The sequence below is a fragment of the Pseudomonas sp. J452 genome (assembly GCF_024666525.1).
Lineage (GTDB): Bacteria > Pseudomonadota > Gammaproteobacteria > Pseudomonadales > Pseudomonadaceae > Aquipseudomonas.
In genome coordinates, this window is record NZ_CP088294.1 from 3,571,282 (window position 1) to 3,686,624 (window position 115,343).

General features: G+C 63.6%; 93 protein-coding genes (1 of these 93 running past the window's edge). 21 read left to right on the forward strand and 72 right to left on the reverse strand.

Features of this window, described 5'->3' with window-relative positions; genetic code table 11:
* Positions 1-307 precede the first annotated feature (307 nt).
* Positions 308-580: a hypothetical protein gene (locus LRS11_RS16165; protein ID WP_260493929.1), complete on the reverse strand. Its 273-nt coding sequence runs from the start codon at positions 578-580 to the stop codon at positions 308-310.
* Between the two features lie 465 nt (positions 581-1,045).
* Positions 1,046-1,324: a peptidylprolyl isomerase gene (locus tag LRS11_RS16170; protein WP_260493930.1), complete on the reverse strand. Its 279-nt coding sequence runs from the start codon at positions 1,322-1,324 to the stop codon at positions 1,046-1,048.
* A 146-nt stretch (positions 1,325-1,470) separates the two neighbouring features.
* Here LRS11_RS16170 and LRS11_RS16175 point away from each other — a divergent pair, with 146 nt between their 5' ends.
* Positions 1,471-2,694, forward strand: coding sequence for a PilT/PilU family type 4a pilus ATPase (locus LRS11_RS16175; RefSeq protein ID WP_260493931.1), 1,224 nt, complete (start codon positions 1,471-1,473; stop codon positions 2,692-2,694).
* Between the two features lie 43 nt (positions 2,695-2,737).
* Here LRS11_RS16175 and LRS11_RS16180 read toward each other — a convergent pair whose 3' ends face one another.
* The 34 genes from LRS11_RS16180 to LRS11_RS16345 form a co-directional block, all read right to left on the reverse strand.
* Positions 2,738-3,169, reverse strand: coding sequence for a cupin domain-containing protein (locus LRS11_RS16180; RefSeq protein WP_260493932.1), 432 nt, complete (start codon positions 3,167-3,169; stop codon positions 2,738-2,740).
* 51 nt (positions 3,170-3,220) lie between these two features.
* A complete protein-coding gene (locus LRS11_RS16185) occupies positions 3,221-4,531 on the reverse strand; it encodes a glycoside hydrolase family 3 N-terminal domain-containing protein (RefSeq protein WP_260493933.1) in 1,311 nt (436 codons plus the stop codon).
* Between the two features lie 95 nt (positions 4,532-4,626).
* Complete coding sequence (locus tag LRS11_RS16190; RefSeq protein ID WP_260493934.1) at positions 4,627-5,073, reverse strand: hypothetical protein; 447 nt, start codon at positions 5,071-5,073, stop codon at positions 4,627-4,629.
* A 127-nt stretch (positions 5,074-5,200) separates the two neighbouring features.
* Positions 5,201-6,334: a Fic family protein gene (locus LRS11_RS16195; RefSeq protein WP_260493935.1), complete on the reverse strand. Its 1,134-nt coding sequence runs from the start codon at positions 6,332-6,334 to the stop codon at positions 5,201-5,203.
* Between the two features lie 220 nt (positions 6,335-6,554).
* Positions 6,555-6,845, reverse strand: a complete 291-nt coding sequence (locus LRS11_RS16200) for a type II toxin-antitoxin system RelE/ParE family toxin (protein ID WP_260493936.1) — start codon at positions 6,843-6,845, stop codon at positions 6,555-6,557.
* Positions 6,842-7,114 (reverse strand): CopG family ribbon-helix-helix protein, encoded by a 273-nt coding sequence (locus tag LRS11_RS16205; protein ID WP_260493937.1) that lies wholly within the window; start codon positions 7,112-7,114, stop codon positions 6,842-6,844. The genes LRS11_RS16200 and LRS11_RS16205 overlap by 4 nt, the downstream gene beginning before the upstream one ends.
* Before the next feature lie 156 nt (positions 7,115-7,270).
* A complete protein-coding gene (locus LRS11_RS16210) occupies positions 7,271-7,771 on the reverse strand; it encodes a YcxB family protein (RefSeq protein WP_260493938.1) in 501 nt (166 codons plus the stop codon).
* A 596-nt stretch (positions 7,772-8,367) separates the two neighbouring features.
* A complete protein-coding gene (locus tag LRS11_RS16215) occupies positions 8,368-8,802 on the reverse strand; it encodes a hypothetical protein (protein ID WP_260493939.1) in 435 nt (144 codons plus the stop codon).
* Between the two features lie 113 nt (positions 8,803-8,915).
* Positions 8,916-9,449: a hypothetical protein gene (locus LRS11_RS16220; protein ID WP_260493940.1), complete on the reverse strand. Its 534-nt coding sequence runs from the start codon at positions 9,447-9,449 to the stop codon at positions 8,916-8,918.
* Positions 9,450-9,603: 154 nt separating this feature from the next.
* Positions 9,604-10,125 carry a hypothetical protein gene (locus tag LRS11_RS16225; protein ID WP_260493941.1) on the reverse strand — a complete coding sequence of 174 codons (522 nt, stop codon included), beginning with the start codon at positions 10,123-10,125 and terminating at the stop codon, positions 9,604-9,606.
* A 498-nt stretch (positions 10,126-10,623) separates the two neighbouring features.
* Positions 10,624-11,046 carry a hypothetical protein gene (locus LRS11_RS16230; protein WP_260493942.1) on the reverse strand — a complete coding sequence of 141 codons (423 nt, stop codon included), beginning with the start codon at positions 11,044-11,046 and terminating at the stop codon, positions 10,624-10,626.
* A gap of 83 nt (positions 11,047-11,129) precedes the next feature.
* The gene (locus LRS11_RS16235) at positions 11,130-11,717 is read right to left on the reverse strand and encodes a hypothetical protein (RefSeq protein ID WP_260493943.1); all 588 of its coding nucleotides are present in this window, start codon (positions 11,715-11,717) and stop codon (positions 11,130-11,132) included.
* Between the two features lie 620 nt (positions 11,718-12,337).
* Complete coding sequence (locus LRS11_RS16240) at positions 12,338-12,736, reverse strand: hypothetical protein (protein ID WP_260493944.1); 399 nt, start codon at positions 12,734-12,736, stop codon at positions 12,338-12,340.
* A gap of 141 nt (positions 12,737-12,877) precedes the next feature.
* Positions 12,878-13,312, reverse strand: a complete 435-nt coding sequence (locus LRS11_RS16245; protein ID WP_260493945.1) for a DUF1311 domain-containing protein — start codon at positions 13,310-13,312, stop codon at positions 12,878-12,880.
* Positions 13,313-13,436: 124 nt separating this feature from the next.
* A complete protein-coding gene (locus LRS11_RS16250; protein WP_260493946.1) occupies positions 13,437-13,988 on the reverse strand; it encodes a hypothetical protein in 552 nt (183 codons plus the stop codon).
* An 81-nt stretch (positions 13,989-14,069) separates the two neighbouring features.
* A complete protein-coding gene (locus tag LRS11_RS16255; protein ID WP_260493947.1) occupies positions 14,070-14,543 on the reverse strand; it encodes a hypothetical protein in 474 nt (157 codons plus the stop codon).
* 473 nt (positions 14,544-15,016) lie between these two features.
* Entirely contained in the window at positions 15,017-15,385 is a 369-nt protein-coding gene (locus LRS11_RS16260; RefSeq protein ID WP_260493948.1) for a hypothetical protein, read from the reverse strand.
* An 89-nt stretch (positions 15,386-15,474) separates the two neighbouring features.
* A complete protein-coding gene (locus LRS11_RS16265; RefSeq protein WP_260493949.1) occupies positions 15,475-15,939 on the reverse strand; it encodes a hypothetical protein in 465 nt (154 codons plus the stop codon).
* Between the two features lie 199 nt (positions 15,940-16,138).
* Positions 16,139-17,074 carry a hypothetical protein gene (locus LRS11_RS16270; RefSeq protein ID WP_260493950.1) on the reverse strand — a complete coding sequence of 312 codons (936 nt, stop codon included), beginning with the start codon at positions 17,072-17,074 and terminating at the stop codon, positions 16,139-16,141.
* Between the two features lie 85 nt (positions 17,075-17,159).
* Positions 17,160-17,633: a hypothetical protein gene (locus LRS11_RS16275; protein WP_260493951.1), complete on the reverse strand. Its 474-nt coding sequence runs from the start codon at positions 17,631-17,633 to the stop codon at positions 17,160-17,162.
* Positions 17,634-17,728: 95 nt separating this feature from the next.
* The gene (locus LRS11_RS16280) at positions 17,729-18,091 is read right to left on the reverse strand and encodes a hypothetical protein (protein ID WP_260493952.1); all 363 of its coding nucleotides are present in this window, start codon (positions 18,089-18,091) and stop codon (positions 17,729-17,731) included.
* Between the two features lie 452 nt (positions 18,092-18,543).
* Entirely contained in the window at positions 18,544-18,852 is a 309-nt protein-coding gene (locus LRS11_RS16285) for a hypothetical protein (RefSeq protein WP_260493953.1), read from the reverse strand.
* A gap of 89 nt (positions 18,853-18,941) precedes the next feature.
* Positions 18,942-19,217 (reverse strand): hypothetical protein, encoded by a 276-nt coding sequence (locus tag LRS11_RS16290; protein WP_260493954.1) that lies wholly within the window; start codon positions 19,215-19,217, stop codon positions 18,942-18,944.
* 96 nt (positions 19,218-19,313) lie between these two features.
* Positions 19,314-19,775 (reverse strand): hypothetical protein, encoded by a 462-nt coding sequence (locus LRS11_RS16295; protein ID WP_260493955.1) that lies wholly within the window; start codon positions 19,773-19,775, stop codon positions 19,314-19,316.
* Between the two features lie 381 nt (positions 19,776-20,156).
* A complete protein-coding gene (locus LRS11_RS16300; RefSeq protein ID WP_260493956.1) occupies positions 20,157-20,516 on the reverse strand; it encodes a hypothetical protein in 360 nt (119 codons plus the stop codon).
* Between the two features lie 111 nt (positions 20,517-20,627).
* Entirely contained in the window at positions 20,628-22,583 is a 1,956-nt protein-coding gene (locus LRS11_RS16305; RefSeq protein WP_260493957.1) for an acetoacetate--CoA ligase, read from the reverse strand.
* Positions 22,584-22,697: 114 nt separating this feature from the next.
* Positions 22,698-23,468 carry a 3-hydroxybutyrate dehydrogenase gene (gene bdhA / locus LRS11_RS16310; protein WP_260493958.1) on the reverse strand — a complete coding sequence of 257 codons (771 nt, stop codon included), beginning with the start codon at positions 23,466-23,468 and terminating at the stop codon, positions 22,698-22,700.
* A 68-nt stretch (positions 23,469-23,536) separates the two neighbouring features.
* Positions 23,537-24,439 carry a hydroxymethylglutaryl-CoA lyase gene (locus LRS11_RS16315; protein ID WP_260493959.1) on the reverse strand — a complete coding sequence of 301 codons (903 nt, stop codon included), beginning with the start codon at positions 24,437-24,439 and terminating at the stop codon, positions 23,537-23,539.
* A 180-nt stretch (positions 24,440-24,619) separates the two neighbouring features.
* Complete coding sequence (locus tag LRS11_RS16320; RefSeq protein ID WP_260493960.1) at positions 24,620-26,584, reverse strand: acetyl/propionyl/methylcrotonyl-CoA carboxylase subunit alpha; 1,965 nt, start codon at positions 26,582-26,584, stop codon at positions 24,620-24,622.
* Positions 26,581-27,381, reverse strand: coding sequence for a gamma-carboxygeranoyl-CoA hydratase (locus LRS11_RS16325; protein ID WP_260493961.1), 801 nt, complete (start codon positions 27,379-27,381; stop codon positions 26,581-26,583). The genes LRS11_RS16320 and LRS11_RS16325 overlap by 4 nt, the downstream gene beginning before the upstream one ends.
* Positions 27,382-27,472: 91 nt before the next feature.
* Positions 27,473-29,080, reverse strand: a complete 1,608-nt coding sequence (locus LRS11_RS16330) for a carboxyl transferase domain-containing protein (protein ID WP_260493962.1) — start codon at positions 29,078-29,080, stop codon at positions 27,473-27,475.
* A 147-nt stretch (positions 29,081-29,227) separates the two neighbouring features.
* Positions 29,228-30,391: an isovaleryl-CoA dehydrogenase gene (locus tag LRS11_RS16335; RefSeq protein ID WP_260493963.1), complete on the reverse strand. Its 1,164-nt coding sequence runs from the start codon at positions 30,389-30,391 to the stop codon at positions 29,228-29,230.
* Positions 30,392-30,439: 48 nt separating this feature from the next.
* Positions 30,440-30,820: a MerR family transcriptional regulator gene (locus tag LRS11_RS16340; protein ID WP_260493964.1), complete on the reverse strand. Its 381-nt coding sequence runs from the start codon at positions 30,818-30,820 to the stop codon at positions 30,440-30,442.
* Between the two features lie 141 nt (positions 30,821-30,961).
* Positions 30,962-31,897, reverse strand: coding sequence for a LysR family transcriptional regulator (locus LRS11_RS16345; protein WP_260493965.1), 936 nt, complete (start codon positions 31,895-31,897; stop codon positions 30,962-30,964).
* Between the two features lie 159 nt (positions 31,898-32,056).
* On the opposite strand from LRS11_RS16345, the gene LRS11_RS16350 reads away from it, so the two are divergent.
* On the forward strand, positions 32,057-33,286 hold the full coding sequence (locus LRS11_RS16350) for an acyl-CoA dehydrogenase (protein WP_260493966.1): 1,230 nt from the start codon (positions 32,057-32,059) through the stop codon (positions 33,284-33,286).
* A gap of 124 nt (positions 33,287-33,410) precedes the next feature.
* Here LRS11_RS16350 and LRS11_RS16355 read toward each other — a convergent pair whose 3' ends face one another.
* The 4 genes from LRS11_RS16355 to xthA form a co-directional block, all read right to left on the reverse strand.
* Entirely contained in the window at positions 33,411-33,593 is a 183-nt protein-coding gene (locus tag LRS11_RS16355; protein WP_260493967.1) for a hypothetical protein, read from the reverse strand.
* Positions 33,593-34,594: a TerC family protein gene (locus tag LRS11_RS16360; protein ID WP_260493968.1), complete on the reverse strand. Its 1,002-nt coding sequence runs from the start codon at positions 34,592-34,594 to the stop codon at positions 33,593-33,595. Before LRS11_RS16360 ends, LRS11_RS16355 begins: the two co-directional genes overlap by 1 nt.
* Before the next feature lie 296 nt (positions 34,595-34,890).
* Positions 34,891-36,261 (reverse strand): substrate-binding domain-containing protein, encoded by a 1,371-nt coding sequence (locus tag LRS11_RS16365; protein WP_260493969.1) that lies wholly within the window; start codon positions 36,259-36,261, stop codon positions 34,891-34,893.
* A 664-nt stretch (positions 36,262-36,925) separates the two neighbouring features.
* On the reverse strand, positions 36,926-37,738 hold the full coding sequence (xthA, locus tag LRS11_RS16370; protein WP_260493970.1) for an exodeoxyribonuclease III: 813 nt from the start codon (positions 37,736-37,738) through the stop codon (positions 36,926-36,928).
* A gap of 133 nt (positions 37,739-37,871) precedes the next feature.
* Between xthA and LRS11_RS16375 the strand changes: the two genes are divergently transcribed.
* The 6 genes from LRS11_RS16375 (at position 37,872) to LRS11_RS16400 (ending at position 48,437) form a co-directional block, all read left to right on the forward strand.
* A complete protein-coding gene (locus LRS11_RS16375) occupies positions 37,872-38,513 on the forward strand; it encodes a GNAT family N-acetyltransferase (protein WP_173206555.1) in 642 nt (213 codons plus the stop codon).
* 193 nt (positions 38,514-38,706) lie between these two features.
* The gene (tpx, locus tag LRS11_RS16380) at positions 38,707-39,207 is read left to right on the forward strand and encodes a thiol peroxidase (RefSeq protein WP_173206552.1); all 501 of its coding nucleotides are present in this window, start codon (positions 38,707-38,709) and stop codon (positions 39,205-39,207) included.
* Positions 39,208-39,369: 162 nt separating this feature from the next.
* Entirely contained in the window at positions 39,370-40,584 is a 1,215-nt protein-coding gene (locus tag LRS11_RS16385) for an MdtA/MuxA family multidrug efflux RND transporter periplasmic adaptor subunit (RefSeq protein WP_260493971.1), read from the forward strand.
* Entirely contained in the window at positions 40,581-43,673 is a 3,093-nt protein-coding gene (locus LRS11_RS16390; RefSeq protein ID WP_260493972.1) for an MdtB/MuxB family multidrug efflux RND transporter permease subunit, read from the forward strand. Before LRS11_RS16385 ends, LRS11_RS16390 begins: the two co-directional genes overlap by 4 nt.
* 145 nt (positions 43,674-43,818) lie before the next feature.
* Complete coding sequence (locus tag LRS11_RS16395; RefSeq protein ID WP_260493973.1) at positions 43,819-46,926, forward strand: efflux RND transporter permease subunit; 3,108 nt, start codon at positions 43,819-43,821, stop codon at positions 46,924-46,926.
* On the forward strand, positions 46,923-48,437 hold the full coding sequence (locus LRS11_RS16400; RefSeq protein WP_260493974.1) for an efflux transporter outer membrane subunit: 1,515 nt from the start codon (positions 46,923-46,925) through the stop codon (positions 48,435-48,437). The genes LRS11_RS16395 and LRS11_RS16400 overlap by 4 nt, the downstream gene beginning before the upstream one ends.
* Before the next feature lies 1 nt (position 48,438).
* Here LRS11_RS16400 and LRS11_RS16405 read toward each other — a convergent pair whose 3' ends face one another.
* The 5 genes from LRS11_RS16405 to LRS11_RS16425 all read right to left on the reverse strand — a co-directional run bounded on the left by LRS11_RS16405 (position 48,439) and on the right by LRS11_RS16425 (position 52,798).
* Entirely contained in the window at positions 48,439-49,098 is a 660-nt protein-coding gene (locus tag LRS11_RS16405) for a glutathione S-transferase family protein (protein WP_260493975.1), read from the reverse strand.
* Positions 49,099-49,359: 261 nt separating this feature from the next.
* Entirely contained in the window at positions 49,360-49,809 is a 450-nt protein-coding gene (locus LRS11_RS16410; protein ID WP_260493976.1) for a DUF4440 domain-containing protein, read from the reverse strand.
* Positions 49,810-49,878: 69 nt separating this feature from the next.
* Positions 49,879-51,129: a HipA domain-containing protein gene (locus LRS11_RS16415; protein ID WP_260493977.1), complete on the reverse strand. Its 1,251-nt coding sequence runs from the start codon at positions 51,127-51,129 to the stop codon at positions 49,879-49,881.
* Complete coding sequence (locus tag LRS11_RS16420) at positions 51,126-51,368, reverse strand: helix-turn-helix domain-containing protein (protein ID WP_173206524.1); 243 nt, start codon at positions 51,366-51,368, stop codon at positions 51,126-51,128. Before LRS11_RS16420 ends, LRS11_RS16415 begins: the two co-directional genes overlap by 4 nt.
* Before the next feature lie 119 nt (positions 51,369-51,487).
* The gene (locus LRS11_RS16425) at positions 51,488-52,798 is read right to left on the reverse strand and encodes a glycosyltransferase family 4 protein (RefSeq protein ID WP_260493978.1); all 1,311 of its coding nucleotides are present in this window, start codon (positions 52,796-52,798) and stop codon (positions 51,488-51,490) included.
* A gap of 257 nt (positions 52,799-53,055) precedes the next feature.
* Between LRS11_RS16425 and LRS11_RS16430 the strand changes: the two genes are divergently transcribed.
* Positions 53,056-53,229 carry a hypothetical protein gene (locus tag LRS11_RS16430; RefSeq protein WP_260493979.1) on the forward strand — a complete coding sequence of 58 codons (174 nt, stop codon included), beginning with the start codon at positions 53,056-53,058 and terminating at the stop codon, positions 53,227-53,229.
* Positions 53,230-53,324: 95 nt separating this feature from the next.
* Positions 53,325-53,543 (forward strand): LPXTG cell wall anchor domain-containing protein, encoded by a 219-nt coding sequence (locus LRS11_RS16435; protein ID WP_173206515.1) that lies wholly within the window; start codon positions 53,325-53,327, stop codon positions 53,541-53,543.
* Positions 53,544-53,689: 146 nt separating this feature from the next.
* On the opposite strand, the gene LRS11_RS16440 is transcribed toward LRS11_RS16435, so the two are convergent.
* The 4 genes from LRS11_RS16440 to LRS11_RS16455 form a co-directional block, all read right to left on the reverse strand.
* The gene (locus LRS11_RS16440) at positions 53,690-55,078 is read right to left on the reverse strand and encodes an efflux transporter outer membrane subunit (RefSeq protein ID WP_260493980.1); all 1,389 of its coding nucleotides are present in this window, start codon (positions 55,076-55,078) and stop codon (positions 53,690-53,692) included.
* Positions 55,075-58,254, reverse strand: coding sequence for an efflux RND transporter permease subunit (locus LRS11_RS16445; protein ID WP_260493981.1), 3,180 nt, complete (start codon positions 58,252-58,254; stop codon positions 55,075-55,077). Before LRS11_RS16445 ends, LRS11_RS16440 begins: the two co-directional genes overlap by 4 nt.
* A gap of 13 nt (positions 58,255-58,267) precedes the next feature.
* Positions 58,268-59,509, reverse strand: coding sequence for a multidrug efflux RND transporter periplasmic adaptor subunit MexE (gene mexE, locus LRS11_RS16450; protein ID WP_260493982.1), 1,242 nt, complete (start codon positions 59,507-59,509; stop codon positions 58,268-58,270).
* A gap of 392 nt (positions 59,510-59,901) precedes the next feature.
* A complete protein-coding gene (locus tag LRS11_RS16455) occupies positions 59,902-60,819 on the reverse strand; it encodes a LysR family transcriptional regulator (protein WP_260493983.1) in 918 nt (305 codons plus the stop codon).
* 202 nt (positions 60,820-61,021) lie between these two features.
* Between LRS11_RS16455 and LRS11_RS16460 the strand changes: the two genes are divergently transcribed.
* The 11 genes from LRS11_RS16460 (at position 61,022) to fhuF (ending at position 87,274) form a co-directional block, all read left to right on the forward strand.
* Complete coding sequence (locus tag LRS11_RS16460) at positions 61,022-62,041, forward strand: zinc-dependent alcohol dehydrogenase family protein (protein WP_260493984.1); 1,020 nt, start codon at positions 61,022-61,024, stop codon at positions 62,039-62,041.
* A 172-nt stretch (positions 62,042-62,213) separates the two neighbouring features.
* The gene (locus LRS11_RS16465; RefSeq protein WP_260493985.1) at positions 62,214-62,780 is read left to right on the forward strand and encodes a sigma-70 family RNA polymerase sigma factor; all 567 of its coding nucleotides are present in this window, start codon (positions 62,214-62,216) and stop codon (positions 62,778-62,780) included.
* A gap of 32 nt (positions 62,781-62,812) precedes the next feature.
* Positions 62,813-64,501: a multidrug ABC transporter permease/ATP-binding protein gene (locus LRS11_RS16470; protein ID WP_260493986.1), complete on the forward strand. Its 1,689-nt coding sequence runs from the start codon at positions 62,813-62,815 to the stop codon at positions 64,499-64,501.
* A gap of 128 nt (positions 64,502-64,629) precedes the next feature.
* A complete protein-coding gene (locus tag LRS11_RS16475) occupies positions 64,630-64,833 on the forward strand; it encodes an MbtH family protein (protein ID WP_260493987.1) in 204 nt (67 codons plus the stop codon).
* Positions 64,833-65,558, forward strand: a complete 726-nt coding sequence (locus tag LRS11_RS16480) for a thioesterase II family protein (protein WP_260493988.1) — start codon at positions 64,833-64,835, stop codon at positions 65,556-65,558. Before LRS11_RS16475 ends, LRS11_RS16480 begins: the two co-directional genes overlap by 1 nt.
* Before the next feature lie 24 nt (positions 65,559-65,582).
* Positions 65,583-76,376, forward strand: a complete 10,794-nt coding sequence (locus LRS11_RS16485; protein ID WP_260493989.1) for a non-ribosomal peptide synthetase — start codon at positions 65,583-65,585, stop codon at positions 76,374-76,376.
* Positions 76,373-81,760 carry an amino acid adenylation domain-containing protein gene (locus LRS11_RS16490; protein WP_260493990.1) on the forward strand — a complete coding sequence of 1,796 codons (5,388 nt, stop codon included), beginning with the start codon at positions 76,373-76,375 and terminating at the stop codon, positions 81,758-81,760. Before LRS11_RS16485 ends, LRS11_RS16490 begins: the two co-directional genes overlap by 4 nt.
* 105 nt (positions 81,761-81,865) lie before the next feature.
* Positions 81,866-84,055, forward strand: a complete 2,190-nt coding sequence (locus LRS11_RS16495; protein WP_260493991.1) for a TonB-dependent siderophore receptor — start codon at positions 81,866-81,868, stop codon at positions 84,053-84,055.
* On the forward strand, positions 84,045-85,043 hold the full coding sequence (locus LRS11_RS16500) for a GNAT family N-acetyltransferase (RefSeq protein ID WP_260493992.1): 999 nt from the start codon (positions 84,045-84,047) through the stop codon (positions 85,041-85,043). The genes LRS11_RS16495 and LRS11_RS16500 overlap by 11 nt, the downstream gene beginning before the upstream one ends.
* 166 nt (positions 85,044-85,209) lie before the next feature.
* Entirely contained in the window at positions 85,210-86,508 is a 1,299-nt protein-coding gene (locus LRS11_RS16505; protein ID WP_260493993.1) for a lysine N(6)-hydroxylase/L-ornithine N(5)-oxygenase family protein, read from the forward strand.
* 16 nt (positions 86,509-86,524) lie between these two features.
* The gene (gene fhuF, locus LRS11_RS16510) at positions 86,525-87,274 is read left to right on the forward strand and encodes a siderophore-iron reductase FhuF (protein ID WP_260493994.1); all 750 of its coding nucleotides are present in this window, start codon (positions 86,525-86,527) and stop codon (positions 87,272-87,274) included.
* 150 nt (positions 87,275-87,424) lie between these two features.
* Here the strand turns inward: fhuF and fhuB are convergent, their stop codons facing one another.
* The 23 genes from fhuB to LRS11_RS16625 form a co-directional block, all read right to left on the reverse strand.
* A complete protein-coding gene (fhuB, locus tag LRS11_RS16515; RefSeq protein WP_260493995.1) occupies positions 87,425-89,440 on the reverse strand; it encodes a Fe(3+)-hydroxamate ABC transporter permease FhuB in 2,016 nt (671 codons plus the stop codon).
* Positions 89,437-90,294 carry an ABC transporter substrate-binding protein gene (locus tag LRS11_RS16520; RefSeq protein ID WP_260493996.1) on the reverse strand — a complete coding sequence of 286 codons (858 nt, stop codon included), beginning with the start codon at positions 90,292-90,294 and terminating at the stop codon, positions 89,437-89,439. The genes fhuB and LRS11_RS16520 overlap by 4 nt, the downstream gene beginning before the upstream one ends.
* Entirely contained in the window at positions 90,294-91,061 is a 768-nt protein-coding gene (locus LRS11_RS16525) for an ATP-binding cassette domain-containing protein (RefSeq protein WP_260493997.1), read from the reverse strand. The genes LRS11_RS16520 and LRS11_RS16525 overlap by 1 nt, the downstream gene beginning before the upstream one ends.
* A gap of 100 nt (positions 91,062-91,161) precedes the next feature.
* A complete protein-coding gene (locus tag LRS11_RS16530) occupies positions 91,162-91,656 on the reverse strand; it encodes a hypothetical protein (protein ID WP_260493998.1) in 495 nt (164 codons plus the stop codon).
* A gap of 11 nt (positions 91,657-91,667) precedes the next feature.
* A complete protein-coding gene (locus LRS11_RS16535; protein WP_260493999.1) occupies positions 91,668-94,835 on the reverse strand; it encodes a right-handed parallel beta-helix repeat-containing protein in 3,168 nt (1,055 codons plus the stop codon).
* A 9-nt stretch (positions 94,836-94,844) separates the two neighbouring features.
* On the reverse strand, positions 94,845-96,923 hold the full coding sequence (locus LRS11_RS16540; RefSeq protein ID WP_260494000.1) for a hypothetical protein: 2,079 nt from the start codon (positions 96,921-96,923) through the stop codon (positions 94,845-94,847).
* Positions 96,920-99,703: a putative baseplate assembly protein gene (locus LRS11_RS16545; protein ID WP_260494001.1), complete on the reverse strand. Its 2,784-nt coding sequence runs from the start codon at positions 99,701-99,703 to the stop codon at positions 96,920-96,922. Before LRS11_RS16545 ends, LRS11_RS16540 begins: the two co-directional genes overlap by 4 nt.
* Positions 99,703-102,273, reverse strand: a complete 2,571-nt coding sequence (locus LRS11_RS16550) for a putative baseplate assembly protein (RefSeq protein ID WP_260494002.1) — start codon at positions 102,271-102,273, stop codon at positions 99,703-99,705. Before LRS11_RS16550 ends, LRS11_RS16545 begins: the two co-directional genes overlap by 1 nt.
* Positions 102,270-102,638: a GPW/gp25 family protein gene (locus tag LRS11_RS16555; protein WP_260494003.1), complete on the reverse strand. Its 369-nt coding sequence runs from the start codon at positions 102,636-102,638 to the stop codon at positions 102,270-102,272. Before LRS11_RS16555 ends, LRS11_RS16550 begins: the two co-directional genes overlap by 4 nt.
* A 2-nt stretch (positions 102,639-102,640) precedes the next feature.
* The gene (locus tag LRS11_RS16560; RefSeq protein WP_173206481.1) at positions 102,641-102,961 is read right to left on the reverse strand and encodes a hypothetical protein; all 321 of its coding nucleotides are present in this window, start codon (positions 102,959-102,961) and stop codon (positions 102,641-102,643) included.
* Between the two features lie 137 nt (positions 102,962-103,098).
* A complete protein-coding gene (locus tag LRS11_RS16565) occupies positions 103,099-103,608 on the reverse strand; it encodes a phage baseplate assembly protein V (protein WP_173206478.1) in 510 nt (169 codons plus the stop codon).
* Positions 103,605-104,744: a hypothetical protein gene (locus LRS11_RS16570; RefSeq protein WP_260494004.1), complete on the reverse strand. Its 1,140-nt coding sequence runs from the start codon at positions 104,742-104,744 to the stop codon at positions 103,605-103,607. The genes LRS11_RS16565 and LRS11_RS16570 overlap by 4 nt, the downstream gene beginning before the upstream one ends.
* Positions 104,741-105,100, reverse strand: a complete 360-nt coding sequence (locus tag LRS11_RS16575; protein WP_260494005.1) for a hypothetical protein — start codon at positions 105,098-105,100, stop codon at positions 104,741-104,743. Before LRS11_RS16575 ends, LRS11_RS16570 begins: the two co-directional genes overlap by 4 nt.
* Positions 105,097-105,753, reverse strand: a complete 657-nt coding sequence (locus LRS11_RS16580; protein WP_173206471.1) for a hypothetical protein — start codon at positions 105,751-105,753, stop codon at positions 105,097-105,099. Before LRS11_RS16580 ends, LRS11_RS16575 begins: the two co-directional genes overlap by 4 nt.
* Positions 105,754-105,845: 92 nt before the next feature.
* Complete coding sequence (locus LRS11_RS16585; protein WP_260494006.1) at positions 105,846-107,024, reverse strand: DUF4157 domain-containing protein; 1,179 nt, start codon at positions 107,022-107,024, stop codon at positions 105,846-105,848.
* 113 nt (positions 107,025-107,137) lie between these two features.
* Positions 107,138-108,541 (reverse strand): DUF4157 domain-containing protein, encoded by a 1,404-nt coding sequence (locus tag LRS11_RS16590; RefSeq protein ID WP_260494007.1) that lies wholly within the window; start codon positions 108,539-108,541, stop codon positions 107,138-107,140.
* Positions 108,542-108,571: 30 nt separating this feature from the next.
* Entirely contained in the window at positions 108,572-110,101 is a 1,530-nt protein-coding gene (locus LRS11_RS16595; protein WP_260494008.1) for a DUF4157 domain-containing protein, read from the reverse strand.
* Positions 110,098-110,361, reverse strand: coding sequence for a hypothetical protein (locus LRS11_RS16600; RefSeq protein ID WP_260494009.1), 264 nt, complete (start codon positions 110,359-110,361; stop codon positions 110,098-110,100). Before LRS11_RS16600 ends, LRS11_RS16595 begins: the two co-directional genes overlap by 4 nt.
* Positions 110,358-112,256, reverse strand: a complete 1,899-nt coding sequence (locus tag LRS11_RS16605; RefSeq protein WP_260494010.1) for an AAA family ATPase — start codon at positions 112,254-112,256, stop codon at positions 110,358-110,360. The genes LRS11_RS16600 and LRS11_RS16605 overlap by 4 nt, the downstream gene beginning before the upstream one ends.
* Complete coding sequence (locus LRS11_RS16610; RefSeq protein ID WP_260494011.1) at positions 112,253-113,563, reverse strand: DUF4255 domain-containing protein; 1,311 nt, start codon at positions 113,561-113,563, stop codon at positions 112,253-112,255. Before LRS11_RS16610 ends, LRS11_RS16605 begins: the two co-directional genes overlap by 4 nt.
* On the reverse strand, positions 113,560-113,694 hold the full coding sequence (locus tag LRS11_RS16615; protein ID WP_260494012.1) for a hypothetical protein: 135 nt from the start codon (positions 113,692-113,694) through the stop codon (positions 113,560-113,562). Before LRS11_RS16615 ends, LRS11_RS16610 begins: the two co-directional genes overlap by 4 nt.
* Positions 113,695-114,379: 685 nt before the next feature.
* Complete coding sequence (locus LRS11_RS16620; RefSeq protein WP_260494013.1) at positions 114,380-115,066, reverse strand: hypothetical protein; 687 nt, start codon at positions 115,064-115,066, stop codon at positions 114,380-114,382.
* 5 nt (positions 115,067-115,071) lie between these two features.
* On the reverse strand, positions 115,072-115,343 hold the 3' portion of the coding sequence (locus tag LRS11_RS16625) for a phage tail protein (RefSeq protein WP_260494014.1). The gene runs 253 nt beyond the window's last position; the window shows 272 of its 525 coding nt (coding positions 254-525); the start codon falls outside the window, past its right edge — the gene reads right to left on this strand; its stop codon occupies positions 115,072-115,074.

Sequence of the window (115,343 nt, forward strand, 5' to 3'; positions counted from 1 at the left end):
AAAGACGCGCCAAGGGCCGTGTGGGGACTGCCTGGAGGGAATTGTTCGCGAGGATGCCAACCCTGGCGGTTAAAACTTGAACACAACAGCCTCTCCCACATTTCGGTGGCAAGGAGCAGCATCTTGCTCTTGTTCGGAGAGCAACACCCGCTCATCGACACAGGTTTATAGGTTTAGCCGAGAGTTTTGTGCGCGTCTAACCGCACGCGCGTCCGTAAGACGGAGGTTGCTTGCTGGGGAGCCAACGGATTTCGCGAAAAAGCGACGCTCCAGGGCTAAACCCACGCAGGGGAAAGTACCTGGTTGGTCAGGCTATGCCTGCACAGAAGGTATGTGGCAGCTGAGGGTAACGTGTGCCTGACCAGCATGTGGCAGCCAATAGGATATCCGCGTCTTCATCTCCCTTCCAAAACTCGGTGATGCGATTCAACTGGTCATCCGTTGCGGTCAAACCAAAGTCCAGGCTGTCATGCAAAATTATTACTTCGCCAAGCGTTGGATAGATTTTGGTTTGGTACCCAGGATTGAATCTCGGGCGAAGCGGGCTTTTAAAGAGCGTGGCGAACAGGTGCTTCAACATGGCGGATTCCTCGACTTGATATCCCTAAAATGGGGAAGCCAGATTGGTCTGGCATTTCCAGTTTCCAATCATTCTGAAAACTGCAAGTCGAGGTCGAGGGAGGGAACATGATTAGAAATACGTGGGCTCTACTCGCCAGCGAGTCATGCGCGTGCTGTAGACAGAGCCGCCCCTTGGCGGGGCATTGAGAGGGCTGCCGAAGCTGATACCAATTTTGATACCAATCGGTGCGTTCTGCTGAGTTCGAGTGCGTTTAAGAGTGCGCCAAGTGTTTGATTTTCATACTCATCCGTCCTCACCAGAACGCAATCTAAGTTGCATGGTGATGTTAGCGGTAGAAATCACGACTGGAATCCCGGGGAGCGAGGGCGCGGCTGCGCAAAAGGGCGCGATTGTAGCGGTTTAGGGCGGCGAAGGGCAGTCACGTGGGACAGGCGGGATAGTAGAAGCTTCCGCGCAGGTGGCTCAGTCGCGGTAGAACACCTGCACCAGGTGATAGCCGAACTGACTCTTGATCGGGCCATGCACGGTGCGCAGTTCCTTCTTGAAAATCACCTGGTCGATTGGGCGGACCATCTGCCCCGGACGCACCTCGCCCAGGTCGCCGCCTTTCTTGCCCGATGGGCAGGTCGAGTACTTGCGTGCCAGCACATCGAAAGCCTCGCCAGCGGCGATGCGCTTCTTTAGCGCCGCGGCTTCTGCTTCGGTCTTGACCAGAATGTGGCGGGCCATTGCCTTTGCCATGACGGGCTCCTCATTTTTCTCGGGCCGCTATTGTGCCAGCATTTACCGCGCCATCAGAATGGCGCCACTTTTCAGGCTGACAAGTCCCGGAATATCCGGCAAACATGGCCTAACTTGTTAACTCCGCCTTGATGGAAACACGCCCCATGGACCTCTCCGCAATGCTCAAGATCCTGTCCAGTCAGGACGGTTCCGACCTCTATCTGTCCACGGGGGCACCGCCCTGCGCCAAGTTCAATGGCGTACTCAAGCCGCTCAGCGCCGAGCCGCTGAAACCGGGTGAGGTGGCGGCGATTGCCGCCGGTGTGATGGATGCGGAGCAGCGCGCGGACTTCGAGCGTGAGCTGGAGATGAACCTGGCGATTTCCCTGCCCAATATCGGCCGCTTCCGCATCAACATCTTCAAGCAGCGCAATGAAGTGTCGATCGTCGCGCGCAACATCAAGATGGAGATTCCCAAGTTCGAAGACCTCAAACTGCCGGAAGTGCTGCTCAAGACCATCATGGAGAAGCGCGGTCTGGTGCTGTTCGTCGGTGGCACCGGCTCGGGCAAGTCGACCTCCCTGGCAGCGCTGATCGACTACCGCAACCGCAACAGCGGCGGGCACATCATCACCATCGAAGACCCGGTGGAGTACGTGCACCGGCACAAGAAGTCGATCATCAACCAGCGCGAAGTCGGCGTGGATACCCGCAGCTTCCACGCGGCTTTGAAGAATACTCTGCGCCAGGCACCGGACGTGATCCTGATCGGCGAGATCCGCGACCGCGAGACCATGGAGCATGCCCTGGCCTTCGCCGACACCGGCCACCTGGCGATCTCCACCCTGCACGCCAACAACGCCAACCAGGCGCTGGATCGCATCATCAACTTCTTCCCTGAAGAGCGTCGCCCGCAACTGCTCAACGACCTGGGCAACAACCTCAAGGCCTTCGTCTCCCAGCGCCTGGTCAAGACCGTGGACGGCAAGCGCCGCGCGGCGGTCGAGGTGCTGCTGGGCACGCCGACCATTCGCGACCAGATCAAGCGCAACGATTTCTCCGAGATCAAGGAAACCATGGAGAAGTCGAAGAACCTCGGCATGCAGACCTTCGACATGGCGCTGATCGACCTGGTCCACGAAGGCAGCATCGACGAAGAAGAAGCGGTGAAGAACGCCGATTCGGCCAACAACGTGCGCCTCAAGCTCAAGCTGCACCGCGAGAACCCGGCTAACGCCGCCGCCCAGGCTGCCGCAGCGGCCCAGGCTGCTCCCGCACCGGCCGCGCCAAAACCGGCGGCCGATGTAGCGAGCTGGGGCATGGAGTTGAAGCTGGAAGAAATCGAGGAAGAGAACCCGCCGGAAGATCCGGGGCGGCCCGGTATCTGAATCCGGCAATGGCAGGTGCATTGGGCGGCGCTCCAGCCATGTATCAGGGCTGCGCTGGTTGCTTTACCGACAGTGCCTGGCCGACGGCCCCCGCATAGAACACCACCAGCTTGACTGGCACCTGGCCGGTGTTGCGCCCGTTGTGCAGGGTGTTGACTACCTCGGCCAGTGCCTCGCCGGCTTTCAGGTGCTTGACTGCGCCGTCTTTCAGCCGAACCTCCAGCTCGCCCTCCAGCACCATGCCGAATGACGGCAGCGGATGCAGATGCCAGCCCGTCTCGCCACCTACTGCGATCTCGATGAGCATGCCGGTCACCTCGGCTTGTCCCGCGGGGTAGGCCAGCGGCTTGCCGTCCCAGCTGCTCTGGGTCTTCAGCACGGTGGCGACCTTGACGCTATTGTTCTGCTCCAGCGCCATGGCGGGCGGCAGGCAGAGCAGGGCGGCGAGGGCGGCAAGCAGTTTGAGTCGTGGCATGGTGGCTCCTGAAGGGCGGGCTCGTTAGCCCGGTGGGTGGGCGAAGAAGTGCTAGGGCTGTAGGGGCGTCTCGCTCAGCCAGCGTTGCTGTTCGGCAAGCCGCTGGGCGCTGCGCTGCAACTGGTTCCGATCCAGCGCGCCATGCGCATAAGCCTGGCTCAGGCAGTCCAGCAGCGGATAGACCTTCTCATGATCGTAGGACACCAGCAGCAGATCCACGCCGGCATTCAGCGCGCCGACTGCGACTGTGCAAAGCCCGCGGTTGTAGGCCGCCGCCATGGTCAGGTCATCGGTGATCAGCACGCCCTGATGCTGCCATTGGCCGCGCAGCACATCCTCAATCACCCGTGGCGAGGTGGCGACCAGATTGTCGGTATCAATCGTGCTCAACACCACATGACCGAGCATGATCAGCGCGCGAGTCTGGCCAGCGACCTCACGGAAAGGTCGCCAGTCCCGCTGGTTCAGGTCTGCCAGCGGTGCATCCAGATTGGCGGAGAAGTGGTGAGTGTCGGCGCTGACCCTGCCCAGGCCGGGGAAATGCTTGAGCGTGGGCAGCACGCCCTGGCTCTGCAGGCCACGGCTGTAGCCAAGGGCGATGGTGCTGACCGTGCGGGGATCGCTGGCGATGGCCCGTTGGCCAATGCGGCTGTGGAAGTCCAACAGTTGCCCCGGCGTATCCGGCTTGATATCTACCACCGGGCTGAAATTCAGGTTGATCCCCAGCCTGGCCAGTTCGGCACCCTGCACCGCCCCGTACTGCTCGGCACGCAACAGTTGTTGCTCGGCGCTAGGCGAGTCTGCGAGCAGGCTGGCCAGAGGCGCTCGCTGCGGCAGGGGTGGCGACAGATGAGAGACCAGTCCACCTTCCTGATCGCTGGCGATCAGCAGTGCCGGTAGCCCGGCGGCGTCGCGCAGCTGCTGCAGTTCGGCGATTTCAGCCTGCAGTTGCTCAAGGGTTTTCTCCTGCAGATTGCGCCGGGTGACGAAAACCCCGGCGACCATGCCCCGGCCAACCAGCACGCGCAACTCATCGATATCGCTGTAACCCACCAGCAGATGCGCGCCAATCACCCCGGCGCCGCGCAGTTCTCCGGCCTGTACCGCCGCTTTCTGGCGCAGCAGCGTCCACTCGCCATAAGCGCTAAGACCGGCGCTGCCCAGCAGCACGGCCACTCCCAGGATGCCGGACAGGCGTCCCTGGTAGCGTTGGAACAGCAGCGCCAACAGCAGGCACAGGCCGATCAGCAACGCGCTTTCATAAGGGCGCAGCGCCAGCAGATGGGGATCTTTCAAATTCCAGGCCCACACAGCCAGGAGCAGGGTGGCAAGCCAGAGCAGGGTGGAGAGACCTTTGCGCACGCAGGTATTCCTTTACACGACGAAGCGGATTGGCGGGTACCGGTGGCGCCCAGCAGGGCAGTGATACCAGCCTGTGCAACGACTACGGACTGGATTCAGGAACGTTGTTCCAGTGTCGCGGCAGCCGGCTTGATGCCCTTGTTCTGCGGCTCTTCGAACTGCTCATAGCCGAGCCCCGGCGTGGGCGCCTTGCGTACCAGTTTCATGCTGCGGATGTCTTCGATGCGAAACACCATCTCGCCGCTGTTCTGCGGGTCGCGGTAGGTGTAGATCAGGTCGTCATCGCCCCAGTAATGCATGTCCTGCAGGCGCAGGAAACCACTCTGCAGGCGGTTGCTGCTGATCAACTGATAGAGGCTTTTCGAGACTTTGCCGTAGTAATAGAAGGACTCCAGCCCTTCATCTTCTTCCGGCACGTTGAACTGAATGAAGGTCCAGACCTGCTCCTCCTTGGCATTGGCTTCCAGGGCCAGGGTTTCATCTTCGAGCTGGCAACCGGCCAGGGCGAGGGTCAGGGTGAGCAGGAGGAGGGAGGTTTTCATCGCGGGTCCTTGTGATGGCATATGAGTGGCTTGCAGGTGTCGCTCTGTCTCGGGTGTGCTGGGGTGCCTGTGGTGCGTGCGGCGCACCCTATGCGCAGGTTTGTTGTCGGCAGTAGGCCACGATTGTTCATGGCTGTTGCGGCCAGTTGATCTGGTAGCGGGTGCTGCGCCCACCGCCAGGCAGGCGTTGCAGGCAGCCCTTGTCCAGCAAGTCGGTCAAATGGCGAGTGGCGGTGGCCTTGGAAACTTTGGCTACGGCCTGGTACTGGGTGGCGTTGATACCGTTCTCGAAGCCATTGGTGCCGCCGTCGAGCAGACGATTGAGCACCTTGGCCTGTTCGGCGGATAGCGCCTGTTGGCGGTGTTGCTGCCAGAAGCGTGCCTTGCCGAGCAACCGATCGATGCGCACCAGGGCTTGTTGCAGGCTGCGCAGCAGGGTGCGCAGGAACCATTCGAGCCAGGCGCTGATATCCGGCGTGGCCTGCTGGCTGGCTTCGAGGATACGGTAGTAGCCGGCGCGATCATCGAGAATGCTCGCCGACATGGCGTAGAAGCGGATGGCCTGCTGCTCGCCCTGGGCCAGGGCCAGGTCGGTGAGCGTGCGGGTCAGGCGGCCGTTGCCGTCGTCGAAGGGGTGCAGGGTGACGAACCAGAAGTGGACGATGCCGGCGCGCAGCAGCGGGTCGAGGCCGGCATCGCTGCGGCTGCTGGCGAACCAATGCAAAAAGCTGTCGAGCTGAGCTTGCAGACCGGCACGCGGCGGCGCTTCGAAATGTACGGTGGGCTTGTCCAGGCGCCCGGACACCACCTGCATGGGTTCATCGCCGCGCAGGCTGCCGACGCGGATGCGGGCAGGCAGCGGGCTGTCATCGACAGGGAAGAGCAGCTGGTGCCAGTGCAGCAGGCGCTCCAAGGTCAGAGCTTGCTCATGCTGGCGGGTGGCATCCAGCAGCAGTTCGGCCAGGCCTTCGCTGCGCGGGGTGACGCGGCCGTCTTCGGCCAGGCCAAGGCGTCGGGCCAGGGACGAGCGCACCGAGCCGACGTTGAGCAGCTCCCCCTCGATAGCCGAGGAGGTGACGATGTTCTGCAGCAGGGAATCCAGGCTGTTGTGCGCGCTGGCCTCGACATCCACCGCGCCGGCCATGCCGAGCAGTCGCCCCTGCGCCTGGGCGCAGTCGCGCAGCAGCGGTGCCAGGCGTTCGGCCTGCCAGCTGAAGTGCGGCCAGTCAGGGTGTTGCCAGATCCAGTGGGGCATAGACATGGGCTCGGTGGGCAGTGAGCCGAATAAAGATGTTATTCGGCTCATTTTGTGAGCCGATTGTGTGGGTTATTCGGCTCAGCGTCCAGTCTCTGCAGCTCAGCAGCCCGGTTTGACCAGGCCAATGGCATCCACGCGGAAGTTTACGGCGCGCGGGCCGCTAAGCTAAGGGGCCGGCTTTAGCCGGTCCCGAGTGAGCGCAGCGAACGACTTGAACCAGTAGTTAGATGCTTTGCATGCGGTCTTCATAGTGGTGCCATATACGAAGAATCACGACAGTTTCGGTATGGGGGGCATACCGAATTACGTATTTACCGAAAACTGCGTCACGAATAGCTTTGGGGTCTGGAGCTAATTCAACTGCGCGGCCCATTGTTGGGAATAGGCGAAGATTTTCGATGCGGGCAATGAGTTCTGTTGCTACACATGCAGCAGCAAGGGGATCTTTTTCAGCAATGAATGCTCGGAGACGAACCAGATCTGCCACGGATTCTTCTGAGTAGACCAGCTTCATTGGCCCGCCTTCGGTGGTGGTAGTTCATTGGAGCTGCCCCAGCTTTGGAGCCATGTGCTTACTGCCTCACCGGACACGACCTTGCCCTGTGCTACGGACTCCATAGCTTGTAGCGTTTCCTGCCAGCGGTTCTGCTCTAATGTCTGGCGCTCAAAAAATTCTCTAAGTGCTTGATTGATAAGCCAGCTTTTACTCCGCTGAAGCTTTTCGGCCATGGCTCCAAGATTTTCTTCGAGTTCAGGTTGTAGCCGGACGGTTGTGACGCTCATCGGGGTGCCCTCCATACTGTTGACTGCAATGTATTACATGGTATTCAGTGGGGCAAGCGGGCGTTGACGGATGGTGGGCCAAAGCATCTAACGTTTGGTTAAGGGGCCGGCTTTAGCCGGTCCCGAGTGAGCGAAGCGAACGGCTTGAACCACTAGTTAGGTTGCAACACTGACGTTGTTCAGTAACACGCTCTTGAGTTCGTTGACGGGGAAGCCGTTTTCACTAATACGCACTGGAAGTACATGGTATATCTTCGGTGCGATATAGATAATTATGTATTCACTGTTTTCGCGCCATGCATAAATATCTGGCCACATCAGTATTGAGCTTCCGGTTTCTGTTTTAAATGACAGGCCGTCTGCGGTTAACTCAGCACTCATCTGTTTCTGCATTTGCCGATATTTTTTATAGTGCCGTTTTAGAATGAATGGAACGACAAAGGTTTTTAGCAAGAAGGGTAGTGTGACCGCACCTATGGCTGCGCCAATAAAAGCAGAGCCAAGAACAATGTTTCCATTCAGTAGTGATGAAACTCCTGCCAAAACCAGCAAGGTATCGATAACTAGATGGACTATTTTTGTCTTCTTCGTTAGCTCGCCATTTAATTGGGCGCTCTTAACGTAGTCCTGCTCTGAGATTGTGAAAGACACTGACATATTGACTTGTAACCTAACGTTTGGTTAAGGGGCTGCGGAACGCAGTCCCGAGCGAGCGAAGCGAGTGACTTGAACCAGTTGTTAGGCGGAGGTGGGTTGGGTTTTTGAGATTATGTAGTGAGCTCTAAAAGTTGGGAAAAGTAAAATTATGTGTATGGCTTGTGCTTTTAGAGTTGAGAGTATATCCATGCTGTTTGAAATTTGCTCGTCGTATGAGTTATAGGTTGATCGAAAGATATAATCAAGGATCATTAGTGTTAGTGTTGTTCGCCATAGCAGTGTGGGGAATATTCTTGATCGATTTGTGGCGTAAAGTAAGTTGCCAAGAGAGATAAATATATATAAAGATATTGAGAATACAACGTATATTAAGCTGCGGTCTCTATATAGGCTGTCCAGTACGAATAAAACTAAAATAACACCGATAAACACTGAATAGATGAGCATTAGCCATTTTATATCTGGCGATTCGTTAGGGAGCGTGACTGATGACTTTGGTGGGGTGTAAGGATTTAGCATGAGTAAGCCTAACGTTTGGTTAAGGGGCCGGCTTTAGCCGGTCCCGAGTGAGCGAAGCGAGCGACTTGAACCAATTGTTATGTTTTCTTTAGCGCTAAAGTTTCATTGTTGTAATTTAATTTGAGACTATAGCTCTTGAAAGCTTTGCCTGAAGGCTTTAAGGCTAGCGTTCCTGCAAAATTTTCCTTGTTAAGAATTTCGATATTAGCCTCAGGGCCTACCCATGCCATTGCTGATATTTGAAGCTCGTATTTGCCGGTTTGTTTTAAAGCGATGTCAGCAACGCCATCGCACCAGAGGGGTTCAGATGCGATACCGGTTTTCAGCTTCCAAGTAAACAGCCACTCCAGGTCAGAAGCTAGTTCTTCCAGTTTCGTATTTTCTGGATTGCCAAGAAAATAGCTCAGAGTTAATGCTGCGCGGCGCTCTGCTCGGAGAACTCTGCGGCTTAATCTGAGTCTGCTTGAATACAGGTTTTTGAAGTATCTATCAGATTTGAAATCGCTGGTCATTTTTAGGGGCTTCACTAGAAGCTGCTTGAAAACATAACGTTTGGTTAAGGGGCCGGCTTTAGCCGGTCCCGAGTGAGCGAAGCGAGCGACTTGAACCGTTTGTTAGGTGATGCTCATTGCTGAAAGGAGAGCGCCCACTTGCCATTAGCAAATGAGACTTTACCTTTAACTGGCTGGGACGCACAGCACAGCGAATCCTTTGACCAGTCAGGCACAAAGCCGGAGAACATAATTTCGCCGTTTTCAAGATAAAGCTGCTCAAGATGCTTTGGAAAGTCAGAGGGGGTTTGCATAGGCGTAGAGAGTTCGGGCACTACATTTATTTTGTGATAGGCGCCATATTTCATGGTAATTAGCAGTGTTCGCCCCATGGCACTACCGCCCGAGCACCCAACGTCTAAGCCAATTACTGCGACAAAAACTGGTTCTTTTTGAATTTTGTACTTGACCAGATGGCTTGGATTGAAACTAAAAGAGCAACCTATAGCGTTTCCGTAACTTTCAAGCAGGGTTGGTATCGTTTTTTCGGCTGCTAACTGCCCTGCATCCCAAGCTTTTTCTGCTTCTATATCCTTCTGCGACATCTCTGCCCAGCACGGCATGCAAAATAGGATGAGCAAAAGAGCGCGAAGGCTTTGAAGTTCCATCTTTCACCTAACGTTTGGTTAAGGGGCCGGCTTTAGCCGGTCCCGAGTGAGCGAAGCGAACGACTTGAACCGTTTGTTAGGCTTTAGCAACACCTATTATACAAAGCTATAGCCATCGACCTTAAAACTATACGAGTTGCGGCGATCGTAAAATTTACTGCGGATTAATTAGCGAACTAATATTAGATATGTCCGGAAAGTTTTGCTCATGCCAAAATACAACAGTTCCATTCAACAGGTGTGACATGCCATATGTTATAGCCCCTCCACCTCCTGGCCGATAGTGCTCGGATATATCCACAACGCCTGTAACCTGAAAAATATCTGCAGGCTTTTTATTACCTGGCTTGGGAATCCAAATTCCTAGAGATCTTAGATCTTTGAAGTCCGGATATACTTTTGTTCTCTCGAATTCCTCTGCAGGAGGCCCTATCAACTGAACTACTTTCCCACTTACCGCGGAAAAATAATAGCCATCTTCATCTTCTGCAATCGCCTCGTAGGTGCCTTTGAGAAGGCCTCGACAATGTCTTATATCATCAAACATTCCCGCGTCATAGAAAACAACTATATCGTTTTCTATTTTGAATTCTAATGCTTGTGCTGGTTTTTGTAGATTGCTTAAATTTGTACAGCCCGACAAGGCCAAAAACAGGATGATTATGTATTTCCCCATGGATTAAATCCTTAGTGTAATAATTTCAAGGCCTAACGTTTGGTTAAGGGGCTGCGGAACGCAGTCCCGAGCGAGCGAAGCGAGCGGCTTGAACCAGTTGTTAGGCAGCGGGCATCGAGTCGAACGCAGGTAATGAATACCGCACTGTGGCCAACCTGCAATTCTCTTGCAAGCACCTGATTCGTTTTTGCTGGGAACTCAATCCCTACGATATTGAAGGCCGCGCCTAGGCTAGAGCGGGCTAACGGCTTAAAAGCGCAATGATGGCGCGTACATTCTTTTTTTGGGAGCTCATTCATGCAAGCTGTCCGGCCCGTACGATGATCAAGTGTGGAATTTGAAAAGCAGCACATGAGTTAGAGCGGGCTAACGACTGAACAGCAAAATGAAAGACTTCCATGCCCGTACATCCTTTAATTGCTGTTGCCGCCTAACGATTAAGCTAAGGGGCCGGCTTCGCCGGTCCCAGCGAACGGAGTGAGCGCTTTGAGCGCATTGTTATGCGCTTTGCACTGAACTGCTTTGCTTGTGTAGATAAATGCATACGCCTGCTAGAACTACTAGAGCAATTACATAGCCGCCAATTATGACTATTGATGCTGATTGGAAAGCGGATTGAAAAGTGGTGTTCTCTGCTTTCATTATAAAGTAAACAGCTCCGAAGCTGGCGCCAGAAGTTGTGCCACAAGCTAGGGCTCCGGCGTAGCCAAGCAAAATTAACAACTGATTTTTTAGCTTGTTGCTTTTGAAGATTAGTAATGCGGCAAAGAAAAGCCATGAAACAAGTGCTGCGCTAGAGAAAAGTCCAAGATTCATGGCCCAATAATGCAGCTCACGATCTCCCACTGGTGAGGTATAAATGGCCAGTAAGGTCGTGAATGTTGCAATTCCGCCAGTGATGATAAGGTTGGCTGAGCGCATAAATTTCCTTAGTGCATAACGTTTGGTTAAGGGGCGGGCTTTAGCCCGTCCCAGAGAGCGAAGCGAACGGTTTGAACCGCTTGTTAGGCCAGCCGTTGCACACTCAAACTATTTGATAAGACATAAGCGGACATTGTGTCCCGCTTGAGGCTAACCTTTGGGTTAGTGGGGTGTCCATTTGGAGTTTTTTGAGAGGTAGCGTGAAGATGGATCAGAAGGATATCTCCTGGACATCCTGCGTTTTTGTATATTGAATTTATTTCGCAAATTCTTTTTTCAAGGTGGTCATTCTCTTTGTAATAAGGTAGGGATGTAAATATCAAAACCTTGTACTCTGATTGGATGACAAGGAGTTTTGCAAAGTCTTCAAATACATTTCTCTTCAAATATCCTTGAGCTCCACCTCCTTCACCTCCGAGTTCTGACTCCGCCACCAATATAACTTTGAAATCGCCAGCATTAGAGTCTTCGCCAAGTTTGCGTGGATTTCTGGTTGAGACGAAAATATCAACTAAGAACTCTTTCTCTTTGCTCGAAGGCGCAACGAAATAATTACTAAATTCGCTCGCAAAGAACGTCTTTATTTTCTTAGTGATTTCAGGGGTCTTCTCATCGACCTCAGAGGCGATTTCATCGCGAAATTTAGTGAATAGGTCGTTGTATTCAATCACGATTCATCCCTAAGAAGAGTGAGATATTGGGCGGGTGGCCTAACGTTTGGTTAAGGGGCTGCGGAACGCAGTCCCGAGTGAGCGAAGCGAACGACTTGAACCATTTGTTAGGCAGCGGGCATCGAGTCGGACACAGGTAATGAATACCGCACTGTGGCTAACCCGAAACGGCCTTGCAAGCAGCGCATTGGTTTTTGCTGGGAACTCATTGCTGCTATCTGTCCAGGCCGATACGGAGGTACAGGTAGAAGACCTTGGCGCGGTGTGTGGGCGATAGCCAAGAAGAAGGTGCGTCAGGTAAAACGGGGACGCCACCAACTCAAAGCCCTCGCAAAGATCCTGTGAATTTGCCACAAGTGCAGCTATGTGTTGTAGCGCTGCCTTTGTGCACAAAGGTAATAATTGAGCCACACGAGTTACAGCGAGAAGCGCATGTACCAGTTCGTTGGAATTCGTCGCAAGCTTCGATAAACAACTCTCGATCAGGTGCGGACAAGGGCGGCCTCGACTTTAGCCGCGATTCATTGATGGCCATGATTGCTGCCTAACGTTTGGTTAAGGGGCCGGCTTTAGCCGGTCCCGAGTGAGCGAAGCGAACGGCTTGAACCATTTGTTAGCCATTAGACGCGTAGAAGTGCGCCGCAGTACAGAACTGTGCTGCATAAAAACACCTGATTGATCAGGAATCCAATTCCGAAACCTAAAGCACCTGCGGCAAATGCTAGTGCCGGCCTATAGTGCTTTGAAAGCCGACTGATGATGCCCGTGAGTAGTAGGCCAATAGCTGCGCCAGGTAATGAGAATATATGTCCTAGCACCAGTAGGTCGGTTGTGGCTGATGGTGTCCAATTAGCTCGTATGTAAAATCCAAAAGTTAGCGCTGCAGCGAGGATCGCCCCTGAGATAAATAGAGGTTTTGCTTTTACAAGTGCTGCGAGGATAAAAATTCCTAGAAAGACTGACGCGTAGTACCAGTGCCCGATAAAAAGAACATCGCCTTTTGTTAGGGTGATGGTCATGATACCGGCGAGGACCATTGCTGTGATGATTGCGTCCGTGCGTAGTGTCAGATTCATATTAGTGGCTAACGTTTGGTTAAGGGGCTGCGGAACGCAGTCCCGAGCGAGCGAAGCGAGTGGCTTGAACCAGTTGTTATGTGCTCACTGTACGCATGAGTCACAGCCCAGTGTGATACTTTTCAGCTGTTCTATACGGCCTAGATTAAGTTTTGCCGTGCAGGCTTTATAGAATAGGTCAACTTGTGATGTTGGGTCTCGAAATGCGAGCCCAGGTACTGATTGAACTTTGCACTCACTATGCCTGAATGAAGTCCATTTTTCTTGCGCATCATTTAACAGCTCAATATCGCGTTTTACTTTTTCTTGGATGTTTGCAAGAGTTTCGTCTAAGGATTTTTGTGATTCAGTATCAAAGTAAATTATGCATTGGTTTATTGTTATTGTTTCACTAATATCGAAGCACTCGCGCGGCTCCCGGGCGGAATAGAGTCTTCCGTTGCCTATATCTTTTACGTACTCGATTGCGTTGGCATTTAAAGACGTAATAAATAGAGCAAGGACTTTGAGAATTTTCATGGCTAAATCCGTTGTCTGCCAGTGGGTACATAACGTTTGGTTAAGGGGCCGGCTTTAGCCGGTCCCGAGTGAGCGAAGCGAACGGCTTGAACCATTAGTTAGAGATACCCATGGAATATGTTTTTTAATTTTTTTGCTTTTGAATTTTTGCTTTGACGGTGACGCACAGTGCTAGAAAGGCAATTGACGGAACTAGAGTTAGCGAGAGTTTAATAAGAATTTCTATTATGCTTGGTGCTATTGTCGGGTGAAGCCAAAAATCTGTATCGAAGATACTTTTTCCGGATATTTGCCTAAGAATTTCAATTGCGCCTGTTATCGCTAATGTTTGATACGCAAGTTGTGTAGCCCCATAAGCTATTGCAAAAAAATAGTACCTTGAAAAATTATGGCTGTTTCGGGCTGTAAAAAGTATGAATATAAGAATGGCGATGCTGGAAAAAACTCTGAAATAAGCGATTTCGAATGGGATGGCTTTGATGTACATGTAATGAAATATTGAAATTTTAGCTGCTTGTGCTAGTGAGTCATTATGAGTAACAAGTAAGTGGCTGAAGTCTTTTGTCAGCATGTAGGAGGTAGTGATAGATAGTAAAAGTAATAGAATATTTAAGCTTGGAGAGTTTGTTGTTGTGCCGCCGTCTTCATATGTGGGTGTTCTGAATGGGTTGTGCACGAAATATGATCTCTAACGTTTGGTTAAGGGGCCGGCTTTAGCCGGTCCCGAGTGAGCGAAGCGAGCGACTTGAACCATTTGTTAGCGGTGATACCACGTGGCATTTTTGATTTTTCCTGCCGGTGTGTATTTTTTAAGAAGCTCAGCCATTTCTGCTAAATTTTCGTACCCTTCAAAGCGTAAATTGCTGAAAGATTTAGTGGTTAGCAGAAGAGATTTTATATTTCCTTTCGCGCTCTGAATTCTCAGGCTTTCTATATCCGATAACGGCATGCTTACAACGGCGCCTTTGTGCGATATATCGATTTTGTTTTCAGATTCAATGATGGCTACGATCGGGTAGGATGAGTCATTGTTTTTTATGCTTTTATATGCGCCGGGCAAATGCTTTATGAGTAGTAAGGTGATAGTTGCAGCTAATATTTTGTGATAAAAGCTGTCGCTGGCAATAAACATCCAGGCGGCAACTGCAATTATGCCGACCACCAGTAATGCGGCAAGTATGGTTTTTCGTTTGCCGCTACGTTTGTATTTTTCGGATACGTAGAAATTCATATATACCGCTAACGTTTGGTTAAGGGGCCGGCTCTGCCGGTCCCAGAGAGCGAAGCGAACGATTTGAACCACTAGTTAGGCATTTCTGATCGAGCGCGATTTCATGTGTTTGCAAAACCTTGTGCCTCAAGCGAACGCAGAACGCTGCCCATTTTTGAAAACGATGCTAAGCGAAAGCCGAACCGCCGGCATTTTTCAAAATAGCGCTGAACGTGATTCGAGCGCTGCGCGATAAATTGTTAATTTGTGCCTGCCGATTATTCAAGCTTGAAATCCTTTTAAAGCACGAATTGAATTGAATAGTAAAAACGCCTTGCGGTGGAACTGATTAGCGTAAAGCGTGAAAACCCGATAGCGATATTGAAAACGATACAAAACCAACAAAGAAAACTAACGGAGTGGGCCTAACGTTTGGTTAAGGGGCCGGCTTTAGCCGGTCCCTAGTGAGCGAAGCGAACGACTTGAACCACTTGTTAGGCATTTTTCACTGGTGCTGAGCCAGGCCCTGCTTCTAAACCCGAGGGATCTGACATAAGAAGGTCTTCAAAAAGCATAGCCGCCTCATTTGGATCAATTCCAGGATCATCCATTTTGTAGAGAGTGCTAAAAACTGCCTCATAAGACGCCATGCGATAAAGAAGTGAAAGATCGCGCCTTGATGCCCCCAAAGACAATAGTCGCTTCAAAGCTGGACCGACATCTCCGAATGGGCCGTTAGGTTCTTCCTGCGATGCATCAATAGAGTTTTCGATCCACTCTTCCTGCATGGGTGAATTAATAATCTCCCTCCACAGTAGATCTAAGAATTCTTCACGAGATGGATATTCTTCGAAATCGTCCATGTTGTAATAGTCTCGTATGCCTAACGATTAAGCTAAGGGGCCGGCTTTAGCCGGTCCCAGCGAACGAAGTGAGCGCTTTGAGCGCATTGTTAGCTCCCAACTCGCATGATACGGAATCCGAGCATCGACTCTTTCCCTGATATGGTAACTCGGGTGCCTTTATGCCAATTTTTGTCAATGTCTCGATCTTTAATGCAGAGCCCCTTGTCTAGTAGGGATACCGAGGCTTCGCGAAACTTAACCTCAGTGCCGCATTTACTGGATGGATTTATATTATCTACGGAGGAAATTGTTAACTCCTTTTTAACCTCCTCTCCGATAGCAGATGTTGTAAGCGCGGGGATGACTCTATAGAAAGCTTGATAGGCAGCGGACGAGAACACAATTAGTCCGAGCACACCCATAATTTGCTTTTTCAAATTTTGCTGCGGGATACGCCAAGGCCTCATCCCGGCCAAGCATGTGAAGATATAAAATACCGTCGTGTAGTAGAGAAAAAACAGGGCTGCCGCATAAACCCAAAGCGTTTCGCTGGGTATGAACCAAATGTGCATAGAGGGGAATGCTCCAAATCCTATTAGGACTGGAGCAAACAGCAATGCGGTGCTTGTGATTGCTATAATTGAGTTTCGACTAAATTTCATTGGGTGCTAACGTTTGGTTAAGGGGCGGGCTTTAGCCCGTCCCAGTGAGCGAAGCGAGCGATTTGAACCATTTGTTAAGCGCCAACACTCCTTTAGTAAGCTCTTGGGTTTACTGTTGAGGCTTGCCAATATGTAAGACTTCACCAAGCAATAAATATGTATTTAGAAATAATGCTCTGGCTTCCTCGGCAGATACGTCACTATGTACGCCTGTTGATACTCGGTCGTAGAGGTTGGATAGATTTTGCCTGATTTTTGTTTTGCGCGACTTGCTTTCTATATTTTGATGTACGTATGCATTGATTCTATTTTGATGCTTGTTCGCGCCAAGAGTTACGTCGTTACCGCCGATATTAATTGTTTCGTCTCTAGGTGGGAATATAGAGTCTGCAAAGGAATCTATGATTCTGCGGGTAGTTGTTAATGCCTGGCTTATAGACTCTGGATCTCCATCGGCTAGCCGAGACATTACAGATGGAATTTGCTCAAGAACATTTCCGCAGTGAGTTGAGATAAGGGTATCTACGTCTCTCTTATACTTTTCAAAAATTGATTCGGAAAGGTTGTCGAATTCTTTTTCGTAATAGACCTCAGAAACAAAGCTATGGAGCTTTGCTAAGACCCTACTTCGGATGCCGCTAAGAGTGGAAATATAGTTTGAGGTCGCCACAAGTTGCTGGCTGTGCATTTGCATGACTCGAAATGCCCAGTCTCCGCTAGTATCTGGAGTGGTCATTGTTCGGAGTTTTATATTCTCTGACTCAAGGGCGGCCTCATGTTGCGCTAAAGGCCCCCAGTAACCTTTCCCCTCTTTTTTATCTGTCCAGCGCCCAGTGAGCCCCATATATTTTAAGGAAATCTCGTTGGATGAGTTATATCCTTGCATTTCAAGTTTGATCCAGTACTTGACTTCGTCTGAGCCAACCCAGCGAGCTAGTCGTGACGCTTTAAGTAATAAGGATTCAGCTGGAATTCTACTCAGCTCAATATCGTCAAGGAGTTCCTTAGCCAACTCCAAAATATGTTCGGATCTGCTTCGTTCCACGACATTTCCTTTGGGGCTTAACGTTTGGTTAAGGGGCGGGCTTTAGCCCGTCCCAGTGAGCGAAGCGAACGGTTTGAACCAGTTGTTAGCGGTTCTCCGAGAGTTCAACTGCTTTGCCATCACCGAACCCATCATGTATCCATACTTTCGCTGGAACAGCGTAACTCCAACCTCCAGCTTGCCACCAGCACTCAGCAAACCAATGTTTTGTAGTATTGGCTGCTAATGTGAGGCCGTTAAATTCTTCGTCAGAGAAATACCTTTCGTCGAATGGCTCAATATTTTCTAAGCCAACCGAGAGCTCCATGGCTCTGCCTGGAAAAATGGATGGGTCGCTGTGATCTACTTTGTTATTTTCTCCACGGTAGTAAATCCACGCCGTTGGGGTATCAAGACCATCTTCACCAAGAAATATTTGAACCTCTGCATCTTTGACAGAATTTGGTACGGCGATAGAAAAAAGTTTTCTTAGTTCGTCAATAAGGTGTTGCGATGCGCGTTCTAAGCAGCGACGGTAGCGTGCTTGAAATTGTTCTTTATTGAGACCGAATGGAATCATGTGTTGATACCGCTAACGATTAAGCTAAGGGGCCGGCTTCGCCGGTCCCAGCGAACGGAGTGAGCGCTTTGAGCGCATTGTTAGGTTTCCTGGCACTACTGTGATCTGAGTTCAACCTCAACTCCCTGTGCGGACAACTTTGTCTTGATGTCATGGAAGCTCTTAAACCATTCGTTAGCGGCAAGGTTCCTTGCCTCATGCAGTGCAAGTGCGAATGAATCTTCCTCTGTGGACGTACCGGCTACCAATTCATAAGTGCCGGACTGGACCAAACTTACGAGGCCGAAGAGTTTGCGTTTCAGATTGGGCGAGGAGAACCTCGGCTCCAGGTAAGTCCCGGATTCATCGTAGAAATGGACAACACCAGCTTCAACGTCAACCCCTTCATATTCCCGAATGGCATCCTCGGCGGTTGCATAGATTTCGAGCGTTCCGTCCTCTTCGAATGCAAAGATCACAGCCGATTCTCCCGAAGGAAACCTAACGTTTGGTTAAGGGGCTGCGGAACGCAGTCCCGAACGAGCGAAGCGAGTGACTTGAACCAGTTGTTAGGCAGCGGGCATCGAGTCGGACGCAGGTAATGAATACCGCACTGTGGACAACCCGCAATTCTCTTGCAAGCGACTGTTTCTTTCTGGACGGAACCGCGACTGAGCGCGCTACCAGGCGACGCTTTGGATACACAGCAGCCTTGAGGCGCAGCGAGCAGCAAATGAGCTGGGGTAGGGCGGCGAACCGATTATTGAGCACGTTTCTGTTCCGGGCTGCACGGTGTTTGCCTGCGTAACTGTGAAAGACTTCCATGCCCGCACATCCTTTAATTGCTGTTGCCGCCTAACGATTAAGCTAAGGGGCCGGCTTCGCCGGTCCCAGCGAACGGAGTGAGCGCTTTGAGCGACTTGTTAGGTGATTACTCATCGTCTTGTGTTGCTGTAACGTTAAAGGTTGCAATATAGTCGGGGTTGTTGATTTTTTCGTTAGTGCTTTTTAGTACGTAAATCCCTTCTTCGGCCGGTTGATAGCAGCTCAAGAATGGAGGTAATGAAAATTCATTTCCGTTGTTAAGTAAAACTACCAGGCCATCATCTTCTGATGCGTGAAGAACTTTGCCGTGGATCTGCTCTGTAGAAATAACATTACCATCTCTGTCGCAGCGGTTTACACCAACTAAAACGTATTTTCCTACCATGGCCTGGGCTTTGTGTTGGTCGAAACTCATGGCTTAATTACCTAACGATTAAGCTAAGGGGCCGCGGAACGCGGTCCCAGCGAACGGAGTGAGCGATTTGAGCGTATTGTTATAAGCCATTATGGTGCAGGGCTCTCGTCTGTGGCATCGGATGCCTTTGTGGACTCTAGCAGTAGATCATATTCTTTTTTCTTCCTTTGGTCAGGGACTACCCATGTTCTGCCAAGATGATCGGTCTCCGTTGTATATGAAATATTTCTTTCCAGGAGGCTTTTTGTCAGTTTGTTTCGTGCGTCTTCATTTTCAATATGAATGGCGAATTTCTCTTCGCGATTATTGATGAGGGCAACTGCTATGGCAGTGATTATTAATCCTGCGATGACGGTGATGAGCACGGATTTACGCATATGGTTTATAACGTTTGGTTAAGGGGCGGGCTTTAGCCCGTCCCGAGTGAGCGAAGCGAACGGTTTGAACCAATTGTTATGTGGCTATACACGTTCTGTCAGCTTTTTCGAGCATGGGTCATAAATATAGCTTTTGACCATGCTGATTTTCTCTTCTGTAAGTCCAACTTGGATAAGCCATTTTTCTATTTCAGGCAAAGCTACATTTGTCAGCTGGTCTTTTATCTCTGATAAATATTCTTTTGGTGCCGCATAAATATATATTAGCCATGACGGGGAGTAATAACCTGCTTCTATCATGTGTTGTGGGGAAGAAATTCCAGTTGTCGGATTTTGATAGCGAATTTCAATTATTTTTAGAGGCTTTTTCTGCTTGATTCTTTCGTTATAGGAAGAGGCCCAGAATTCATCTTTATGCCAAAAATTAAGCACCAAACTTTCTAGCTGAGGGGCGCTGGCTAGACATGTACTTATTTTTTCAGAACCAATTGGGTAAGAAAAACCTTTCGGGAGTTTTTCCTTAAATTTTGTGAGGATCATGTGCATAGGAAAGACATATAACGTTTGGTTAAGGGGCGGGCTTTAGCCCGTCCAAGTAAGCGCAGCGAACGACTTGAAGCAGTTGTTAGGCCTGGCCTGCCCGACACGGTAGCCGCCGCAACGCAGAAAGAAAAGGCTGACGCCGCCGAGTTGGAAGGTGAGCGCGGTAAGTTATTTGTTACGGTGCCCGGCATGAAGCCAACTCCTTTTGATAATGCCACTAACCATGGCGACTTACAGGCGACGCGGTGTTGCGATTAAAACCAACCGGAGAAGAATTTTCGGAGGCTGCCTAACTATAAGTAGGCGACATGCCTACATCTAGGAATATTCCCATATGTGGGAACATGTCTCCAGATGTAGGTATCGCGTGTGTATATCTGGCCATCACTTTTCGATGATCCGATCTTTCAATCCGAGTTTGATGGCGTCGCCGTAGCGGATGCGCCAGGTCTTCTTCTCCAGGTCCCATTTACCGCCCGCCCTTATGAGCAGACGTCGCAAGTCCTCCTCGTCGTAGTGGATACGCAGGGCAACGAGCTGGCGGTTTTGATACAGGCGTTGGGCGGTGAGGTTCTGTCCCGGAGTGGGGGCAGGTTTTGTTTCGATGATCAGTTCAACCGTGGTGTAGCTGAGCTGCTTGTCGCGATCGAGGCGGTAGCGTACGGCTAGCAGTTGCTTGCCGTAGAGTTCCACCAGGCGTTTGGTGCCGTTGCGACCGGGCTTGAGGGTTTTGACAACTTCCATATCGTCACCTGAGCAAAGAGGGCAGATTGCCCGGTCAGCAGTCTGCCCCAATGCTGGCACTTTGCTCAATATGCTGCCGATTGCTGCGCCGGTGGCCGCTGATTGAGCGCGTCAGTCCCGCAGTTGCGGCAGGTCGCGGTACAGCTCCAGTGCCTGTGGGTTGGCCAGGGCGTCGGTGTTCTTTACCGGTTTGCCGTGCACCACGTTGCGCACCGCCAGTTCGACGATTTTGCCGCTGATGGTGCGCGGGATGTCGGCCACGGCGATGACCTTGGTCGGTACGTGGCGTGGGGTGGTGTTGGCGCGGATCACGCTGCAGATGCGTTGCTTGAGTTCATCGTTCAGCGTCACGCCGTCGCGCAGGCGCACGAACAGCACCACGCGCACGTCTCCGTCCCAGTCCTGGCCGATGGCGATGGATTCCAGCACTTCCTCGACCTTTTCCACCTGGCGGTAGATTTCGGCGGTGCCGATGCGCACGCCGCCGGGGTTGAGCACGGCGTCCGAGCGTCCGTGGATCACCAGGCCGCCTTGTGCGGTTTCTTCGGCGTAGTCGCCGTGGGCCCATACGCCGGGGAAGGTTTCGAAGTAGGCAGCGTGGAACTTGGCGCCGTCGGCGTCGTTCCAGAAGCTCACCGGCATCGAGGTGAAGTGCTGGGCGCAGACCAGTTCGCCTTTCTCGCCGATCACCGCCTGGCCGGCCTCGTTCCATACCTGCACGTCCATGCCCAGGCCCTTGCACTGCAGCTCGCCGCGGCGTACCGGCAGCACCGGGTTGCCGAGGGCGAAGCAGGAAACGATGTCGGTGCCGCCGGAGATGGAGGACAGGCAGACATCGCTTTTGATATCGCGGTAGACGTACTCGAAGCTCTCATGGGACAGCGGAGAACCGGTCGAGAGAATGGCCTTCAGGCGGCTCAGCTTATGCGTCTCGCGCGGCTTGGCGCCGGCCTTTTCCAGGGCGGCGAGGAACTTGGCACTGGTGCCGAATAGGCTGATGTTCTCCGCGTCGATCAGGTCGATCAGACGCTCGGCACCCGGATGGAAGGGTGAGCCGTCGAACAGCACCAGGGTGGCGCCCAGGGCCAGGCCGGAGACCAGCCAGTTCCACATCATCCAGCCGCAGGTGGTGTAGTAGAACAGGGTGTCGTCGGCGTGCAGGTCGGTGTGCAGGCCGAGTTCCTTGACATGCTGCAGCAGGGTGCCGCCAACGCCGTGCACGATGCACTTGGGCACGCCGGTGGTGCCGCTGGAATAGAGGATGTACAGCGGCTGCTCGAACGGTACGGGTGTGAACTCGGGCTCGCCGCCGGGCTGGTAAAAGTCCTGCCACAGAGTGGTTAGAGCAACTGATTTGTAATCAGTAGGTCTGGCTTCGCTGCGCGAGTAAGGCACCACCACCAGTTGTTGCAGGCCGGGTAGGCGTTCGAGGATCTCGTTGAGCTTGGCGGTCAGGTCGAGGTTCTTGCCGGCGTAGCGGTAGCCGGCGGCAGCGATCAGCACCTTGGGTTCGATCTGGCCGAAGCGGTCGATCACGCCCTGGGTGCCGAAGTCCGGCGAGCAGGAGGACCAGGTGGCGCCGAGGCTGGCGCTGGCGAGCATGCCGACCACGGTCTGCCAGGTGTTGGGCATAAAGGCGGCGACGCGGTCGCCGACACCGACGCCAGCGGCTTTCAGGCTCTGTTGCAGACCGGCGACATGGGCGGCCAGCTCCAAGTAGCTCAGCTGCTCACGCGAGCCGTCCTCGCCGATGGCGACCAGTGCCGGATGCGCGTCGCGGCGGCGCAGCAGGTGTTCGGCGAAATTCAGGGTGGCGCCGGGGAACCAGTGCGCGCTGGGCATGGCGGCGCCTTCGCGCAACACGGCCTCGGGCTGGGCGCTGAAATGGATATCGAAGAAGTCGACCACGGCCTGCCAGAACGCCTCGCGCTGCGCCACGCTCCAGGCGTGCAGGGCCGGGTAGTCGGCCAGCTGCAGCCCGTGGCGCTGGTTGATGGTGCGGCGGAAGGCATCCATGCGGGTGGCGGCGATGCGTTCGGCGGAGGGCGTCCAGAGGGGTTGCGACATAAGTGATTCCGGGTTTCGTGGTTCTTGCGTAGGGTGGATGTCGTCTTTTACATCCACCGGCCAGTGGTGGAAACGCTGCGCGGTTTCCACCCTACGGGTTCGTTGCGCCGGTCGTTACTGCGCAGTCCAGCCACCGTCCATGTTCCAGGCCGCGCCACGCACCTGCTCGGCGGCATCGCTGCAGAGGAATAGGGTCAGCGCGCCCAGTTGCTCGGGGGTGACGAACTCCAGCGAGGGCTGTTTCTCGGCCAGCAGCTCATGACGGGCGCGCTCGGGGTCGCCATCAGCCGCAGCACGGGCGTCGATCTGCTGTTGCACCAGTGGCGTCAGCACCCAGCCTGGGCAGATGGCATTGCAGGTGATACCGGTGGTGGCGGTTTCCAGCGCCACCACCTTGGTCAGGCCGACCACGCCGTGCTTGGCGGCCACATAGGCGGCCTTCTGCACCGAGCCGACCAGGCCGTGCACCGAGGCGATGTTGACGATCCGCCCCCAGCCGCGTTCGCGCATGCCGGGCAGGGCCAGGCGGGTGGCGTGGAACACCGAGGACAGGTTGATGGCGATGATCGCGTCCCAGCGCTCCACCGGGAATTCCTCCACCGGCGCCACATGCTGGATGCCGGCGTTATTGACCAGGATGTCGACGCCGCCGAACCGTTCCTCGGCATAAGCGATCAGCGCGGCGATCTCCTCGGGCTTGCCCACGTCGGCCGGATGGTGGCCGACCTTTACACCCTTGGCTTTGACTGCAGCCAGCGCCGCGTCAACCTCGCCGAAGCCGTTGAGCACCAGGTTGGCGCCGGCCTCGGCCAGCTTGAGGGCGATGCCCAAGCCAATGCCGCTGGTGGAGCCGGTGACCAGTGCGGTCTTACCTTGCAGATTCATGCGGTTCTCCTGTTCCTGGGGCGCTTGCTTGCGTAGAGCTGATCGCCAGCAAGCTGGCTCCTACAGGGTTAGCGGCTGGCTTGGGTGGCGCGGGCCACGCGCGAGCCGTTGGGCTTGCCGAGTACATCGCAGATGCGTTGGCCGGCGGCGATCAGCTTGTCCATGTCGATACCGCTGTCGATACCCAGGCCGTTGAGCAGGTAGAGCACGTCCTCGGTGGCGACGTTGCCGGTGGCGCCCTTGGCGTAGGGGCAGCCGCCGAGGCCGGCGACCGAGCTGTCGAATACGCTGATGCCTTCCTGCAGGCTGGCATAGACATTGGCCAGGGCCTGACCGTAGGTGTCGTGGAAATGCCCGCCGAGCTTGTCGCGCGGGATCTTACCGGCGCAGACCTCGAACAGACGGCGGGTGGCGCCGGCGGTACCGGTGCCAATGGTGTCGCCGAGGGACACTTCGTAGCAGCCCATGGAAAACAGCTCGGCAGCCACGTTGGCCACTTGCTCGGGCGCCACCTCGCCCTCGTAGGGGCAGCCGAGCACGCAGGAGACATAGCCGCGCACGCTGATGCCGTGCTGTTTGGCGGCCTCCATGACCGGCATGAAGCGCTGCAGGCTGTCGCTGATCGAGCAGTTGATGTTCTTCTGCGAGAAGGCCTCGCTGGCGGCGGCGAATACCGCGACTTCCTTGACCCCGGCGGCCACGGCGGCCTCGAAGCCCTGCATGTTGGGCGTCAGCGCGCCATAGACCACACCGGCCTTGCGCTGGATCTGCGCGAACACTTCGGCGCTGCCGGCCATCTGCGGCACCCACTTGGGCGAGACGAAGCTGCCGACCTCGATATAGCCGAGGCCGGCGGCGCTCAGCTCGTCGACCAGGCGCACCTTGTCGGCCACGCTGATCGGCTGTTTCTCGTTCTGCAAACCGTCGCGCGGGCCGACTTCGACCAGGCGGACGTGGTGGGGCAGGTTCATGCATGTTCTCCGTAGGGTGGATGGCGCTTTATCCAACCACCGTTGGTTGGTGGAAAACGCTGCGAGGTTTTCCACCCTACAAGTGATGTAGGAGCCAGCTTGCTGGCGATGCCGATTTTCAGGTCCCTTGGCTGCATTTGTAAAAGGCTGATCGCCAGCAAGCTGGCTCCTACAAGTGCATCAGGCCTGCTCCAGCTCCACCAGTGCAGCGCCCTCGCTGACCATATCGCCTTCGCCGCAATACAGCGCCTTGACCGTGCCGGCATGCGGTGCGCGGATGCTGTGCTCCATCTTCATCGCTTCCAGCACCACCAGCGCGGTGCCGGCCTCGACAACCTGGCCGGGTTCGACCAGTACACGGACGATGCTGCCGTTCATGGGCGCGGTGAGGCCGCCCTGGTGGGCATGGCTGGCTTCGGCGGCGGCAATCGGGTCGAAGCGGGTGATGGGGTGCAGCTCGCCGTGCCATTCCAGGTACAGGGTGTCGCCCTGGCGGATGGCCTGCAGGCGGCGTTGGATCTGCGGCGTCTGATCGCCAGCAAGCTGGCTCCTACAAGTGAGCGTCTCGCCGATCAGTTTGGCCTGGCCGCTCGGGCGGGCCTTGTGGGCGTGCTCGCCGCTGCACAGGTGCAGCTCGCTTTCCGCCGGCAGGCCGGCGCGCCAGCCGCTGCGGGTGCTCCAGGGCGAGTGGTAGTCGTCGTGGCGCAGCTGCTGCGGTTCGCTCTGCAACCAGGCGTCGGCGGCCAGTTGCCAGAACGCCTCGGGCAGCTCGGCCGGCGGCGGCAGCAGAACGGCCTGATGGCGGGCGATAAAGCCGGTGTCCAGCTCTTCGGCGGCGAAGGCGGGGTGAGCGAGGATGCGCCGCAGGAAGGCCAGGTTGGTCTTGAAACCGCCCACGGCCGTTTCCTCGAGCATGGCCAGCAGGCGCAGGCGGGCCTCCTCGCGGTTCTCACCCCAGGCGATCAGCTTGCCCAGCATCGGGTCGTAGAACGGCGAGACTTCGTCGCCCTCGGCCACGCCGCTGTCGACGCGCCGGCCCGGGCCGCTGGCGGGCTCGCGGTAGAGGGCGAGGGTGCCGCTGGCCGGGAGAAAATCATTTTGCGGGTCTTCGGCGTACAGGCGCACTTCGATGGCATGGCCATTCAGCGGCACCTGCGCCTGGCTGATCGGCAGCGCCTCGCCACGGGCCACGCGAATCTGCCAGGCCACCAGGTCGAGACCGGTGATGGCTTCGGTGACCGGGTGCTCGACCTGCAGGCGTGTGTTCATCTCCATGAAGAAGAACTGGCCGCGAGCGTCGAGCAGGAACTCCACGGTGCCGGCGCCGACATAGCCGATGGCCTGGGCGGCCTTGACCGCCGCCTCGCCCATGGCGCGGCGCAGTTCGGGCGACAGGCCCGGGGCCGGGGCTTCCTCGACCACCTTCTGGTGGCGGCGCTGGATCGAGCAGTCGCGCTCGTTGAGGTACAGGCAGTTGCCGTGCTGGTCGGCGAACACCTGGATCTCCACATGACGTGGCTTGAGCACGTACTTTTCCACCAGCATGCGCGAGTCGCCGAAGGCCGATTGCGCTTCGCGCTGCGCCGACTGCAGGGCCTCGGCCAGCTCGGCTTCGCGCTCGACCACCTTCATGCCCTTGCCACCACCACCGGCGGCAGCCTTGAGCAGCACCGGGTAGCCGATGCGCTCGGCGGCGACGCGGAAGGTTTCCACGTCCTGCGCCTCGCCGTGGTAGCCGGGCACCAGTGGCACCCCGGCGTCTTCCATCAGCGCCTTGGCGGCGGACTTGCTACCCATGGCGTCGATGGCGGAGGCGGGTGGGCCGAGGAACACCAGGCCGGCGGCCGCGATGGCGCGGGCGAAGCCGGCGTTCTCGGAGAGAAAGCCGTAGCCCGGATGGATCGCCTGGGCGCCGCTGGCCTTGGCCGCGGCGATGATCTTGTCGACCAGCAGGTAGCTGTCGGCCGGCTTGGCGCCGCCGAGGTCGACGGCCATGTCGGCTTCGCGCACATGGCGCGCGTTGCGGTCGATGGCACTGTGCACGGCTACGGTCTGCAGGCCCAGGGCCTTGGCGGTGCGCATCACCCGGCAGGCGATCTCGCCACGGTTGGCGACGAGGAGGGTGGTGATCTGTTGCTGGCTCATGCTTGCGGCTCCTGCCAGGCGGGCGTGCGTTTTTCCAGGAAGGCATTGAGCCCCTCCTGGCCTTCCGGGCTGACGCGGATACGGGCGATGGCGTTCTCGGTGTAGCGGCGCAGCACCGGGCTGAGCACGCCGCTGGCGACTTCGCGCAGCAGGTCTTTGCTGGCGAGCATGGCCTGCGGGCTGTTGAGCAGCAGGTTATTCACCCAGCTTTCCACCTGGGCATCCAGCTCGGCGGTCGGGTAGGCCTCGGCGAGCAGGCCCAGTTCACGGGCGCGGTTGCCGTCGAAACGCTCGGCGGTCAGCGCGTAGCGGCGTGCAGCGCGCTCGCCAAGGGCCTGCACGACGAAGGGGCTGATCACCGCCGGAGCCAGGCCGATGCGTACTTCGGAGAGGGAGAACAGCGCGTCATCGGCGCCGATGGCCATGTCGCAGCAACTGACCAGGCCCACCGCGCCACCGAAGGCCGCGCCCTGGACCACGGCCAGGGTGGGAATCTGCAGGGCATGCAGGCTGTACATCAGCTCGGCCAGCTCGTGGGCGTCGGCCAGGTTGGCGTTGTAGTCGAGAGTCGTCGAATGCTGCATCCAGGCCAGGTCGGCGCCCGCGCTGAAGTGCTTGCCGCGCCCGCGCAGCAGCAGAAAGCGCAGAGTCTGGTCGCCGGCCACCGCTTCGAGGGCGAGGATCAGCTCGCGGATCATCTGCGCGTTGAAAGCGTTGTTCTTTTCCGGGCGATTCAGCCACAGGGTGGCGAAGCCGCGCGGGTCTTGTTCGAGTTGTACGGTCTGGAAACTGTTCATTTTCAGGAACCTGTCTGGTGTAGGAGCCAGCTTGCTGGCGATGCTTTTGAGCGGTGCGGATCGCCAGCAAGCTGGCTCCTACAAAAAATGCTTACATCCGGAACACACCGAAGGTGGTCGGCTCGATCGGCGCGTTGAGCGCGGCGGACAAGGCCAGGCCGAGCACATCGCGGGTCTGCGCCGGGTCGATGACGCCGTCGTCCCACAGCCGTGCGCTGGAGTAGTAGGGGTGGGCCTGCTGCTCGTACTGGGCGACGATCGGCTGCTTCAGGCGCTGCTCGTCCTCGGCGGAGAATTCCTGGCCGTTGCGCGCCTGTTGCTCGCGCTTGACCTGCACCAGCACGCCGGCGGCCTGCTCGGCGCCCATCACGCCGATCCGCGCGTTGGGCCACATCCACAGAAAGCGTGGGTCATAGGCGCGGCCGCACATGCCGTAGTTACCGGCGCCGAAGCTGCCGCCGATGATCACGGTGAACTTCGGCACCTTGGCGCAGGCCACCGCGGTGACCAGCTTGGCGCCGTGCTTGGCGATGCCGCCGGCCTCGTATTTCTGCCCGACCATAAAGCCGGTGATGTTCTGCAAGAACAGCAGCGGGATGCCGCGCTGGCAGGCCAGCTCGATGAAGTGCGCGCCTTTCTGCGCGGCCTCCGCAAACAAAATGCCGTTATTCGCCAGGATGGCGATCGGGTAGCCATGCAGGTGGGCGAAGCCGCAGACCAGGGTGGTGCCGAACAGTGCCTTGAACTCATCGAACTGGCTGCCATCGACGATTCGCGCGATCACTTCGCGCACATCGAAGGGGTGCTTGGCATCGGCCGGGATCACCCCGTACAGCTCCTCGGCCGCGTGCAGCGGTTGGATCGGTGCGCGGCTGTTGAGTACACCCTGCTTGCGCCAGTTGAGGTTGGCGATGCTGCGCCGGGCGATGGCCAGGGCGTGCTCGTCGTCCTCGGCGTAGTGGTCGGCCACGCCGCTGGTCTTGCAGTGCACATCGGCGCCACCGAGTTCCTCGGCCGTCACCACTTCACCGGTGGCAGCCTTCACCAGCGGCGGGCCGGCGAGGAAGATGGTGGCCTGGTTGCGCACCATGATGGTCTCGTCGCTCATCGCCGGCACATAGGCGCCGCCGGCGGTGCAGGAGCCCATGACCACGGCAATTTGGGGAATGCCCATGGCGCTCATGTTGGCCTGGTTGAAGAAGATCCGCCCGAAGTGCTCGCGGTCGGGGAACACCTCGTCCTGGCGCGGCAGGTTGGCGCCGCCGGAGTCGACCAGGTAGATGCACGGCAGGCGGTTCTGCTGGGCGATGGTCTGCGCGCGCAGGTGCTTCTTCACGGTCAGCGGGTAGTAGCTGCCGCCTTTCACCGTGGCGTCGTTGGCGACGATCATGCACTCGACGCCTTCCACCCGGCCGATACCGGCGACCACCCCGGCGGCCGGCACGTCTTCGCCATACACGCCATGGGCGGCCAGCTGGCTGATTTCGAGGAACGGCGAGCCGATGTCCAGCAGGCGGTTGATGCGTTCGCGCGGCAGCAGCTTGCCACGCGAGGTGTGGCGCTGCTGCGCCTTGGCGCCGCCGCCTTCGTGGACCTGGGCGAGCAGGGTGCGCAGGGCGTCGACCTGCTCGAGCATGGCCGCGCTATTGGCGGCGAACTCCGGCGAGCGGGTGTTGATCTGGGTGTGCAGGATGGCCATTGGGCTCACTCCGGGTTGCAGGCTTTAGCTCCCCTCTCCCGTTCACGGGAGAGGGGCCGGGGGAGAGGGGTGTGCAGGCGACGCAGAGCCCCTCTCCCTAACCCTCTCCCACAAGTGGGAGAGGGGACTATCCGTGTTGCTTGAGGGCTATTTCGTCTCGTTGTACAGCTCACGACCAATCAGCATGCGGCGGATTTCGCTGGTGCCGGCGCCGATCTCGTAGAGTTTGGCGTCGCGCAGCAGGCGGCCGGCCGGGTACTCGTTGGTGTAGCCGTTGCCGCCGAGCAGCTGGATGGTGTCGAGGGCCATTTTTGTCGCCATCTCGGCGGTGTAGAGGATCACCGCGGCGGCATCCTTGCGCGATTCCTCGCCGCGGTCGCAGGCCTTGGCCACGGTGTACAGGTAGGACTTGGAGGCGTTCATGCCGGCGTACATGTCGGCCAGCTTGCCCTGCACCAGCTGGAACTCGCCGATCGACTGCTTGAACTGCTGGCGTTCGTGCACGTAGGGCAGCACCACGTCCATGCAGGCGCTCATGATCCCGGTGGGGCCGCCGGAGAGCACGGTGCGCTCGTAGTCCAGACCGCTCATCAGTACAGCTGCGCCACGACCTTCACCGCCGAGGATGTTTTCCTCCGGTACTTCCACGTCCTCGAACACCAGTTCGCAGGTGTTGGAGCCGCGCATGCCCAGCTTGTCGAGCTTCTGGTGGCGGGAGAAGCCCTTGGAGTCGCGCTCGACGATGAAGGCGGTCATGCCGCGCGAGCCGGCGTTGATGTCGGTCTTGGCGTAGATCACGTAGGTGTTGGCATCCGGGCCGTTGGTGATCCACATCTTGTTGCCGTTGAGCACGTAGCGGTCGCCACGCTTCTCGGCGCGCAGCTTCATCGACACCACGTCGGAGCCGGCATTCGGCTCGCTCATGGCCAGGGCGCCGATGTGCTCACCGGAGCACAGCTTGGGCAGGTACTTGGCCTTCTGCTCGTGGCTGCCGTTCTTGCGGATCTGGTTGAGGCACAGGTTGGAGTGGGCGCCGTAGGACAGGCCGACCGAGGCGCTGGCGCGGCTGATTTCCTCCATGGCCACCACGTGGGCCAGGTAGCCCATGTTGGTGCCGCCGTATTCCTCTTCCACGGTCATGCCGAGCAGGCCCATGTCGCCGAACTTGCGCCACATGTCCATGGGGAACTCGTTGTCGCGGTCGATCTGCGCCGCACGCGGGGCCAGCTCGGCCTGGGCGAAGTGGTGGACCGCGTCACGCAGCATGTCGATGGTCTCGCCGAGACCGAAGTTGAGGGTCGGGTAGCTCATGGTTCCACCTGTAATTGTCTTTATTAGGTTTGCTAGCTAACTGCTTGTTCAGGCTTGAGTTTGTTCGAGCGCGGCAAGGCAGCGCTCCTCGGCGGTATCCAGCTCCAGCTGCATCTGCTGGATATCCAGCAACTGCTGTTCGAGCTGGGCGCGGCGCTCGCTGATCTTGTCCATAAAGGTCTCCAGCTGCTTGCGGTTGCCACCGGCCGGGTCGTACAGCTCGATCAGCTCCTTGCACTCGGCCAGGGAGAAACCGATGCGCTTGCCGCGCAGGATCAGCTTGAGGGTGACCTTGTCCTTGGCCGTATAGACTCGCTCCTGTCCACGCCGCTCGGGGGCGAGCATGCCTTGCTCCTCGTAGAAGCGGATGGCACGGGTGGTGATGTCCAGCTCGCGGGCCAGGTCGGAAATACTGTAGTTGGCGGCCATGCAATGGGCTCTGCGCGGGTTGCTTTACGTAAACGTAAAGCTGGTTGACGTTAACGTCAACGTAAATTGTGCACCGACGGCCAAAAACAAAAAGCCCTGCGAGTGCAGGGCTTATTAATTCAATTACTTAGAGGCTATAGCTCATGCTTTAGCTTCGCTTTCGAGCCTCTTCTCCTGGGCGCTGATCTGCTGGGCAATCTCGATGATCTGCTCGCGCATCCAGCGGTTGGCCGGGTCCTGGTCGGTGCTTTCGTGCCAGTACAGGTGGGTTTCCAGGGACGGCACGTCGTTGACCGGCAATTGCACGTAATGCAGGCCGTGGCGGCGGGCGAAACGCTCGGGCACGGTCATTGCCATGTCGGTGTTCTGCAGCACGGTGGAAGCCATCATGTAGTGCTGCGAACGAAGCGCCACCTTGCGCTGCAGGCCCATCTTGCCCAGCGACAGGTCAACATAACCGAGGCCGCTGCGGCGGCTGGAGATCTGGATATGGGTCAGCGACAGGTATTCGTCCAGGCTGATCTTCTCTTTGGCCAATGGGTGGCCCTGACGCAAGGCGCAGACGTAGCGGTCTTCCATCAGTTTGACGTGGCGCACCTGGGTATCGGTGTTGAGCGGTGCATCGACGGCGAAGTCGAGGCGGCCGGCGGCCAGTTCCTTGGTGGTTTCGCGGCGCTTGGACAGGAAACTCTCGATCTGCACGGTCGGCGCCAGGCGGCGCAGGCGCTGGAACAGCGGCGGCAGGATCACCGCCTCGGTGAGGTCGGTCATGCTGATGCGGTAGGTCTTGTTGGCCTGCTGCGGGGTGAAGGTGCGGCTTTCCTGCACCGACACGCGCAGCAGCTGCAGGGCGTTGCGCACCGGGCCGATGATGTTCTGCGCCATGGGCGTGGGCACCATGCCCTGGGCGGTGCGCACGAACAGCGGGTCATTGAAGGTTTCACGCAGGCGCGACAGGGCGTTGGACACGGCCGGCTGGGTGATGCCGACGATCTGCCCGGCGCGAGTCAGGTTGGCTTCGGTGTAGATGGCGTCGAAGACGATGAAGAGGTTGAGGTCGACCTTGCTCAGATTCATTGCGGGCTCTCGTCATGCCGATCCAGTGCGCCGGATCATATATCAGTGATGAATGTTAATAAGCCATGAAAATAGGTTCGATAAATCAAGGTCACTGTTCTAGCATCATTTGCAGATTGAAACCACAACCTCGCCCTGGTCGTTAGAAGGTAGCTACCCATGGATTTCGCCTACTCCCCCAAAGTTCAGGAACTGCGTGAACGCGTCACCGCCTTCATGGATACCCACGTCTACCCGAACGAGGCCGTGTTCGAGCAGCAGGTCAACGAAGGTGACCGCTGGCAGCCGACGGCGATCATGGAAGAGCTGAAGAACAAGGCCAAAGCCGAAGGCCTGTGGAACCTGTTTCTGCCGGAGTCCGAGTACGGCGCCGGCCTGACCAACATGGAATACGCGCCGCTGGCCGAGATCATGGGCCGCTCGCTGATGGGCCCCGAGCCGTTCAACTGCTCGGCGCCGGACACCGGCAACATGGAGACCCTGGTGCGCTACGCCAGCGAAGCGCAGAAGCAGCAGTGGCTGGAGCCGCTGCTGCGTGGCGAGATCCGCTCGGCCTTCGCCATGACCGAGCCGGGCGTGGCCTCATCCGACGCCACCAACATGGAAGCCAACGCCGTGCGTGACGGCGACGAGTGGGTGATCAACGGCCGCAAGTGGTGGACTTCCGGTGCCTGCGACCCGCGCTGCAAGATCATGATCTTCATGGGCCTGACCAACCCGGACGCGCCGCGTCACCAGCAGCACTCGATGATCCTGGTGCCGACCGACACCCCCGGGGTGAAGATCGTCCGTCCGCTGCCGGTATTCGGCTACGACGACGCCCCGCACGGCCATGCCGAAGTGCTGTTCGAGAACGTCCGTGTGCCCTATGAGAACGTCCTGCTCGGCGAGGGCCGTGGCTTCGAGATCGCCCAGGGTCGCCTTGGCCCAGGTCGTATCCACCACTGCATGCGCTCCATCGGCATGGCCGAGCGCGCCTTGGAACTGATGTGCAAGCGCGCCGTCAGCCGCACCGCCTTCGGCAAGCCGCTGGCGCGCCTGGGTGGCAACATCGACCATATCGCCAACTCGCGCATCGAAATCAACCAGGCGCGCCTGCTGACGCTCAACGCCGCCTACATGATGGATACCGTGGGCAACAAGGTCGCGGCGAGCGAAATCGCCCAGATCAAGGTGGTGGCGCCCAACGTCGCGCTCAACGTGATCGACCGGGCGATCCAGATCCACGGCGGTGCCGGTGTCTCCAACGACACGCCGCTGGCCTACTTCTACGCCATGCAGCGCACCCTGCGCTTGGCCGACGGCCCGGATGAAGTGCACCGCATGGCCATCGGCAAGTTCGAGATCGGCAAGTACGTGCCGCGTGAGGCGATGAAAGCCAGCCGCTGAGCCTGGCTCAGTAACGACAAGGCCCGCATTTGCGGGCCTTGTCGTTTGTGCCGGTGTGGTAGCCCGGATGCAATCCGGGAGCGGAGCGGTCTGTTTCCCGGATTGCATCCGGGCTACGGGGCTATCAGTGGTGGTCGGCGCTGTCTGTCTGCGCCTGCCGGCTCAGCCAGTCCAGGCGGATGTGCAGTTGCGCGGCAAAGGTGCGCGCGGCCAGCTCCTCGTGAAAGGTCAGGGCGCGGCGGCCCACGCGTACTCGCCATATCAGGCGGCCCTGCAGCTCCAGCGTTTCGATGCGCACATCGGGCATTAGGGTTTGCTCTCCTGGTCCTGCTCGGGCCTGTCACGGGTTTTCAGCAGCGACAGCAGCACGCCGCCCGCCAGCAGGCCGAAGGTTACGCCAAGAGAGAGCAGGGCGGGAATCTTGCCGATCAGGCCGTGCAGGAAAATCTTCCCGCCGATGAACACCAGCACCAGGGCCAGGGCGTACTTCAGGTAGATGAAACGATGCATCAGCGCGGCCAGGGCGAAGTACAGCGAGCGTAGGCCGAGGATGGCGAAGATGTTCGAGGTGTAGACAATGAACGGGTCCTGGGTGATGGCAAACACCGCCGGCACGCTGTCCACGGCGAACACCAGATCGGCCAGCTCGATCAGCACCAGGGCGAGGAACAGCGGAGTGGCATAGAGCAGGGGATGGGGCTGCCCCGGTGGTTGCAGGCGCACGAAGAAGTGCCCGTCGTGCAGGCTGTCGGTGATGCGGAAATGCCGGCGGATAAAGCGCAGCAGGCGGTTCTGTGACAGATCAGGGTGATGCTCCGGGTGGCTGAAGAGCATCTTCACGCCGCTGAACAACAGGAAGGCGCCGAACAGGTAGAGCATCCACTCGAAGCGCTGCACCAGTGCCGTACCCAGGCCGATCATCAAGGCGCGCAGCACGATCACCCCGAGAATGCCCCAGAACAGCACGCGGTGCTGGTAACGCCGGGGGATATCGAAGAAGCCGAAGATCATCGCCATGACGAACACGTTGTCCATCGACAGCGACTGCTCGACCAGGAAACCGGTGTAGAACTCCAGGGCGCTCTGCGCACCGAGTTCATGCCAGACCCACACGCCGAACAGCACACCGACGCTGAAGTAGCCGCTGTACAGCAGCAGGCTCTCGCGCATTTCGATTTCGTGCTGGTCGCGGTGCAAGACGCCGAGATCGAACACCAGCAGGGCGATGACGATGACGAAGAAGCTCAGCCACAGCCAGGTCGGCGTGCCAAGCATGGGGCTGGTAAGGAGACTGAGCAGGTCGTTCATCGGGCCCTCCCGTCGCTGCCTGCAGACAGTGACTCCGACATCGCGGTGAAGATTCACCGCCAGAGGGGCCCGGCGTCACTACTGGCAGGCTAGTGCGCCTGGCTGGCTACGGCAAATCGCCGGCTGTTGCAAAGGGTTTCCCACCACCAGAAACGACCAACGCCCTGCCTGAAGGGCCAAGGCGTTTATGTGGACGCTGAGCCTGTAGCCCGGACTTCAGTCCGGTGGCATGCCTGCCAGCCCCCGGACTGAAGTCCGGGCTACATCGCAACGACGCAAAATATCGTAAATAGGTTTCAGTAGACCCAGACTTCCACGCGCCGATTCTTGCTGCGACCTTCATCGCCACTGTTGGCGGCTACGGGCAGCTGGGCGCCGAGCCCGGTGATGTCGCGGAAAATCACCCCGCCGCGCGACAGCTCGCGGCGCACTTCCATGGCCCGCAGCTTGGACAGCAGGGCTGCGCGGCTGGGGTCGTTCTTCGGATCGCCGAAACCGACCAGCACCACCTTGTTGCGCAGCTTGTCCTGGCTTTTCAGGTAGTCGAGCACTCGGGCGATATCGCGCTGGGCCTTGTTGTCCAGGGTGGCGCTGTTCTCCTGAAAGCGGAAATTCACTGACAGGCGCTGGGCCTCGCTGGTCAGCTTCTGGTAGCTGGCCGGCATGCTCGGGCTGCCGCTGACCTTGACCGCCTTTACCGTCTGCGCGATGAAGCCGTTCTGTTCGACGATCGCCTGGCCTTGTGGGCTGTGGGCGAACTCCAGCAGGGACTTGGCCCAGGCATTCTCGGCAGTGGGCGAGGTATAGAGGAACAGGCGGCGCGACAGCGGATAGTCCTCGGTGGCGATCAGCGTGGTGCTCGGCAGCATCGGCTGGGATTCGCCGGTGGCAATCGCCACGGCCTTGCTCTGGCGGATATAGGGCAGGCCGATGAAGCCGATGGCGCTGGGGTCCTGGCTGACACTGTCGGATAACTGGGTGCTCGACTCGAAGCGCTTGGCGCCGGCGGCGAGGCTCTTGCCGTTGGCTGTCAGCACCAGTTCCTTGAAGGTGTCGTAGGTGCCGGATTTGTCATCGCGGGCATACAGGGTGATGGGGCCACCACGGCCACCCAGCTGTTCCCAGGTGCTGATTTCGCCGGAAAAGATCGCCGCGAGCTGCGCGGTGGTGAGCGCGGCCAGCGGATTGCCCGGATGCAGGATGATGGCCAGGCCGTCGATGGCGATGATCTGTTCGGCGGCGCGGCTGCGCATGTCGCCGAGCCTGGCCAAGCTGTCGGCCTCACCATCCTTAATCGGCCGCGAGGACGCAGCCAGTTCGGCGCTGCCGTCCTGCAGGGCGACGAAGCCGGTGCCGGAACCGTGGGCGGCTACGGCGATGCTTACCGGTCGGCCGTTTTTGTCCTCGGCCAGCACCCGTTGTTCGTTCTCGGCGGCAGCCGGTTCGATACGGATATTGCGCAGCCCCTGCTGCTCGAACAGGCCCTGCACCAGGGCCGGGCCGAGCTTGGCGCCGATGGTGTTGGAACCCTGGATGCGCAGCACGCTGCCGGCATCGCTCGCGGCAAACACGGACCAGGGCAGGGCATAGCAGATGAAACCGAGCAACAACCAGGCATAGGCCTGGCGCCAGGAGTGCCGATCACTAACGGGCAGGGTGCGCGACATTGCAGCAGGAGCCTTCTTCGAGGGAGGGAAAGTGCCGCGCAGAATAAGACGATTAGATTGCAGCCAGGTTACAGCGACCGCTCTGGGGCAGCTCTTTCACGGGTTTCGCGAGGGCAGCTGCGTGCCTGTCGCCGATATGGCTTTGCTGTGGTTTTTTATGGGAGCGAATTCATTCGCGATCGGGGCCAGCTCGGAGTGACCTGCTTATCGCGGATAAATCCGCTCCCACAAGAGCGCTGTGGTGGCTGTGGCTTTCTGTGGGAGCGAATTCATTCGCGATCGGGGCCAGCTCGGAGTGACCTGCATATCGCGGATAAATCCGCTCCCACAAGAGCGCTGTGGTGGCTGTGGTTTTTTGTGGGAGCGAATTCATTCGCGATCGGGGCCAGCTCGGAGTGACCTGCATATCGCGGATAAATCCGCTCCCACAAGAGCGCTGTGGTGGCTGTGGTTTTTTGTGGGAGCGAATTCATTCGCGATCGGGGCCAGCCCGGAGTGACCTGCTTATCGCGGATAAATCCGCTCCCACAAGAGCGCTGTGGTGGCTGTGGTTTTTTGTGGGGGCGAATTCATTCGCGATCGGGGCCAGCTCGGAGTGGCCTGCTTATCGCGGATAAATCCGCTCCCACAGAAAACAACAAGGCCACCCGCAGGTGGCCTCGTTTCAGTTCAGCTCCAGCCAGATCGGCGCATGGTCCGAAGGTTTCTCCATGCCACGCAGCTCGTAGTCGACGCCGGCATCCTTGATTCGCGCCTGCAGCGGCGCGCTGGTCAGGATCACGTCGATGCGCAGGCCGCGCTTGGGCTCGTCCTCGAAGCCGCGGCTGCGGTAGTCGAACCAGCTGAAGCGGTCATTCACCGCCGGGTTGAGGTGGCGGAAGCTGTCGACCAGGCCCCAGCCCTTGAGCGTGGCCAGCCATTCGCGCTCTTCCGGCAGGAAGCTGCACTTGCCGGTCTTCAGCCAGCGCAGGCGGTTCGGTTCGCCGATACCGATGTCGATATCTTCCGGGGAGATATTGATGTCGCCCATCACCACCAGCGCCTGCTCGGGCTTAAACGAGTCGTTCAGCAGGTTTTGCAGGTCGGCATAGAAACGCTGCTTGGCCGGGAACTTGGTCGGGTGGTCGCGGCTCTCGCCCTGGGGAAAGTAACCGTTCATCACGGTCACCGGGTTGCCCTGGGCATCGGCGAAGGTGCCGTAGATGAAGCGGCGCTGGGCGTCTTCCTCATCACCAGGAAAGCCCTTGTGCAGCTCCAGTGGCGCCTGGCGCGAGAGCAGGGCGACGCCGTAGTGGCCCTTCTGCCCGTGGTAGTGCACGTGATAGCCGAGCGCACGAATTTCCGCTTCCGGGAACTGCTCGTCGGAGACCTTGGTTTCCTGCAGGCCGATCACATCCGGCTGGTGCTTCTCGATCAGCGCCGCCAACTGGTGGGGGCGGGCGCGCAGGCCGTTGATATTGAAGGAAACGATCTTCATGGGCAGCTACCGGCAAAGTAAAAACGCGATGCTAGCCCAGTCATCCGGTGACGGCCAGCGTCTGGCGGGCCTCACGGCACGGTGCTACCTTGGCTTTCGACCCGCAAAATCTATAACAAATGAGGTCAGCCCGATGCCCCACCGTACCGCCGAAGTCCGCTTGCTCGACCATGGCTACAGCCGCGAAGCCCGCTCCCTGCTGTACCACGCCTACCGTCACGATCCGACCTTCGCCTACCTGTTCGAAAGCGAGCGCCCCGGCTTCGACCAGCGCGTGCGCGCCACCGTGCGAGAGTTGGTGCAGCAGCACTTTGCCGAAGAACTGCCGGCCATCGGCCTGCTGATCGAGGAACGTCTGGTCGGCATCGCCCTGATCGCCCCGCCGATACGCCGCCTGGACATCACCGAAAGCTGGGGCTGGCGTCTGCGCATGCTGATGACCACTGGTTTCCGCTGCACCAAACGCTACCTGGAGTACCACGACGCGGTGCTCGCCTGCCTGCCGCCCGGCCCTTACCACGTGTTGCCGCTGATTGGCGTGCACCCGGAGTTTCAGGGCCAGCACCTCGGCGAGCAACTGCTCGGTGCGCTGCACAACTGGTGCGCGGAAGATGCCGGCTCCCAGGGCGTGGTCCTGGATACCGGCAACCCGCATTACCTGGAGTTCTACAAGCGCCAGGGCTACGAGGAAATCGGTGAAGTGGCGGTGGGGCCGATCCGCGAGCATGTGTTCTTTCATGCCAATCCGCAGGTGACACTCAAGGCCAGTGCGTAAACCGATCATGGGGTGCGCCGCGGTGGGTGACCAGATCCCCCCCATCCAGGGCAAAGGCCAGCAGAATCTGCCGGCCTTTTTTGTTTGCCACGCGCAATCGCGCTAACCTTCCTCACCACCGCAGGTGCATGCCTGTCGCTTTCCTGCCGCGACGCCACCGCGTCGGGCTCAACGCAACGATAAGGACACTGAAATGGCTCAAGTAACCCTCAAGGGCAATCCGATCCAGGTTGACGGCCAGCTGCCGCAAGCCGGCCAGCAGGCGCCGGCGTTCAGCCTGGTGGGCACGGACCTCTCCGACGTGAGCCTGGCCAGCCTGGCCGGCAAGCGCAAAGTGCTGAACATCTTCCCCAGCGTCGACACCCCGACCTGCGCCACCTCGGTGCGCAAGTTCAACGCCGAGGCCAGCGCGCTGCCCAACACCGTGGTGCTGTGCATCTCCGCCGACCTGCCGTTCGCCCAGGCGCGTTTCTGCGGTGCCGAAGGCCTGGATAACGTGGTTAACCTGTCGACCATGCGCGGTGCCAATTTCCTCAAGGACTACGGTGTGGCCATCGCCAGCGGCCCGTTGGTCGGCGTCTCCGCCCGCGCAGTGGTGGTGGTCGACGAGCAAGGCAAGGTGCTGCACAGCGAGCTGGTGGGCGAGATCGCCGACGAGCCGGATTACGCGGCCGCCATCGCCGTTCTGAAGTAAGTTTCTGCAACACCTTGAAACGGCCTGCCTAGCAGGCCGTTTTCATTTCTAAATTTCCAACGTCTTGTTACGTCAAATAAGGGTAAATAGGCGGTAAAGACCCTTTGCCTGGTAGCGCAGAGTACTTATCGTTCACGCTCCCAAGGAAAGTGACCCCGGACCATGCCTGATATTCGCTCTGCATCGCGCTCTTACCGCCCCTGGCTGATCGCCCTGGCGCTGCTTGCCGTCGTCCTGCTGCTGTGGTGGCTGTGGCCGGAGAAGCCTGCCGAGGAAGATGAGCGCGGCGGCCCCTGGGGACGCGACAGCGGTCCGGTACCGGTGCGAGTCACCGAGGTCAGCCAGGGCGACTTCAATGTCGAACTCAAGGCCCTCGGCACGGTCACTGCGCTGAACACAGTCAGCGTGCGCTCGCGGGTGGATGGCGAACTGGTCAAGGTGCTGTTCGAGGAAGGCCAGCTGGTCAAGGCCGGCGACCTGCTGGCGCAGATCGATCCGCGCGCCTACCAGGTGGCCCTGCAACAGGCCGAAGGCACCCTGGCGCAGAACCAGGCGCAGTTGAAGAACGCCGAGATCGATCTGGCTCGCTATAAAGGCCTGTACGCCGAAGACTCCATTGCCAAGCAGACCCTGGACACCCAGGAAGCGCTGGTCGGCCAATACCGTGGCACGGTGAAGAACAACCAGGCCGCTGTCGCCGAGGCGCGCCTCAACCTCGACTTCACCCGCATCCGCGCGCCGATCGACGGCCGTCTGGGTCTGCGCCAGGTGGATGCCGGCAACCTGGTCAGCAGCGGCGACACCACCGCGCTGGTGGTGATCACCCAGGTCAAACCGATCACGGTCAATTTCACCCTGGCCGAGAACGACCTGCCGCCGGTGCTGGCGCGGGTGCGCAACAACGAGCAACTGCTGGTGCAGGCCTGGGATCGTGGCGAGAAACAGTTGCTGGCCGAAGGCGTGCTGCACAGCCTGGACAACCAGATCGACGTCGCCACCGGCACGGTCAAGCTCAAGGCGCGCTTCGACAATGCCAGCGAGAGCCTGTTTCCCAATCAGTTCGTCAACGTGCGCCTGCGCGTGGAAACCCGCCAGGGCGCCACGCTGATTCCGTCGGCGGCCTTGCAGTTCGGTGCCCGTGGCACCTTCGTCTTCCTCCTTGATAACGAGGACAAGGTGCAGCTGCGCAAAGTCGAAGTGGGCGCCAGCGACGGCGCGCTGACCCTGATCAGCGCTGGCCTGAAGGTCGGCGAACGGCTGGTGCTGGAAGGCACCGACAAGCTCAAGGACGGCAGCGAAGTGCAGGTGATCGGCGAACCCGGTGCCGTGGCCCAGCCAGCTGGCAAGGGTGAAGCCGAGCAGAAGCACGACGCATGAATGCTTCACGCCTGTTCATCCTGCGTCCGGTCGCCACCACCCTGTTGATGGTGGCGATCTTCCTCACCGGTCTGATCGCCTACCGCCTGTTGCCGGTGTCGGCGCTGCCGGAGGTGGATTACCCGACCATCCGCGTGCTCACCCTGTATCCCGGCGCCAGCCCGGAGGTGATGACCAGCGCGGTGACCGCACCGCTGGAGCGCCAGTTCGGCCAGATGCCGGGCCTGAAGCAGATGTCCTCGACCAGCTCCGGCGGCGCCTCGGTGATCACCCTGCGCTTCACCCTGGAAGTGAACCTGGATGTGGCCGAACAGGAGGTGCAGGCGGCAATCAACGCGGCGAGCAACCTGCTGCCCAGCGACCTGCCGGCACCGCCGGTGTACAACAAGGTCAACCCGGCCGACACCCCGGTGCTGACCCTGGCGATCAGCTCGGCGAGCATGCCGCTGACCGAAGTGCATGACCTGATCGATACGCGCATGGCGCAGAAGATCGCGCAGATCAGCGGCGTCGGCCTGGTCAGCCTGGCCGGTGGCCAGCGCAAGGCGGTACGCATCAAGGTCAACCCCGAGGCCCTGGCCAGCCATGGCCTGAATTTGTCTGACGTGCGCACGCTGATCACCGCGAGCAACGTCAACCAGCCCAAGGGCAACTTCGACGGCCCAACCCGCGTCTCGCAGCTCGACGCCAACGACCAGCTGGAATCGGCCGAGGCCTACCTCGACCTAATCCTCAAGTACGAAAACGGCGCCGCGCTGCGCCTCAAGGATGTCTCGACGGTCATTGACGGCGCCGAGAACGAGCGCCTGGCCGCCTGGGCCGACCGCAACCAGACCGTGCTGCTGAGCATCCAGCGCCAGCCGGGCGCCAATGTCATCGAGGTGGTCGAGCGCATCCAGAAACTGCTGCCGCAGATCACCGCCAGCCTGCCGGCCAGCATCGAGGTCAAGCTGCTCACCGACCGCACCCAGACCATCCGCGCGGCGATCAGCGATGTGCGTTTCGAGCTGATCCTGGCCATCGGCCTGGTGGTGCTGGTGACCTTCCTGTTCCTGCGCAAGCTGTCCGCCACCATCATCCCGTCCATCGTGGTGCCGCTGTCGCTGATCGGCACCTTCGGCGTGATGTATCTGGCCGGTTTCTCGGTCAACAACCTGACCCTGATGGCCCTGACCATCGCCACCGGCTTCGTGGTCGACGACGCCATCGTCATGCTGGAGAACATCGCCCGCCATCTGGAGGAGGGCGAGACCCCGCTGAACGCCGCGCTCAAGGGCGCCAAGCAGATCGGCTTCACCCTGATCTCGCTGACCTTCTCGCTGATCGCGGTGCTGATCCCCTTGTTATTTATGGCCGATGTGGTCGGGCGCCTGTTCCGCGAGTTCGCCATCACCCTGGCGGTGGCCATCCTGATTTCCCTGGTGGTGTCGCTGACCCTCACTCCGATGATGTGCGCGCGTCTGCTCAAGGCCGAGAAGGAGGAGGAGCAGGGGCGTTTCTACCGCGCCAGCGGCGCCTTTATCGACGGCCTGATCGAGCGCTACGGAGTCGGCCTGCAATGGGTGCTCAAACACCAGCCGCTGACCCTGCTGGTGGCCCTCGGCACCCTGGCGCTGACCGTGGTGCTCTATCTGGCGGTGCCCAAGGGCTTCTTCCCGGTGCAGGACACCGGCGTGATCCAGGGCATTTCCGAGGCGCCGCAGAGCATTTCCTTTGCCGCCATGAGCGAGCGCCAGCAGCGCCTGGCCGCGGTGATCCTGCAGGATCAGGCGGTCGCCAGCCTGTCGTCCTACATCGGTGTGGACGGCGACAACGCCACGCTCAACAGCGGCCGCCTGCTGATCAACCTCAAACCGCATGCCGAGCGTGAGGTCAGCGCCAGCGAAGTGATCGAGCGCCTGCGCCCCGCGCTGGCGGCGATTCCCGGCATCCAGCTGTATCTACAGCCGGTGCAGGATTTGACCATCGAGGACCGGGTCAGCCGCACCCAGTTCCAGTTCAGCCTGGAGTCGCCGGATGCCGCGTTGCTGGAAGAGTGGACGCCGAAACTGATCAAGGTGCTGAGCGAGCAAGCCGAGCTGCGTGACGTGGCCAGCGACCTGCAGAACCGTGGCCTGCAGGTGTACCTGCAGATCGACCGCGACGCCGCCTCGCGGCTTGGTGTCAGTATCAGTGCTATCGACGATGCGCTGTACGACGCCTTCGGCCAGCGGCAGATCTCCACCATCTTCACCCAGGCCAGCCAGTACCGCGTGGTGCTGGAGAGTGCCGGCGCCGGCGAGCTCGGCCCGCAGGCCTTGCAGCAGGTGCATGTAGCCACCGCCAGCGGCGGCCAGGTGCCGCTGGCCTCCCTGGCGCGCATCGACGAGCGTGCGGCCAGCCTGCTGGTCAACCATATCGGCCAGTTCCCGGCGGTGACCGTGTCGTTCAACCTGGCCAGTGGCGTATCGCTGGGCGAGGCGGTGGCGGTGATCGAGCAGGTGCAGCAGGACATCGGCCTGCCGGCCGGCATCCAGAGCCAGTTCCAGGGCGCCGCCGAGGCCTTCCGCGCCTCGCTGTCGAGCACCTTGCTGCTGATTCTGGCGGCCATCGTCACCATGTACATCGTGCTCGGCGTGCTCTACGAGAGCTACATCCATCCGATCACTATTCTCTCGACCTTGCCCTCGGCCGGAGTCGGCGCGTTGTTGGCGCTGCTGCTGACCGGCAACGACCTGGGCCTGATCGCCATCATCGGCATCATCCTGCTGATCGGCATCGTCAAGAAGAACGCGATCATGATGATCGACTTCGCCCTGGAGGCCGAACGGCTTCAGGGCATGGCGCCCGAGGCGGCGATCTACCAGGCGGCGCTGCTGCGGTTCCGGCCGATCCTGATGACCACCCTGGCGGCGCTGTTTGGCGCCATCCCGCTAATGCTGGCCTCGGGCTCCGGCGCCGAGCTGCGCCAGCCGCTGGGCCTGGTAATGGTCGGCGGCCTGCTGCTCAGCCAGGTGCTGACCCTGTTCACCACGCCGGTGATCTACCTGTGGTTCGATCGCCTGTCGCGCCGCTATTTCGGCCGCAGTGCAGCCGGGGTGACGGTATGAGCACGCGTTTGCTCCCCTCTCCCATTTATGGGAGAGGGGCCGGGGGAGAGGGCGGGGCCACTGCGCTGCCTGTTTCCCTCTCCCCAACCCTCTCCCATAAATGGGAGAGGGGGCTGGCCGTGCATGCATTCTGGGCGCTGTGTCGATGAACATCTCCGCCCCCTTTATCCGGCGGCCGGTAGCCACGCTGCTGTTGAGCCTGGCGATCCTCCTGCTCGGCTGGGTCAGCTTCGGCCTGCTGTCTGTGGCGCCGCTGCCGAAGATGGATTTCCCGGCCATCGTGGTCAACGCCTCCTTGCCGGGCGCCAGCCCGCAGGTGATGGCGTCGAGCGTGGCCACGCCGCTGGAACGCTCGCTCGGCAGCATCGCCGGGATCAGCGAGATGACCAGCCGCAGCAGCCAGGGCAGCACGCAGATCGTCATCCTCTTCGACCTCGAACGTAACGTCGACGCCGCCGCCCGCGAGGTGCAGGCGGCCATCAACGCGGCGCGCAACCTGCTGCCCAGCGGCATGCGCAGCATGCCGACCTACAAGAAGTTCAACCCCTCGCAGGCGCCGATCATGGTGCTGTCGCTGACCTCGCCGCTGCTGGACAAGAGCCAGCTGTACGACGTCGCGTCCACCGTGCTGGCGCAGAAGCTGGCGCAGGTGCAGGGCGTCGGCCAGATCCAGATCGGCGGCAGCTCGCTGCCGGCGGTGCGGGTGGAGTTGCAGCCGCGCCTGCTCGATCAGTACGGCATCGCCCTCGACGAGGTGCGCAACGCCATCGTCCAGGCCAACGTCGACCGGCCCAAGGGCGCGGTGGAAGACGCCGGCCGCCACTGGCAGATCCAGGCCAACGACCAGCTGGAGAAGGCCGCCGACTACCAGCCGCTGATCATCCGCTACCAGAACAACGCGGCGGTGCGCCTGAGCGATGTGGCCAAGGTTCGCGACTCGGTGGAGAACCGCTACAACAGCGGCTTCTACAACGACGATGACTCGGTGCTGCTGGTGATCAACCGCCAACCCGGCGCCAATATCATCGAGACCATCGAGGACATCCGCGCCGAGCTGCCGGCGCTGCAGGCGGTGATTCCGTCCAGCGTGCAGCTGGAAGTGGCGATGGACCGCTCACCGGTGATCCGCGCCACCCTGCACGAGGCCGAGCGCACCCTGCTGATCGCCGTGGCGCTGGTGATCCTGGTGGTGTTCGCCTTCCTCGGCCGCTGGCGCGCCGCGCTGATTCCGGCGCTGGCGGTGCCGGTGTCGCTGGTCGGCACCTTCGCAGTGATGTACCTGCTGGATTTCTCCCTCAACAACCTGTCGCTGATGGCGCTGATCATCGCCACCGGCCTGGTGGTGGACGACGCCATCGTGGTGCTGGAGAACATCTCGCGGCATATCGAGGCCGGCGAGAAACCCATGGCCGCGGCGTTCAAGGGCGCCCAGGAAGTCGGCTTCACCCTGCTGTCGATGAACCTGTCGCTGGTCGCGGTGTTCCTCTCCATCCTGTTCATGGGCGGCATCGTCGGCAGCCTGTTCCGCGAGTTCTCCCTGACCCTGACCGTGGCGATCCTGATCTCCATGCTGGTCTCGCTGACCCTCACGCCGATGCTCTGCGCGCGTTGGCTCAAGGCCGAGGAAACCGAACGCCAGCCCGGTCGCCTGCAGCGCTTCGGTACGCGCCTGCAGGAGCGTGTGCTGGATGGCTACGCGCGCAGCCTGGACTGGGCCCTGCGTCACGCGCGGCTGACCCTGTTCAGCCTGCTGGCGACCATCGCGTTCAACGTGTTTCTGTTCATCGAAGTGCCGAAGACCTTCATGCCGCAGCAGGACACCGGCCAGCTGATCGGCTTTATCCGCGGTGACGATGGCCTGTCGTTCCAGGTCATGCAGCCGAAGATGGAGATCTACCGCCGCGGGCTGCTGGCCGATCCGGCGGTGCACAGCGTGGCCGGTTTCATCGGCGGCAGCGGCGGAATCAACAACGCCTTTCTGGTGGTGCGCCTGAAACCCATCGCTGAGCGCGGCGTATCGGCCCAGGAAGTGATCGACCGCCTGCGTGACAGTGTGCCCAAGGTGCCGGGTGGCCGCCTGATGCTGATGCCCGACCAGGACCTGCAGTTCGGCGGCCGCCAGGGGCGCAGCTCGGAGAACGAGTACGTGCTGCTGGCCAGCAATCTGGACGACCTGCGCGAGTGGCTGCCCAAGGTACGCGATGCCCTGGCCAAGCTGCCGGAGCTGACCGATATCGACGCCAACGAAGGCGAGGGCGCCCAGCAGATCAGCCTGCAGATCGACCGCGCCACCGCCCAACGCCTGGGCGTGGACATGGCCATGGTCACCGCGGTGCTGAACAACGCCTTCAGCCAGCGGCAGATTTCCACCATCTACGACAGCCTCAACCAGTACAGCGTGGTGATGGAAATCGATCCCACGTTCGCCGAATACCCGGAGGCGCTGGACCAGATCCAGGTGATCAGCGCCGACGGTGCGCGGGTGCCGCTGTCCAGCTTCGCCCGCTGGGAGCGCAGCCTGGAGGAAGACCGGGTCAACCACCAGGGCCAGTTCGCCGCGGAAAGCATCGGCTATTCGCTGGCCGAGGACGTCACCCAGGAACAGGCCAACCAGGCGATTGCCCAGGCCGTGGCGCAGGTCAACCTGCCCACCGAAGTGCAGGGCCTGGTCGGTGGCACCGGTGGCCAGTTCGAAAAGGCGGCCAAGGGCCAGCCAGGGATGATTCTGATGGCCTTGCTGGTGGTGTACATCGTGCTTGGCATCCTCTACGAGAGCTATATCCACCCGCTGACCATTCTCTCCACGCTGCCCTCGGCCGGGGTGGGCGCGTTGCTGGCGATCATCCTCAGCGGCGGCGAGTTCAGCCTGATCTCGCTGCTCGGCCTGTTCCTGCTGATCGGCGTGGTGAAGAAGAACGCCATCCTGATGATCGACCTGGCCCTGGAGCTGGAACGCCACGACCAACTGAGCCCGCAGGAATCGATCCGCCGCGCCTGCCTGCTGCGCTTCCGGCCGATCATCATGACCACCCTGGCCGCTCTGCTCGGCGCCTTGCCGCTGCTGCTGGGCATGAGCGAAGGCGCAGAAATGCGCCAGCCGCTGGGCCTGACCATCGTCGGCGGGCTGATCCTTAGCCAGCTCTTGACCCTCTACACCACCCCGGTGGTCTACCTCTACCTCGACCGCCTGCGCCATCGCGTCAACCGCTGGCGCGGCGTGCGTAGCGATGCTGCCCTGGATACCCCCGTATGAACAAAGCCTGCGTAGGGCGGGTGAAACCCGCGTGCCACTCTCTGCCTCGTCTCGCGGGTTTCACCCGCCCTACGGCGCTTACCCTGGCCTTGCTGCTGACCGGCTGTGCCATCGGCCCCGACTACCAGCGCCCGGACTCCGCCGAGTCGGTGCAGTTCAAGCAGGCGGCCGGCTGGAAAGCGGCGGCTCCGGCCGACACCGTACTGCGCGGCAACTGGTGGGAGCTGTACGGCGATGCCGAACTGAACCAGCTGATCGAACGGCTCAACGCCAACAACCAGAGCCTGGCCAGCGCGGAAGCCCAATACCGCCAGGCCAGGGCTCTGGCCCGTGGTGCGCGGGCCGCGTTTTTCCCGACTATTGGCCTGGATACCGGCGTCAGCCGGGCGGGGCAGGGTGGTGGCGACAGCACCATCGGCACCACCGGCGGGGTCAGCGTCAGCGGTTCGAATGCGGCGCAGATCTCCAAGACCTATGACGCCAGCCTGGGCGTGAGCTGGGAGCTGGATATCTGGGGCAAGCTGCGCCGCCAGCTGGAGTCAGACAGCGCCAGCATGCAGGCCAGCGCCGCCGACCTGGCTGCGGTGCGCCTCAGCCAGCAAGCGGAACTGGTGCAGAGCTACCTGCAGCTGCGCGTGCTGGACGAACAGAAGCGCCTGCTCGACGAGACCGTGGCGGCTTACCAGCAGGCGTTCCGCATCGCCGAGAACCAGTACAAGGCCGGCATCGTGCCACGCTCCGACGTGACCCAGGCGCTGACCCAGCTGAAAAGCACCGAGGCCGAGGCGGTCGACCTGGAGTACCAGCGTGCCCAGCTGGAACACGCCCTGGCCGTGCTGGTCGGGGTGGCGCCGTCGCAGTTCGAACTGGCCGCGCGCGAGCAGGTGCCGCAGCTGCCGGCGGTGCCGCTGAGCCTGCCCTCGACTCTGCTTGAACGCCGCCCGGATATCGCCGCCGCCGAACGCCGGGTGATTTCCGCCAACGCCTCGATCGGCGTGGCCAAGGCCGCCTACTACCCGGACTTGACCTTGTCCGCCACGGGCGGCTACCGCAGCGGCAGCCTGAATGACTGGATCAGCTCGCCCAACCGCTTCTGGTCGATCGGCCCGCAGTTCGCCATGACCCTGTTCGACGGCGGATTGATCAGCTCCCGCGTCGAGCAGGCCGAGGCCAGCTACGACCAGACCGTGGCCGACTACCGGCAGACGGTGCTGGAAGGCTTCCGCGAAGTGGAGGACTACCTGGTGCAACTGGCCGTGCTCGAGCGCGAGGCCGTGGTCCAGCAACAGGGGCTGGATGCCGCACGCGAGTCGCTGCGGCTGATCCTCAACCAGTACAAGGCCGGCACCGTGGAGTTCACCGACGTGGTCAGCGTGCAGACCAGCGCCCTGTCCAGCGAACGCACGCGCCTGACCCTGCAGGGCAATCGCCTGACCGCAAGCGTGCAGCTGATCGCCGCCCTCGGCGGCGGCTGGGATGGTGTGACCGAGCCGATCGAACCGACCGAATAGCTCAGTCGCGCTGCGGCGCGCCCAGCGGGAACAGGTGCCGGTAAGGCCGCGCCTCGTCCACCGCGCGAGCGAAGGAGGGGCGTGCCAGCAGGCGCTGGCGATAGGCGTGCAGGGTGCTGAACTCGGCGCCTATCGGCTGTACCCAGTCTGCATAGAACAGCGCTGGCGCGGCGGAGCAGTCGGCCAGACTGAAACTCGCGCCGCAGGCCCACTCGCGGTCGGCCAATTTCTCGTCGAGCCAGCGGTAAGCGGTTTCCAGCAACTGCCGTGCCTGGGCGATGCCGAAGGCATCGCGTTGTGCTGCCGGACGCAACTGGTCGAACACGCAGGCCGTCATCGGGTTGGACATATACAGGTCGAAGCATCGGTCCATGAAGCGTACTTCCAGCGCACTCTCTGCGTCCTCGGGCAGCAGGCGGCTGGCGCCCGGGTAATGCTGCTGCAGGTACTCGATGATGATGCTCGACTCGCTTACCGCGCGTTCCCCGTCGAGCAGCAGTGGAAAGCGCCGAAACGGCCAGTGCATCTCCAGCTCGGCCATGGCCTGCGGGTTTTCCGGGGCCAGCAGGTGCCACTCGAAGGGCGTGGCGTTTTCATAGAGGGCGATCAGCACCTTCTGGCAATAGGACGAGAAGGGGTGGGCATAGAACTGGATGGCCATGGTCGATTCCTCGGAATGGTCCGGCATGCGCTGAGCATAGTGCCGAGCGCTTCCTCCAGTAGTCGTTGCAGCTGCGGGAGTTTCGACAAGTCTGCAAACAAAGGCTCAACAGCGTTATAGCGGTGTGTACAACAGCTGCAGAGCGCTTTGCCCCCTCTCCCGTTTACGGGAGACGACTGCATGGATGCAGGAGGTAGGGTGAAGCAGGACGCCCTAACCGAGGGCTGGGGAGAGGGGCGTTGCCGAGACCCTAGCTGTTTCTTACGGCTGCACCACCGCCTCGATCAGGCTTATTTTCGGCTCGCCATCGACCAGGCGCAGGGTGGCGGTTTCCCGGGTGCTGGTCTGCAGGGTCTGGCCTTGCGCCTGGTAGGACTCCTGCGTTTGGTCGATCACCGTGGCGCTTTGGCCGTCGGCAGCCACCTCGATGCTTTCGATGCTGACCGTCACCTGGTAACCATCGATCGCGCCCCAGCCCTGCTGCAGCAGGTCGCGATACATGGTCATGTCCAGATCCAGGTCGCCGCTTGGGGCCTTGATCTGCACGCGGGCATCCTCGCTCATATGGCGCAGAACCCCTTCGATATCCTTGGCCTGTGCGGCCGCCGTCAGTTCGCCGTACATGGCGCGGATGTTGTCTTCGCTGAGCCTGTCGGCGGCGTGGGCCACCGGCACGACCAGCATCATTAGCGCGAGAAGTAGCTGTTTCATCGTATGTCCCTATGCAGAGGCCTGCTCCGTGCAGGCGAGCCCAGATACTAGCCCAGCCATGGCCTGACTTCAGCCCAGTTGCGCCAGCATGTCCGCCAGCACGCCATGGCGGATCTGCCGCAACAGGCGCAGCTCGCCCGCGCTCAGGCGCAATTCCAGGGCCTGCTGCAGCTGCTGCTCGGCGGCGGCGGGCAGGGCGGCGAGCAGTGTATCGAGCAGGCGCTGGCCGATCTTTGCCGGCAGACCGAGCACTTCGCCAAACGCCAGCACGTCGGCCCGGCGCAGTTCGGCAAAGCGCCGGGCCTGGCCCATGGGCCAGGACAGTTCGGCCGCGCCCCAGGCATTGTCCCGTGCGTAGACACTGGTGCTGAGCAGGTCGTAATGCGGGGTGAGCTCCACGCCCTGGGCACCGACGAAGAACGACAGGTTCTTCAGGTGTGCATCGTTGTTGCCGAGCAGGGCATTGAACACGGCCCAGCGGAACAGCAGCTGGCGGCTCAGTGCCTTGCTGCGACACAGCTCCACCAGCCGGTGCAAGGTTTCCAGGGTGGCCATGCGGTACTTGTAGAGGCGGTCCAGGGACAGCAGCTGGCAGGCGTCCAGCACATGCCGGCGGCGCAATTGGCCGCCTGCCAGTTCGCGGTCGAAGCGCTGCACCAGGTACACCGATTGCGGCACCCGGCGCAGTTCGACGGCGGGCACCGGCAGCTTCACCGCCCGCGCAATGGACATCACGAACCACTCGTTGGCGGCGCTGTGCGGGTAATTGTCGCTGTCCGGATGGTCGGGCTTGAGGATGTGGGTAGAGGGCGCCTGGCCCACCGGCTCCAGCAACTGATCGCCCTGCAGCACGATGGCCAGCTTGTGCTGGGCGCCCGCCAGGGACATGCGCTTGGGCGCGGCCTGGCCAAGCGAGACCCGTGGCAAGGCGCTGATGCGCTGTGCCAGTTGCTGTTCGGCGAGCGGCTGCAAGGCGCCTGCAGGCAAGGGCTGGCCCGGCGGCAGGAGGGTCAGGGCGCCTGCCGATTCGGCCCCGTAATAGGCCAGCAGACCAAACGCATCGGCCACCTCGACCTGTGCATCCTGGGCCAGCAGGGTGCGGGCCTGTTCTTCCGGCAGCAGATTGTCGAAGAACCACTGCACCGGCCGCTGGCTGCCTCCATCACGGATGCTGCCCAGGCTGCGCGGCAGTTGCGGAGACAGATCGAAACTGCGGCTAGCGGTCAGCCACTGCGGGTCATAACTGAGCTGCCAGAGGTTGTCCTGCTCCTCCAGCATGCCGACGACTTGCTCGTTCAGCCACAGTTGCAACTGCCTCATGCGGATTGCCCGTCCAGGCTATCCGGCACTTCCAGGTGGATGCGTACCCCCAGTTCATCGAGCAGGCGCAGCAACTTGCCGAGCTGAACGGTGCCTTTGCCTTGTTCGACGTCACGCAGGAACACGTGGCTGGCACCGATGATGGCCGCTAGGTCGTCCTGGCGCAGGCCCTGCTGGCGGCGCAGGTCGCGTGCCAGGGTGCCGATATCGGCTGCGTCGCGGATGGGAATCAGGGTCATGACAGGCTCCTAATCTAAGCTGCAGCTTAGATTAGCCCTGCGGCTGTCTATTTTTCAACCAAATCTAAGCTATGGCTTAGATTTTATGGTTTCACGGCCTTCGTGCCATGAAATCTAAGCTACAGCTTAGATTTATCCTGAAAATCGGGCGAGGCACCGCGATTTTTTGCCGCAATCCACTGTGCCATGTACTGGGTGCTCTTGAGCGTATGGTGGCGCAGCATGCCGCCGACGAAGTTGGCGCGGCGCTCGGCCGGCAGGTTGGCGCGCAGGACCAGCAGGCGCTCGACCAGGGCCTGGCCGGACTGCTGGCGGTCGAAGCGCTCGGCAAGGATGCGCGCGCCGTTGGCCTGGGCCTGCTGCCACAGCGTCTGATCCTCGTGCAGCGCCACGGCGGCCTCGGCAAAGGCCTGGGCATCATCAACCACCGCACCGCCCCAGGGCAGCTCGCCGGCCATGCCTTCGCTGCCGATTGGCGTGGTCACGCTGGGTGTGCCGCAGGCCATGGCATCGGCCAGCTTGCCCTTGATCCCGGCACCGAAACGCAGTGGCGCCAGGCACACGCGGGCCTGCACCATCACCGCATGGGCATCATCGGCCCAGCCCAGTACATGAAAACCCTGCTTGGGGTTGTGCAGGGCGGTGGCCTTGGGCGGGGTGTAGGAGCCGTAGACATGCAGCTGGGCCTGCGGCAGACGCTGGCGGATCAGCGGCCAGAGCTGCTGCTTGAGCCACAGCACCGCATCCCAGTTCGGCGCATGGCGGAAATTGCCGATGCTGAGGAAGTGCGTGCGCTGCTCGAACGCCGGTTGTGCGGTGGCCGTGGGAATCAGCATCAGCGTGCAATGGTGGAGCAGGGCGGCCGGCACGCCGAACTGTTCACGCAGCAGCTGTAGCTCGAAATCGGAGATCAGCAGGCTTAGGTCGCAGCGGTAGATGGCGGCGATCTCGCGCTGGGCCATGTCGTCCATGGCCATGGCGTTGAACAACTCAACGGCTGTGGCGCTGACGGCGCCTTGCTGGTGTTTTTCCGCTTCGCTGCTGCAGGCCTGTTGCGCCGCCTTGAGCAGGCGCTGACGGGCATCGCGCAGGCTGTGCAGGTCGCAGGTTTCGAGGATGCGCAGGGCCTGCGGACAGGCCCGCTCGACCCGCCAGCCGAACTGCTCCTCGCTGAAGAAACGGTCGAACAGCACCAGGTCCGGCTGCAGCGCGCTGACGAAGGCATCGAAGCTGTCGCAGTTGAGGGTGATCGGCACTTCCGGCACGTCGAGCGCGGCCAGGTCAGCGCGGTGTTCGGACAGCGCGGCGGCACTGGCGAAGGTCACTGTCCAGCCCTGGGCACGGAACAGCTCGATCAGCTCGATCATCCGGCTGCCCGCCGCCGAGGAGCGTGGCTCAGGCCAGACATAGCCGATGATCAGTACTTTCATGTGTGTGCGCCGAAAAAATCCAGGGCGCGAGTATACCCGCCGGCAAAAAAATCAGCTCATGGGCACCCATTGCCTTTGTTTCGGTCTGGGGGTGCGCCAGCGCACCGATAGTGACGGGCATTGGGCGCAGTTTGTGTGGAGGCTCGATGCAGCGTTGTTAGCCAGGCGCGTACTGGCATGAAGGCCAGTCGCAGGAAATACAGGGCGCCCAGTGCCTTGTCGATCGGATCGAGCGCACGGCAACGAGGAGAAGCACTATGTCATTCGCACTCTATATCGGTGGAGCCCTGATCTTTATCGGCGGGCTGATTTACGGCGCCGTGCTGATGGAAGTTCCTGTGCAGTGGATCGCCGTAGGCGCCTTGGTAACCCTGGGGCTTGCGTGTCTGAGTGCGGTCAAGGTGACGCGGCAGAAGGATTCCGGGGAATAGGTCACGGCAGGGCGCCTGCTTCGCAGCGCCGGAAAGGTCCCGTTTGCAGGTGTTGGCGCAGCCCAGTTCAGGTGCTGCGCAGAGGAGAAAAGAAGATGGACGCAGTCAAGATCGTCGCGCTAGTGCTGATAATCGCCGGCGCCTTGGGGCTCGCCTATGGTGGCTTCAGCTACACCAAGGAGACCCACAACGTCGACGTGGGCCCGTTGCATATGGAGGTTGTAGAGAAACAGCAGGTCAGTATCCCGACCTGGGCCGGCTTGGGCGCCATCCTGGTGGGCGGGGCTTTGCTGCTCATACGCAGGAAGGGCTGAACACAAAAAAATCCCCACGGGCTGGAGCAGCGCCGTGGGGAAGGAATGGCCGACAAAGGAGGAAGTCGACCCAGGAGGAACTGGCTCGGTGTAGGGCGGGTGAAACCCGCGCGGGGTGGATAACGCGGGTTGCACCCGCCCTGCGTTCAGGCTTGCGGCTGCCACCCACCGCCAAGCGCCTTGTAGATGGCAACGATGCCGCGATACAGCTCGACCTCGGCTTGGGCCTGGGCGTCTTCGGCGGCCAGGCGTTCGCGCTCGGCGTCGAGCAGCACGAGAAAATCCACCGTGCCTTCGCGGTAGCGCACCGCGGCCTGTTCGGCGGCAGCACGGCTGGCTTGCGACTGGCGCACCAGGGCGAGCAGGCGCTGTTGCCGTTTGGCGTAGTCGCTGAAGGCGTTTTCCGACTCTTCCAGGGCCAGCAGCACCTGCTGCTCGTAGCCAGCCAGGGCGCCATCGGACTCGGCTTCGGCGCCGCGCAGGCGGGCACGCACGCTGCCCAGATCAAATGCAGCCCAGCTGATGGTCGGCGCCACGCCCCAGGCCTGGGCGGCGGAAGCACCTAGCTGCGAACCACGGCCGGCGGTGAAACCGAGGAAGCCGGACAGGCTGACCCGCGGGAACAGGTCGGCGGTGGCCACCCCGACATTGGCGGTGGACGCAGCCAACTGGCGTTCGGCAGCGCGGATATCCGGACGGCGGCGCAGCAGTTCGCCTGGATCGCCAATCGGCAGGGCCTTGGCAATGACCGGCAACGGCTTGGCTGACAGGTCGATCGTCAACTGTTCCGGCCGCTGGCCGAGCAGGGTGGCGATGCGATTGCGCGCCCGTGCTTGCTCGGCCTGCAGTTGCGGCAGGCTGGCTTCGGTGGCGGCCAGGCGCGCGTCACTGCGCAGCACATCCAGTTCGCTGCCGATGCCGGCGTCACGCAGTTGTTCGGTGAGCGCGCGTGACTGGCTCTGGTTCTTCAGGTTGTCGCGGGCAATCCGTTCCCTGAGCTGCGCGCCGCGCATGTCGCCGTAGGCGTCCACCAGTTCGGCGATCAGGCTGACTTGCAGTTGCTGCAGCTCGGCTTCGGCCACTTCGATCTGCGCATCGCTGGCTTCCAGCTGGCGCTGGATACGGCCGAACAGATCGAGCTCCCAGGCCATGTCCAGGCCCAGGTCATAACGCTCCTGGCGGATACGCTGCTCGCTGGTCGGCGGTTGCTGGGCCTTGCCGAACTCACCGCTGGCGCGGCTGGTAACGGTGGGCAACTGATCGTTGGCCACGTCATCACGAATCGAACGGGCGGCGCGCAGGCGGGCGAAGGCCACGCGCAGCTCGCGGTTCTCCTTGAGTGACTGCTGCACCAGCTGGTTCAGCGTCGGATCATCGAACTGCTGCCACCAGATTGCCTCGAAGCGGGTGCGATCATAGTCGCCGGCTTCCAGGCTGCTCAGCTTGGCCGGCTCGGTGGCTGGCGCCTGGTAGTCGGGGCCGACGGCGCAGGCACTCACAGCCAACGCCAGCAGGGCGGGCATCAACGGCTTCATGCGTGTACCTCCTGCAGGCGCGCGGCTTTCTGCGCTTCGCGCTTCTCCACGAAGCCGCGAATCAGCACGTAGAACACCGGCGTCAGCAACAGGCCGAAGAAGGTCACCCCGAGCATGCCGCTGAACACCGCCACGCCCATGGCATGACGCATCTCCGCACCGGCGCCGGTGGAGGTCACCAGCGGCACCACGCCCATGATGAAGGCGAAGCTGGTCATCAGGATCGGCCGCAGGCGCAGGCGGCAGGCTTCCAGCACCGCGCTGACGCGGTCCATGCCTTCTTCCTGTTTCTCCTTGGCGAACTCGACGATCAGAATGGCGTTCTTGCAGGCCAGGCCCACCAGTACGATCAGGCCGATCTGGGTGAAGATGTTGTTATCGCCACCGGCCAGGATCACCCCGGTGATGGCCGACAGCAGGGTCATCGGCACGATCAGGATCACCGCCAGCGGCAGGCTCCAGCTCTCGTACTGGGCGGCCAGCACCAGGAAGGCCAGCAGCACGCAGAGCGGGAAGACGAAGATCGCGCTGTTACCGGCCAGAATCTGCTGGTAGGTCAGGTCGGTCCACTCGAAGCTCATGCCGTTGGGCAGTTCTTCCTTGAGCAGCTTGGCGATCGCCGCTTCGGCCTGGCCGGAGCTGTAGCCGGGTGCTGCCGCGCCGTTGATCTCGGCGGTGAGGAAACCGTTGTAGTGCATCACCCGATCCGGGCCCGAGCTGGCATCGACCTTGAGGAAAGCCGACAGCGGCACCATTTCCCCGCGGTTGTTGCGCACCTTGAGTTGGCCGATCTGCTCCGGTTCCAGGCGGAATTGCTGCTCGGCCTGCACGTTGACCTGGTAGGTGCGGCCAAAACGGTTGAAGTCGTTGGCGTACAGCGAACCCAGGTAGATCTGCATGGTGTCGAAGATGTCGCTGATCGCCACGCCGTGGGTCTTGGCCTTTTCGCGGTCGATGGCAGCATCGATCTGCGGCACGTTGACCTGGTAGCTGGTGAACACCGACATCGGGTCCAGCTCCGGCAGCTGACGGGCCTTGGCGATGACGTTCTGGGTCTGCACATACAGCTCGTCATAACCGAGGTTGCCGCGATCCTGCACCTGCAGGCGGAAGCCGCCGATGGTGCCCAGCCCCTGCACCGGCGGTGGCGGGAAGATGGCGATATAGGCGTCCTGGATCTCGCTGAACTGCGCGTTCAGCTCCGCGGCAATGGCGGTGGCGCTCATCGACGGATCGCTGCGCTCATCGAAGGGCTTGAGCGGGGTGAAGACGATGCCGCTGTTCGGGCTGTTGGTGAAGCCGTTGATCGACAGGCCGGGGAAGGCCACGGTGTTTTCCACACCGGGGTGCTTGCCGGCGATTTCCGACATCTTCTTGATCACGTCTTCGGTGCGATCCAGGGTCGCCGCATCCGGCAGCTGGGCGAAGGCCACCAGGTACTGCTTGTCCTGCGCCGGCACGAAACCGCTCGGCGTCGTGGCAAAGCCCAGGTAGGTCAGGCCCATCAAGCCTGCGTAGACGAACAGGGCGATGCCGCTGCCGCGCAGCACGCGTTTTACCGTACCGACATAGCCATGGCTGGCGCGGTCGAACAGGCGGTTGAACGGGTTGAACAGCCAGCCGCCAAACAGCTTATCGAGCACCTTGGAGAAGCGGTCTTTCGGCGCGTCATGGCTTTTCAGCAGCACGGCAGCCAGGGCCGGTGACAGGGTCAGTGAGTTGAAGGCCGAGATCACCGTGGAGATGGCGATGGTCAGGGCGAACTGCTGGTAGAACTGCCCGGTAAGCCCGGAGATAAAGGCGGTCGGTACGAACACGGCGCACAGCACCAGGGCGGTGGCGACAATGGGGCCGGTCACTTCCTTCATCGCCTGCTTGGTGGCTTCCACCGGCGACTTGCCCAGGCCGATATTCCGCTCGACGTTTTCCACCACGACGATGGCGTCGTCCACCACGATGCCGATGGCCAGCACCAGGCCGAACAGGGACAGCGCGTTGAGCGAGAAGCCGAACATGTGCATTACGGCGAAGGTGCCGATCAGCGATACCGGCACGGCGGCCAGCGGGATGATCGAGGCGCGCCAGGTTTGCAGAAACAGGATCACCACCAGCACCACCAGCACAATGGCTTCGAGCAGGGTGTGCACCACCGCCTCGATGGAGCCACGCACGAAGATGGTTGGGTCGTAGACGATTTCGTAGTCCACGCCCTGGGGGAAGCTCTGCTTCAGCTCGGCCATACGGCTGCGCACCGCATCGGAGATCTCGATGGCGTTGGAGCCGGGGCGCTGGAATACAGGGATGGCCACGGCGGGCTTGTTGTTCAGCAGTGAGCGCAGGGCGTACTGGCTGGAGCCCAGCTCGATTCGCGCGATGTCCTTCAGGCGAGTGATTTCGCCATCTTCACCGGCGCGGATGATGATGTTTTCGAACTCTTCCTCGCTGACCAGACGGCCCTGGGTGTTGATCGACAGCTGGAAGCTGTTGCCGGCATCGGAGGGCGGCGCACCGAGCGAACCGGCGGCGACCTGGCGGTTTTGCTCGCGGATGGCGTTGACCACGTCGCTGGCGGTGAGGTTGCGCGAAGCCACCTTGTTCGGGTCCAGCCATACGCGCAGCGAGTAGTTGCCGAGGCCGAACAGCTGCACGTCGCCCACGCCATCCAGGCGCGCCAGCTCGTCCTTGACGTTGAGCGCAGCGTAGTTGGACAGGTAGAGCATGTCGTAGCGGTCATCCGGCGAGGTCAGGTGCACGACCATGGTCAGGTCCGGCGAGGCCTTGTCCACCGTCACGCCGAGGCGCTGCACTTCGGTGGGCAGGGTCGGCATGGTGCGGGTTACGCGGTTCTGCACCTGCACCTGGGCGTTGTCCAGGTCGGTGCCCAGCGCAAAGGTGATGGTCAGGGTCAGCTTGCCGTCGGCGGTGCCCTGGGAGGACATGTAGAGCATGCCCTCGACCCCGGTAATCGCCTGTTCCAGCGGCGAGGCGACGGTTTCGCCGATCACCTTGGGGTTGGCGCCGGGGAAGGCGGCACGTACCACCACGGTCGGCGGCACCACTTCCGGGTATTCGCTGATCGGCAGCTGGAACAGCGAGATGGCCCCGCCGATCAGGATCAGCAGCGACAGCACGGCAGCGAAGATCGGCCGCTGGATAAAGAATTGCGAGAAATTCATCGTCTTCTACCTGTTAGCCGCGCGGCGCAGTGGCGGGCTTGGCGGTTTTCTCGGCCACGCGCGGGGTGGTGCTGGCGTCCACGGCCTGGCGTTGACTGGCCAGGGCGGCGAGGGTCTGCTCGTTGGCCATCGGCACGGCCTGCGGATCGACCGTCGAGCCGGGGAAGGCGCGCTGCAGACCGTTGACCACGATCTTCTCGCCCTTGGCCAGGCCCTTGCGCACGATGCGCAGGCCTTCCAGTTTCGGCCCCAGCTCGATGGCGCGGTATTGCACGGCGTTGTCCTTGTCGAGCACCAGGACGAACTTCTTGCCCAGGTCGGTGCCGACCGCGGCGTCCTGGATCAGCGTGGCGTCGTACTTGCCGCTGCCCACCAGTTTCAGCCGTGCATACAGGCCGGGGGTGAAGCGGCCGTCACGGTTGTCGAACACGGCGCGGCCACGGATGGTGCCGGTCTGCGGGTTGACCTGGTTGTCGAGAAAATCCAGCTGGCCGAGGTGCGGGTTGCCGTCTTCGCTGGACAGGCCGAGGTACACCGGGCTGGCATCGCGGGTCTGGCCGCCGGACTGGCGGGCCAGCTCGACGTACTTGAGGAACACGCGCTCGTCGGCGTCGAAATAGGCGTAGACCTTGTCGGTGGACACCACGGTGGTCAGCAGCGACTGGCCAGCGCCCACCAGGTTGCCTTCGGTGATCTCGGCACGGCTGACGCGGCCGTCGATGGGCGCGGTGATGCGGGTGAAGCTGAGGTTGAGCTGGGCATTGTCCAGTTCGGCCTGAGCGGCGGCGACCGCGGCCTGAGCCTCGGTCGCGGCACTGGCGCGGGCATCGGCCAGTTCGGCGGAAATCGCGTTGCTCTGGCGCAGGCGTTCACCGCGGCGGGCTTCATTGGCGGCGCGGGTCTGGCTAGCGCGGGCCTGCTGCACTTGCGCCTGCAGGCGCTTGACCTCGGCCTCGAACGGGCGCGGGTCGATCTGGAACAGCAGGTCGCCTTTCTGCACCAGGCTGCCTTCGCGGAAGGCCACGCGGTCGATGTAGCCGGACACGCGCGGACGCACTTCCACCGATTCCGGAGCTTCCAGGCGGCCGGTAAACTCGTCCCATTCGTTGATCGGTTGCTCAATCACTTCGGCCACGCTGACCTTGGCGGCCGGGTGCTGGGCGGCGCTTTCCGGGGCCTTGCCGCAGGCGCTGAGCACCAGGATGGCGGCGAGTGCCAGGGGATAGCGCAAGAGGGGGGTAGGGAACCGGTCCATGTGAGAACTCCGCCAGATTGGATTTACGAATGGGCGGAGTCTGCGACGCTGAGTTACACACGACGAATCGATCAATTCGAAGGTAAGTATCAGCAGGAATGATGATTAGTGGACTTGTATCGATAAACCGCTATGTGCGCAAAGGGGCGCGAGAGAGGTGTAGTAAGCGCTTTGCTCCCCTCTCCCATTCATGGGAGAGGGGCTGGGGGAGAGGGTTGGGCAGGCGACTCCGCCCCCTCTCCCTAACCCTCTCCCACAAGTGGGAGAGGGGACTGTCCGTGCTACCAGGAAGGCCTTATCCCGTGGCCTGGCCGCGGCATTTGCCACCAGGAAAAACGCCGCTTTCCAGGTGGAAGGCGGCGTTTTCCTTAACGAGCGGGATAGGCGAGTTCTCAGGCCAGGCTATCCGGGTCACCACAGAACATCTGGATCCGCGAACGCAACCAGCGCTCGGCCGGGTCATTATCCTGGGCGCCGCGCCAGGCCATGTGCAGCTCGAAGGTCTGCGGTTCGATGGGCAGGTCTTCCGAGCGCAGGCCGCCGGCGGCGGTGAGGGCGGCTGCGGTGTAGTCGGGCACGGTGGCGACGATATCGGTACCAGCAAGCAGGGTGCCGAGGCCGTTGAACTGCGGTACGGCCAGCACCACGCTGCGCTTGCGTCCGAGTTTCTCCAGCGCCTCGTCGATAAAGCCGCTGAGGTCGCCAGCGAACGACACCAGGGCATGCGGACGAGCGCAGTAGTCGTCCAGGCTCATGCGCCCCGGCACGCTGTCGGCGCGCAGCAGCTTGGCGGAACTGCGGCGCAGTACCTTGCGCTTGGCGTTGGCCGGCAGCTCTTCGGTGTAGCCGACACCTACGGAAATTTCTCCGGAAGCCAGCATGCCGGGCATCAGCAGGTAGTTGGCGCGGCGAATCACCAGCACCACCCCCGGCGCTTCGCCGCGAATACGGCGCAGCAGGGGCGGCAGCAGGGCGAACTCGACATCGTCGGACAGGCCGATGCGAAACACGGTCGTGCTGGTTGCCGGGTCGAAGTCGGTCGCCCGGCTGACGGCGGTGGAAATGGAGTCGAGGGCCGGAGAGAGCAGGGCGAAGATCTCGCCGGCGCGGGCGGTCGGTTCCATGCTGCGCCCGGTGCGCACGAACAGCGGATCGTCGAACAGGCTGCGCAGGCGGGCCAACGCGGCACTGATTGCCGGTTGGCCGAGAAACAGTTTCTCCGCCGCGCGGGTGACACTGCGCTCGTGCATCAGCGTTTCAAAAACGATCAGCAAATTGAGGTCAACACGACGCAAGTCGTTGCGGTTCATGGCCGTCTTCCATGTGGGATGTGTGAAAGGTGCGGCTATGGCAAGCTGCCGTCAAGCATGCAACCTGCTGCGCGGCAGCAGGTCTGTATGGATGAGCCCCGGATCATCCGCATTTATGGTGACTATCAATCTGTGCGGGTGGTTTTGCCGGGAAAGCCCGTATAGAGTCCGTGGCCATAGAGAGTCTATGGCGAGGTGTGTGATGTCCCGCATGATCCGTTTCCACCAGTTCGGCGATGCCAGCGTATTACGCGCGGAGGACGTGCCGACCCCGAAACCCGGCCCCGGCGAAGTACTGATTCGTACCCAGGCCTTGGGCGTGAACTGGCGCGACGTGCTCTGGCGGCAGAACCTGGCCCCGGAACAGGCGCGTCTGCCGGCCGGTGTGGGCTCTGAATTGGCCGGCGTGGTCGAAGCCGTCGGCGAAGGTGTCGACGATCTCACTCCCGGTGTGGCGGTGGCCAGTTTCCCGGCCTTCAGCCTCAACCAGTATCAGACCTGGGGCGACCTGGTGCTGATGCCGCGTCTGGCGCTGACCCGTTACCCCGATGTGCTGAGCCCCGAAGAGGCCGCCGTGCATTACACCGGCTATCTGGCTGCCTATTTCGCCCTGGTCGAGCTGGCCAAGCTGCAACCTGGTCAGCATGTACTGATCACCGAAGCGGCGCATTGCAATGCGCCGCAGGCAGTGCAGATGGCCAAGGCGCTGGGCGCCAAGGTCATCGCAGCCACCAGCGAGGCTGCTAGCCGCGACTTCCTGCGTGAGCTGGGCGCCGACAAGATCATCTGCACCGAAGAGCAGGACCTGGTCCTGGAAATCGAACGCTACACGCAGGGCCAGGGCGTCGAAGTGGTCATCGACCAGTGCGCCGGCCCGCAGATGAAACTGCTCGGCGACGTCGCCGCGACCCGTGGCAAGCTGATCATCTGCGGCGTCAACGGCGGCAACGATGCGGCATTCCCAGCCTGCGCGGCGTTCAAGAAACACCTGCAGTTCCACCGGCACTGTGTGCTGGACTTCACTGGCCAGCCGGAACTGGGTCTGGAACGCAACGAGGAGGCCGTGCAGCGCGCGCTGAGCAAAATCAACCAGCTGACCGCGGACCGCCTGCTCAAGCCGGACATAAGCAAGGTGTTCGACGCCAAGGACTTCGTTGCCGCCAGCCAGTTCATGGAAACCTGTCCGGCCAATGGCCGGGTGGTGATGACAGTTACTGCGTAAGCATCCTTCCGCCTTGTTCTACCTTCCGCGCCGCCCGTTCTGGGCGGCGCTGCGTTTCAGCCCCCGTATTTCGCTGATAGGCCCTGTTTTTTAGCGGCATTGCTGATTGCCAGTATTGTAATGATAAGAATTATCATTAAGATGCGCATCACCGTGCAGCCGAGGACAGGCTATGGGAAGGTTATTCACATTGCAGGAGCAGGGCTCAGTAGCGACAACGCTACTTGAGGGTGCTTCGTCTGAGCCGCTGGAGCAGCTCTATCACGGTAGTCATCGCAGTCTGGTGGATGCCGCCCAGGCGCTACTGGGTTGCCGCGCGCGGGCCGAGGACGTGGTCCAGGATGCCTTTCTCAAACTCTGGGAAAGTGGCGATCAGCATGCCATCCAGGAACCTATCCGCTACCTGTTCCGCATGGTGCGTAACCTGGCTATCGACCGCCTGCGTCGCCTGGCTCTGGAAGGCCGCTATCGCTTCGACGAGGAGCCGCTGGACGAGCTGCCAGCGCCGCAATCCACCCCGGAACAGGCCGCTTTTGGCGAGCTGGAATGGCAGCGCATGCACCAGGCGATCGGCGAGCTACCCGAGCGCACCCGCACCGTGTTCACCATGAGCCAGCTGGAAGGTTACAGCCAGCGCGAAGTGGCCAGCCACCTGAATGCCTCGCCCACCCTGGTGCATTTCCTCCTGCGCGATGCCCTGACCCATTGCCGCAGCCGCCTCGGTTTCGAGGCGGCGTGACGCTCACCGTCGAGCACTCTGGAATCGATTGAATGAAACTGCTCAACCTGCTGTTCCGTGACAACCGCCTGCCATTCGCCGGCATCATCGTACTGAGCCTGTGCAGCGCCTTGCTCAGCATCGGCGTGATCGCCTTCGTCAACTGGCGCTTGATCGGCTTGCAGAGCGATCTGGGCAGTGCCCTGGCGACCTTCCTAGGCCTGCTGGTGCTGCTGCTGATCTGCGCCGCCGCCGGGCAGATCTCCCTACACCGTCTGGGTCACGCCTTCGTCTACCGCCTGCGCCGCAGCCTGGTCGGGCGGGTGATGAACACCGATATCGAGCGCCTGGAACGCATCGGCGGGGCGCGCATCCTGGCCAGCCTGGCCAGCGACATCCGCAACATCACCATCGCTTTCGTTCATCTGCCGGAACTGGTCTACGGCCTGATCCTCAGCCTGGCCGCCTTCGCCTTCCTGGCCTGGCTGTCGCCATCGCTGTTCGGCATCACCATTTCCTGGCTGACCCTGACCCTGGTGGTGGGCTGGTTGCTGGTGGGCAAGGTCAACCGCCATGTCCGCCTGCTGCGCGAGGCCGAGGACCACCTGTACCAGGACTACCAGGCGATCATCGACGGGCGCAAGGAGCTGGCACTCAACCGCGACCGCGCGCGCCTGCTGTTCGACGAGGAATTCGACCGCGATGCCCGCGCCTACCGCGACCACGTCACCCGCGCCGACATCTACAACGGCCTGGCCGGCAACTGGGCCAACTGCATGGTGCTGGGCAGCATCGGCCTGGTGTTTTTCTGCGCCAGCGGCCTGGGCTGGGCGACCAGCTCGGTGGCCGCAACCTTCGCCCTGACCGTGCTGTTCCTGCGTGCACCACTGGTGTCCAGTGTCGCCGCGCTGCCGGCGCTGCTCGCCGCACGCATCTCGCTGGACAAGCTGGAAGCGCTGGAACTGGCCCCGGAGCACAGCACCGAGGCGATCAGCCCGCTGGGCGACTGGCAACAGTTGCAGCTGTGCGGCCTGGAATACCGTTATCCGGGGGAGGGTGGCGATGCCGGTTTCGATGTAGGCCCGGTCGACCTGCAGTTGCGCCGTGGCGAATTGGTCTTCCTGGTCGGCGGCAACGGCAGTGGCAAGTCCACTTTCGCCCGCCTGCTCACTGGCCTGCATCGCCCGCTAGCCGGTGAAATACGCCTCGATGGCCAAGCCCTGACGGCCGAGCAATGGCCGGCCTACCGCCAGCTGTTCGGCAGCGTCTTCACCGACTTCCATCTGTTCGCCCGTCTGCTCGGTCCGCAGGGCGGCGAGGTGCCGGAGTCGCTGGTCGGGCAATGGCTGGATCGCCTGCGCCTGGCGCACAAGGTGCGTTTCGCCAGCGGCCGTCTGGCCGATACACGCTTCTCCCAGGGCCAGCGCAAGCGCCTGGCGCTGATGCTGGCGATGCTGGAAGGGCGCGACATCCTGGTGCTCGACGAATGGGCGGCCGACCAGGACCCGCTGTTCCGTCGCCTGTTCTACCGCGAGCTGTTGCCGCAGCTCAAGGCTGCCGGCAAGACCATCATCGCTATCACCCACGACGACCACTATTTCGACCAGGCCGACCGCCTGCTGAAAATGGATGGCGGCCGCCTGTACGAGCTGAGTGGCCAGGCCCGCGAACGCGCCACCCGCGACGCGGTGCTGGAAATCGGCGGCAGCGCCAAGCCCGAAGCAGTCGGCGCCCCCCTGTGAACTGAAGCCCGCAGCGCCTGCGGGCGCGGGCTTCGTTCGTCCGTTTTCTGCATTTAAATGAAAACTATTCGCACTGATATACGTCTTTAAAGCGAGCCGTTTCGATCGGCATCTGCGAGGTACTGAGAATGAGCCTGGACAATCCGCAAACCACCTTCCTGGTGGTGATCAATGAAGAACAGCAATACGCCATCTGGCCGGCCTACAAGGCTGTACCGGCTGGCTGGCAGGACATCGGCGTGCGCGGCGACAAGCCGACCTGCCTGGCGCATATCGCCAGCGTCTGGACCGATATGCGCCCGCGCAGCCTGCGTGAGGCGATGGACGCCTGATGCAGCTGTTCTGCCTGGCTCATGCCGGTGCCAGCGCCATGGCCTATGCGCGCTGGCGTCGGCGCCTGCCGCGCTGGCTGGATGTCTGTCCGCTGGAGCTACCAGGCCGCGGTGCGCGCCAGCAGGAACCGCTGTGCCAGGACCTGCCGGCAATGCTCGCCGACCTCATGGCCTCCTGGCGGCGCGAGTGCAGCGGCCCTTATCTGCTGTGGGGCCACAGCCTCGGCGGCTTGCTCGCCTATGAGCTGGCCCATGCGCTGATCGGCGCCGGGCAGAACGCGCCACTGGCGCTGTTCGCTTCCGCCTCGCGCGCGCCGTCGCTGCGCGCCCAGGCACCACGTCTGGCGCAGCGTAGCGATGGCGAGCTGTTGTCGCGCCTGGCCGGCTTCGCCCGTTTGCCGCGGGAACTGCTGGCCGACCCGTTGTTTCGCGGCGAGATGCTGCCGGTGCTGCGCAGCGATTTCGCCCTGGCCGAAGGTTATCGCTACCAGCGTCGTGCGCCGCTGCCCTGTGCCCTGCATGTGCTGGGCGCGCGCCACGACAGCCTGAGCGAAGAAGACCTGCGCGCCTGGCGGCGTGAAACCCGCAGTGCTTTCACCCTGGAGTGGCTGGAGGGCGATCACGCCTACCTGCGTCCCCAGGAAGACGAGTTGCTGTCCCTGATCGAATTCCATGCCTTGCGCCTGTTGCGGCGCGAGGCGGCCGGTGCGCCCCTGAGCGCCTAGGCCAATGCCTGCGAGGTAGTGTTGATGAACGCGCAAACCGAGTGCCAGCCCGTTGCCGCCCAGCAATGGGCGCCGCTGTCCTTCGCCCAGCAACGGCTGTGGTTCTTCAGCCGCCTGGAAAGCGGTAGCACGGCCTACAACATCGGCGGTGTGCTGCGCTTCGCCGGCGAGCTGGACATGGACAGTCTGCGCCACGGCCTGGATCAGGTGTATGCCCGCCACGCCGCGCTGCGCACCGTGTTCCGCGAGCACGACGGCCTGGCCCAGCAGGCCGTGCTGCCGACCGGCCCGATGCCGCTGGAAATCATCGACCTCGAAGGTAACGCCGAGCAGGTCGAGGCCCTGGCGCGCGACTTCATCGAGGCCGACTACGACCTCACCCGTGGCCCGCTGGTGCGCTGCGCCCTGTACCGCCTGGGCGAGAACAGCCACGCCCTGGCCGTGGGCATGCACCACATCATCTCCGACGCCTGGTCGGTACGCGTGCTGGTGGAGGAGATGGCCGAGTTCTACCGCGCTCGCCAACAGAACCGCCAGCCGTTCATGACTCCGCAGCCGCTGCAGTACAGCGAGTACGCCATTGGCCAGCGCGAGTGGCTGGACAGTGAGGCTGGTATCCAGCAGATGGCGTTCTGGCGCGAGCGCCTGGGCGGCGAGCAACCGCCGCTGAGCCTGACACCTGACTACCCGCACAATGCCCAAGCCGCGCGCCGTGCAGCCTATCGCCCGCTGCAGGTGGAGCCGGCTCTGGTGGCGCGTCTCAGCGACCTGGCCAAGGCCAATGGCGCGACCCTGTTCACCGTACTGCTGGCGGCCCTGCAACTGCAGCTGGCGCGTCTGTCCGGCCAGCGCGAGGTGCGCATCGGCGTACCGGTGGCCGGTCGTGCCAAGGGTTTCGAGCGCCTGGTCGGTTTCTTCGTCAACACCCTGGTGCTCAAGGCCGAGCCACGTCCCGAGCAATCGGTGGCGGATTGGTTGAGCCAGGCCCGCGCAGGTCTGAAACAGGCCCAGGCCAACCAGGCAATGCCCTTCGAGCGCCTGGTCGAGGAGCTGGCGCCGAGCCGTAGCCTGGGCCAGCAGCCGCTGTTCCAGGTGGCCTTCAACTACCGTCGGCAACATCCGCTGGCGGCCAACTGGCTGCCCGGTATCGAGACCCAGCTGGCCGAGCTGCCGTCCAGCCAGATTCCCTTCGACCTGGCCCTGGATGCGGTGCGCGACCGTGGTGATGAGCTGCTGATCAACTTCGCCTATGCCGCCGACCTGTTCGCCGAGAACAGCATCGAACGGCTGATCGCCGGTTTCCTTGAAGTGCTTGACGGTTTTGCCAGTGCACCGCAGGCAGCGCTGGGTGAAGTGGCGCTGGTCACCGCACCGGAGCTGGCGCAGCTGACCGAGTGGAACACGCCGCGTCAGCCCTTCGATGCTTCGCGTCTGCTGCCCGAGCTGATCGCCGAGCAGGCGCGGCTGCGCCCCGATGCCGTTGCCCTGGTGCATGGCGGTGAACGAATTGCCTTCGCAGAGCTGGAGGCCCGCGCCAATCGCCTGGCCAATTTGCTGGTAGCCCACGGTGTGCAGCCTGAGTCGCGTGTCGGCGTCTCGCTGCAGCGCGGCAACGCGATGATCGTGGCCATGCTGGCGGTACTGAAATCCGGCGGCGCCTTTGTCCCGCTCGACCCGGATTATCCGCGCGAGCGCCTGAGCTATATGGTCGAGGACTCGGGGTTGCAGTGGCGGATCACCAGTTCCGATCTGGCCGAGCGCCTGCCGCTGGGCGAGGGCGTTGAGCCGCTGTATCTGGATCAACTGGATCTGTCTGCCTTTGCGGCCTCGGCTCCAGTCGTCCAGCTGCATCCGCTCAATCTGGCCTACCTGATCTACACCTCCGGCTCCACCGGCCAACCCAAGGGCGTGGCGGTCAACCACCTCGGCCTGAGCATGCATGTGCAGACCATCGGCCAGCGCTATGGCATGACCCCGGACGATGTCGAGCTGCACTTCGCCTCGATCAGCTTCGACGGTGCCCTGGAGCGCTGGACCGTACCGCTGGCCTTCGGCAGCCGCCTGGTGATCCGCGACCAGGAGCTGTGGAGCGCGGAGAAGACCTGCCAGGTGATCGCCGCCGAAGGCGTGACCATCTCCTGCCTGCCACCGAGCTATGCCCAGCAACTGCTGGACTGGGTCGAGTCGCAAGACCTGAAACTGCCGGTGCGCTCCTGGACCCTGGGTGGCGAAGCCTTTACCCGCGAGACCTACGAGCGCCTGCAAAAGGTGCTGCAGCCGCAACGCATCATCAACGGCTACGGCCCGACCGAGACAGTCGTCACGCCGCTGATCTGGGAAGCCTATCCGGGCGACAGTTTCGAAGCCGCCTACGCTCCTATCGGCAACCCGGTCGGTCCACGCAGCCTGTATGTGCTGGATGCTGAGCTGAACCTGCTGCCCATCGGCGTGGCTGGCGAGCTGTATATCGGTGGCGAAGTCGGCCTGGCCCGTGGCTACTTCCAGCGCCCCGAGCTGACTGCCGAACGTTTCCTGCCCGATCCGTTCGGTGCCGCCGGCGAGCGTATGTACCGCACCGGCGACCTGGTGCGCTGGCGTGAAGACGGCACCCTGGACTACCTGGGCCGGGTCGACCATCAGGTGAAGATTCGCGGTTTCCGTATCGAACTGGGCGAGATCGAGAGCCAGTTGCTGGCCCTGGATGGCGTGCAGGAAGCGGCGGTAATCGCCCGCGAGACCCCGACCGGCAAGCAGTTGGTGGGTTATGTCGTTGCCAAAGGCGGCGCCGACAGCAGTGTGCTGCGCGCCGAACTGGCCAAAGTATTGCCGGACTATATGGTCCCGGCGCAGATCATCGCGTTGGAAAAACTGCCGCTGACCCCGGCCGGCAAGCTGGACCGCGCCGCGCTGCCCGAGCCGACCTGGCACAGCCAGTCCTACGAAGCCCCGCAGACCGATAACGAACGCATCCTCGCCGCCATCTGGGCCGAAGTGCTGGGTGTCGAGCGGGTAGGGCGCCAGGACCATTTCTTCGAGCTGGGTGGCGACTCCATCGTTGCCTTGCAAGTAGTCAGTCGTGCTCGCCAACAGGGCCTGGGCCTGACGCCAAAGGACCTGTTCCAGCAGCAGACCCTTATGCAATTGGCCGGCGTAGCCCGCAGCGTCGCTGCACCGCTGGCCGATCAAGGCCCGGTAACCGGTGCCGCGCCGCTGCTGCCGATCCAGGCGCGATTGCTTGAGCGCGAAGGCCTGGCACCGTGCAACCAGTACCTGCTGCTGGAGCTGGCCGAGCCGTTGCCGGCCGCCCAGCTGGAGCAGGCCCTGCAAGCACTGAGCAAACATCACGATGCCCTGCGCCTGCGTTACAGCCAGGCCGATGGCCAGTGGCAGCAGGTCCATGCCGCCAGCGAAGACGCCGCTCTGCTGCAGGTGGCCGAACTGGCCGCCGGCGAAGCCGCTCAGGCTCATTACGACGCTCTGCAACGCAGTCTCGATCTGACCAACGGCCCGCTGTTGCGTGGCCTTTACCTGAGCCTACCGGACCAGCCGGATCGGCTGCTGCTAAGCATCCACCACCTGGTAGTGGACGGCGTGTCCTGGCGCGTGCTGCTGGAAGACTTGCAGCGCGCCTGCCTGCAGCTGGCCAGCGGCCTGCCGGTACAGCTGCCGGCCAAGACCAGCGCCTTCAAGAGCTGGGGCGAGCGCCTGGCTGGCTGGAACGTGGACGCGCAACTGCCGTACTGGCAGGCCCAGCAAACGGCTGGTGGTGAGCTGCCGCTGCTGAGCAGCGAAACCGGCCGCGAAGGCAGCCGCGAGCGCCTGGAGCTGAGCCTGGAGGCCGGCTTCACCCGCGAGCTGCTGCACGCCGGCCAGCAAGCCTACCGCCTGCGCGCCGACGAGCTGTTGCTGACCGCGCTGAGCCGTGTGCTATGTGCCTGGAGCGAGCAACCGGCGCTGACCGTGCACCTGGAAAGCCATGGCCGTGCGCCGCTGTTCGACGATATCGACCTGTCGCGCAGTGTTGGCTGGTTCACCAGCCTCTACCCCGTGCGCCTGCAGCCCGACGCCGAGCTGGCTGTCAGCCTCAAATCGATCAAGGAGCAGCTGCGCGCCGTGCCCGATCTGGGCCTGGGTTTCGGCCTGCTGGCCCGGAGTGGCCAACTGAGCGAGCGCGCACCGCAACTGCTGTTCAACTACCTGGGCCAGTTCGACGAGGGCGACAGCGCCCTGCGCCTGGTCGAAGGCGGCCTGTGGCGCGAAGCCGAAGCGCCGCTGGATGCGCCGCTGGTGATCAACGCCGAGCAGCGCGGCGGTGCCTTGCATCTGCACCTGGACTTCAACCCGCAGCAGCTGGCCCGCACGACCCTGCAAGGCCTGCTGAGCCGTCTGCAGGATGAGCTGCACGCCATCCACACCCATTGCCAGAAGGCCCCCCGCAGCCTGACCCCCAGCGACGTACCGCTGGTCGGCCTGAGCCAGGTCGAGCTGGATGCGCTGGTCGGCGTGGAAGACATCCATCCGTTGTCGCCGCTGCAGCAGGGGCTGCTGTTCCACAGCCAGCTGGAAGGTGCCGGCAGCTACGTCAGCCAGCTGCTGCTGCCGTTTACCGGCCTCGACCCTGTGCGTCTGGAAAACGCTTGGCGCCAGGTACTAGCCCGTCATGGCGTGCTTCGCAGCCGCTTCCTGCTCGGCGAACGTCCTCTGCAACTGGTACAGACCGATGTTGCGCTGGACTGGCAGAGCCTCGACTGGCGCGCGCAGCCCGACTTCGACGCCGCGCTGCAAGACTTCTGCAGCGCCGAGCGCGAACGCGGCTTCGATCTGCAACAAGCGCCGCTGCTGCGCCTGGCACTGATCCAGCGCGGCGTGGGCGACTTCGTGCTGGTCTGGACCCTGCACCACCTGCTGCTGGATGGCTGGAGCAACGGCCTGTTGTTTGCCGAAGTGCTGACCCTGTATCACGGCGACCGCCTGCCGGCGCCGAGCAGCCAATTCCGCGACTATATCGGCTGGCTCGATGGCCAGGATGCGGCTGCCGAACAGGCCTTCTGGCGTGAACAGCTAGCCCCGCTGGACGGCGCCACCCGCATCGCCGGCTGCCTGCCGTGCCGCGCACCGGGGCAGGGCCATGCCCGCCATCCGTTGCCGCTGGATGCCTCCACCGAACAACAAATTCGCAGCTTCGCCCAGCGTCAGGGCCTGACCCTCAACACCCTGGTGCAGGCCGCCTGGGCCTTGCTGCTGGCGCGTCTGACCGGCAAGCGCAGCCTGTGCTTTGGCGCCACCGTGGCTGGTCGCCCGACCGAGCTGGCTGGCAGCGAGCAGATGCTCGGCTTGTTTATCAACAGTCTTCCCGTTGCCGTGCAGTTGCCGGCCGAGCAGACATTGGGCGACTGGTTGGCCGCGCTGCAGGTGCAGAACCTGCAGCTGCGCGAGCACGAACACAGCCCGCTGCACGATATCCAGCGTTGGGTTGGCAGTGCCGGCGAGGCACTGTTCGACAGCCTGCTGGTATTCGAGAACTACCCTCTGGGCGACGCCCTCAAGCAGGCCGAGCGCGGCGAGCTTCGCTTAGGGCTGCCGCAAAGCTATGAGTTCACCCATTACCCGATGACCCTGGCCGTGCTGCCGGGCAGCCGCCTGGAACTGCTGCTGGCCTACGACCGCGCACACTTCGATGCCGCCGGCATCGTCCAGGTCGAGGCGCTGCTGCGCCAGGCCCTGCAACTGGTGTGCGGTGACCCGGCCCAGCCGCTGGGCAGCCTGGCACTGGTTGGCGAGGCCGAGCAGTTCCTGCTGGGCGAGTGGAATAAACCACGGCAGGGCTTTGATGCCCGCCGTTTGCTGCCCGAGCTGATCGCCGAGCAGGCGCGCCTGCGTCCGGATGCCATCGCCCTGGTGCATGGCAGCGAGCAGATTGCCTTCGCCGAGCTGGAAACCCGTGCCAACCGTCTGGCCAATCTGCTGGTTGCTCACGGCGTACAGCCAGATTCACGCGTCGGCGTATCCCTTGAACGTGGCAACGCGATGATCGTAGCCATGCTGGCAGTGCTGAAGTCGGGTGGCGCATTTGTGCCGCTCGATCCGGATTACCCGCGCGAGCGCCTGAGCTACATGGTCGAGGACTCTGGGCTGAAGTGGCTGATCACCTCAAGCGATCTGGCCGAGCGCCTGCCGCTGGGCGAGGGCGTCGAGCCGCTGTATCTGGATCAGCTCGATCTGTCCGCTTTCGCTGCATCGGCGCCGACTGTTCAGCAGCATCCGCTCAATCTGGCCTACCTGATCTACACCTCCGGCTCCACCGGCCAACCCAAGGGTGTGGCGGTCAACCACCTTGGCCTGACCATGCATGTGCAGACCATCGGCCAGCGCTACGGCATGACCCCGGACGATGTGGAACTGCACTTCGCCTCGATCAGTTTCGACGGCGCCCTGGAGCGCTGGACCGTGCCGTTGGCCTTTGGCAGCCGCCTGGTGATTCGCGACCAGGAACTGTGGAGCGCCGAGAAAACCTGCCAGGTGATCGCCGATGAAGGCGTGACCATCTCCTGCCTGCCGCCCAGCTATGCCCAGCAACTGCTGGACTGGGTCGAGTCGCAAAACCTCAAGTTGCCGGTCAGGTCGTGGACCCTGGGTGGCGAAGCCTTTACCCGCGAAACCTACGAGCGCCTGCAAAAAATCCTGCAGCCGCAGCGCATCATCAACGGCTACGGCCCGACTGAAACTGTCGTTACGCCGCTGATCTGGGAAGCTTTCCCCGGTGACAGTTTCGAGGCGGCCTATGCGCCCATCGGCAACCCGGTCGGCCCACGCAGCCTGTATGTGCTGGATGCTGAGCTGAACCTGCTGCCCATCGGCGTGGCTGGCGAGCTGTATATCGGTGGCGAAGTCGGCCTGGCCCGCGGCTACTTCCAGCGCCCCGAGCTGACTGCCGAACGCTTCCTGCCTGATCCATTCGGCCAAGCTGGCGAGCGCATGTACCGCACCGGCGACCTGGTGCGCTGGCGCGAGGACGGCACCCTGGACTACCTGGGCCGCGTTGACCACCAGGTGAAGATTCGCGGTTTCCGTATCGAGTTGGGCGAGATCGAGAGCCAGTTGCTGGCCCTGGATGGCGTGCAGGAAGCGGCAGTCATCGCCCGTGAAACACCGACCGGCAAGCAGCTGGTGGGTTATGTGGTGGCTCGCGACAACAGCGACGCCAATGCCCTGCGCACCGAGCTGGCCAAGGTGCTGCCGGACTATATGGTCCCGGCGCAGATCATCGACCTGGAAAAACTGCCGCTGACTCCGGCCGGCAAGCTGGACCGCGCCGCGCTGCCCGAACCGACCTGGCAGAGCCAGTCCTACGAGGCACCGCAGACCGACAACGAACGCATCCTCGCCGCCATCTGGGCCGAAGTGCTGGGTGTCGAGCGGGTAGGGCGCCAGGATCACTTCTTCGAGCTGGGTGGCGACTCCATCGTCGCGCTCAAGGTGGTCAGCCGCATTCGCCAACAGGGCCTGCAGCTGCCGCTCAAGGCGCTGTTCGAGCAGAGCCGCCTGGCCGATTGCGCCAGCGCCCTGCAGCGTGAAAGTGCCGACGCGCCAAAGCTACGCGCATTGCCGCGTGGCGGCGATCTGCTGCTGTCGCATGCCCAGCAGCGTTTGTGGTTCCTCAACCGTCTCGACCCGAGCAACGGCGCCTACCATATGCCCGCCGGCCTCGACCTGCAGGGGCGTCTGGATCGTCACGCGCTACAGGCCGCCTTCGACCAGCTGGAGGCGCGCCACGAGGCGCTGCGCACCCGTTTCGTCGAGGTCAACGGCGAGGCGCGCCAGCGCATCCTGCCGGCCCAGGGCCAGCGCATCGACTGGCTCGACCTGCGCGAGCTGGCCGCCACCGAGCGCGAAGCCGAGGCCCGCAATTACGCACAGAAACTGCTCAAGCGACCGTTCAACCTGGCCAGCGAACCGCTGCTGCGGGTTGCCGTGCTGCGCCTGGGCGACCAGGAATACCGCCTGCTGCTGATCCAGCACCATATCGTCTCGGACGGCTGGTCGATGCAGCGTTTTATCGGTGAGTTCTCCGCTGCCTATGCGGCGTTTGCCGAGGGCCGCACCACGCAGTTCGCCGCCTTACCACTGCAATACGCCGACTATGCCCAGTGGCAGCGCGACTGGCTGAACTCCAGCGAGGCCACGCGCCAGCTGGATTACTGGAAGTCGCGCCTGGGCGAGCACCAGCCGCTGCTGGAACTGCCCACCGACCACCCGCGCCCTGCCCATGGCGCGCGCCAGGGCATGCGCTGGCGCTTCGAGCTGTCGCCGCTGCTTACTGCACAACTGCGCGCCCTGACCCAGCGCGAGGGCAGCACCCTGTTCAGCCTGCTGTTGAGCGCCTGGCAGAGCCTGCTGCACCGCTACAGCTGCCAGGAGGACATCCGCGTCGGCGTACCGGTGGCCGGCCGCAGCCTGGCGCAGATGGACGGCGTGCTCGGTTGCTTCATCAACACCCTGGTGCTGCGCGGCGAGCCGAGCGGGCTCAAGCCGTTCCGCCAGCTTCTCGGTGAACTGGCCTCGGCCAGTCGCGACGCCCTGGCTAATCAGGAGCTGCCGTTCGACCAGTTGGTGGAAGCGCTGCAACCAAGCCGCAGCCTTAGCCATCACCCGCTGTTCCAGGTGGCGTTCAACCATCAGCAGGTGGACTTCAGCGCCCTCGGCAGCCTGCCGGGCCTGCGCGTGCAACCGCATGACCCCGGCGCTGCCGGCGCGCAGTTCGACCTGGCGCTGGATACCGAGGAGGGCGCCGATGGCAGCCTCAGCGGCTTCGTCAGCTACGCCGCCGAGCTGTTCGAGGCGCGCACTATCGCGCGTCTGGCGCGGCACTTCGTGCGCCTGCTGGAAGGCATCTGCGCCGACCCGAGTCAGCCCATCGGCCTGCTGCCGTTGCTGGAGGAAGACGAACAGACCCAGCTCGCCGCCTGGAACGACACCGCCAAGGACTACGGCCCGCTGGTCAATCTCAGCCAGCGCATCGCCGAGCAGGCGGTGCGCACGCCGCAGGCAGCGGCCCTGGTGTTTGGCGAACAGGTACTCAGCTACGCCGAGCTCGACCAACGCATCAACCAGCTGGCCAACCGTCTGCGCAGCCTCGGCGTGCAGCGTGGCAGCCTGGTCGGCATCAGCCTGGAGCGCTCGCTGGAACTGGTGATCGGCCTGCATGCCATCGTCCGCGCCGGTGGTGCTTACGTGCCGCTCGACCCGGAGTACCCGCTGGAGCGCCTGGCCTATCTGCTGGAGGATTCTGGCGTCGAGCTGCTGCTGTCGCACAGTCTGCTGGTCGAGCGCCTGCCACTGCCGCAGGGTCTGCAGGTGCTGAGCTTGGATCGCGAGGACTGCGGCGACGAGAGCGCGGAACCGCCGCAGGTCGAGCTGCAGGCCGACGATCTGGCCTATGTCATCTACACCTCCGGCTCCACCGGCAAGCCAAAGGGCGCCGGCAACAGCCACCTGGCTCTGGCCAACCGCATTCTTTGGATGCAAGAGGCCTATCAGATAGGCGCTAGTGATGTGGTGCTGCAGAAGACGCCGTTCAGCTTCGACGTCTCGGTATGGGAGTTCTTCTGGCCGCTGATCACCGGCGCCTGCCTGGCCGTGGCCGCGCCGGGCGATCACCGCGACCCGCAGAAGCTGGTCGAGCTGATCCAGCGCCACCGCGTCACCACGCTGCACTTCGTGCCGTCCATGCTGCAGGCCTTCCTCCTGCACCCGGACGTGGAGCAGTGCGCCAGCCTGTCGCGCATCGTCTGCAGCGGCGAGGCGCTGCCGGCCGAGCTGCAGGTGCGCACCTTCCAGCGCCTGCCGGGTGCCGGCCTGTACAACCTGTACGGACCGACCGAGGCGGCCATCGACGTCAGCCACTGGACCTGCGTGGAGGAGGGCCGGCATGCCGTGCCGATCGGCCGACCGATCGCCAACCTGCGCCTGCATATCCTCGACGCCCAGCTCAACCCGGTGCCGCAGGGCGTGCCCGGCGAGCTGTATATCGCCGGCATCGGCCTGGCGCGCGGCTACCACCGTCGGCCCGAGCTGACCGCCGAGCGCTTCCTGCCCGATCCGTTTGGCCCGGCCGGTTCGCGCATGTACCGCACCGGCGACCTGGTGCGCTGGCGCGCCGATGGCGCCATCGATTACCTGGGGCGTATCGACCATCAGGTGAAGATTCGTGGCTTCCGCGTCGAACTGGGCGAGATCGAGGCCCAGCTCAGTGCGCAGCCGGGCGTCGCCGAAGCGGTGGTGGTGGCCCGCGACAGTCAGATCGGCAAGCAGTTGGTCGGCTATCTGGTGGCCGATCCGCTGCCGGCCGACGAGGCCGCCTGGCTGGCCGGGATCAAGACCGCGCTGAAGGCCGAGCTGCCCGAGCACATGGTGCCGTCGATCCTGATGCGCCTGGAACGCATGCCGCTGTCGCCCAACGGCAAGCTGGAGCGCCGCGCGTTGCCCGAGCCGATGTGGCAGGCGCGCAGCTACCGCGCGCCGCAGTCCGAGCTGGAAATCACCCTGGCGAGCATCTGGCAGGAAGTGCTGGAGGTGGAGCAGGTCGGCCTCGACGACAACTTCTTCGAGCTCGGCGGCCACTCGCTGCTGGCTACCCAGGCCGTGGCGCTGCTACGTCAACGCCTGGGCCTGGAGCTGCCGCTGCGCGCCTTCTTCGAGGCGCAAGACCTGGCCGCCCTGGCCGCATCCCTCGACGGCCTGGCCCCGGCCGCCGCCGAGGAAGAAGACCAAGACCTGCGCGACATGGCTGCGCTGCTCGACGAACTGGAGGCCCTGTGACCGCGCCCATCGACAAGGCCGCCCTGGCGCGCCGTTTTCTTGCTCTCGGCCCGGCCGAGCAGAAGCGCTTCCTCGAACTGCTGGCGACCAAGGGCATTCGCTTCGACCGTCTGCCGCTGGTGCCGGCGCCGCGTGGCGAGCACCTGCCGGCCTCACATGCCCAGCAGCGCCTGTGGCTGGTGGCGCAGATGGAGCCGGACAGCAGCGCCTACCATATGGTCGGCGCGTTTGGCCTGGAAGGTGAGCTGGATCGCGGTGCGCTGCTGGCCGCGCTGGAGTTGATCGTGGCGCGCCATGAGGCGCTGCGCACGCGTTTCTACGAGCACGATGGCCAGCTGTGCCAGCGCATCGATGCACCGGGGCCGCTGGCCCTCGACGAGCAGGATGTACAGGGTCGCCCGGAGGCGGTGCAGGCCCTGGCCGATGCCCACGCGGCGCGCGCCTTCGACCTGATCGAAGGGCCGCTGCTGCGCGTGCAGCTGCTGCGCCTGGCCGAGCAGCGGTGGCGCCTGCAGATCGTCTGCCACCATATCGTCTCCGATGGCTGGTCCATCGGTGTGTTCGCCGAGGAACTGGGCCGCGCCTATGCCGCCCTGCGCCTGGGCCAGCAACCGCAGCTCAATGAACTGGCGATCCAATACCCGGACTACGCCCAGTGGCAACGCGCCTGGCTGGCCGCCGGCGAACGCGAGCGGCAGCTGGGTTACTGGCGCGAGCGACTGGGCGACGAGCAGCCGGTGCTGGCCTTGCCCTACAAACTGGACGCCTCCGGCCAACGCCATGCCCAGCGCCAGAGCATCGAAGTGCCGCCGGCCCTTGCCGAACGGCTGCGCCAATTGGCCCAGGGCGAGGGTGCGACCCTGTTCATGCTGCTGCTGGCGTCCTTCCAGTTGCTGCTGGCGCGCTACAGCAACCAGCGCGATATCCGTGTCGGCGTGCCGGTAGCCAACCGCCAGCGCGCCGAGACCGCGCCGCTAGTGGGCTTCTTCGTCAACACCCAGGTGCTGCGCGCCGAGATCAGTGCGGACATGAGCTTCCGCCAGTTGCTGGCCGAGGTACGCCGCCACGCCCTGGATGCCCAGGATCAGCAAGACCTGCCGTTCGACCAACTGGTGGAAGCCCTGGCGCCGCAGCGCAGCCTGGGCCAGACGCCGCTGTTCCAGGTGCTATTCAACCACCAGAAACGCGACCTCGGCGCCTTGCAGCTGCCGGGTCTGAGCCTGCAGCCACTGGCACAGGGCGTGCCGCACGCGCTGTTCGACCTGGCGCTTGATAGCCATGAAGACAGCAGCGGCCAATTGCGCCTGACCCTGACTTGGGCCCGCGAGCGCCTGGACGATATCCAGATGCAGAAGATGGCGGCACATTTGCTGGGCCTGCTGGAGCGGGTCAGTGCTGCACCGGATCAGCCGCTGGTGCGGCTGGAGGTGCTGGATGGCCAAGACCAAGTGCAACTGCGCGAGTGGAACACGCCACGGCAGGACTTCGATGCCGCGCGCCTGCTGCCCGAGCTGATCGCCGAACAGGCGCGCCTGCGTCCGCAGGCCATCGCCCTGGTGCATGGCGGTGAGCGCATTGCCTTTGCCGAGCTGGAGGCCCGTGCCAATCGCCTGGCCCATCTGCTGGTTTCTCTCGGTGTTAGCCCAGAGTCGCGCGTCGGCGTATCCCTTGAGCGCGGTAACGCCATGATCGTAGCCATGCTCGCGGTGCTGAAATCAGGCGGCGCCTTCGTGCCCCTCGACCCTGACTATCCACGCGAGCGCCTCAGCTATATGGTCGAGGATTCGGGGCTGAAGTGGCTTATCACTTCGTCCGACCTGGCCGAGCGCCTGACGCTGGGCGAGGGCGTCGAGCCGCTGTATCTGGATCAGCTCGACCTGTCCGCCTTCGAAGATTCTGCGCCTACGGTGCGGCTGCATCCGCTCAATCTGGCCTACCTGATCTACACCTCCGGTTCCACCGGCCAGCCCAAGGGCGTGGCAGTGAATCATCTCGGCCTGACCATGCATGTGCAGACCATCGGTCAGCGTTACGGCATGACCCCGGACGATGTCGAGCTGCACTTCGCCTCGATCAGTTTCGATGGCGCCCTGGAGCGCTGGACCGTGCCGCTGGCCTTCGGCAGCCGACTGGTGATTCGTGACCAGGAGCTGTGGAGCGCCGAGAAAACCTGCCAGGTGATCGCCGATGAAGGCGTGACCATCTCCTGCCTGCCACCGAGCTATGCCCAGCAACTGCTGGACTGGGTCGAGTCGCAAGGCCTGAAATTGCCAGTACGTTCTTGGACCCTGGGCGGCGAGGCCTTTACCCGCGAGACCTACGAACGCCTGCAGAAAGTCCTGCAACCGCAGCGCATCATCAACGGCTACGGCCCGACCGAGACGGTGGTGACTCCGCTGATCTGGGAAGCCTTCCCCGGTGACAGTTTCGAGGCGGCCTATGCGCCGATCGGCAACCCGGTCGGCCCGCGCAGCCTGTATGTGCTGGATACCGAACTGAACCTGCTGCCCATCGGTGTAGCCGGCGAGCTGTATATCGGCGGCGAAGTCGGTCTGGCTCGCGGTTACTTCCAGCGTCCGGAGCTGACCGCCGAGCGCTTCCTGCCCGATCCGTTTGGCCGGGAAGGGGAGCGTATGTACCGCACCGGCGACCTGGTGCGCTGGCGCGAGGACGGTACCCTGGATTACCTGGGCCGGGTCGACCATCAGGTAAAAATCCGCGGCTTCCGCATCGAACTGGGCGAGATCGAGAGCCAGCTGCTGGCACTCGACGGTGTGCAGGAAGTGGCGGTGATCGCCCGCGAGATGCCGACCGGCAAGCAGCTGGTCGGCTACGTCGTCGCCCGCGAAAACACTGATACCGCGCAGCTTAAGGCCGAGTTGGCCAAGGTGCTGCCGGACTATATGGTCCCGGCGCAGATCATTGCGCTGGGAAAACTGCCGCTGACCCCGGCCGGCAAGCTGGATCGCGCCGCGCTGCCCGAGCCGACCTGGCAGAGCCAGAGCTACGAGGCGCCGCAAACCGACAACGAACGTATCCTCGCCGCCATCTGGGCCGAAATACTCGGTGTCGAGCGAGTAGGGCGACAGGATCACTTCTTCGAACTGGGCGGCGACTCCATCGTCGCCCTGCAGGTGGTCAGCCGCGTGCGCCAACAGGGACTGCAACTGGCGCCGCGCGAGTTGTTCCAGTTCCCGCGCTTGGCTGAGCTGGCCAAGGTCGCGCGCCTGGCAGGAGCGGAGGAAGTGCAGGGGCCGGTAACAGGCCCGCTGCCGCTGGCGCCGATCCAGGCGCATTTCTTCGCCATGGGCCAGGCCAATCCCGCGCACTGGAACCAGGCGCTGAATCTGGAGCTGCTGCGCCCGCTCGATCCGCAGTTGCTGGAACAGGCGCTGCAGGCCCTGGTCGCTTACCACGACGGCCTGCGTCTGCGTTTCAACCAAGAGCAGGGTGCCTGGAAGCAGCACTACGCCGAAGTGAACACCGATCAGCCACTGCTATGGCTACGCGAGGCTGGCAACGATGCCGAAGCCGAGCAGCTTTACCTGCAGGCCCAGCAGAGCCTCGATCTGGCCAACGGCCCGCTGCTGCGCGCGCTCTACCTCAAGCAGGCCGGCCAGCCGGAACGGCTGCTGCTGGCCGTGCACCACCTGGTGGTCGACGGTGTGTCCTGGCGCATCCTGCTGGAGGACATTCTCGCCGCCTATCGCCAGCTGGAAGCCGGGCAGACGCCGCGCCTGCAGAGCAAGAGCCAGTCCTACAAGGCCTGGAGCGAAGCGCTGCAGGGCTGGGCTGGCAGCGAGTCCGCCCAGCGCGAGCTGGATGCCTGGTGCAGCCGCCTGAGCGGCCCGGCCATGCCGTTGCCGCGCGAGCTGGATGGTGACACTGCGAGCCATGGCGACAAGCGCGAAGTACGCCTGGCTCTGGATGCCAGCGAGACCAAGCGCCTACTGCAGGCGCCGGCGCAGCTGGGCGTGCGCATCGACGCGCTGCTGCTCAGCGCGCTAACCCGTGCCCTGTGCCGCTGGAGCGGCCAGCCGGGCCTGCGGGTCAACCTCGAAGGCCATGGCCGCGAGGCGCTGGCCGCCGAGCTGGACCTGTCGCGCACGGTTGGCTGGTTCACCAGTCTGTATCCGCTGCAACTGCCGCGACTGGACGATCCGCAGCAACAGCTGCAGCGCGTGCAGCAGCAGCTGGAGCAGATCGAGCATGGCGGCCAGGGCTATGGCGTGTTGCGCTGGCTGGGCTCGGCCGAGGTGCAAGCGGCGCTGGCCGGACTGCCGGCTGCCGACGTCACCTTCAACTACCTGGGCCAATACCAGGCCGGCGCGGCGGCGGACTGGTTCCGCCCGGCCGGCGGTGGCGGTGTGGCGGTGGCGGCGGACAACCCGCTGGCCAGTCGCCTGGGGGTGAATGGCCAGGTGTTCGACGGCCAGTTGCAGTTGTCCTGGGAATACGCGGTCACCCAGTACAGCGCGGCGACCATCGAAAACCTTGCGGCAGCCTATCGCCAGGAGCTGCTCGGCCTGCTGGAGCTGGCTCGCGGCCAGGCCGTGCAAGGGCCATCGCCCTTGCTGCGCCTGACCCGCCAGGCTGCAGCACCGGCGCCGGTGTTCTGCCCGCACCCGGTCACCGGCCGGGTCACCGGCTACCAGCCGCTGGCCGCACGCCTGGACGGTGCGCGTGATGTTTTTGGCCTGCAGTGCCGCAGCTTCCTCGATCCGGCCTGGCGCGATGCCTCGCTGGGCGAGATGGCCGATTCCTACCTGGCCGCGCTGCTCAAGCAGCAACCGCAGGGGCCGTACCGTTTGGTCGGCTGGTCGCTGGGAGGCAGCCTGGCCCTGGAGCTGGCCGCACGCCTGGAGGCCCGTGGTCATGAAGTGGCCTTCCTCGGCCTGCTCGATTGCTACGTGCCGGGCACCGAGATCGCCGGTGACGATGCACGCCATCCGCAGGCCCGCGCCAAGCTCGGCGAGCACCTGCAACTGCTCGCTCCGGAATTGCCGGCCAAGGCCTGGGACAGCCTGTTCGAGCGCCTGCTGCAGCTGGAACCGCTGGACTGGCCGCAGGCCTGCGGCGCCTGGTTCGCCGGCCAGCCGCTGGACGCCATGACCCGCCAGAGTCTGGAGGAGCTGCTGTTCGCCTGGGCGGTGGAGCAGCATATGCGCCGCCTGTGCACCGGTTACGCGCTGCCCCAGGTCAAGGTGCGCCCGCACTGCTGGTGGGCGGCGCAGCCGGCTGGCCGCGCCGCGTTGTTGGAGTCGGGACTGGAGCAGGTGCAGGGCAGGGCGGCGGCCCATCGCCTAGTGGACACCGATCACCAGGGCATCGTCCGTCATGCGCAGGTACTGCAGGAGTTGGCAGCGCTGCTGCGGCCGGAATAAACAAAATTTTCAGTTTTTTCTAAATTTCGCCGGCGCTGGATCGTCTAGTAGAGACACATAGTTTAAATGCGAATTCTTCTGATTTGATTTAACGGGGAGTAGTTGATGGAACAGCAGTCGAAACACCTGGCCCGCGCGCCGTTCGCCAAAGCACGTCTGCCACTGGCCATGGCCTGTGCGCTGAGCGCCGTTTGCTTTGCCGCGCACGCCGAAGAGCAAGTGCTGGAGCTGGGTGCGACCAACATCAGCGGTGAGCTGGACAGCCCGGTTGGCGAAGACCAGGGCTACGTGGCGAAGAACAGCCGCAGCGCCACCAAGATCAACACTCCCCTGAGTGAAACTCCGCGTTCGGTGTCGGTGGTGACCCAGGCGCAGATGGACGATCGCAATGTGCAGACCATCAGCCAGGCCCTGCAGTACTCCGCAGGCGTACAAGCCGGCTTCTATGGTGAAGACAACAAGCAGGACTGGTTCATCATCCGTGGCTTCAAACAGGCCAACAACGGCCTGTTCATGGATGGTTCGCGCATCTACTCCAGCGCCTTCTACAGCTGGCAGATCGACCCCTACATGCTCGAGCGCATCGAAGTGCTCAAGGGCGCCTCATCCGTGCTCTACGGCCAGACCCCGCCCGGCGGCCTGATCAACCTGCAGAGCAAGCGCCCGACCGCCGAAGGTAAGAACGAAGTCGGCGTGCAGTACGGCAGCTTCGAGCGCAAGCAGATCAACGCCGACGTCGGCGGCAAGCTGGATGAAGAGGGCAACCTGCTGTACCGCGTGGTCGCCCTGAGCCGCGACACCGGCACCCAGGTCGATGACGTGGACGCCGCGCGCATCCTGCTGGCGCCGTCGATGACCATCAACTTCAACGACGACACCTCGCTGACCCTGCTGGCCAGCATGCAGAAGGATCGCTCCGATCCGCAGCTGCAGTTCCTGCCATCCAGCGGCACCATCAGCCACAACCCGAATGGCGATATCGACACCGATACTGCCGTTGGCAATCCCCAGTACGAGACGTTCGAACGCGACCAGTACACCCTGGGCTATGAGCTCAACCATCGCCTCAGCGACAACTGGGACTTCCAGCAGAACCTGCGCTACGGTCACATGGACCTGGAACTGCGCCAGCTGTTCTTCTACGGCAACCTCAGCGACCGTGTGATCAACCGTGGTCTGACCTATAACGACGGCAAGGCCGACAACCTGTCGGTAGACAACCGTCTGCTCGGCAACTGGTTCGGTGATCGCTGGGAAAACACCTTGCTGCTTGGTTTCGACTACCAGCAGCTGAAGATCAATGATCGCAGCCCCAACGGCTATCCGAACTTTGGCGTGATCCCGCCGCTGGACATTTTCAATCCCGGCAACAACACGCCGATCTTTGGTGTCCCGGTCGGTAATGACGCGCCTATCGGTGACTTCGCCCTGGAAGACAAGGACACCCGCGCCGACCAGATGGGCTACTACGTCCAGGAACAGTTCAAATACGACAATTGGGTGTTCCTGCTTGGCGGCCGTTTCGACAAGTCCCGTACTGACTTCGATAACCAGACCACTGGTGCCGGCCACAATGTGCGTGACGAGGACTTCACCTGGAGCGGTGGTGTCGCCTACGTCTTCGACAATGGCGTGACTCCATATGCCAGCTACTCGGAATTCTTCCTGCCGGTAACCGACCTGAATACCACGGTCACGCCGAACAAACCCTTCGAGCCAGAGACCGGCAATCAGAAGGAAATTGGTATCAAGTACCAGCCAGTGGGTCTGGACGCGATGTTCACTGCGGCTGTATTCGAGCTGACACAAGAGAACGTCAAAAAATACAACGCCGGTACTTATGTGCAGCTCGGCGAGGTTCGCAGTCGCGGTATCGAACTGGAGGCGCAGGCCAATGTCACCGAGAACGTCAGCCTGATCGCCAGCTATACCAAGCTCGACCCGGAAATCACCAAGACTACAAACCCGGCAGAGAAAGGCCAGGCCCCGGCCAACATCGCCGACGAAATGGCTTCGCTGTGGGCCAACTACAAGGTCCTTGGCGGCCCGCTCGATGGTCTGGCTTTCGGTGGTGGCGTGCGCCACACCAGCTCCAGCTACGGTGACAACACCGAGACCCTGGAAGTGCCGTCCTTCACCCTGCTCGATGCCATGGTCAGCTACCAGATCCAGGACGTGCGCCTGCAGCTCAACGCCAACAACCTGACCGACAAAGAGTACGTCGCGGCCTGTGACTACTACTGCTGGTACGGCAACCGTCGCAACATCATCGCCAGTGCTACCTATGAGTTCTAACCAGCTGAGCCGGCTGCCGCTGCCTGATGGCCGGCAGCTCAGCGCCCGTGACGATGGCGACAGCCTGGCGCTGCACCTAGACGAGCGTGCGCTGCTGCGTGCGCGGCGTCAGGGCGAGTTGCTGGTTCCCTTGGAACTGGCCGTCGAGGCACAGGCCGAGACGCTGTGGCTGCTGGCCTACTGGTGCTTCGCCAATGAGCCGCAGCGCCAGAGCCTGGCGCTGCGGCTGGAGCAGGTCGATCCGGCGCTGCTGAACAGCGGCCTGCTGGTCGCCGCGGGTGACCAGCTGCGCATCGAACGCGCGCTGTTCTGGCAACTGCCGGGGCCGTTCCTGCGTAACGCCAGCCATGCCGGTTACCCGCAGCAGATGGTTATGCACGCCAGCGGGCGGCGTCATCCGCGCCGTGGGCCCAAGCCGGTGGGCGAAGTCTATCGGCGCTTCGATGCCAACCTGGGTGCGTGGATTTCCCTGCGCACCCTGGCTATCGACAGCGACCTGGAGCGCTTCAATCGCTGGCAGAACAGCGCCCGGGTGGCAGCGTTCTGGCAGGAGGAGGGTGATTTGGACAAGCACCGTCGCTACCTGCAGGAACTGCTCGACGACCCGCGCGTGCTGCCCCTGATCGGCTGCTTCGACGATCAGCCGTTCGCCTATTACGAAGCCTACTGGGCCAAGGAAGACCGCATCGCGCCGTTCTACGCCGTGGACGACTACGACCGTGGCATCCACATGCTGGTCGGCGAGGAGAGCCATCGCGGCCCGCACAAGGTGGCCAGCTGGCTGAATGCGCTGACTCATTACCTGTTGCTCGATGACCCGCGCACCCAGCGCATTGTCGCCGAGCCACGGGCCGACAACGCCAAAATGATCGGCCACATGCAGGCCCAGGGTTACCACAAGGCCAAGGAGTTCGATTTCCCCCACAAGCGCGCGGCACTGATGATCCAGTCCCGCGAAGTGTTCTTCGAACGCTGCAGTCGGGCGTAGCAAGGGCTGCTGTCTGGCCTGCAAGAGACTGTCGCTTGGTATGTATACACAAGATGAGTCGCGCTTAACGCGGCCGCTGACTGATGAGGTTGGGCAAGGCGAGTGCCGTTCCGCCATAGGACCCACTTGACCTTCACACGAGCCATTCGCGGGATCGGTGCCTGACATGAGCATAGAAACGTTGGAATACGATGTAATCGGCCTGGGCTTCGGCCCGGCCAACCTGGCCATTGCCGTGGCCCTCGACGAAGACCGCCGCACGCGCGAGCAGGGTGGTTTGCGTTATTGCTTCCTGGAGAAGAAACCGGCCTTCGAATGGCACGGTGGCATGCTCCTGGAAGACAGCCGCATGCAGATTTCCTTCCTCAAGGATCTGGCTACCCTGCGCAACCCGGCCAGCCGCTTCACCTTCGTCCACTACCTGCACCAGAAGGGGCGCCTGGCGTCCTTCATCAACGTCGGCACCTTCACGCCGTCGCGCCTGGAGTACAACGACTACCTGGGCTGGGCCGCCGCCCAGTTCAGCGACCGCGTGCACTATGGCGAGGAAGTCATCGGCGTCGAGCCGGTGCTCGATGGCAGCGACGTGACCCGGGTCAAGGTGATCTCGCGCCTGGCCGACGGCCGCACCCGTGCGCGCATCACCCGTAACCTGGTGGTCAGCATCGGCGGTGAGCCGGTGGTGCCCGAGGCGTTCCGCCCGCTCAAGGGCGATGCGCGCGTCATGCATTCGTCCGGCTACCTGGAGCGTATCCACGCCTGCGGCGAACCCAAGCGCCTGGCAGTGCTGGGTTCTGGGCAGAGCGCGGCGGAGATCTTCAGCGACCTGTGCGGCCGCTACCCGCAGGCCGAAGTCTCGCTGGTGATGCGCAGCCAGGCCCTGCGTCCGGCGGACGACAGCCCGTTCGTCAACGAGATCTTCGATCCGGCCTATACCGACGTGGTCTACGGCCAGTCCTCGGAGGAGCGCGAGGCGTTTATCCAGGCCAACGCGCAGACCAACTACTCGGTGGTCAACCTGGACCTGATCGAGAGCATCTATCACCGCCTGTACCTGCAGAAGGTCACCGGCCATGCGCCGCACAGCCTGCTGACGCAGCGCAGCATCGAAGCGGTGGAGGCGGGTGCCGAGGGCATTCGCCTGACACTGAGCGGTCCGCAGGGTGTGGAAGAGCGTCTGTACGATGCTGTGGTGTTGGCCACCGGTTATCGCCGCGACGGCTACAAGCGCCTGCTCGGCGGATTGGCCGAGCACCTGGGCGAAGGCGTCGAGCGCGACTATCGCCTGTGCTGCCAGCCGCACATGAGCGCCGGCATCTACCTGCAGGGCTGCTGCGAGTCCAGTCATGGCCTCAGCGACACGCTGTTGTCGGTGCTGGCGATACGTTCGCAGGAAGTGGTCGACGCTTTGTTGGATAATCGCCGCCACCGACACACCCAAGGAGTCGCCAGCGCATGCGCCTGACCCTGGCGGGGGGCCGATGATTCCGGCCATTGCCCCGCTGTTCCAAGGGCCTTTCGCCCACTACCGCGATGTTCTCACCCTTGCGGATGACCCACGCCCGGCACTGTCCGGGCGTGAGTTTGTCAGCGCCGAACGTCTGCAAGAGCAGATGCTGCGCTTCGCCCCCGAGTACGCCGAAGGCGATCGCCGGGCGCTAATGTCGCTGTGGTCCAAGTACTACTTCCTGCGCCTGATTCCGCCGGTACTGGCTGCCGGGCTGATCCTCAACTGGCGCCTGCCGCTGGATTTCGACGAGATCCAGGTGGTGGTCGGCGCCGACGGCCTGCCCGAGGCGTTCAAGCTGCCGCACGCCGGCGAGCGCTGGAGCAGCGCGCCGGCCAATGGTTTCGAGCGCTTCTCCGGGCTGCTGGACGACAACCTGCTGCCTTTCATCGACGCCCTGCGCAGCCATCGCAAGATCGCCGCACGGGTGCTGTGGAGCAACGCCGGCAACTACTTTGAGTGGTTCATGAGCACCCTCGGCGGCCTGCCGTTCCCCAAGCCGATGCTGGCCCAGGGCTTCGAGGTGCTGGAAAGCAAGCTGCGCCCCGACGGCAGCCGCAATCCGCTGTGCGAACCGGTGCTCTACGTGCCCCAGGGCGAGGGCTGCGCGCCCTGGCGGCAACGCAAGCTGTGCTGCATCCGCAACGAGCTGGGTATGGCGATGTGCGACAACTGCCCGCTGCTGGAAGAGCCGCCGGCGGAAGGGGTAGCCGTGCTGGACTGATGCCATGGGCGAGCAGCATCTGTCGTAGCCCGGATGCAATCCGGGACACAGGCGGCTCGGCTCCCGGATTGCATCCGGGCTACAAATATCGCTCGCTCCTACATGCATGGTTGGTTTGCGTAGGAGCGAGCTCTGCTCGCGAATAGCGGTTCAGCGCCGATACAGGCACAGCATGAAGTAGGCGCCGCCGAGCAGCGATGCCAGCAGCCCCGCCGGCAATTGCGCGGGGAACAGCAGGGTGCGCCCCAGCCAATCCGCCGCCACCATCACCAGCGCGCCGAGCAGCGCCGCACCGAGTAGTTGCGGCACGGCGCGGGCCAGGCCGAGCAGGCGCGCCAGGTGCGGCGCCAGCAGGCCGATAAAGCTCAGCGGCCCGACTATCAGGGTGGCGCCGGCGGTCAGCAGCGCTGCCAACAGCAACAGCACGAAGCGGCTGCGCCCTAGCGGCACGCCGAGGGCGCGCGGGGTGCCATCGCCCAGCGGCAGCAATTCCAGCCAGCGGCCGAAGGGCAGGGCAGCGACCAGCAGCACCAGGCTGCAGACCAGCACCCAGAGCGCCATCTGCGGACCGACGAAGTAGGTGGAGCCGGACATCCAGCCCAGCAGGTTCTGCCCGCGCGGATCGCCGCCGGCCAGCAGGATCACCTGCAGGGCGTCGAACAGCGCGGTGATGCTGATGCCGATCAGCAGCACCCGTTCTGGGGCGAAGCCGGAGCGCCGCGACAGGCCAAGCAACAGCAGCAGGGTCAGTCCGGCGCCCAGGCCGCCCAATGCCAGCTGGGCCAGCGGCCCGGAGTAGGGCAGCAGGAACAACAGGGCGATCAGGCCCAGGGCGGCGCCGGCGCTGATGCCGAGCACCTCGGGGCTGGCCATCGGGTTGCCGGTCAGGCGCTGGATCATGCAGCCGGCCAGGGCCAGCATGCAGCCGGCGGCGGCCGCGGCCATTACCCGCGGCCAGCGCCAGTCGAGCAGAGTTGCGTCGCCCAGACTCCACTGCCAGCCGTCCAGGCCGCGGCCCAGGCCGAGGGCGATCAGCAGCGCGCAGCCCAGCGCCACGCACAGCGGCAACAGACGCCTAAGCGGGAAGGGGTGACGAGTGAAGTGATGGCCGTCGCCACCGTGCGGCTGACCGCCGGCCAGGCGCAGGCGTGGCAGCAACCAGAGCAACAGCGGCGCACCGAACAGGGCGGTGGCGGCACCGGTGGGCACCAGCTCGGCCAGGGACCCGGCCAGGCGCTGAATGCCCAGGTCGGTGACGCTCAGCAGCAGGCCGCCGAGCAGCGGCGCCCAGCACAGGCGCTGGGCGAAGGTGCGCGCGCCGAGCAGACGCACCAGAGCCTGGGCGGCCAGGCCGATGAAACCGATCACGCCCACCGTGCTGACCACGCAGGCGGCCAGGTACACGGACAGAGTCAGGGTGACGAAGCGCAGCAAGCGCAGCGGCACGCCCAGGCTCTTCACGCCGCTGTCATCGAGTTCCAGCAGGGCCAGCGGGCGCAGCAGCGGTAGCAGGAGCAACAGGCCGACGACCAGGCGTGGCACGAGGAACTGCACGCCGCTCCAGCTGTTCTGGCTGAGCGAGCCGGAGCCCCAGATAAACACCGCGTTGAGATCCTGCTGCTGGACCAGCATCAGGGTCACGTTGAGCGCGCTGAGATACAGCGTCACCACCAGGCCGGCGAGGATCAGCGTCAGCGGCGCCAAGCCACGCCGCCAGGCCAGGGCGAACACCAGCAGGGAGGCCAGGCCACCACCGGCCAGGGCCACCCATTCGCGGCCGAAATCCAGCAGCCAGGGCGCCCATAAGGTGGCCACCAGCAGGCCGAGCTGGGCGCCGCTGGCCACGCCGAGGGTGGTCGGCGAGGCCAGCGGGTTGCGCAGCACCTGCTGCATCAGGGTGCCGGCCAGGGCCAGCACGGCGCCGCAGAGCAGGGCCATACACAGGCGTGGCAACCAGCTGAAATGCAGGATCAGTTGCGCCATGTCGCCGTCTTGCGGGGCAAACATGGCCTGCAGCCATTGTCCGCTCGGCAAACGTTGGCCCAGGTCGGTGAAAGCCAGGACCAGGGTCAGTGCCAACAGCAGGCCACAGAGCCAGGCGGGATGACTGGAAAAGCTGCGGCGAGTGCGTACGGGTAACGGCCCCTGGGCCAGCAGGTCGGTCATTGCACGTGCTCCGGTGCCAGGCGCGCTTGCAGCAGGTTGGCGAATCGTTCGGCGGCCATCAAGCCGTTGAAGCTCCAGACCGGCGGCAGGTCATACAGGCGCCCCGCGCGCACGGCCGGCAGCTGGTTCCACAGGGCGCTGCTGGCCAGACCATCCTGAGCGCCGGGCGGCATGGGTTTCAGGTAGAGCAGGGCGGCCTCGGGCGTCTCCGCCAGGCGGTCGATGCCCTGCTGGCTGAAGCCCCAGTAGTTGGTCGGGCCCTGCCAGGCGTTGCGCAGGCCGACGCGATCGAGCACGCCCTGGTAGATGCTCTGCCTGCCGAACAGGCGCACATGGCGCTGGTCGAGGAAGGTCAGCACATAGAACGGCGGCAGCTCTCGGGGCTCAAGCTGCTGGCGGACCCGCGCCAGGGTGGCATCGATGCGGGCGATCATCGCCTCGCCCTCGGCCTGGCGCCCGAGCAGCTCGGCCAGCTCGCGGGTCACCCGCTGGGCGCCGACATAGGCCTCGGCCTCCGGCGTATAGATGGCCAGGGTGTGCACCGGCGCCACCCGCTCCAGCTGCGCGCGGCTGGCGGCGAACTGCGGGGTGATCAGGATCATGTCCGGCTTGAGCTGGCTGAGCAGCTCCAGATTGGGCTCGATGCGCAGGCCGAGGTCGACCACCTGGGCGGGCAGTTCGGGGGCCTGCACCCAGCGCCGGTAGCCCTCGGTCTGGGCCACCGCGATGGGCGTCACGCCCAGGCCGAGCAGGGTCTCGGTCAGGCCCCAGTCGATTACCGCGATGCGCGGCTGGCGGGTATCGGCCTGGGCGATTGCCGCCAGCAGGGCGAGCATGCAGAGCAGCCAGCGCATCAGACCACCACGGCAATGGGTTGTTGGCCGCGCGGGTGGCTGAGCACCTGCATGGGCAGGCCGTAGATGGCCTCCAGGTTGCTGTCGGTCATCAGCTCGGCCGGGCTGCCGTCCAGCAGCAGGCGCCCGCTGTGCAGGGCGATCAGGCGGTCGCAGTAGCGGCTGGCCATGTTGATGTCGTGCAACACCACGATCACGCTCAGGCCCAGCTGCTGGCTGAGGCGATGAACCAGGCCGAGCACGTCGACCTGGTGGGCGATGTCGAGGGCCGAGGTCGGCTCGTCGAGCAGCAGGTAGCGGCTGTTCTGCGCCAGCAGCATGGCCAGCCACACACGCTGGCGCTCGCCACCGGAGAGGCTGTCGACCATGCGTTCGGCGAAGCGTGTGGTGTCGGTCAGCTCCATGGCCTCGCGCACCTTGGCGTGGTCTTCGCTGCCGAAGCGGCCGAGCAGGCCGTGCCAGGGATAGCGACCGAAACCGACCAGCTCGCGCACCGTCAGGCTGTCGGCGGGCGGCAGCTGCTGTGGCAGGTAGGCGACCTGGCGGGCGAAGTCGCGATCCTTCCAGGCGGCCAGCGGTTTATCGTCCAGCAGCAGGTGGCCGGCGCTGGCCGGTTGCTGGCGAGCGAGCATCTTCAGCAGGGTGGATTTGCCGGAGCCGTTGTGGCCGATCAGGCCGACCATCTGGCCTTGCGGGATGTCGAGCGACAGCGGATGCAGGAGGGTACGCTCCGGCAGGCTGAAGCTGACCGCATCGAGTCGGAACATGGACAATCCTTGGCGAGCCTGGCTATACCGAAGCCGGCGACTTTAGCCAAAATGATAATCCCTTGCAAACGCAATTGGTTCCTGATGGGGCGGCGCCGACTCAGCGCTTCTGCAGATCGCCCTGCATCTGTTTGATGGCGGCAGTCAGCGCCTGCTGGCGTTCCTCTAGCTCCTGTTTGCGTCTTTCGTTGAGCGTGCCGATATTCTTCGCCAGGTCGCGCAGCGGTTTTTCCTTGGCGATCACCCGGTTCAGCTCCGGCTCCGCCAGCACCGCGGCGGTTTGCGCCACCGCCTCCTGCGCCGCGGCGAAGCGGGGGCCCAGAAGGCGGGCGAAGGCCTGTAGCTCGTTGCTCAGGTGGTCGGCCAGCTGGTCGTCCGGCTTGCCGCCGGCGCGGTTGGCCTTGGCCCGCAGCTCCGGCAGGTCCGGCACCTTGAGCAGGGTGCCGGCACGCAGGCTGGTGATCTGGTCCAGCTGTGGATTGGCCTGCAGCAGGGCGCCTTCGACCTTCTCGCGCTGGCGCGGGGTGAGCTTCAGGAACAGTTTGTCGGCCAGCTCGCCGAGGTTCTTTTCGCCGCGAAAGGTGGTGACGGCCATGTCTTGCTCTCCTAGAAGCCAATGATGTTGGTCAACGCCATGTCGTTGGGGATGGGCGCGCCGTTGATGACCCGGATGTTGCCGGTACTGGTATTGCCGATGACGATGGCCTGCTTGACCTGGACATCCGGGTGCAGATGCAGGGTGTCGTGGTCGCCCTGGCCACGTAGGCGGTTGTTGCTGGCATTCAGGGTGCGCGCCTGCAGCTCGCCGGATTGCGCGCCATCGTTGGCGGCGCCCAGCGTTTCGCAGTGATTGCCGGCAAACAGGCAGTGCTCGAGGCTGGCGCAGAGGTTGAGCGGCACACTGCTCAGGTGCGCGCGCAGGCGATTGTTCTGGATCGCCAGGTCGGCCGGTTGGCGCGCGAGTGCATAAGCGCGGTTGGCGCTGAGCAGGTAGGTGCTTTCCGGCGCGGGCACCATGTAGGCGACGCTGAAGTTGGCCGGGCCGCCGAGCGTGACCGGGGCTATCTGGATTGCCCGCCAGATGGCGTTGACCGGTTTCTGCTGCTCATCGTCGCCGACCCGGTCGACATGGTTGCCCTCGACCACGCTGCGCTCGAAGGGTGGCAGGATCTGGATGGCCACCATCTCGCCGCTGCTGCGATCCGGGCCGATGCCGAGGAAGCGATTGCCCACCACCCGCAACTGGCCAACCGCCGCCGCGCGCAGGCCGGCGATGGCGGGCGAGATCACGGCGTCGCGCGCCACTTCGGCGATCAGGTTGTCGCAGAAGTCGCCGCGCTGTACGCGGATCAGCTGCACCGCGGCATAGGCGCTGCCATCGACATTCGCCGCCAGGCCCAGGTGGCGGCAGCGGTTGCCGGTCACGCCCAGGGTAGTGGCCGAACCGCCTTCGCCCATCACCAGGGCGCCGAGACCGATACCCTCGATCAGGTTGCCGGCGATGCTGGCGTTGTCCAGGTGCTGGTGGATGAGGATGGCGTTGCCCTGCAGTTGGCTCAGGCGGTTACCCTCGATGCGCACGTCGCTCAGGCCCTGCGGGTCGAGGCCTTCCTCCAGCACGATGCCATCGCCGCTGCGTTCGCCCGCGCCGCTGATCTCGTTGTCGCGGATGCGCAGGCCATCCACCCCGGCGCGAATGCCATCGCCCTGGGTGTAGATGACGTTGTCGGCGATGGTGAACGGCGAGCCCGGCAGCACCGCGCCGGTCGCCACCAGCGCCGTTTGCGTGCCGGTGATCATCAGGTTGCCGTCGATCCGCGTGTTGCCGTAGTGCAGGCTGATGCCGTCCAGGTTGATAGCGCGCTGGCTGCAGAAGAACAGGTTGCGCGTCACCCGCAGTTCGGCGCTGAGCAGGTACTCGCCGGCGCGGACGATGCCGCGCTCGGCCACCAGGGCGCAATCGTCGATGCTCACGCCGAGCATGTTGCTGCCCAGGCTGATGGCTGCGCTGCTGCCTTCGCCCGTGGCCAGGCACAGCACGTTGATGTGCTCGGCGCGCAGGTCGACCGTGTTGCGTGCGCGCAGCGCCGCCGTGCTGCTGGCGCTGCTGGTCGAGGCGATCAGGCTGAGGTTCTCCAGGGCCACGCTATTGCTGGCACTGATGTCGATCACGCTGCCGGGCTGGCTGCCGACCAGCAGGCTGCCCCAGCCCTGGCCGCGGATGCGCAGAGAGTTGGCGTCGTCCACCGTCAGCGTTTCGCGCAGGTTGTAGGTGCCGATGCCCAGGCAAATGGTGCCGCCGACGTCCTTGATTGAGTCGATGGCCTGCTGGATGGTGGCCACGCCGCTGTTGTGGCCCTCGGCGCTGACGCACACGGTACAGTCGCAGCCTTCGCCCTCGGCAATTGGCGGCCAGAGCACGCGGCAGTCGGTCTCGTTGTCGGGGAAGTTGACCATCGCCAGGCGTGCGTAGTGGTGATGGATGCCTAGCGGCGGCGCCTGGTTGAGCGCCTCGATGCTGGCATCCACGGTGCGCGCGGCGAATACCCAGTAGTCGCCCGTCTTGAACTGGCCGCCGGCCGGGGCCAGGGCGAATTCGACCAGGATGCCGTGTTCGAGGAACAGGCGGGTGCCCGCGGCGGGAATCACGATGTCGCCAGCAGCACCTGGGGCGTTGAGGTCGACTACCTGGTTGCCGTTCTCGCGGCGCACCACGCCGGCCTGGTCCCAGCGCCGCACGCGGGTGTTGCGCGCGGCCTGGGTGGCCTGCTGGGCGTTGGTGGGGAACATGCCGGCGGGTAGCGCCAGGTCGAACTGCAGGGTCCGCGCGCTTTCGTCTACGCCGCCGGCGACACGGATGCGCCGCAGCTCGCCGGGCAGGCCGTGCAGCTCGCGCCAGTCGTCAGTCACCTCGACCCAGTCGCCGTCATGGAAGCGCAGCACGTCGTCGCGGCCGATGCTCTCGACGGTGATGCGATCGCGCGCCGGGTTGATGTGGCTGACCCGCGAGGCCACCGTGGCGTTGTCCCGCGACCATTTGAAGGTGGCGGTGCCGAGAGCGCCGCCGCGGTGCACTTCGACCCGATAGAGTTGGTTCTCCAGCCCGCGATAGCCGGCGGCTGGCGGCACCTGGCACGGGTCGGGCTCGAAATTCGGCACGCCGGTACTGGTCGACAGGCGCGCCGCCGAGGGCGCGGTGAGGGCCAGCCAGCCAGGTACATCCTCATCCTCGGTGGCACAGGTGCTGTTGCCGACATTGGCCAGCACCTTGACCTGCCACACCGTCTGCAGGCGCCCGGTGCTGTCCACGCCGACTGCCTTCTCGATCAGGTCGGGGGCCTCCACGGCGGTGACGTCGCGTTGCCACACATCGACATACACCAGGTGCGGCCCGCCCTGGGGCAGCGCCGGCGGATTGGGGTAGTAGGGCTGGTTGGCGTAACCCAGCGGGTTGCTGCCGGTCAGCTCGGCCAGGCGCGGTTCCCAGACGTTGGGCGCGGCGCCGTGGTTTTCCGCCAGCAGGCCGTCCACGTAGATGCGTCCGGCGCCGATGGTGAAGCTGCCGCCGCCAGCCTCGATGCGGAAGCCATCCGGGGTGATGCGCGGCACCACGTTGCCGCCGAAGGTATCCAGCGCGCCGGCCTGGATGCGCCGGGCCAGCTGCGCCACCCACTCGTTCCAGTCGGCGTCCAGTTGGACCCGACCCTGTTGCATGACCACGCCGAGGAAGTCGCGGCGGGCGTCGAAGCGGACTCGACTCAGATCGAAGCTCATGATGCGCCCTCAGGATTCGTGAAAGATGCCGGCGCGCAGGCCGACTCGCAGGTATTCCGCGAGACGGATGCGCAGGTTGGTGACCCGTTGTGCGCCATACAGCTGGTGGAACACGCCCATTTCGCTCTCGTCGTCGGCGCCCTGGAGGATTTCCGCCGCGGTGGAGGTGGCGAGCTGGCCGTAGGCGGGAGTGCCGTAGCGCAGCGAGGTGAAACGCGGTGCGATGTGCCGCGCGGCCGCGCTGGAGTCGGGCTGGCAGCGATGGCGGCGGGGCAGGATCGAGTTGAACGGCAGCCAGCTGAAACGCACGCAACCGACCTGCTTGCGCTCGGCGCGTACCGGCACCGCCCAGCTGTCGGCCGGTGCCAGGGCGGCGAACAGGATGCTGTTGGAGATCAGCCCGACCTCGCTGGTATGCAGCTTGCCGATCAGCGTGCAGGCATCCAGCGACAGCGCGGCGCCCGGTGCTTCGCCATCCATGGCGGCGAAGGCCACGCCGTCGCGGGCCGTGGCATCGATCAGGCTGTCGCTGGCCTGTACCACGGCGTGCTCGTGCGCGCGGATGGCGCCGACCAGGCTGCGCGAGATACGGGTGTGCAGGCTGGCGATCTCCAGCAGCAGGCTGGGGCTGGTGGGCTGCAGCGGTTGGCCGCCGGCATCCAGCGCGATGCCGGGCACCAGGGTGCAGTGGCTCAGTTCCAGACGGGCCAGCAGGTTGCCGGCGCCGGCCGCCACCTGCAGTGGCGCACCGCTGATCAGCAGGCCGTTGAGCAGGCAGGCGCTGTCTGCCGCGCCGCTGATGCTCAACTGGCTAAGCGCGAGGACCGGACGGCGGCCGTTGCGCGCGCGGATTTCCACGGCGCCATCGACCGCCACCTGGATAGCCAGCGCTTCCTCATAGCGGCCGTTGTCGGTGATTTCCACCACACCGTCGCCGGCGATCTCGGTCAGCGCCGCCACCAGCGTCGGCTGATCGTCCGGCACTCGCACCAGCAGGCGGCCGAGTGGTGGCGTGGGCAGGTCGGCGCCGCGTTCGTATTCGCCGCCGCCAATATCGGCCGAGAAGCCTTCGTGCCAGGTCAGCTGCACCTCGGCGGGGTCCGGGGCGTCGCCGGGTAGGGCGATGCGCCCCAGCAGCGGATCGATGGAATAGGTGCCGTCGGCCGGTGGCGTGTGCGCCCAGCCGGCACCGTCGTCGCCAAGGTGGCAGATGCAGATCTGCTCGCGCTCGATCAGCGTGCCGTCGACCCACAGCTGCAGGCTCGGCGCTGGGTTGTCCAGCGGCGCGCCGGCATTGGCGCGCACCCCGTAATGCCGCGCCAGATGCGCCTCCAGGCGCCGGCGCGACAGCGGCCAGGGCACGTTGTCCGGCTCGGCCAGGTGGCCGATGTCGTCCTCCACCCGTGGCTTGTTGTACAGCGCCAGGTCGTGGCCCAGCGGGCTGGCCCGGTAGCGCCGTGGGCCGGCGCGCAAACAGGGCGCCTGGCTGCGCGAGTAGGCCTGGATGCGCCACAGGTGCAGGCCGACGTTGGGGATGTTGTGTCGCCCGCGACCGGTCTCGATGCGCCGCACGTCCACGCTGCGGTTGGCCGTCTCGAAGGCCGTGCCCAGCCATTCCAGCGCCTGCTCCTGGCGCAGGTCGGGGGCCTGCAGCGCCTGTGGGCGTGGGTGGTTCATATACTGGGTGGCGCACAGGCGCTGGAAGTACTCGACGGCGCGGGCGTCCCAGCCGGTGACGTCGCGGGCCAGCTGCTCCAGTACCGTGGCAGTGCCTTTGCGCCGACGCAGGGCGATGGTGTGGGCGACTTCGGCACGCGGACTGGCGACCTTGGGCACCACCTGATGCAGGCCCTGATAGCCGATCAGGTCGCCGATGTAGGGCACTACCCAGTCGGCGCAGGTTTCGATGAACAGGTCGTCGTAGAGCTGTTCCAGGCCTTCTTCGGCGATCCCCAACTGCTCCGCCAGCAAGGCGACCAGCTCCTCCAGCGGACCGCGCTCGAAACCCTGCGAGGCGGCCAGCTCGGCATCTCTTATGCGATGAATGGCCGGCAGCAGGGCGAACAGTGATTGCGCGTCCAGGCTCATGGCAGCACCTCCAGTTCCAGCGGCGCAGCGTCCAGGGTCAGCAGCTCTGCCGCCTGCGGCAGGCCGCTGAGTGAGGCCACCGGTAGCGCGGCATACAGGCGTGGCGCCAGGCCCGGCGGCTGGCCCTGGCGATACAGGCGGCTGACCTGCACCGCCTGCACCCCGGCGATGCCGTGGGCCACCGCGGCCAGCTCGTCGACCGACACGGTCTGGCCGAAATCGCGCTTGGCGAAGCCGAAATGTTCGCGCAGCGCGGCCTCCACCTGGCCCAGCACCAGCTCGCCGTCGTATTCCGCCAGCACCTTGATCGCCAGGCGGCAACGGAAGCGCGCATCGGCGTAGCCGACCATGCGCAGCGGTACCAGCGGGTCGCCGTAGGCCAGCAGCGCGGCGCGCAGCGAGGCATACACCGTGTCGCCCTCGGCCACCGTCGCGCCTTGCGCACCGGCCAGGCTGAGGAACACGCCACGCGCCGGACCGCTGGGAATCCACAGGGCGTGGGCCTTGTCGATACCGGCGAAGGCGCGGGCGAAGTTGGCGTAGTCGGCGATGGACACGGCGCGGTCCAGGGTCAGCACCGTCAGCGGCGCGTTGCCGCGGGCCTGGGCCAGCGACTCGCCATCCTCGCCACCGCTGGCGGGCACCGGGTTGACCACTTCGCTGACGCCAAGCGGTCGCGAGAGCAGGGTGGTGAGCTTGCCGGCGGCCAGGTTGCCGGCGCCGCCGAGGCCCTTGCGGTAGCGCACGCGCACGTTGCTGTGGCCGCTGGGCAGGCGCGCGCCCTCGTTGCCGTCGCCAAACTGCAGGGTGGTGTAGCCGGCCTCGTCCTGGCTGGTTTCGTAGCTGCGCGCATTGGCCGCGGCGTGGTACAGGGTCGGCGCCTCGCTCCACAGCACATCGTTGATCCGCAGCTCCAGGGACGAGGCGCGCCCACTGGGCGTGCTGGCGCTGAGGTAGGTCAGTGGCGCCTGGTTTAGCGCGAAGCGCTGGTTGGCCTGGGCCGCGTTGCCGTCGCCGAGGATCGCCTCGACCGTCTCGCCGTGGCTGGCTGGGGCGACGTTGGCGTTGATGCGCAAGGTGGCGCGCTCGAACACATGCTGCAAGGGCGTCTGCAGCTGGAGGCTGGTGCGGTCGCGGTCGTGACTGAGGGCATCCTCGGTGTCGCCGATAAAGGCGATCTGGCGCACCAGCGGATCGTCCTTGTGGCCCACGGCCAGGCCAATCTGGCTGGCCTTGGCCTGCAAGCGGCCGCTGCGCCCGTCGCGATCCAGCACCTGCAAGCGCAGGTTGACCGACGCGCTGCCCAGCAGCCCGGCAAACTCCTCGGCGCCGAGTGCCACCGGGGTGCTGCCGAACAGGCGGTCGGCGGCGCTGAGCATAAACAGTTCATCGCCTTGCTCCAGTGCCACGCTGCCGCCCAGGTCCAGCTGCAGGGCCAGGCCGCTGGCCAGCAGGGCGATGCGCTGGCGCCGGCCGGACAGCGCCAAGGCCTGGCCCGGCTGCAGGCCGTCGACGCGCTGGTCGAGTTCGAGGAGATCGCCATACGCCGGGTGGAACAGCGGCGTGGCCAGCGTCTCCAGCGCCTCGCTGTGGGCCAGCACCAGGGTCTGGCGAAGCGGGAAGGTGGTGGTGCTGAGATTTTCGTCGGTGTCCGGGGTGATGCGGGTGATCTTGCCGGACAGGGCGAAAGCACTGCGGGTGCGATGGATAACCCGCGTGGCGCGGTACAGCTCGACATAGCCGGGCAGGTCGGCGCTGCCGTAGGCCGGGTTGTTGGAGACCAGGGCGAACCAGCTGCCGGCGACAATCTTGGCGTTGTCGGTGTCCAGGTCGACAGCGGCCGGATCGACTGTGAAGTTGGCCCAGCGCCAGTTGTTGCTGGTGCTCTTGTCGATCTGGTGGCCGATCTGCGGGTTGTCCGGGCCGAACAGGTTGGGATCGGGCGCGTTGTGGCCGAACAGCGCGGTGCGCTGGCGCAGGGCAAACACCCGGGCGCCGGCGCCACTCGGGCTCATGGCCGGGAAACCGCTGCCCAGCGGGTGATTCCACAGCAGTCGGGTGCGCCCATTCGCGCTGTCCGCCTCGACCTTGGCCAGCACGCGCACGTCCCAGCGCTCGCTGCCAGGGTCGCTGAGACGCTCGTCGCCGACGATGAGGATGGCGTCGCCCACCTGCAACTGGTGAAGAACCCCGGCCAGCCACAGCTCGGTGTCGCCCTTGCGCGGCCGCCAGGCGCGGCTGGCCTGGGCCGGGATGGCGTTCCAGGCGGCGCGGGCCGGTGCCGGGGCGAGGGTCTCGAAGGTCTGCGCCTGTTCGTCCTGGCCGGGCACGCTCTGCACCTTGCTGCCGACTGGAATGACGATCGGCTCGCTGGGCATGCCCGGCGCGCTCTGCAGGGTGAAGGCCAGGTGGGTGGAGGCGGCCACGCCGGGTGCCGGCCGATAGCCGATCAGCCGCGCCATCTGCCGCACCGACAGCTGCTCGGTGGCGGTGCGCAGGTAGTGCTCCTGGGCGTAGCGCTCGGTGTAGAAGCCGAGCACGTCCAGCGAGCAGGCCAGGGCGTCGGACAGCGCCAGAGTGAAGTCGCTGGCCTCGCGGCTGGTGAAGGCAGCCAGGGCCGGATGTTCGGCGCTGGACAGGCGCGCCTGCAGGCTGTCCATAAAGTCGCCATGGCGGCCGATGCGATAGTCGATCGCCGGCAGCCCCGGCGGGTTGTCGATGCGCCGTGGCGTATCGGCGTCCACGCCGGTGCAGCAGTCACACTCGGGTTTGCTGGCCATCACTTGCCTCCATGCAGATTGAGCCGCAGCACGCCGTGCTCCGGAAAATTCGGATCGTTGTCGAGGCGCACAATTTCCAGGCGGCCGAGTGCCATGAAGCCATCGGCCAGCGGTTTGGGATCGACCTGGCCCTGGCGCTGGAAGCGCGTCACCTGCACCGCGGCCACGCCGGGCACGGTGCGCGCGGCGGCGTACAGCGGGCTGAGGAAGAAGGTTTGGCCGAAGCTGAAGTTGTCCGGGTGGAACAGGCCGCGTGTGCCGTCGCTGCGCTGGCGGCTGCCGAGCACGTCGAGCAGGCCGTGGCGTACATCGCTGCGGAAGTAGCCGGCCTTGACGCAGACCAGCAGGTCGATCTCCAGCGATACATGCAGCGGCTCGTTGACCCGCAGGTCATGGCCGGCCATGCGGTAACGGTCCAGGTGCTCGACCACGTTCTCGGCGAATGGCACATCGACCGGTTCACCGCCCTCGCGATCCACCGTGACGAACACCGTGTGCCAGCTGCCGGTCCAGCGCAGCCCGGCGGCGGCGCGCTGCACGCCATCCAGGCGTTCGGTGACTTCGGCGTAGTCGGCCGGGGTCACCGCCCGTTCCTGGGTGCGGAATGCCTGTGGCGCCGCGCGGCGCAGCTCGGCCTGGTTCTCCGCGGCGATGCCGCCGTGGGCCGGCAGCGGGTTGCTCACCGCCTCGATGCGCGCCTCGGCGCTGACCACATGGGCAATGCTGGCCGCGCCGACATTACCGGCGGGGCCGTTGCCGACCCGGTAATAGGCGCGAAAGTCCATGCCGCTGTCCGGGCGCCGGCCGTGGCGGTCGTCGCCGAAGCGCAGGTGGGTGCTGCCGTCGTGCTCCGCCTCGACGACGAAATGGCGGTCCTCGGCCTTGCTGTCCAGCAGGTTGCGCTGCACGTTCCAGTGGTCCGGGCTGGCCTCAAGTCCGCTTTCCAGGCGCAGGGCGGGGATCGCGTCGGCGGCGCGCCAGTGCAGGGCGCTGCTGGCCGAGGCCTGGGGGTCGAACAGCACCCACTCGCGGCGCAGCAGACCGCCATCCAGCACCCGCCGGACGACGCGGCCGCGGTGGGTCACCGGGCCCTCGGCCAGTAGCGGGCGATAGCGCGGCGGCAACGGCTCCGGCGCCAGGCGCTGGCAGGCGCCGCCGCTGGCCGGGTATTGCATCAGCGGTGCCGGTACGCTGCCCAGTGCCTCGCCGATCACGCTGCGGCCGTGGTCGACCAGGACGATATTGCCCAGCGCCACGCTGACATCCTCCAGTTGCAGGCTGCCATGAGCCTCGTCGGTCTCGCTGGAGATGCACAGGGCAAAGGGCAGGGCGTCGGCAGCGTGCCAGGCAATCTCGGTAATTTCGCTGTCGTCCAGCGGATCGAGCAGTGGGTCCGTGCCGTCGAAGGCACGCACCTGGGTCAGACGCACCGCGTGGCGCCGCGCAGGATCGGCGTCGGCCGCCTCGCCGGTGAGCGGGCCGAGCACTTCCTGCAACACCAGCACGTCGCCCACCGCCAGGTCCGGCAGGTGGCCGCGCAGGGTAGCGGCGGTGGAGCCGCTCGCCAGGCAGCAGCGGGCGTCACTCCAGGTGTGGAAGAACAGGCGGTTGTGTGCCTGGTTCAAGCTGGCCTGTTGCATCGGCTCGAACACCAGCGGCGTGCTCTGCAGCGCCTGGCGTTCCTCCGGCGAGTCGCTGAGGATGCGCGGCGGCACACCGGGTACGCGGGTATAGAAGCGCAGCCCGTCCGGCAGCGGAAAAGGCCCGCCGCTGACCTGCAGATGTAGCCAGGCGCGGGCGTTGCAGCCTTCGTGCAGCTGGTAGTCCACCAGCAGGGCATGGCGGCGCAGGCTGCTGCGCTTGCGCGCGGTGTGCAGGTAGGCCTCGGTGGTGACGGCGTCGAGCTGGTAGTGCTGCAGATCGCCGACATAGGCGATCAGCTCGCCCAGGGTGGTGGCCAGGTCGGCCGGGCTGCGGTCGCGCCAGCCGGGCATCTGCCGGGCCAGGCGATCCATCACCAGGCGGCGCAGGCTGGCGTAGTCGCGGGCCAGGTAGTTGATGTCCGGCGCTGGCGTGGCGGGCTCGGCACAGTCCTGCTGCGGGCGGCAGTCGAAATCGCTGGGGCACTCGACCTTGAAGGCGAAGTCCACGGCCGACAGACGCGGGTCGAAATCCGCCAGCGGCGTGTCGAGGGAGCCGGCTTGGCGCAGTTGCAGGTGATAGGTGGAGTGGTCGCCATCGGTGTCGGTGCGCAGCACCAGCACATGCTCGGGTTCCACCAAGGCCAGGAACAATGCTTGCTCGGCGGCGCTGGCCTGGGCCGGTGGGGCGCTGGCGATGCCGAGCCACTCGACGCTCACCCGGCGCACGCGCTCGCCACCGCTGATATGCAGGTTGTCCACGCTCAGCCCGGCAGGCACCGGCTTGAGCAGACGAACCAGCAGGGTGCGCTGGCGCGGGCTGCCGGGCGGGGCGTCGAGGTCGAGCACCTCCAGGTAGTCGATGCCGTTGAGGCTGGGGTGGGCATCCACCAGCGCGCGGCGATTTTCTTCGCAGCAGTGGTAGATCATGGCGTCGCTCCCTGGACGAAGCTTTCGTCACGGCGCTGGTTGGTGCGGCGGATGCGGTACTGCACCTGCACCGCCAGACGTGCCTCGACGGCGCTGACCTCGACCGACTCGACCAGGATCAGGTCGGCCAGCCATTGCTGCAGCGCACCCTGCACGAGGAACTGCACGGTGGCGGCTAGCTCCGGGCTGTTGGGCGCAAACACCAGCTCGCGCAGGCCGCTGCCGAAGTCCGGGCGCATCACCCGTTCGCCCGGTGCGGTAAACAGCACCTGCTCGATCAGGCCGCGGATCCAGCTGGCTTCATCGGCCTCGCGGCTGCGGCCGTGGCCATCGAAGGCATAGGGAAAGTGCAGGCGCTGGGTCATGGTCAGCTCCCGATCACGCGTGTCTGCGCGGCCACCGGCAGCAGCGGTGTGCCGTTGGGCGCGCAGACCGCCTGGCTGTCCATCAGCACCACGGGCTGGCCGTTGGAGAGCACCCGGGTCGCGGCCACCACCCACTGGCCGGTGACACAGGGCACCGGGCTGCCGGAGACGTTGAACGGGCAGCCGGCGATCACGTAGGGGCCGCTCATCAACACGGTTGGCTGGCCGCTGACCAGCACGCGCGGGTTGGGCACGGTCGGATTGGCGGTGCCGCCATGGGCGCAGAGCACGCTGGCACCGACATGCAGGAGGGGGCCGGGCATCTCAGCAACCCTCCGCGTGCCATATAGCGCGTGGCCGTGCACGGCTCGGGCGGCGCTGCTGCGTTGCGTATCTGTCCATACCTGCCTCCTTGTTCCGCATTCCACGGGAACTGCCTGCGACCGCCCGCGCGGGCGACCTAGATCACCGTCAACGCGCCGTTATTGATGGTTACCGCCGGGCCCACCAGGGTGAGCATGGCGCCCTTGCCGTTCTGGATATAAATGCCGGTGTCGTTGACGATCAGGGTCGCCCCGGTGGCGCTCTTGAGCATGATTCCGCCGGTCGGGCCGGGCAGGTCGGAGATGGTCAGGCCGTTCTGCAGCGGGGTTTGCAGGGTGATGGCCTGCATGCCGGGCGGGGTGGCCAGGGCCAGCGCGGGGATCTCCGCCGCGCTGCCCCAGAAGCAGCCGACCCAGATCGGGTGGTCCGGGTTGCCCTGTTCGAACTCCACCCATACCCCGGAACCGATCATTGGCAGCGCCACCATGCCGTTCTGGATGCCGGCGATCGGCACGCAGGGCATGGCCCAGCTGGCCGGGATCAGCCCGGCCACATCGGGCACCTGCACCTGCAGGCGGCCCTGCTGCATGGGGTCGATGTTGTTCAACACCATGCCGCGGTACTTGCCGTAGTAGCGCTGGCTCATGCGGGCACCGTTGGCGTGATGGAGATCAACCCGTTGCGGCTGAGGTTGAAACTCTGGGTGAATTTGCCGCGGCCCAGGGTGCTGGTGACGCTGCTGACGTAGTACAGGCCGTCGTAGGCGACCCCGGCGCCACGCACGCCTACCAGCTTGCGTGGGCGCAGGATGCGCCCGTAACGCAGCACGTCAAGGCTGCCGCTGGCGCTCACCGCGTCCTGGGATTTCTTCGCCTCGGCCAGGCCGGCACAGATGGCCTGCATCGGGCTCATCTTGGCCGTTTCCTTCATCATCTTGAGGTTGGCCAGCGGCGTGGACAGCACGCCCAGCGGCGGCTGCAGCGGGTTGAGATTGGGGATCGGAATGGGGATCGGCGCGCGGGTCATCTGGTTCTGGATGAACACGATCGGCAGCACGCCCTTGGTCGGATCGAAACTGAAGTTCAGCGACTCGACATTGGTGTGCGCGTCCATGTCGATGTTCAGCGCCGGTTGCGGTATGCCGACTTTGATCTCGGGGCCGAAGTAGGCGATGTTGGTCAGCGGCACCTCGCCCGGCTCGATGTAGAACACATGGCCGACTTCCTCGGCCAGTTGACGGATGTAGGCCAGGTCCGTGCCCTGCTGGGCAGGAATGCGCTCGATGGGGATCGGCACGTCCGGGAAGAACGACGGGATCGGCAGCGGAATAATGCCGAACGCCGCGTACTTGGCGCAGATCAGCGCCACACGGGCCTCGACCGGCATGGCCGGGTAGGGCATGCCGGAGAAGTCGATCAGGTCCATCACCTTGGTCAGGTCTTCGCCGGTGATGGTGATGCTGCCGGGCTGGCGATTCTGCCCGGCCTGCACCTCGACATTGGTCAGCACGCCATCGAACAGCGGCTGCGCCCGCCCGCCGAGGGTGACGATCAGCACCACCCGCAGCGGCGGCGTGCCCAGGCTGGCGTTGTTGCCCACGGCAATCAGGAACAGGGTATTCAGTTCGGACTTGCTGTTGACCTTGAAGCGCAGCTGGAAGCCGCTGGCGCCCTCGCTGGCACTGGTCACCGTGACCTCTTCGAGGGCGTCGATCAGCATCGCCGGCACGGGCAGCGGAATGATCGGGCCGATCAGCAGGCTGAGGTGGACGGCATTGCTCATGCGTCGTCTCCCGGCACGCCTTCCGGCAAGGTGATGCGCAGGCGGCGGCCGACGGTCTCGGTCAGCTCATCCGGGCGCAGCGCGCCGTTGCCGTCGCACAGCCGCCAGTACTGCTGCGGGTCGCCCAGATGGCGCGCGGCCAGGTTGTCGAGGCGGTCGCCGACTTCCACCCGATGCTCGCCCAGGGTGGCGAAGTTCTCCGGCGGTGGCACGAAGCGCCGGCGTACATAACTCAGCACCTCGCCGTCGGCACGCACCCACTGGGCGATATCCAGGCCGTGGTAGCGACTGTCCGGAGCGAAAGCCGGGGCGGTGAGGGCGTTGGCCTGCAGAAAGGCCTTGAGCGGATCGATCATGGCAGGCCTCCAATGCCCAGAGCGTCGAAACCGAAGGTGGCGGCTTTACCGGCCAGCTTCTCGCGTGATTGCAGGTAGGCCATGAACAGCCCGCCGCCCTTGTGATCGAAACCGAGGTCGTCCACCGAGAGCACGCGTAGGCCGAGGTTGCAGGTGGCGTTGATCGGGTTGAGCTGCGGGTCGAACGCCTCTTCGGCGATGGAGAAATCGGTCACCCGCACCGGCACAATGCGCTTGGCGCCCCAGACGAACAGCACCAGGGCCGACTCCATCGGCGCGATCTCCAGGGTGCCCGCCGCGGCCAGCGCCTTGCCGGCCAGCAGATCGGCTGCCGCCGGGTTGATCAGCGACTCCAGCACCGCCAGCTGCGGGGCGATGCCGGCATCCACCACGGCCTGATGTTGTTCCGGATACTGCAGCTGGTCGGCGGCGTCGATCTCCACCTCCAGTTGGAAGGTCTCCACCGCCGGCCCCTTCAAGCGCAGCGCCTCGGAACGCTCGGCCCCGTCGCCGGCCCCTTGCACCTGCAGGCTGCGGGTGAGCTTTTCCGGGTTGTACTGCAGGGCGATCACCCGACGCACCTGGGCCGATTGCGGGTCGATCATGACCAGGCCGGCTTTGACCAGGCGGGGGGAATTACTGAGGCCAGTCATGCTGAACATGCTCCGTAGCGGGTTGCGTCTTGCCGTGCATTTACCCTGAACGCTGTCTTCATGGATCGCCCATCCTGTGTGGCAGCAGCTGTCTAATCGCAGCTGCTGTGTCTGGCGTAAGCGCCGGTGTAGCTACCGCTGACCTCGACCGTGGTGACGTTCGAGCGGGCACTGTCGAAGATGATCTTGGAGGCGCCCCGGTGCAGCCTGACGCAACCGTGGGAAGCGGGGTGGCTGGGCACGCTGGAGTAGTAGTGGAAGCCCACTCCGTCGCGCTGGAAACCACTGAAGTTCTGCAACCCCAGGCGTGGCGTAACGCAGCTCTGCGCGCCCAGGGTGAAGGTGCCTTTGGGGGTACAACAGCTGCCGCTACTCTTGCTGTGCTCGGTGTCGTTGCAGCTGGCCTGGCCCGTCACTCCGGCACCGGTGGAACAGTTGATGATGCCGTCACCGGTAGCAGCCAGTACGTTCCGCTCGGCCTCCGCGACGCTGGGGCCGGTCCAGTCCAGGGTGACCTTCTGATTGGTCAGCGAGACGTTGATCTTGCTGATGTAGGTCTCCGGAAAGTCCAGCGGCTGGGTGCTGGGGTGCTCGTTGTCCCTGCCGCTGCAGATGGTCGCCTGGTAGAGCTGCCAGCCTATCGGGGCCGGGGAGATATTCGGTGGTGCATCCTGTAGCCGGGCGGTATTCGCGGTTACCCCTGCGCGGGCTGCCACCAGAGGTGCGCGGCCCTGCTGCACCACATGGGTCAGCTCGTGGGCGAGCAAGCCCCTGGGGCGGCTGGAGGCGACCCGCTCGGACAGGTAGATATGGTTGCTGCGGGTGGCCGCCAGGGCGTTGATCTGCCGGGTGTATTGATGGGCCTGGCTGTCGTTGTGAATACGCACGGCTGAGAAGTCCCGGCCGAAGAAGTTTTCGAAAGGGCGACGCTCTGCGCTGGGCATGGCAGATCCCCCGCCCATCGATGAGGGGGCATGGCTGACAGGCTCAACTCGGGCGTCGGCACGCTTGGTCAGTACCTCGTCGGCGGCGGTTCCAGGCTCGCCAAGGTTGCTCTCGGCGGTTTCCGTCACCGAGCCGTCGCCCTTGTTCCCCTGCGCGGCACCTTGCGCCGGCGCGGGACTTTCCTCGTCGTCCTTCTTCAGCACAGCCTGCTGTGGGGCGGCGCTGGCTGTCGGGCGCGGCCCACCGCCCGCGAAGCCGGAGCGAGTAAAGCGCTCGGCCATCAGATCGGCCTCGCTCTCCAGGCGCTGGCGTTGCGCCTGACTCAACAGTGAGGGCTCTTGCCCTCGCGCAGCGGCGCTTGGTGCGCGCTCCTTGCAACTTGCGCACTGGCTGCAGGGTGCCGACTTGCTGCTACATGAGCCCATGTTCGCTCCTGCCTTTACGGCTTCTCGAAGGAAACCGTTGAGTTGTGGTCGCGGCGCATGACCAGGGTGATGTGGTCCATGACCGCGCCCAGGTGCGTGGAAGAGTTGCGCCGAATGTCGTGGTAGAGCATGACGATCTTGGGGGCCGAAGGCGTGGTACCCCGCCAGCTGCGTGCAGCCATGGCACTTAGCCCGGTTTCAACGTTGGTCTTGAGCTGGACCAGTGACAGCTCGCCACCGGGGTCGCCGTCTATGTCCCAGAGCAGGTTGGTCAGGCTGAGCGAGGCGTAGGTACTGCGTACAGCGGCGTCCGAGCTGCCAAACGGAGGCCTGACCAGGGTGGCTGTTACGCCGGCCTCGGTCTCGGTGGCGGTGGTGTCGCGGATAAAGTCGCGGGCACCGGCCAGCTCGCCGCTCAGACGGCCGGCGGCCTGGGCGGTGATATGTGACTCATGATCCCGGGTGCCACCGGTGTGGATGCCAATGGCGTGGCCTTCGGCATGCATGCGGCGGATCAACTGCCGGCCCACCCTGGTGTTGCCCCGAATGGGCCGTCCATCGCCGCCCTGCGCATGGCTCTGAATGAAAAAGCCGGCCTTGGCCCCTTTGTCGCGCAGGGTGTCGAGGACCTTCTCGGTCCTGTTGCTGCCGGTGCCCAACCCGGCCGCATGCGGGCCGTCGTCGAAGGTCAGGGCGACTACCCGGGCTGTTGGCGTAGGGGGAACACGTTGTGCAGGCTCTGCCACTGCTCCCGCTTCTGCCTCTGCCTGGGGCGGCGCACTGGCCGTAGAGCCGCCCGCACCGTCGCCAGTGCGCTGCACCCGCTGGTTCCCTGTGGCAGATGCGCCTTGTTGCACGACATGCGCCAACTCATGGGCCAGCAGTGCGCGCCCGCTGCCACTGTCGGGCGCGTAACGGCCCTGGGCAAACACGACATGCCGCCCCACGGTATAGGCATGCGCGGCAACATCCCGTGCCGAGTTGGCGGCGGCATTGTCGCGGTGTACCCGGACCTGAGCGAAATCATGGCCGAAGCGGGGCTCGAAGAAGGCTCTGGCGGCGCCGGGCAGCGGCTCGCCAGCAGACTGCAAGGTTCTGGTTACGCTCGCCGGGGCCACCGATGTAGCGGCGGCGCCATGGGCAACGCGGCTGAGATGGGGGCGCGCCGAGGGCTGAATGCGGGTCTTGCCGGCGTCACCGAGCACCTGAGCGGCGGCCCGGTCGGCTTCCTGCTCCAGCGGGTCATTAGTGGCGCCCACCGCCAGCCGGGTTTGCATCCCCAGCGCCTGGGGACGTCGGCACTGCTCGCAGTCAGCCGCTAGGCTGGAGGCCGGGTTGCCATAGGCACACTTGCGCTGCAGCAATGGCGCTGCAGCGCTGGTGGCGGCGACCGGGCTCAAGGCGGACTTGCTGCTCATCGACATGCCTCGGGCACGCTACCCATAGACTCAAGGGCTCGGGTACTGATCACTGAAGTCTCCTTTTTTCCTGCAGGCGTTGTTCTTCGCATCCGTTGCGGTGACGGTCTGCCAGGCGGAACCATCCCAATAGGTCACGGTTCCGCCCTGGTAGATGCCCGGCTGCGGGGCGGTCTGCCCCTTGTGGCGCGACTCCACGACCGACTTCCAGATGGCAATGATCGCCGCCACATCGACGGGCTGATCGAGCAGCAGGGGGCGATTGAGTTCGTTGATGCGCTTGGTCAGGTCGGCGCGCACGGCTGCTCCTTCTAGAGGGGCCGACTTGCGGTAGCCGAGGATCACCGCGTTGGGGAACAGGCCGCTGAACACAGAGGCAGCCTCCTGGCACAAGGTTGCGCAGCTGGTGCTGATCATCAGCTTGACGTTGCCGAAGCCACCTTTCTTCTCGACATAGCGCAGGTCGAAGCCTTTGCTCTCATCGCCATTGGCGAACAGCCCTGGCGCCTTGTACTGGGCGTATTGATGGCCACGGAAATAGACGATGTCGGTGCGCTCCAGATCGGCCACGTCACCGGCGCCCGCTTTCTTGGCCCTTGTCTTGTGCGTCTTGCCTTCACTGGACAACTCGAAGGTATTGGACTTCAGCGACTCGCTCGTGCCCAGCTTGTCCAGATGCGTTTTGACGTCGGGGGCATAGCCCGGGTAGAAGCCGACATAGCCACCAAACGCGGTACCGGCTGCCGCCCAGGCTTCGTCGGCCTTGGCTGTGGACAGGCTGCTGCTCAGGCTGTCCTTGACCTCGGTCTGCTGCTTGGCCGTGGCGCAACGGCGGATCGGCTTGAGCGCACGGATCAATGGCAACAGGTCAGCGGTTTTACTCGCTTTCTTGGCCTGCGCCTCGACTGCCTTGCGCGCGCTAGCGAAATTGAAGGTTTCGCACAGCGGGTCGGCAGGCGCTTTGGCAGCCGGCGCCCTGCGTAGGACCTGGCTCTGTTGCGTGACGTGAGTTAGCTCATGGGCCAGCAGGCGCTTGCCCTCCTGGCTATGGGGGGCGTACTGACCGGCCGCGAACACCAGGTCCTGGCCGACCGTGTAGGCGCGGGCCTGGACCGCTCTGGCCGACGCTGCCGCAGTCCCGTCGGTATGCACGCGCACCTTGGCAAAGTCGTGGCCGAGGCGCGGTTCGAAGAACGCGCGCGCGTCGTTGCCCAGTGGTTCCCCAGGTGAGCGCAGCGCCTGATTAACTACTGGCGGTACAGCTGCGCCGCCGGCGCCGCCATCGTCTGACTTGCGCCGCAGCGGTGTGGCTGTGGCCGGGTGCACGGTGGGAGCATTGCCGGGTGATCCGCCCACGACTTGCTCGGCAATTCGATCAGCCTCACGTTCGTACTGATCGTCTGCGGGGCCGATGGCCAGCTTGCGCTGCAGGCGCTGCGCGCATTCCGTGCATTCACCGGTAAGCCCTGAGGCCTGGCCACCGCAGCTGCATTTGCGTTGCAGCAATAGCCCTGAGTGCTCGGGCGACGGGTTCAGCTGTTCGACTCGCCCCAGGCTCATGGCGCACCTCGTTCGGTTGTCGGCAGCAACTGACTGGCGACCGCCTGGCCAAACTGCTCGCTGCTGGTGTGGGGCGCGAGTCGGATGGGGGCAGGCCGGTAACGTGCCTGCCGCTCATGGCCCTGTAGCGCCGCCAGCCCGCCGTCAGCGGCGAGACGCTGCTGCAGCTCGGCCTGCAAGGCTTCGGCGAATGTGGCGGCGTCCTCTGGGGCGATGCCACGCAGCACCAGGCGATCGATATGCAGCACGACACGGCTCATACCCACCCCCGTGTTTCCGCATCGGAAATCGGTTTGTCGCGTTTACCTGCCTCGATATGCGCGGCCCGCAGCAGATGGCGCATGCCCACCGCCGTTCCGCCCTCGGCGGCGAGGAAGGCGGCGCCGAGGGCGATGTTACGGATGGTGCCGCCCGGTACGGACAGGTTCGCCAGCTTGCGGTAGTCCAGCGGCTCCAGCGGTGTCGCCGCCGGAAACACGCCATGCCAGAGCGCCTCACGCTGGATCTGGTCGGGGAAGGGGAAGTGCACCACGAAGCGCAGGCGCCGGGCGAAGGCGCTGTCCAGCGCGGCTTTGTGGTTGGTGGTGAGGATGGCCAGGCCGCGATAGGACTCCATCCGTTGCAACAGGTAGCTGACTTCGATGTTGGCGTAGCGGTCGTGACTGTCCTTGACCTCGCTGCGTTTGCCGAACAGCGCATCGGCCTCATCGAATAGCAAAATGGCGCCGAGCTCTTCGGCGCTGTCGAAGACCCGGCGCAGATTCTTTTCTGTTTCGCCGATGTACTTGCTGACCACGGCCGACAGGTCGATGCGGTAGAGCACTAGGCCCAGGGTATTGGCCAGCACCTCGGCGGCCAGGGTCTTGCCGGTGCCGGAGTCGCCCCAGAACAGGGTGGCGATGCCCAGGCCACGCGAGCTTTTCTCGGCAAAGCCCCAGTCGTGATGCACGGTGAGGCGATGCTGGGTATGCACGGCGATCTGCTGCAGGATCCGCCGCTGCGCTTCGGGCAGTACCAGATCGTCCCAGTCGGCCCGTGCTTCTATACGCTGAGCCAGTTCGCTCATGCTCGGTGCATCGGCCCGGCAGGCGCGGTGCAGCTCGGCCAGGTCGAGCTCTGCGCCAAGCCGCGCCGCGATGCTGGCGATGCGCCGCGCGCCGAGGCGGTATTGTCCGGCCAAGCTGTCGAGGGTCGGCGCCAGTTCGTCGTCCCGTTGACCCAGGGCCTCGCGCCAGAGCCGGCGTTGCTCGGGGACGTCGGGGCGCTCGACGATGAACGCCTCGCCATCCAGCGCGAGGGGCGCCCGTGACGCGATGATCAGCAGTCCGCCAATACGTTCGACGAAGCGTTCCAGTGTTTTGCTCTCGTCATCGCGTAGTTCGATCAGCAGAGCACTGCCGAGCAGGACGGCCTCGCGCTGCCAGAGCGTGGCCAGTGCTGCCTGCTCGTGGGCCGTGGCGGGAATGTCCACGGCGCGCAGACAATGCAGCGCGACGCCCAGACGCCGGGCAATGTCGGCGGCGACATCCTGTTGCCCCTGCGGGTCATCGCCGGCCAGCAGGATGGCTCTGGGCCTGGCGCCATCACGCTGCAAGTGGCTGCAGGCGTGCGCACTGACAGCAGCATGCGCCCGGCACATCAATCCGGGAGGCGGCAGTGGCGACAGCAAGGGTTGCAGGCGCTGATCCAGATGGTTGAGACCCGCCAGGTAGTGCAACACGCGCTCATCCATGCGTACGCGTCCGCTGGCTAGCCCGCTACTCTCGTCCACCTCCAGCAAGCGCCAACGGCGCAGCGGTTCCGACGGAACCAGAGCATCCCAGTGGGCGGAGGGCAACAGGCTCATGGCCAGACCAAACGTCGCCCAGGGGCGGCCTGCCTGGCCATTGGCCTGGGCGCAGAGCGGGCCCAGGCGGGCGTCCATCTCGACGCCCGCGACGAGCAGCAGGAGGTCGCGCTCGAAGTCGCTCAGTTCGAACAGCTGTGCCAGGGTATCGATGGCCGGCGGCGCGCTCATTGCCGCACGCAGCTCTGCGCCGCGCATCCGCTCATCCTGCGCGTCGCTGCCGTCGAGCAAGGCCCGCAGACGGGCGAACTCGGCCGCCAGCAACTGCTGGTTGGCGCTCGACCAGTCCATGGCTGCCGGGGCGTTCATGTGATGGTCAGCCGCAGATTGAGGAAGGTCGGCGGCGTGGTGGCGTGATCGACGATGGGGCTGTCGACCCCATCGATGCGCAGGCGCACCAGGTGCTCGCCGACTTCGGCTTGCTCGATCAGGAAATCCAGCGTGTCGGTCGGTGCGGCGAAGCTTTGTGGCGGTACCTCGCGCTGGCCGACCAAGAGAGTGGCACGCTGACCGGCGCGCAATTCGGGAGTGAACTCTATGCTTACCAGGGCATCGCCGTCGCCGTCACGCGCCACGTTCTGCGGCAGATTGGTGATGTCCGGAGCGAGGGTGAAAGCCAGGCGATTGCTCTCTCTGGCGAGCGTTTCCCCGGGACGGATCAGCCGCGCATTCGCCTCATAGACGCCCACCGGGAAGTCATCCGCGCGCGACACGGGGATCAGCAGTTCCATGCGCTCACCCAGGTTGGCACCGCTGGCGGCCAGGACTTCGCTCACTTCATAGCGGGGGTTGCCGATGCGCACTTCACGGTCGCTGCCGTTCAGGTGGTGGCCGCGCAGCACGATGCTCTGCCCGAGCCGGGCCACCGGCTGGGCTCCACTTGGCAGGATGGCTTCCAGGGTCGGCAGGGCCGGGATCAGACTGGGCGAAACCACCACGCCACGCTCGCGCCCCGAGAGCGGGTCGACCTCTCCGCGCGTCAGCACCGGCAAGGGGGCGAGGGCAGGGCGGGTGGCCTCGATCAGCACCACGGATACCTGGTAGGCAGCGGTGGGGCGTAGGCTGGACTGGGTAGCCGACCACAGCTTGGAGCTTTCCTCGGTGTTGAGCGTCTGCGGCGTGATACGTAGCAACTCGAACTGATCGGCCAGACCACACTCGGCCAGCGCCCGCAGGGCTGGCGGCAACACCACGCCGAGGTCGGGTGAGGGGGTGAGGGCGGTACGGATCATCTCGCGGGTGATGATCGGAAACTCATGCATCAGCTGCATGGCATAGCCGAGCAGGATTTCGGCGTGCAGATCGCCGCCGCTGTAGGCGGAAATCAGGTAGTACAGGTCCAGGGCCAGCGGCTGGTTGGTCAGGCGCTGGCGGCCAGCGGAGTCATGGGAGGGCAACGCCTGATTGCGCCAGCTGGCGTTGGGCATTGCCTGATAAAGGAACAGGTTGAGCTGGCTGGATTCGGTGCCATCGGCCGGCACCACGCGGTCGGGCGGCAGCACGCTGACGCTCACTGTGCTGCCAAGGATGCCGGCGACATTATGGTTGACCAGGCCATCGTTGAGCCGGTCGCGCAGCACGGCGGTGACGCCGGCCAGAGCCAAGGCGGTACTCATCGACCGTCTCCCTTGCGCTTGGCCAGGTAGTCATCCAGCGACAACGGTGCCGCGCCTTTGCGTGACGTGCGCTTGCTCGGCGCACTTTCCTGGATGGCAGTGACTTCGATGCGGCCGATATGAATATGCACTTCGTCCGGCTGCGGACTGGGTGCGGTGGGGGGGGCGATGCGAGCGGGACGGCAGTAACCGCCTGCCTGGGCGCAACCGGGCGCGGCGAGAGCAGGGTGGCCGGCAAGGGCAGGGTGCCGCTGTCATCCTCGAAGACAGGTTCTTCGGTCACGGCTGATTGATTGTGTGCCGAGCCAGCCAGCGGGCTCGGCGCATGCCCTGCGGCTGTTTGCCTCGGACCTTGTGGGGAAGCGGCATCCGCTTGCTGCGCAGAGTGGTTCGCCGTTGCCGTTCTTATCGGCTGCGTTATCAAACTAGGGGGCACAGCCAGCGAGGAGGGAGCATGCGTATCCGTTTGCGCCCGGTTGGACAGGGGGGACGCCGTCGCTGGTTCGTCATGTGCCTGAAAAGCACGGGGGGCGACGGCGGGCGTCTGCTTATCCGGTACCTGCGAATTCATCGCCTCGCTGTCCGGCAACCTATGCGGTGGGCGGGCGGGCAGCCTCGCGGCGGTTTCGCTCCCCGGAGCAAAAACTGGCTGCTCCGTCGCAGTAGCTTGCACCATCGGCAAATCCGGCTGATCCGCACTGGACTCAAGCGGCTCCACTCGCTCCGGGGCGCTCTGATAGGGCAGTGCCGCAGGCGAACGCAGGGTAGCGCCGCGCTGACCGCTGGCCTGTGCGGCCAGACGCTGGAACAGGCCACTCATGGCGCCACCCTGGTCAGATAGGCGCTGCGCCGCGTGGCGCTGAGTGCCAGGATCTGGGGCTCGCTCCAACCGTAGGCCTGGGCGAGCAGGTGAACCTCGTTCAGCAGCTGGCGGGCGCTGACATCGACTTCTTCCCACAGATAGCCCGCCACATCGAAACAGGCCTCGCCACCCTGGCCACAGGTCGGGCACTGGAAGGCCAGCGACAGATCGGCCCAGGGGTCGGCATCCTCCAGTGCCGCCTCAACCAGCTCACGGCGGATGTCCGAAACGCATGCATCTTCGGCACAGCCCAGCAGCAGTTGTTGCGCGGCCGACTCCCGGTCGGTGAGGTTGGCAACAGCAGCCAGATCGCGACTGGTTGGGCAACGAAAACGCTGCCCGGCCACTTCAATGGAATCGGGAGGTGGCTGCATGGGCGGCAACTGCTCCGGCAGCAGCTCGAACTCCATACGCTCGCCACAGGCGGGACAATCCAGCCACAACGGCATGCGGCTGCCGAAGCTGCGCCAGCGCAGGCGCATCAGGGCCGCATGGCACTCGCCCAGCGGCCGGTCCGCCAGACTCTCTGCCGGCAACTGCGGAGCGGCCTGGGCGAAGAGCAGCAGCGCGCGGTCGAGCGGATGCCGGGCCGCGCCATGCTCCCAGAGCGCCAGCAGCTGTGCTGAAGTCAGCGGCAACATGCTGTTCAGGCCGGCTCGGTGTAGCTGGGCTCGCTGGGTTCGCTCACGTCGTAGTCGCGCTCCCAGCCCTCGTTTTCCAGCTTGATGGTCTGGATGGCCACCGCATTGGCGTTAGCGTCCAGGTCTGGCATCGCCTGGAACTCCGACACCCAGCAACGGAATACCTTGTAGGCGAGGGCGAGCTGACCGGCCTCGTTGTAGACCTCGATGATCAGGTCCTTGCGGAAGTCCTTGAGCGATACCTCGGCACCCAGCCCGGCACCGAAATTCCACACCT

What these genes read in the sequence shown, in the direction of transcription:
- fhuB (WP_260493995.1), bottom strand. Translation starts at nt 89,440, where the DNA reads ATGACCGACCTGCTGGCCCAGGGGCCGTTACCCGTACGCACTCGCCGC.
- LRS11_RS16400 (WP_260493974.1), top strand. Translation starts at nt 46,923, where the DNA reads ATGAACAAAGCCTGCGTAGGGCGGGTGAAACCCGCGTGCCACTCTCTG.
- LRS11_RS16415 (WP_260493977.1), bottom strand. Translation starts at nt 51,129, where the DNA reads ATGAGGCAGTTGCAACTGTGGCTGAACGAGCAAGTCGTCGGCATGCTG.
- mexE (WP_260493982.1), bottom strand. Translation starts at nt 59,509, where the DNA reads ATGGACCGGTTCCCTACCCCCCTCTTGCGCTATCCCCTGGCACTCGCC.
- LRS11_RS16620 (WP_260494013.1), bottom strand. Translation starts at nt 115,066, where the DNA reads ATGTTGCCGCTGACTTCAGCACAGCTGCTGGCGCTCTGGGAGCATGGC.
- LRS11_RS16525 (WP_260493997.1), bottom strand. Translation starts at nt 91,061, where the DNA reads ATGTTCCGACTCGATGCGGTCAGCTTCAGCCTGCCGGAGCGTACCCTC.
- LRS11_RS16460 (WP_260493984.1), top strand. Translation starts at nt 61,022, where the DNA reads ATGTCCCGCATGATCCGTTTCCACCAGTTCGGCGATGCCAGCGTATTA.
- LRS11_RS16420 (WP_173206524.1), bottom strand. Translation starts at nt 51,368, where the DNA reads ATGACCCTGATTCCCATCCGCGACGCAGCCGATATCGGCACCCTGGCA.
- LRS11_RS16275 (WP_260493951.1), bottom strand. Translation starts at nt 17,633, where the DNA reads ATGATTCCATTCGGTCTCAATAAAGAACAATTTCAAGCACGCTACCGT.
- LRS11_RS16575 (WP_260494005.1), bottom strand. Translation starts at nt 105,100, where the DNA reads ATGATCGATCCGCTCAAGGCCTTTCTGCAGGCCAACGCCCTCACCGCC.
- LRS11_RS16285 (WP_260493953.1), bottom strand. Translation starts at nt 18,852, where the DNA reads ATGAGTTTCGACCAACACAAAGCCCAGGCCATGGTAGGAAAATACGTT.
- LRS11_RS16300 (WP_260493956.1), bottom strand. Translation starts at nt 20,516, where the DNA reads ATGGAAGTTGTCAAAACCCTCAAGCCCGGTCGCAACGGCACCAAACGC.
- LRS11_RS16430 (WP_260493979.1), top strand. Translation starts at nt 53,056, where the DNA reads ATGTCATTCGCACTCTATATCGGTGGAGCCCTGATCTTTATCGGCGGG.
- LRS11_RS16565 (WP_173206478.1), bottom strand. Translation starts at nt 103,608, where the DNA reads ATGAGCCAGCGCTACTACGGCAAGTACCGCGGCATGGTGTTGAACAAC.
- LRS11_RS16225 (WP_260493941.1), bottom strand. Translation starts at nt 10,125, where the DNA reads ATGGGGAAATACATAATCATCCTGTTTTTGGCCTTGTCGGGCTGTACA.
- LRS11_RS16485 (WP_260493989.1), top strand. Translation starts at nt 65,583, where the DNA reads ATGAACGCGCAAACCGAGTGCCAGCCCGTTGCCGCCCAGCAATGGGCG.
- LRS11_RS16220 (WP_260493940.1), bottom strand. Translation starts at nt 9,449, where the DNA reads ATGGAACTTCAAAGCCTTCGCGCTCTTTTGCTCATCCTATTTTGCATG.
- LRS11_RS16375 (WP_173206555.1), top strand. Translation starts at nt 37,872, where the DNA reads ATGCCCCACCGTACCGCCGAAGTCCGCTTGCTCGACCATGGCTACAGC.
- LRS11_RS16295 (WP_260493955.1), bottom strand. Translation starts at nt 19,775, where the DNA reads ATGCACATGATCCTCACAAAATTTAAGGAAAAACTCCCGAAAGGTTTT.
- LRS11_RS16410 (WP_260493976.1), bottom strand. Translation starts at nt 49,809, where the DNA reads ATGAAACAGCTACTTCTCGCGCTAATGATGCTGGTCGTGCCGGTGGCC.
- LRS11_RS16590 (WP_260494007.1), bottom strand. Translation starts at nt 108,541, where the DNA reads ATGAGCAGCAAGTCCGCCTTGAGCCCGGTCGCCGCCACCAGCGCTGCA.
- LRS11_RS16325 (WP_260493961.1), bottom strand. Translation starts at nt 27,381, where the DNA reads ATGAACAGTTTCCAGACCGTACAACTCGAACAAGACCCGCGCGGCTTC.
- LRS11_RS16545 (WP_260494001.1), bottom strand. Translation starts at nt 99,703, where the DNA reads ATGGCCAGCAAACCCGAGTGTGACTGCTGCACCGGCGTGGACGCCGAT.
- LRS11_RS16440 (WP_260493980.1), bottom strand. Translation starts at nt 55,078, where the DNA reads ATGAAGCCGTTGATGCCCGCCCTGCTGGCGTTGGCTGTGAGTGCCTGC.
- LRS11_RS16535 (WP_260493999.1), bottom strand. Translation starts at nt 94,835, where the DNA reads ATGAGCTTCGATCTGAGTCGAGTCCGCTTCGACGCCCGCCGCGACTTC.
- LRS11_RS16180 (WP_260493932.1), bottom strand. Translation starts at nt 3,169, where the DNA reads ATGCCACGACTCAAACTGCTTGCCGCCCTCGCCGCCCTGCTCTGCCTG.
- xthA (WP_260493970.1), bottom strand. Translation starts at nt 37,738, where the DNA reads ATGAAGATCGTTTCCTTCAATATCAACGGCCTGCGCGCCCGCCCCCAC.
- LRS11_RS16560 (WP_173206481.1), bottom strand. Translation starts at nt 102,961, where the DNA reads ATGCCCGGCCCCCTCCTGCATGTCGGTGCCAGCGTGCTCTGCGCCCAT.
- LRS11_RS16580 (WP_173206471.1), bottom strand. Translation starts at nt 105,753, where the DNA reads ATGACTGGCCTCAGTAATTCCCCCCGCCTGGTCAAAGCCGGCCTGGTC.
- LRS11_RS16505 (WP_260493993.1), top strand. Translation starts at nt 85,210, where the DNA reads ATGAGCATAGAAACGTTGGAATACGATGTAATCGGCCTGGGCTTCGGC.
- LRS11_RS16540 (WP_260494000.1), bottom strand. Translation starts at nt 96,923, where the DNA reads ATGAGCCTGGACGCGCAATCACTGTTCGCCCTGCTGCCGGCCATTCAT.
- LRS11_RS16315 (WP_260493959.1), bottom strand. Translation starts at nt 24,439, where the DNA reads ATGAACCTGCCCCACCACGTCCGCCTGGTCGAAGTCGGCCCGCGCGAC.
- LRS11_RS16530 (WP_260493998.1), bottom strand. Translation starts at nt 91,656, where the DNA reads ATGGCCGTCACCACCTTTCGCGGCGAAAAGAACCTCGGCGAGCTGGCC.
- LRS11_RS16355 (WP_260493967.1), bottom strand. Translation starts at nt 33,593, where the DNA reads ATGCCCGATGTGCGCATCGAAACGCTGGAGCTGCAGGGCCGCCTGATA.
- LRS11_RS16390 (WP_260493972.1), top strand. Translation starts at nt 40,581, where the DNA reads ATGAATGCTTCACGCCTGTTCATCCTGCGTCCGGTCGCCACCACCCTG.
- LRS11_RS16555 (WP_260494003.1), bottom strand. Translation starts at nt 102,638, where the DNA reads ATGACCCAGCGCCTGCACTTTCCCTATGCCTTCGATGGCCACGGCCGC.
- LRS11_RS16345 (WP_260493965.1), bottom strand. Translation starts at nt 31,897, where the DNA reads ATGAATCTGAGCAAGGTCGACCTCAACCTCTTCATCGTCTTCGACGCC.
- LRS11_RS16255 (WP_260493947.1), bottom strand. Translation starts at nt 14,543, where the DNA reads ATGAATTTCTACGTATCCGAAAAATACAAACGTAGCGGCAAACGAAAA.
- LRS11_RS16435 (WP_173206515.1), top strand. Translation starts at nt 53,325, where the DNA reads ATGGACGCAGTCAAGATCGTCGCGCTAGTGCTGATAATCGCCGGCGCC.
- LRS11_RS16480 (WP_260493988.1), top strand. Translation starts at nt 64,833, where the DNA reads ATGCAGCTGTTCTGCCTGGCTCATGCCGGTGCCAGCGCCATGGCCTAT.
- LRS11_RS16470 (WP_260493986.1), top strand. Translation starts at nt 62,813, where the DNA reads ATGAAACTGCTCAACCTGCTGTTCCGTGACAACCGCCTGCCATTCGCC.
- LRS11_RS16265 (WP_260493949.1), bottom strand. Translation starts at nt 15,939, where the DNA reads ATGCACATTTGGTTCATACCCAGCGAAACGCTTTGGGTTTATGCGGCA.
- LRS11_RS16190 (WP_260493934.1), bottom strand. Translation starts at nt 5,073, where the DNA reads ATGAAAACCTCCCTCCTCCTGCTCACCCTGACCCTCGCCCTGGCCGGT.
- LRS11_RS16230 (WP_260493942.1), bottom strand. Translation starts at nt 11,046, where the DNA reads ATGCGCTCAGCCAACCTTATCATCACTGGCGGAATTGCAACATTCACG.
- LRS11_RS16385 (WP_260493971.1), top strand. Translation starts at nt 39,370, where the DNA reads ATGCCTGATATTCGCTCTGCATCGCGCTCTTACCGCCCCTGGCTGATC.
- LRS11_RS16395 (WP_260493973.1), top strand. Translation starts at nt 43,819, where the DNA reads ATGAACATCTCCGCCCCCTTTATCCGGCGGCCGGTAGCCACGCTGCTG.
- LRS11_RS16550 (WP_260494002.1), bottom strand. Translation starts at nt 102,273, where the DNA reads ATGATCTACCACTGCTGCGAAGAAAATCGCCGCGCGCTGGTGGATGCC.
- LRS11_RS16350 (WP_260493966.1), top strand. Translation starts at nt 32,057, where the DNA reads ATGGATTTCGCCTACTCCCCCAAAGTTCAGGAACTGCGTGAACGCGTC.
- LRS11_RS16425 (WP_260493978.1), bottom strand. Translation starts at nt 52,798, where the DNA reads ATGAAAGTACTGATCATCGGCTATGTCTGGCCTGAGCCACGCTCCTCG.
- LRS11_RS16475 (WP_260493987.1), top strand. Translation starts at nt 64,630, where the DNA reads ATGAGCCTGGACAATCCGCAAACCACCTTCCTGGTGGTGATCAATGAA.
- LRS11_RS16305 (WP_260493957.1), bottom strand. Translation starts at nt 22,583, where the DNA reads ATGTCGCAACCCCTCTGGACGCCCTCCGCCGAACGCATCGCCGCCACC.
- LRS11_RS16610 (WP_260494011.1), bottom strand. Translation starts at nt 113,563, where the DNA reads ATGAGTACCGCCTTGGCTCTGGCCGGCGTCACCGCCGTGCTGCGCGAC.
- LRS11_RS16365 (WP_260493969.1), bottom strand. Translation starts at nt 36,261, where the DNA reads ATGTCGCGCACCCTGCCCGTTAGTGATCGGCACTCCTGGCGCCAGGCC.
- LRS11_RS16240 (WP_260493944.1), bottom strand. Translation starts at nt 12,736, where the DNA reads ATGACCATCACCCTAACAAAAGGCGATGTTCTTTTTATCGGGCACTGG.
- LRS11_RS16520 (WP_260493996.1), bottom strand. Translation starts at nt 90,294, where the DNA reads ATGCGCTGGCTGCTCTGCATGCTCGCCCTGCTGGCGGCAATCGCCCAG.
- LRS11_RS16445 (WP_260493981.1), bottom strand. Translation starts at nt 58,254, where the DNA reads ATGAATTTCTCGCAATTCTTTATCCAGCGGCCGATCTTCGCTGCCGTG.
- LRS11_RS16360 (WP_260493968.1), bottom strand. Translation starts at nt 34,594, where the DNA reads ATGAACGACCTGCTCAGTCTCCTTACCAGCCCCATGCTTGGCACGCCG.
- LRS11_RS16600 (WP_260494009.1), bottom strand. Translation starts at nt 110,361, where the DNA reads ATGAGCCGTGTCGTGCTGCATATCGATCGCCTGGTGCTGCGTGGCATC.
- LRS11_RS16260 (WP_260493948.1), bottom strand. Translation starts at nt 15,385, where the DNA reads ATGGACGATTTCGAAGAATATCCATCTCGTGAAGAATTCTTAGATCTA.
- LRS11_RS16605 (WP_260494010.1), bottom strand. Translation starts at nt 112,256, where the DNA reads ATGAACGCCCCGGCAGCCATGGACTGGTCGAGCGCCAACCAGCAGTTG.
- LRS11_RS16165 (WP_260493929.1), bottom strand. Translation starts at nt 580, where the DNA reads ATGTTGAAGCACCTGTTCGCCACGCTCTTTAAAAGCCCGCTTCGCCCG.
- LRS11_RS16210 (WP_260493938.1), bottom strand. Translation starts at nt 7,771, where the DNA reads ATGTCAGTGTCTTTCACAATCTCAGAGCAGGACTACGTTAAGAGCGCC.
- LRS11_RS16215 (WP_260493939.1), bottom strand. Translation starts at nt 8,802, where the DNA reads ATGACCAGCGATTTCAAATCTGATAGATACTTCAAAAACCTGTATTCA.
- LRS11_RS16175 (WP_260493931.1), top strand. Translation starts at nt 1,471, where the DNA reads ATGGACCTCTCCGCAATGCTCAAGATCCTGTCCAGTCAGGACGGTTCC.
- LRS11_RS16335 (WP_260493963.1), bottom strand. Translation starts at nt 30,391, where the DNA reads ATGAGCTACCCGACCCTCAACTTCGGTCTCGGCGAGACCATCGACATG.
- LRS11_RS16340 (WP_260493964.1), bottom strand. Translation starts at nt 30,820, where the DNA reads ATGGCCGCCAACTACAGTATTTCCGACCTGGCCCGCGAGCTGGACATC.
- LRS11_RS16170 (WP_260493930.1), bottom strand. Translation starts at nt 1,324, where the DNA reads ATGGCAAAGGCAATGGCCCGCCACATTCTGGTCAAGACCGAAGCAGAA.
- LRS11_RS16200 (WP_260493936.1), bottom strand. Translation starts at nt 6,845, where the DNA reads ATGAAGCTGGTCTACTCAGAAGAATCCGTGGCAGATCTGGTTCGTCTC.
- bdhA (WP_260493958.1), bottom strand. Translation starts at nt 23,468, where the DNA reads ATGAATCTGCAAGGTAAGACCGCACTGGTCACCGGCTCCACCAGCGGC.
- LRS11_RS16500 (WP_260493992.1), top strand. Translation starts at nt 84,045, where the DNA reads ATGAGTTCTAACCAGCTGAGCCGGCTGCCGCTGCCTGATGGCCGGCAG.
- tpx (WP_173206552.1), top strand. Translation starts at nt 38,707, where the DNA reads ATGGCTCAAGTAACCCTCAAGGGCAATCCGATCCAGGTTGACGGCCAG.
- LRS11_RS16245 (WP_260493945.1), bottom strand. Translation starts at nt 13,312, where the DNA reads ATGAAAATTCTCAAAGTCCTTGCTCTATTTATTACGTCTTTAAATGCC.
- LRS11_RS16595 (WP_260494008.1), bottom strand. Translation starts at nt 110,101, where the DNA reads ATGAGCCTGGGGCGAGTCGAACAGCTGAACCCGTCGCCCGAGCACTCA.
- LRS11_RS16570 (WP_260494004.1), bottom strand. Translation starts at nt 104,744, where the DNA reads ATGAGCAATGCCGTCCACCTCAGCCTGCTGATCGGCCCGATCATTCCG.
- LRS11_RS16195 (WP_260493935.1), bottom strand. Translation starts at nt 6,334, where the DNA reads ATGTCTATGCCCCACTGGATCTGGCAACACCCTGACTGGCCGCACTTC.
- LRS11_RS16455 (WP_260493983.1), bottom strand. Translation starts at nt 60,819, where the DNA reads ATGAACCGCAACGACTTGCGTCGTGTTGACCTCAATTTGCTGATCGTT.
- LRS11_RS16320 (WP_260493960.1), bottom strand. Translation starts at nt 26,584, where the DNA reads ATGAGCCAGCAACAGATCACCACCCTCCTCGTCGCCAACCGTGGCGAG.
- LRS11_RS16405 (WP_260493975.1), bottom strand. Translation starts at nt 49,098, where the DNA reads ATGGCCATCCAGTTCTATGCCCACCCCTTCTCGTCCTATTGCCAGAAG.
- fhuF (WP_260493994.1), top strand. Translation starts at nt 86,525, where the DNA reads ATGATTCCGGCCATTGCCCCGCTGTTCCAAGGGCCTTTCGCCCACTAC.
- LRS11_RS16330 (WP_260493962.1), bottom strand. Translation starts at nt 29,080, where the DNA reads ATGGCCATCCTGCACACCCAGATCAACACCCGCTCGCCGGAGTTCGCC.
- LRS11_RS16495 (WP_260493991.1), top strand. Translation starts at nt 81,866, where the DNA reads ATGGAACAGCAGTCGAAACACCTGGCCCGCGCGCCGTTCGCCAAAGCA.
- LRS11_RS16205 (WP_260493937.1), bottom strand. Translation starts at nt 7,114, where the DNA reads ATGAGCGTCACAACCGTCCGGCTACAACCTGAACTCGAAGAAAATCTT.
- LRS11_RS16465 (WP_260493985.1), top strand. Translation starts at nt 62,214, where the DNA reads ATGGGAAGGTTATTCACATTGCAGGAGCAGGGCTCAGTAGCGACAACG.